Here is a 115,343-nt window from a genome sequence, read left to right as displayed (position 1 = left end):
CTGAAGGACCGTTCGGGACGCAGCTACGGGGTGCTCGCGGGGAAGCTGCACGTCAGTACGTCCACCCTTCACCGGTACTGCAACGGGGACGCCGTGCCGAACGAGTTCGCCCCCGTGGAGCGGTTCGCGCGGGTGTGCGGGGCGTCGCCGGACGAGCTGGTGGAGGTGCACCGGCGGTGGATCATCGCGGACGCGGCCCGGCGGCGGCCTCCCGCGGGGGCGATGGGTGCGGGGACCGGGGCCGTTCCGCCTGCCCCCGTACCGGCTTCCGCCCCGGAGCCTCCTGCTCCCGCTCCCGCGCCGGTCCCTGCCGCCGTTGCTCCTGCGGCTGTTGAGGACGGCGCGACTGCTGAGGGCGTCGAGCGCGACCAGCGTGAGGTGCGCGATGTGCGTGACGAGAGCGGTGACCGGGGCGACGGCGGGGGCTCGGTGCCGGACATCACGTCCGAGCGCGTCGGCGTCGGTGGGGGCGGCAGGCCGGAGGAGGGCGTGCGCTCCCGGTGGTCCCGGCTCTCCCGGCGTACGCGGGTGCTCATCGCCGCCGCCGGGGTCGCCGCGCTCCTCGTGCCGACCGGTGTCGTCGCCGCCGATCTCGTCGGCTCGGGGAAGGAAGGCGGAGGGAGCGCGGCGGACCGGGTGGAGGACGGGAGCGGGGGGCTCGCCGGGGCTTCGGAGGGCACCGCGTCGGCCACGCCGCGCGCCTCCGCGAGCCCGGGTCCGGCCGGCCCGTCGGCCCGTGCCTCCGCGTCCGCCTCGGGGCGGCCGTCCGGGAAGCCCTCGGCGGGCTCCGGGGGCGGGCAGGCGGAGAGCGGCGGGGGAAGCGGGAAGGGGGGTGACCGCACCACGGGCCTCGGGGCTCCGCCGACCGTCAGCATCTCCTCGTACAACTGGGACGAACCCTGCGGCCAGCACTTCCTGGTGAACCGGGGGCCCGAGAAGCTGGACCCGCCGCCCGCGCCGCAGGACCGGCGCGGCTGGGCGGAGACGTACGGCGGGGTGGACGCCGGGAACATGCTGCTCCAGCTCACCGTCCAGGGGACCTCGCGCGAGGCCGTCGTCCTCAAGGGCATGAACGTGCGGGTGATCTCGCGGAAGGCTCCGCTGCCCTGGTCGGCGTACCTGATGGGCAACGGCTGCGGCAGCGGCATCATGCCCCAGACGTTCGCGTCCCACCTCGACGCCGGGCACCCCACCATTCGGCCGGTGGCGGGGTCCCGGGGGGACATCGAGGTGCCGGCGGTGGACTTCCCGTACAAGGTGACCTCCGAGGACGTGGAGGTCTTCAACCTCGACGTGAAGGCCGTGAGCTACGACGTCACCTGGTACCTGGAGCTGGAGTGGAGCAGCGGCGGCAAGGAGGGCGTGCTGCGGATCGACGACCACGGGAAGCCGTTCCGGCTCAGCGGGATGAAGGGGCGGCCGGAGTACGTGTACGGCGGCCCCGGCTACGGATGGGAACCCGCCGGGTGACCCGGCTTTCCGGGGGCATGCTGGTGGGTGGAGCCCGGGGGTCCGAAGCCCCCGGGCCCGTCCGCCGCTGTCCGACCGCCGTCGTACACGCGCACGGAATCTCGGGAGTACAGTCTGCGAGGCCCCGGCAGCAGTACCCCGCCGAGCGACGACGGTGTACGGCAGCCCCATCCCCGTACCCCATCAGGTGAAACATGTCCGCCACAGCTGCCGATGTTCCCGAAGCTCCCGAACGGCCGGCCCTGGACGATCGCACCTGCGAGGAGCGGAGCCTCCGGCTCAGACGCAGGCTGGAACGGCTGATCGGCATAGCCGCCACCGAGGGGAACGCCCTCGTCCCGCTCCGTAACGGCGACCAGATCTTCGGCGCGATGCTGGAGGCGATCCGGGGCGCGCAGCACACCGTGGACCTCATGACGTTCGTCTACTGGCGCGGTGACATCGCCCTCACGTTCGCCGAAGCGCTGGCCGACCGCGCCCGCGCCGGGGTCCGGGTGCGGCTGATGCTCGACGGGTTCGGGTCGCGGCTCATCGAGAAGGACCAGCTGGAGCTGATGGACCGGGCCGGGGTCACCGTCACCTGGTTCCGCAAGCCCCTCCACCTCTCGCCGCTCAAGCAGAACCACCGTTGCCACCGCAAGGTCCTCGTCGTCGACGAGCGCACCGCGTTCACCGGCGGTGTCGGGATAGCCGAGGAGTGGTGCGGCGACGCCCGCAACGAGAACGAGTGGCGCGACACCCACGTGCAGGTCACCGGGCCCGCCGTCGACGGGCTGGCCGCCGCGTTCGCGCAGAACTGGGCCGAGTGTCACGACGAGCTGTTCGACGAACGCGACCGGTTCATCACCGAGGAGCACCACGGGGACTCCGTCGTCCAGGTCGTGCGGGGTTCCGCCTCCTTCGGCTGGCAGGACATGCAGACCCTGATCCGGATCGTCCTGGAGTCCGCCGAGGAACGCGTCCGCCTCACCACCGCCTACTTCGCGCCCGACGCCTACTTCACCGGGCTGCTCTGCGACACCGCCCGGCGCGGGGTGGAGGTCGAGATCCTGCTGCCGGGACCGCACACCGACAAGCGGGTCTGCCAGCTCGCCGGACAGCGGTACTACGAGGAGCTGACCGCCTGCGGCGTGAAGATCTACCAGTACCAGCCGACGATGCTGCACACGAAGTCCCTCACCATCGACCGGGTCGCCGCCCTCATCGGCTCCACCAACTTCAACCGGCGCTCCCTCGACCACGACGAGGAAGTCATGCTCGCCGTCCTCGACCGGGACTTCACCGCCACCCTCGACGGCCACTTCGACGAGGACCGGGAGAAGAGCGTGCTGATCGAGCGCGGCCGGTGGAAGCGGCGCGACCTCCTCCAGCGGGCCCGCGAAGCGGCCGTCGTGCCCATCCGCCGCTTCCTCTGACACCTGCGGGAGAGCGGGGGCGGGGCGGGGGCGTGGTCCGGCGCTCGCAGGGAAGGCGGGGGAGACGACCCTCGTCCGCCATGTGAAGGGAAGGGCCCATGAGCGCTACCGCCGAGACCTCTCCGGCACCGTCCGCCGCGGTGATCACCGAACCCCTGCCCGACCTTCAGCTCCAGCTGCTCATCCAGCTCCTCGACGAGGACCCCCGCTCCAGCCTGCCGCTCACCCTCACCCAACCCGGCGGTCTGCTCCACGGGGACGTCATCGGGCACGAGCAGTGGAAGGCCGAGTGGGCCAGGAGCCTGCGCCAGGTCGAGGGCGAGGGGGCCAACCTGCTCGCCGAGTTCCCCGAGACGGTCGACCAGGGCGTACGGGAGCTGCGCGCAGAGGAGGAGACGGGGGCGAGCCGGCTGCCCCGCTGGATCCACCTCCGGGACGTCACGCTGATCACCGGGGGCATGACGCCCGTCTCCCTGCCCCTGTGGCGCGGACGCCTCTCCGACGTGTCGGGGTGGGCGCTGGGCCGCCCGCAGTAGGCGGCCGGCCCGCTGCCCCCGGCCACCGCGGGCCCAGCCACCCCAGCTCCTATGCATCGAGCGTATACATGGCATGTATAGTTCCGGGTCATGGCTTTCCCGACCGCATTTCGCCGCGCCACCCCCAGCATCGTGCTCACTGCGGCCGCCGTCTTCGGACTGCTGCTCGGATGGGCGACGTACGCCCTGCACGGAACAACACCCCTGGTGGACCGGGCGACCAACTCGACGTCCACCTGGATCATCTGGACCGCCGCAGCCGGTGCACTGATCCGCGACCGGAGGATCGCCGTCTGGAGCGGGGCGTTGATGATGCTCACCACCTGCTGCGGCTACTACACGGCGTCCGCTCTGGGAGACACCTTCGGGACCGGAGGGCTCGGGACCGCCGCCGTGTGGGCGGTGGCCGGACTGGCCGGAGGCCCCCTGCTGGGATGGGCGGGGTGGACCGTACGGCGCGCGCGGGGCGACCTGCGCGCGGTTGCCGGGGCCGTTATCGCCATGGTGGTGCTGGGTGAGGGGCTCTGGATGGGGCTGGGGCTTCGCTACTGGGGAGAGGCGGCCGTCTTCCTCACCGTCGGCGCGCTGCTCGCCGCCCTCCTGACCGTCTACCTGGCACGCACAGGGGCGCGCCGCTACTGGCTGTGCGCCATGCTCGCTCCCGTGGGCGGTCTCGTCTTCTACCTCGCCGAGAAGAGCATCCTCAACAGCCTGATCGGCACGGCATGACGTCGTCCGGCTTCGACCACCGCGGTTCCGGAACCGCCCCTTGCACATCCGTGGATCTCCCCATGCCGCGAAGCGAGAACATCTCACCTTGAAGATCCGCTTTCGCTGCACGTCCTGGAGTTGCGGCATGACCACAGGGAGCGGCTCAGCCGCCGCCACACCGGAAACGCCCGCCGTCTTGGAGAGCAGCTCGGCTGCCGCCGGGCCGGAATCGTCCGTCACCTTCATCAACGTCTTCGAGATAGCCGCCGACGGACTCGACGCGTTCATCGAGAAGTGGGAACAGCGGGCCCGCCTCATGCGGGACAAGCCCGGCTTCATCGACTCCCGGATGCACCGGGCCCGCTCCACGGACTCCCGCTTCCAGCTCGTCAACGTCTCCCACTGGGAGAGCCAGGAGGCATGGGAGGCGGCCACCGCCGACCCCGACTTCGGTTCCCGGACCCGGGCGGCCCGCGAGGAGACCCGGCAGCCGGTCACCCCGAACCCGGGCGTGTACGACGTCGTCGTGGAACTCACCGCACCCTGAGGTCCGGGGGGGGCGACGGACCCCGCCGTACGCGGTCGGCCCCGGCGCCTTTCCAGGTGCCGGGGCCGACGTGCGTACGTACGACAGGGTGCGCGGTCAGAGCCGCTCGGGCGTCCGGATGCCCAGCAGCGCCATCCCCCGGTGCAGGGTCCGGGCGGTCAGCTCGACCAGGAAGAGCCGGTTCTCGACGACCTCCGGGGCGTTGTCCGGGCTGAGCACCTGGCACTGGTCGTAGAACGTGGTCAGGTGCGAGGCCAGCTGGTACAGGTACGCGGCCAGCTTGTGCGGCTCGTACCCCGCCGCCACCTCGCCCAGCACCTCGCCGAACTGGTCCAGGTGCAGACCGAGCGCCCGCTCCGCCGGGGCCAGCTCCAGCTCCGGGTGGGCGGCCGGGACCGCGTCCCCGGCCCTGCGCAGGATCGACCGGATACGCGCGTACGCGTACTGGAGGTACACCGACGTGTCGCCGTTCAGCGCCACCATCTGGTCCAGGTCGAACTTGTAGTCCCGGACGGCGGAGGTCGACAGGTCCGCGTACTTCACGGCCCCGATGCCGACGTACCGGCCGTTCTCGACGATCTCCTCCTCGGACAGGCCCACCTTCTCGGCCTTCTCCCGGACGACCCCGGTGGCCCGCTCGACCGCCTCGTCGAGGAGGTCCTCCAGCCGCACCGTCTCGCCCTCACGGGTCTTGAACGGCTTGCCGTCCTTGCCGAGGACGGTGCCGAAGGCCAGCTGCACGGCCTTGACGTCCTCGTTCAGCCAGCCGGCCCGCCGGGCCGTCTCGAAGACCATCTTGAAGTGCAGCGACTGCCGGGCGTCCACCACGTACAGCAGGGTGTCGGCCTTGAGGTCCTGCACCCGGTTCCGGATCGCGGAGAGGTCGGTGGCCGCGTAGCCGTAGCCGCCGTTCGTCTTCTTCACGATGAGCGGGACCCGGTTGCCGTCGGGGCCCTTCACGTCGTCGAAGAACACGCACAGCGCACCCTCGGAGCGGACGGCGACGCCCGTCTCCTCCAGGATGCGGCAGGTCTCCTCCAGCATGTCGTTGTAGCCGGACTCACCGACGATGTCCGCGTCGTCGATCTCCATGTCGAGCTTGTCGAACACCGAGTGGAAGTAGATCTTCGACTCGTCGACGAAGCCCTGCCACAGCTCCAGCGTCTCGGGGTCCCCGGCCTGGAGCGCCACCACCCGGTCGCGGGACCGGGCCTTGAACTCCTCGTCCGCGTCGAACAGGGCCCGCGACTCCTTGTAGACCCGGTTCAGCGTCGACATCGCCGCTTCGCCCTCGCTCGCGCCGTCCGCCGCGCCGTCCTCGTGTTTCAGGGCGCCCGGGTGCTCGATCAGATACTGGATGAGCATGCCGAACTGGGTGCCCCAGTCGCCGATGTGGTGCCGCCGGACCACGTTCTCGCCGGTGAACTCCAGGATCTTGACCATCGCGTCACCGATGACCGCCGACCGCAGGTGGCCGACGTGCATCTCCTTGGCCACGTTCGGCTGGGCGTAGTCGATGACCGTGGTCCCGGCGTCGGCGTTCACCGGCACGCCGAGCCGGCCCCCGGCGTCGGCGGCCCGCGCGGCGAGCGTCTCGACGATCGCGTTGTCGGAGAGCGTGATGTTGAGGAAGCCGGGGCCGGAGACCTCGATGTCCTTGATCAGCTCACCCGCCGGGAGCGCCGCGGTCACCCGGGCGGCCAGCTCCCGCGGGTTGCCCTTGAGCTTCTTGGCGAGCGCCAGGATGCCGTTGGCCTGGAAGTCGGCCCGGTCGCTTCGGCGCAGCAGCGGGTCGGCGGCGCCGGCATCGGGCAGTGCTGCCGTCAGGGCGTCCGCCAGCTGCTGCTGGAGCGAGGAAGCGAGGGAGGGAACCGAGCCGTGCTCAGGCATGGGACGGGCTGCCGTTTCCGTAGGGGTACAAGGGATCTCCCCAGTATCCCACGGGGCGTAAAGCCGTTTTACGGTCGGCGCTCGCCCCCGGTTCGAGGCGGTGCCGGCCCCCGGTCCGAGACGGTGCTCGCGCCCGGTCCCGGGCGGGGCCCGCGCGGGCCCCGCCCGCCGTAAAGCCGTTTTCGCGCTGCGGGTGGTAACTGGGAGAATGGCCCGTACCCCATCGGGAAACGACAGACGAGAGAAGGACGTGCCGACCGTGGCCGAGAGTCAGACCAGCACCGAGACCGACTGGGTCTCCCGCTTCGCGGACGATGTCATCGCCGAATCGGAGCGTCGTGCGCCTGGCAAACCGGTCGTCGTCGCCTCCGGTCTGTCCCCGTCGGGGCCGATCCACCTCGGCAACCTCCGCGAGGTCATGACCCCGCACCTGGTCGCCGACGAGATCCGCCGCCGCGGGCACACGGTGCGCCACCTGATCTCCTGGGACGACTACGACCGCTTCCGCAAGGTCCCCAACGGCGTCCCCGGCGTCGACCCGTCGTGGGCCGAGCACATCGGCAAGCCGCTGACCTCGGTGCCCGCCCCGGCCGGCTCCGCGTACCCGAACTGGGCCGAGCACTTCAAGGCCGCCATGACGGCGGCCCTGGACGAGCTGGGCGTCGAGTACGACGGCATCAGCCAGACGGAGCAGTACACCGCCGGGGCCTACCGCGAGCAGATCCTGCACGCGATGAAGCACCGCGCCGACATCGACGCCGTCCTCGACCGCTACCGCACCAAGAAGGACCCGGCGGCGGGCCAGGGCACGGGCGGCAAGAAGCCCCAGCAGCAGAAGAAGGTCGACGAGGCCGAGCTGGAGGCCGCCGAGGGCTCCGGCGCGGCCGACGAGGACGACGGCAGCGGCAACAGCGCCGGCTACTTCCCGTACAAGCCCTACTGCGGCAACTGCGAGAAGGACCTCACCGTCGTCACCTCCTACGACGACGACACCACCGAGCTGAACTACACCTGCTCGGCCTGCGGCTTCGCCGAAACGGTCCGGCTGAGCGAGTTCAACCGCGGCAAGCTGGTCTGGAAGGTCGACTGGCCCATGCGCTGGGCCTACGAAGGCGTGATCTTCGAGCCCAGCGGCGTCGACCACTCCTCACCCGGCTCCTCCTTCGTCGTCGGCGGCCAGATCGTCCGCGAGGTCTTCGACGGCGTGCAGCCCATCGGGCCCATGTACGCCTTCGTCGGCATCTCCGGCATGGCCAAGATGTCCTCCAGCAAGGGCGGGGTCCCCACCCCGGCCGACGCGCTGAAGATCATGGAGGCGCCGCTGCTGCGCTGGCTCTACGCCCGCCGCAAGCCCAACCAGTCGTTCAAGATCGCCTTCGACCAGGAGATCCAGCGGCTGTACGACGAGTGGGACTCGCTGGGCCGCAAGGTCGCGGACGGCACGGTCCTGCCCGCCGACGCCGCCGCCCACTCCCGCGCCGTCCGCACGGCGGCCGGAGAGCTGCCCAGCACCCCGCGCCCGCTCCCGTACCGGACGCTCGCCTCGGTCGCCGACATCACCGCCGGCGCCGAGGACCAGACGCTGCGCATCCTCAGCGAACTGGACCCGGACAACCCGCTGACCTCGCTGGACGAGGCCCGCCCGCGCCTCGACCGCGCCGAGAGCTGGATCACCACCCAGGTCCCGGCCGAGGCCCGCACCATCGTCCGGGACGAGCCCGACACCGAGCTGCTCGGCTCCCTCGACGACCAGGGCCGTGAATCCCTGCGCCTCCTCCTGGAGGGCCTGGACACGCACTGGTCCCTGGACGGCCTCACCACGCTCGTCTACGGCGTGCCGAAGGTGCTGGCCGGACTGGAACCGGACGCCAGGCCGACGCCCGAGCTGAAGACCGCGCAGCGGTCCTTCTTCGCCCTGCTCTACCGCCTCCTCGTCAGCCGCGACACCGGCCCGCGCCTGCCCACGCTGCTGCTCGCGGTGGGGGCGGACCGGGTGCGCAGGCTGCTGGGCGCGTAACGCCGCGCAGACGCGGGCGCTCGGTCTCCCGCGCGCCGGAGGGCCCCCACCCGGAGTACGCGCGGGTGGTGGCCCTCCGCCGTGCCGTGGGGCCGTACCTCCACCCTCGTGGGCCTCGGCCGCTCCCGGCTCGTGATGCGCGGCGGCCTGACCGGAACCGCCACGGCCGTGGTGCTCTCCCCGGCCCTCGTGAACGGCGTCGGCCCGCTCGACGGGCTCGGCCTGCCCGGTGCGGGATCGCCCTGTCGGCGGCCGCCGTGATCAGCGCCGCTGTGGCGCACGCGGGACTGCGCCGCTGCGCCGTCCTGACCGGCGGGCCGTGGCGTACCTCAGGCGGTCGGACCGTGAAGGGGTACGTCAGGCGGTCGCACCGCCATGGGGTACGTCAGGCGGTCGGCCCGTCAAGGGGCACGTCAGGCGGTCTGGTCGACCCTCGACTGCGCCGGGACGTACGCCTGCTTGAACTCCGGCCACAGGCGCTGGAGCAGTTCACGGGCGTGGGGGTGGCGGACGTTGCGGCTGTCGGCGAGGTGGATCTCCAGGGCCTCGGCGCTCGGGTGGTGGCCCTGCTCGTCCGTGTACGCGCTGAAGACCTCGAAGGCCATGTCCGCGAACTCGGTGTCCTCCTGGGGCCACTCCTCCACCTGCGGCACGTCCTCGGGGGCCTGCGCGGCGGGCTCCTCGACCTGCTCCGGGGCGTCCTCGCGGTGCTCGGCGGTTCCGTCCTGCGGCCCGGCGGTTCCGTCCAGGGGCTCCGGGGCGTCCTCGCGGCGGGGGTGCGGGACCGCGCCGATGGTGCCCACGTCTCCCAGCGGCCGGGTCCGGCCGGGGCCCGAGGGGATCTGGACCGGGGCGTGCTCCAGGCCCTCGCCCTGCCGCGGGTCGTACGCACTGTGGTGCGCGGTGCCGTCGGGCAGCTTCTGCGCGGCGAACCAGGGGCTGTCGTGCGTGGGCGGGACGGTGGGTTCCTGCTGCTGGGGCAACGAGGGCTGCTGGTGCTGGGGGTGCGGCTGGTGCTGCTGGTTCTGCGGGTGGGCGTGCTCCTGAGGGTGCGGGTACTGCTGCTGGAGCTGCCGGCCGTCGTGTCCGGGGCCGCCGTCGTGTCCGGGGCCGCCCTCGTACCCCTGCGCCCGGCCGTGCTCGTGTCCGCCCGCCTGCTCCTGCCGCGGCTCGTACGGCAGTTCCGCCTTCGGGCGGGAGCCCTCGACGGGCGGGAGCAGCGCGGGTTCGATACCGGCGGCGGCGAGGCCGGCCGGGGCGGTCTCGGCCAGCGGGACGCCGTACTTGGCGAGGCGGAGCGGCATCATCGACTCGACGGGGGCCTTGCGCCGCCAGTTGCGGCCGAACCGGGCCTGGAGCCGGGCCTGGTAGATCAGCCGGTCCTGTTCGAGCTTGATGACCTGCTCGTAACTGCGCAGCTCCCACAGCTTCATCCGCCGCCACAGCTTGAAGGTGGGGACGGGGGAGAGCAGCCAGCGGGTGAGGCGGACACCCTCCATGTGCTTGTCGGCGGTGATGTCCGCGATCCGGCCCACCGCGTGCCGCGCGGCCTCGACGGAGACCACGAACAGCACCGGGATCACCGCGTGCATCGCGGTGCCCAGGGGGTCGGGCCAGGAGGCGGCCCCGTTGAACGCGATCGTCGCGGCGGTCAGCAGCCACGCGGTCTGGCGCAGCAGCGGGAACGGGATGCGCATCCAGGTGAGCAGGAGGTCCAGCGCGAGCAGGACGCAGATGCCCGCGTCGATGCCGATCGGGAAGACCAGGGAGAACGTCCCGAAGCCCTTGGCCTCCGCGAGTTCGCGCACGGCCGCGTAGGAGCCCGCGAAACCGATCGCGGCGATGACCACCGCACCGGCGATGACGACCCCGATGAGAATGCGGTGCGTGCGTGTCAGCTGCATCGCGGCCACGCGCGATCCCCTCCCCGACCTCTGCTGCCCGAACCCGGCTTCCGTGCCCGGCGTTGGTTTTCAGCCGAACCTCAGACGCCCGGCGAGGGCACAGCCTGGCACATGTGTACGAGTTCCGTTGCGCGGGGAGGGGAGAAAGCCCGGCCCCCGAAGGGGCCGGGCTCTCCAACACACGTGCTGGACCTGCGGTTTGACGATCCGCGGGGCCATCAGGTCACGACTTGGGCGTGGCCTTGGCCTTGCCCTTGGGGGAGTCCTCGTCCCCGGAGCCGGCCGTCTCCTTCTTGCCGTCCGCGGAGCCGGTCTTGGCGCCGTCCTCGGTGCCCTTGTCCGCGTCCTTGCCGCCCTTGGCCGGGGGAGTGGCCTCGGCGGTCTTCTCGACCGCGGCGATCGCTTCCTTGGCCGCCTGCTGCGCGCCCTCGACGATGTCCGCGGAGGTGGGCGTCTTCGCACCCGCGTAGCCCGCGCCGTTGTACGTCAGGGTGACGACGACGTTGCCCGTGCGCGCCACGACGGTGGCGTACTCGAACTCCTCGTCCGTCTTGCTGAGGCCGTAGGTGACGACGGTGGCCTCCTCGCCGATGCCCGCCGTGGCCTCGGCGGCGACCTTCTGGGCGCCCTCGGACGCCTTCGCCTTGGTGATCTGCTTCGTGTAGTCGGCGGTGGCGCGCTCCGCCCCGCTGCCGAGCGCCTGGTCCGATTCGAACCGGGTGAAGCCGACGTCCAGCCAGCGGTACTGCGATCCCTTGAGGCCCTTGTCGTCCAGGCCGTTCCAGGAGCAGCTGCTCCGGACCGAGAGGTCGCTGGACTTCCCGGCCGTGCCGCCCTTCTTCTTGGCGTCGGGCACCAGGTCCTCGATCGTCTTCTTTCCGATCGCGGCGCACGGGTCACCGGGCAGATCGGAGAACTTCGCCGGTTCGACGGTGGGCTCGGTGGGCTTGGCGCTGGCGCTGCCGGACGAGGAGGAGCCCGCGTTCTTCTTGCTGTCGGAGCCGGAGTCCGACGAGCAGCCGACGGCTACGAGCATCACCGGAACGGCGGCGCAGGCGAGGATGCGGGACAGGCGCGGGGCAGATCGGTGCATGGTTCCTTCACTCGGATGGCACGGAGCTCTCGGTGCTGGAGGTCTCGGTTCGTGCGGTGTACGGGCGGGCGGGCTCGGTAGCGGGTCGGTACGTCTTCCGGACAGCCACCGTACGACGGGCGGCGCCCGGCCCGCGCCGCCGCCGGGGGCTCCGGAGACCGGAACGCGACCCGGCGGGAGCCTTGGGGACAGGGCGCTAGTCGCTGAGCTGCCCGGCCAGTTTCCGGGCCAGTGCCTGGGCCTTCTCCTGGAGTTCCCTGCCGTCGGGCCGCTGGGTGATGAGGGCCGGCTGCTCGGCATACCGGACGGTCACGACCACGTTGGATGTGCGGAACACCACGCTCACCGTGTGGTTCTGCGCGGTGGAACCTTCCTCTTTGGGCAGATCCTGGAGAAATGCGGCATCTCCGAGGTTGTCGAGGATGCGCGAGGCAAGCACGTCCTGCGGGTCGGCGCTGCCGGTGCCGCCGCTTCCGGGGGGTCCGTCAGGGGATCCGCCGGGGGAGCTTCCACCGGTGTTCCCGTCGGCGCTCGCGGAGGGCGAGGCGTGCGCGGTGTCCGCCGCCTTCCCGTCGCCCTTGCCCCCGCCCTTGCCCTTGCCCTGCTCGGCCGGGGCCCCGGTGGTCGTGGCCGCGTCCGCCTCGGGGGCCGTCGATGACGACAGACCGGCGGCCTTCCGCTTCTTCTCGTACACCGCGTCGGCGCGGTCGTCGTCGCTGACCGCCGGGTCGTACGAGACGACGCGCTCGAAGTCGATGGCCAGGCTGCGGGTGGCGTTCGGCGCGTCCGCCTTCCAACTGCAGCCGACCTTGCGATCGGTGTCGTACGTGACGGCCGCCGAACCCCGGAACACCTTCTCCTGCTGGTCCCCCGGCAGCCCCGCCGCGCCCGGCAGCAGGTCCTTCAGCGTGGGGATCGGCACGGCCCGGCAGGGTGCGGGCAGGGTCAGGTACCTGCCCGGAGGCGCGGGGGAGACCGTCGGGCCTCCCGGCTTGCTGTCGGCGCCGTTCGCGCCGCCGCCGTCATCCGCGCTGCAGCCGACGACGACGAGCGCGGCGAGAAGTGCGGCGCCGGGTACGTACGCCTTGTGTCGCACCGTCCCAGGCTCCCTTCGGTACGGAAAACGTGTTGCCGCTCGACAGCGGCCGATGGACACAATGTGTATCGCACGCGCAGCCGTGCATGCCGGTCGGCCGACAGGTTTGCCGACCTTGGCACCGGTATTGCGCTTTCAGTCTTTTCGGGGGAATCGAGGAGTTATGTCGTACGTAGAGGTGCCGGGAGCGAAGGTTCCCATCCGGATGTGGGCGGACCCCGCGACGGTCGAGGACGGCGCGATGCAGCAGCTGCGCAACGTCTCCACGCTGCCGTGGATCAAGGGCCTCGCCGTCATGCCGGACGTCCACTACGGGAAGGGGGCGACGGTCGGCTCGGTCATCGCCATGCACGGAGCGGTGTGCCCGGCCGCGGTGGGCGTGGACATCGGCTGCGGGATGTCGGCGGTCAAGACGTCCCTCACCGCGAACGACCTCCCCGGCGACCTGTCCCGGCTGCGCTCCAAGATCGAACAGGCCATTCCGGTCGGCCGCGGGATGCACGACGACGCGGTGGATCCGGGGCGGCTGCACGGGTTCTCGACGGCGGGCTGGGACGACTTCTGGGGGCGGTTCGGAGGAATCGCCGAGGCGGTCAAATTCCGTCAGGAACGCGCCACGAAGCAGATGGGAACGCTCGGATCGGGTAATCATTTTATCGAGTTCTGTCTCGATGAGACCGGATCTGTCTGGTTGATGCTGCATTCCGGTTCGCGGAACATCGGCAAGGAACTGGCCGACTTCCACATCGGCCAGGCGCAGAAGCTTCCGCACAACCAGGGGCTCGTCGACCGCGATCTGGCGGTGTTCGTCGCGGACACTCCACAGATGGCCGCGTACCGCAACGACCTCTTCTGGGCGCAGGAGTACGCGAAGTTCAACCGGGCGATCATGATGGGGCTCTTCCAGGACGTGGTCCGCAAGGAGTTCAAGAAGGCGCGGGTGACCTTCGACCCGGTCATCTCCTGCCACCACAACTACGCTGGCGGAGGAGCGGTACGACGGCATGGACCTGCTGGTCACCCGCAAGGGCGCGATCCGGGCGGGGTCCGGCGACCACGGGATCATTCCGGGGTCCATGGGCACCGGTTCGTACATCGTGAAGGGCCTCGGGAACGAGAAGTCGTTCAACTCGGCGTCGCACGGCGCGGGCCGCCGGATGAGCCGGAGCGCGGCGAAGCGGCGCTTCTCGACCAAGGACCTGGAGGAGCAGACCCAGGGCGTGGAGTGCCGTAAGGACTCGGGCGTCGTGGACGAGATTCCGGGGGCGTACAAGCCGATCGAGCAGGTCATCGACCAGCAGAAGGATCTGGTCCAGGTCGTCGCGAAGCTCAAGCAGGTGGTGTGCGTGAAGGGCTGAGCCCCTTGCGCACCGAAGGGGCTCGGCCGTCCGGCCACGCCCCGCTCCTCCGGGAACCCCGGTCGGTGCGGGGCCTTCTTCCCGGCAGGGGGAGCCGCCGGCCGCCGGGCTCAGAGCTCCCGGTTGCACCTTCGTGTTGGACGCCTGGGCGCGGGGGCGGACCACCAGCAGGTCGATGTTGACGTGGCTGGGACGGGTGACCGCCCAGCCGATCGTGTCCGCCACGTCCTCGGCGGTCAGCGGGGCGTCGACGCCCGCGTAGACCTTGGCGGCCTTCTCCGTGTCGCCCCGGAAGCGGGTGGTGGCGAACTCCTCGGTCCTGACCATGCCGGGGGCCACTTCGATGACCCGGACCGGGGTGCCGACGATCTCCAGCCGGAGCGTCTCGGCCAGGACGTGTTCGCCGTGCTTGGCCGCCACGTAACCGCCGCCGCCCTCGTAGGAGGAGAGGGCCGCGGTGGAGGAGAGGATCACGATCGTGCCGTCGCCGCTCGCGGTGAGGGCGGGCAGCAGGGCCTGGGTGACGTTGAGGGTGCCGATGACGTTGGTCTCGTACATCTGACGCCAGTCGGCCGGATCGCCGGTCGCCACCGGGTCGGCCCCGAGCGCCCCGCCCGCGTTGTTGACGAGGACGGCGAGGGTACGGAACGCGGTGGCGAACTCGTCGACCGCGGCACGGTCGGTGACATCCAGCGGGTACGCCGTCGCCTGGTGGCCGGCCTCGTTCAGCTCGGCCGCGAGCGCCTCGATGCGGTCCTTGCGGCGGGCGGTCAGCACGACCCGGAACCCGGCGGCGGCCAGCGTACGGGCGGTCGCGGCGCCGATGCCGCTGCTCGCGCCGGTGACGACGGCGATGGGGGTGGCGGCCATGGCGATCTCCTCGGGCTGCTGATCGGGTACGGGGAAAGGATAGGCAGGCGCCGCGACCCGGTCCGCGCGCGGGCGTGCGCCGGGTGCCGCCGGTATGCCCCCGGTGCCGTGCCGGTCCGTCCCCCGGTCCGCGCCCGGGCGTGCGCCGCGTGCCGTTACGCCGGAGCGCCCCCGAACTCGCGGACCGCCTCGGACACGATCGTCTCCAGGTGGCCGTGGTGTGCGCCGCGCCAGTAGACCCGGTCGCACTCCGTGCACTGGGCGAACACGTCGTACGCCTCCTGGGTGCCCTGCTCCAGCAGGCCGCTCACGGCGTCCTTCGTGGCCACGGCCAGGGTGCCGTTGCAGGCGGTGCAGCGGGTCCACGGGGCGAGGGCGGGGGCGAAGCGGCCGAGGACGTCGCGCAGTTGTTCCTGCGGGCGGTCGCTGTAGACGTACGCCCCCGCCCAGATCTCGCGGCGGCGCAGCAGCCCGCGGTCGCGGGAGAGGAGGACGCGCCGCTCCCGCGCCGAGAGGGCGGCGAGGGCGGGGTCGCCGATGTCCTCGCTCTCGTACGCGGCGTCGACGCCGAGGAGCCTCAACCGACGGGCCAGCGTGCCGAGATGGACGTCGAGGAGGAAGCGCAGGGGTGCGCCGGGGACCTGTTGGGGGCGCTCGACGGCGCGTACGCCGATGTGTTCGCCGGGGCCCGGCACATGGGAACGGGCGACCTCCTCGCCGTTCACCAGCAGCTTTCCGGCCTCGGTGAGCGGGACGCCGAGGGACTCGATGACGTGGCCGAGGGTGGATGCACCGTCCGTGACGAGGGGCGTGGGTCCGCCGCGACGCTCATGTGGAACGAAAAGCCGCAGCTCAGGGGCTACTTCGATGGTGATCTCGGGTCCGTTCACCCGGTCAGGATGCCACCGGCGGGGTACGGGCTGCCAGGGATTTCGCGGGGGCGTGCGGGGGCGTGCGACCGGCTCGCCCGGCGTGGTGCCCGCGCCTGTCCACGCCCGTCCCCGTACGGGACGGCCGCCTTCCCGTGGGGGCGGGGCCGTGCCCGTCCTCGTGCGGCGGGACCCGTCAGCGGGGGGCGAACGCCGTCGGGGGGACGCCCACCGTGGCGGTGAAGTCCCGCACCAGGTGGGCCTGATCGCTGTAGCCGAGGTCCGCCGCGAGCCGCGCCCGGTCGACGTCCGGGCCGGACCCGGCGCGTTCCAGCGCCTCGTGGATGCGGTAGCGGAGGATGACCCACTTCGGGCCGACGCCGACGTAGGCGGAGAACAGCCGTTGCAGGGAGCGGGCGGAGAGCCCCAGGTCCCGTGCGAGGAGGCCGGCCCGGCGCACGGTGCGGTCCGTGCGGACCCGGTCGACGGCGGCCATCGCCAGCGTCGCCCGCGGGTCGGGGCGGGGCTCCAGGGCCGGCAGGCAGGCGTCCAGGGCCGCGACCCGCGCGTCCTCGTCGTCCGGGTCCAGGACGGCGTCCACGGGCGGTGGCGTACGGAACACGTCGGCGGCGTCCACCCGCCGCCCGGTCAGGTCGCCGACGGCGTGGCCGGGGGCGAACGGGCGGAAGCCGCCCGGCCGGAACTGGACCCCGCAGACCCGGCCGCGTCCGGTCAGCTTCCGGGTGAAGAGGCGGGGTTCGACGCCCGCCACCTCGGCGTACCCGCACCGGCCTCGCGGACCGTCCTCCGCCTCGTACCGCTGGAGGACCAGGTTCACCGACGGGTGCGGGACGACGTGGGCGGTGTACGGCTCGGTGAGGTCCCAGTCGATCAGCCAGTAGTGCTCCAGGTACGGGCGGAGCGCCGCGGCGGGCTCGCGGCGGCGGAAGCGTACGCGGGCGAAGAGGTCCGGAGCGTCCACGATCCCTCGGGTGTCGCGGCGGGGTCCGGCGGCCATGGCGGCGATCCCAGGCCGCGCGGTCGCCACCGGCCAGGCCCCCTGCCGGGCTCCTTCCACCCGCACCCGGCCGGGCTTCCTCGCCCCGGCTCCTGTCGTGCTTCTTCACCCCGGCCCCTGTCGTGTTTCTTCAAGACGTCCGGGGGCGCGTTGCGCAGGGTGGAGGCATGACACAGAAGATCGGTGAACTGCTGGAGACCGCCTCGGCCGGGGCGCTGCCCGTCGTGCGCGGCATCGACGACGCGCGGCTGGGCGACCCCACGCCGTGCGCCGAGTACGACGTACGGGCGCTGGTGAACCACCTGTTCCTGGTGGTCGTGAACTTCCAGGCGCTCGCCGCCCGCGAGGAGGTGGATTTCAGCCAGGAGCCGGATTTCGTGACGGGCGACTGGCGGGGCAGGTTCGGTGAGGAGACGGCGCGGCTGGTGGAGGCGTGGAGCGCGCCGGGGGCCGAGGAGGGCACCACCGGGAAGATGGGGCTGCCGGCCCGGACCGTGGGGCTCATGGTGCTCGGCGATCTGACCGTGCACGTCTGGGACCTGGCGCGGGCGTGCGGCGGGGACTTCGTGCCGGAGCCGAGCGTTCTCGACGCGGTGGGTCCGGGGCTGGCGGCGATGGCTCCGCAGGCGCGGGAGTGAAGGTGTTCGGCGAGCCGTTCCCGGTGAGGGAGGGCGCTACGGATCTCCAGCGGCTGCTGGCCGTGACGGGCCGCGATCCGGGCTGGGCTCCGGAACGGACGGGCGGGGGAAAACAGGGGCTGACGGCGACAGGCGCGGGAAACCGGGACTGACGGCGACGGGCGGGACCTGACGGCGACGGGCGGTCCGGCCGGGGGCGGTCAGTCGCCCCGTTCACGGCCACACCGGGCGTTGTGCCGCTCCGTTCACGGCCGGGCAGACCGGGCGCCACGCCGGGTCTGGCGCTACGCCGTCCCGTTCACGGCCACACCAGGCAGTACGCCTGGTGTCCCGCGTCGTGCAGGCGGTGGGAGAAGTCCTGCCACTCGTGGAGCAGCTGGTAGACGTTGAACGCGTCGCGCGGGCCGCCGCGGTCGGGGACCGTGGACCAGATGAAGGCCGCCGCGCCCACCGACTCCTCGCCGACGCCGCGCAGCGGATCGACCACGGTCATCGGGAGTTTCACCACCGCGTAGTCGGGGTGGAGGACGACCAGTTCCAGCGGGGGGACCTTGTGCAGGGGTATGCCCTGGATGCCGGTCAGGACCATGGCGGCCACGGTCTCCGGCTTGATCTTGGTGAACATGCCGCCCATGCCCAGCTCGTCACCGCCGAGCTCCTCCGGGCGCATCGAGATGGGCACCCGTGCGGCGGTGGCGCCGTCAGGAGCGCCGAAGTACTTGTAGGTCACCCCCATCCCGCCCCCGCTCCTGGTTCCGGGGGGCGGCGTGCTCTCCGCGCCCCTGCTCTGTGCGCGCCCGGTCCTGCGCCGGTGCCGCCCTCGCCGGGCAGGCTCGGGCCCCAGGTCGTCGGTCCCTTCGCCCACTCCGCCACCGCGATGCATATCTCATCCACCCGACTACTTCTTAGGAGGCACAGCCCCCGCCGCGCAACCCGATCATCGTGTCAGTGACCTCCCCCACGGGCGTGCGGCGAAACACCTGTCCGCAAGACCGTCCGTGCCTCTGACACCATGGCATGTGTGAGCTTTCCCTATGACGCCCCAGTTTCGCAGACGCGAGGGGGCTGACGCTCTTTCGTGATACGAGGGGAGCGCGCTCCCTGCTCACCGGTGGCCGAGATTGGTAGGGATTTCCCGGCCCGGCCTCCCGATACCCGAATCGCAGATCAGGACCAAAGTGGCGTATTCATACGAAGCCCCAGTTTCGCAGTCGCTGTTCGACCGGGCGTCCGTCGTGACGCCCGGCGGCGTCAACTCTCCCGTGCGTGCCTTCCGGGCCGTGGGCGGTACGCCCCGGTTCATGGTGTCCGGCACCGGTCCGTACCTCACCGACGCCGATGGCCGCGAGTACGTCGACCTCGTGTGCTCGTGGGGGCCGATGATTCTCGGCCACTCCCACCCCGAGGTCGTCGCCGCGGTCCAGGAGGCGGTGACCCGAGGCACCTCCTTCGGTACGCCGGGTGAGGGCGAGGTCGCGCTCGCCGAGGAGATCGTGGCGCGGATCGAGCCCGTCGAGCAGGTGCGGCTGGTCTCCTCCGGTACCGAGGCGACCATGTCGGCGATCCGGCTGGCGCGCGGTTTCACGGGCCGGGCCAAGGTCGTGAAGTTCGCCGGCTGCTACCACGGCCACGTGGACGCGCTGCTCGCCGCCGCCGGGTCGGGGCTCGCCACCTTCGGCCTGCCCGACACTCCGGGCGTCACCGGCGCCACGGCCGGGGACACCGTCGTGCTGCCGTACAACGACCTGGACGCGGTGCGCGCGGCCTTCGCCGCGCATCCGGGCGAGATCGCCTGCGTGATCACCGAGGCGTCCCCCGGCAACATGGGCGTCGTCCCGCCGGCGGACGGTTTCAACGCCGGGCTCAAGGAGCTGTGCGCGGCCCACGGCGCGCTGTACATCTCCGACGAGGTCATGACGGGCTTCCGTACGTCGAAGGCCGGCTGGTACGGCGTCGACGGCGTCCGGCCCGACCTGATGACCTTCGGCAAGGTGATGGGCGGCGGCTTCCCGGCCGCGGCCTTCGGCGGTCGCGGTGACGTGATGGCGCACCTCGCCCCGGCGGGCCCGGTCTACCAGGCGGGCACCCTCTCGGGGAACCCGGTCGCCACGGCGGCGGGCCTCGCCCAGCTGCGGCTGCTGGACGACGCGGCGTACGCGAAGATCGACGCGGTCTCCGCCGAGCTGCGCACGCTGGTGGGCGACGCGCTCACCAAGGAGGGCGTGGCGCACACGGTCTCGGCCGCGAGCAACATGTTCTCCGTCTTCTTCACCGACCGGCCGGTGCGGAACTACGACGACGCCAAGCAGCAGGACGTCTTCCGCTTCACCGCGTTCTTCCACGCGATGCTGGCCCGCGGCGTCTACCTGCCGCCCTCCGCGTTCGAGTCCTGGTTCGTCTCCACGGCCCACGACGAGCGGGCGGTCGAGCGCATCGCCGCCGCCCTGCCCGCCGCCGCCCGCGCCGCGGCGGAGGCCACCGCATGAGCGGGAACGGCGAGAAGAGCACGGGCGGGAGCGTGGACCGGGACGAGCAGTTGACCGTGGTGCACGTGGTCCGGCACGGCGAGGTGCACAACCCGGACGGCGTCCTCTACGGGCGACGCTCCGGCTACCACCTCTCCGACCTGGGCCGGAAGATGGCCGACCGGGTGGCCGAGCACCTGGAGAAGCGCGACATCACCCATGTCGTCGCCTCCCCGCTGGAGCGCGCCCAGGAGACCGCCGACCCGATCGCCCGGGCGCACGGTCTGGACCTGGCCACCGACGCCCGGCTGATCGAGGCCGCCAACGTCTTCGAGGGCAAGACCTTCGGTGTCGGGGACGGCGCGCTGCGCAGGCCGGACAACTGGAAGCACCTCACCAATCCGTTCAAGCCGTCCTGGGGTGAGCCGTACATCGAGCAGGTCGTGCGGATGATGGGTGCGATCGACGCCGCGCGGGACGCGGCGCGCGGCCACGAGGCGGTCTGCGTCAGCCATCAGCTGCCGATCTGGATCCTCCGCTCCTTCGTGGAGCGCCGCCGGCTGTGGCACGACCCGCGCAAGCGGCAGTGCACGCTGGCCTCGCTGACCAGCTTCACCTACCGGGGCGACCGGATCGTGTCGGTCGGCTACTCGGAGCCGGCCCGTGACCTGGTGCCCGTCCACCTGCTGGCCGGGGCGAAGCCGGTGAAGGGGAAGCCGGGGCAGTCGAAGGCGTTCGGCGCGTAGCCGACGCCCTCTGCAACACCCCCTGCCGGGGGAGCCGGGACCTCACGGGACCGGTCACCGAACCGACGGTGGCCGGTCCCGTCCTCATGTGCGGCCTGCGGACGGTCTCCGCCGCCTTCGCCGCCTTCGCCGTCTCTCCGTCGCCCGGCGGCAGAACTGGGGAGGGCCTCCCCGCGTCCCTCTCCCCAAGGCCGTCCGCACGTGTGTACGGGTCCCGCACGGAGGTCGCGCCCTGACCGGTCGGACCGTAGGACTGTCGGACGAGCGCCAAGGTAAAGCGTGATGAAAGTCCTCACGTGGCCGGAACCGACGTGTTAAGCGCCTCATCTAGCCATTCAGCAGTTTGTATGGGCTTGAGATAAAACGACCGCAGATGGGGACGGTATGCGCGACATCAATCGAAGGGGCCTGCTCGGCGCGGGGCTCGGGGCCGCAGCCGCGATCGGGCTCGCCGGGTGCGGAACCTCCGGGTCCTCCGGTGACCGAGGGGCCGGCCAGGGTGACGCCGGGGCCGGAGGGAACGGCAGCGGCAACGGAAACGGCGCGCCGAAGAAGGATGTCCGGCTGATCGGCGACGGCTCGACCGCCGACACCGGCAAGCAGCCCCGTCAGCCGCAGGCGCCCGTCCCCCTCGAACCGGGTCAGAAGCCACCGCAGTTCGTGATCTTTTCCTGGGACGGGGCCGGTGAGGTCGGCAACGGACTCTTCCCGCGCTTTCTCGAACTCGCCAAGGAACACGACGCGGCGATGACCTTCTTCCTCTCCGGTCTCTATCTGCTGCCCGAGTCGAAGAAATCCCTCTACCGTCCGCCGAACAATCCGCGCGGCGCCTCCGACATCGGCTATCTCACCGACGCGCACATCAAGGACACGCTGACGTACGTGCGCCAGGCGTGGCTGGACGGCCACGAGATCGGTACCCACTTCAACGGGCATTTCTGCGGCGGTTCCGGATCGGTCGAGCGCTGGACGCCCGCGCAATGGCACAGCGAGATCAATCAGGCTGTGTCGTTCGTCACGGAATGGCGGACCCATACCGGCTGGGAGGACGAGGACCCGCTTCCGTTCGACTACCGCAAGGAACTGATCGGCGGACGCACCCCCTGCCTGCTCGGCCAGGACAACCTGCTGCCGACCGCGAGCAGGCTGGGCTGGCGCTACGACGCCAGCTCGCCCGGCGGCCGCCAGATGTGGCCCGTGAAGCGCGGCGGCGTCTGGGACCTGCCGCTCCAGGCGATGCCGTTCCCCGGACACTCCTTCGAGGTGCTCTCGATGGACTACAACATCCTCGCCAACCAGTCGCAGAATTCGACCAAGGGCATGCCGGCGCGCTATCCCGGCTGGCGCAAGCAGGCGACCGACGCCTATCTCGCCGGATTCCGGCGCGCGTACGAGACGAATCGCGCGCCCTTCCACATCGGCAACCACTTCGAGGAGTGGAACGGCGGTATCTACATGGACGCCGTGGAAGAAGTGATCAAGAAAGTGGCGGACAAGGACGATGTGCGTCTCGTCTCGTTCCGGCAGTACGTCGACTGGCTCGACGCCCAGGACCCCGCCGTACTCGCGAAGCTCCGCACGCTGGAGGTCGGACAGGCGCCCGCCGGTGGCTGGAACTCCTTCTTTAAACAGGCTTGACAAGGGGCTTTACGGGCACCGAGGGGGGCGCGCAGATCGTCGGAAACCGCCATGCGAAACTTTTCACATGAGCTCTGGCCGCGCGTCCCGACGCCGCTTCACCCTGCTCGCCGCCACCGCCGTGGCCGGTGCCCTGACGCTGTCCGCGTGCAGTGAGGGGAACAAGGCGGGGGGCGGCGGCAACACCAACTTCATCACCGGCAGCGGCGGCGTCTCCACCGTTGCGAAGGCGGACCGGGTGGCCGCGCCGAAGCTCGACGGCGAGGGCCTGGACGGCAAGCCGATCGACATCGCCGACCACCGGGGCAAGGTCGTCGTGCTCAACGTCTGGGGCTCCTGGTGCGGCCCCTGCCGCCTGGAGGCGAAGTACTTCGCGCAGGTCGCCGAGGAGACCGCCGGCCAGGGCGTCCAGTTCGTCGGGATCAACACGCGGGACCCCGAGCGGGACAAGGCGATCAACTTCGAGAAGGACTACGGGATCGAGTACCCGAGCATCTACGACCCGATCGGCAAGCTCATCCTGCGCTTCCCCAAGGGCACCCTGAACCCGCAGGCCATCCCGTCCACCGTGGTCCTCGACCGGGACGGGAAGATCGCGGCGCGCACGCTCCAGGCGCTCGACGCGGACGAGCTGCGCAAGATGATCGACCCGATCATCGCGGAGAAGTGACCCGGTGATCCCGCTCGCCGCCCACCACGAGACCGTCACGCTGGCCGCGTACAACGAGACCGTGATGAGCGGGACCCTCCTGGTGTCCCTGCCCATCGCCCTGCTGGCCGGTCTCATCTCCTTCTTCTCCCCGTGCGTGCTGCCCCTCGTGCCCGGCTACCTCAGCTACGTCACCGGGGTCAGCGGCACCGACCTCGCCGACGCGCGCCGGGGCCGCGTCGTGACGGGCGCCGCCCTCTTCGTCCTCGGCTTCACCGTCGTCTTCGTCTCCGGCGGGGCCCTCTTCGGCTACTTCGGCCAGGAGCTCCAGGTCCACGCCGAGCTGTTCAACAAGGTCCTCGGCGTCCTGATGATCCTCATGGGGGTCTTCTTCATGGGGCTCCTGCCGGGGGTGACGCAGCGCGAGTTCCGCTTCCACCGCCGGCCGGTCGCCGGACTGGCCGGCGCACCGCTGCTCGGCGCGCTGTTCGGGATCGGCTGGACCCCCTGCATCGGTCCGACGTTCGCGGCCGTGAGCACCCTCGCGTTCACCGAGGGCACCGCCGGACGCGGAGCGCTGCTGACCGTCGCGTACTGTCTCGGACTCGGCGTCCCGTTCGTCCTGGCCGCGATCGCCTTCCGCAAGGCACTCGGCGCGTTCGGCTGGGTCAAGCGCCACTACGCGTGGGTGATGCGGATCGGCGGCGGAATGATGATCGTGACCGGAATCCTGCTGCTGACCGGTGTGTGGGCCACGATCATGCAGCAGATGCAGAGCTGGTCCAGCGGTTTCGTCGTAGGGATCTGAGTTCATGAGCAAGGCGAACAGCACGGGGACGCGGCAGCGCGCGGACGAGGACGGGGAGGCGCGCGCCGCTGCCCCCGGCCCGGACGGCTCCGCCCACGGCGCGGCCGGTGAGCGGCTCTCCACCGCCCCCCGCGAGGAGCGCGAGACCGGGGCGGGCGTGCCCGCGATGGGTGTGATCGGCTGGGTCCGCTGGTTCTGGCGTCAGCTCACCTCGATGCGGGTGGCGCTGATCCTGCTCTTCCTGCTCTCCCTCGGCGCGATTCCGGGGTCGCTGATCCCGCAGAACAGCGTCGACGACGTGAAGGTGCAGGCCTTCAAGGACCAGCACACCACCCTCACCCCGATCTACGAGAAGCTCCAGCTCTTCGACGTCTACAGCTCGGTGTGGTTCTCCGCGATCTACATCCTGCTGTTCGTCTCGCTCATCGGGTGCATCGTGCCGCGCACCGGCCAGTTCGTCGGCCAGCTCCGCAGCCGCCCGCCCGGTGCGCCGAAGCGGCTCACGCGGCTGCCCGCGTACACCATCTGGCGCACCGAGGCCGGGCCCGACGAGGTGCGCGCGGCGGCCCTCGCGGTCCTGCGCAAGCGGCGCTTCCGGGCGCACGAGGCGGGCGACGCGATCGCCGCCGAGAAGGGCTACCTCCGCGAGGCGGGGAACCTGATCTTCCACATCGCCCTGATCGTGATGCTGGTGGCCTTCGCCTGCGGGCAGCTCTTCAAGTCCGAGGGCGGCAAGCTGGTCGTCGAGGGCGACGGCTTCTCCAACACGCTCACCCAGTACGACAACATCAAGTACGGCTCGCTCTACGACTCCGAGTCGCTGGCCCCGTTCAGCTTCGTGCTGGACGACTTCGTCGGCACGTACGAGAAGAGCGGCCCGCAGCGCGGCACCCCGCGCACCTTCGAGGCACGGGTGACGTACGCGGAGGGGGCCGACGGCGCGGAGCGCAAGGGCGTCATCAAGGTCAACGAACCGCTCGTCGTGGACGGCACCAAGGTCTATCTGATCGCCCACGGCTACGCCCCCGTCGTCACCGTCCGGGACGGCAAGGGGAAGGTCGTCTCGCGGTCAGCCGTGCCGCTGCTGCCGATCGACAACAACATCACCTCGTCCGGCGCCATCAAGGTGATGGACGGCTACAAGGACGAGAACGGTGAGAAGACCCAGCTGGGCTTCAAGGCGTTCTTCGTGCCGACCTTCGCCGGTCACGGCAAGGGCCAGATGTTCTCGCAGTTCCCCGCCCTGGACTTCCCCGTGCTGGCGCTCAGCGCCTACCACGGCTCCCTCGGCGTGGACTCCGGGCTCGCGCAGAACGTCTACCAGCTCGACACGTCCAAGATGAAGGAGTTCACCGACGAGAAGGGCGAGCTCCTCAAGAAGATGCTGATGCCCGGCGAGAAGCTGGACCTGCCGGACGGCGGTTCCATCACCTACGAGGGCACCGAGGAGTGGGCGAGCTTCCAGATCTCGCAGCAGCCGGGCAACGGCTGGGCGCTCGGCGGAGCGGTCGCCGCCATCACCGGGCTCGCCGGTTCGCTGTTCATCCAGCGCCGCCGCGTGTGGGTGCGGGCGGTCCGGGGCGCGGACGGCGTCACGGTCGTGGAGATGGCGGGCCTCGGCCGCAGCGAGTCCGCGCGGCTCCCCGAGGAGCTGGGCGAGCTGTCGGCCGCCCTCGTCACCACGGCCCCCGTCGCCCCCGCCGCGCCGGAGAAGCCGGACCTCGACGGGAAGCCCGACACCCCGGACACGCCGGCCGCGCCCGGCGCCACCAACGAGGCCGGGAGCCGGCCCGTACACCCTGCCGAAGCACCTGCCGAAGGGGCTGAGAAGTGAATCTCGCCGCCGCAACGAACGAGAACCTGGCGAACGCCAGCAACGTGCTGATCTATTCGTCGATGGCCGTCTACACCCTGGCCTTCTTCGCGCACATCGCCGAGTGGGTCTTCGGCAGCCGCAGCAAGGTCGGCCGCACGGCCGCCGCGCTGTCCGCCCCCGCGGCGAACGCCGGGGCCGGTACGGGAGCCGCCGTCACCGGGAAGGCGCAGGCCGGCGGCACCGCCGTGCTGGAGCGGCCCGAGGTCGTCACCCGCTCCGCGACCGGGACGCGTGACGTGCCCGACGGGCCGGGGGCGGCCGGCGGGACGTTCAAGGGCGACCTGTGGGGCCGGATCGCGGTCTCGCTGACCGTGGTCGCCTTCCTCGTCGAGGCGGGCGGCGTCGCCACCCGCGCGCTGTCCGTGGAGCGGGCCCCCTGGGCCAACATGTACGAGTTCTCCATCACCTTCTCCACGGTGGCGGTCGGCTCCTACCTGGTGCTGCTCGCGCTGAAGAAGAACGTCCGCTGGATCGGCCTCCCGCTGGTCACCACGGTCCTGCTGGACCTCGGCATCGCGGTCACCACGCTCTACACCGACAGCGACCAGCTGGTGCCCGCCCTGCACTCGTACTGGCTGTGGATCCACGTCTCCACCGCGATCCTGTGCGGCGCGGTCTTCTACCTCGGCGCGGTCGGCACGATCCTCTACCTGTTCCGCGACAGCTACGAGAACAAGCTCGCCTCCGGCGGCACGCCCGGGAAGTTCGCGTCCTCGGTGATGGAGCGGCTGCCCTCGGCCGCCTCGCTGGACACGTTCTCGTACCGGATCAACGCGGCCGTCTTCCCGCTGTGGACGTTCACGATCATCGCGGGCGCGATCTGGGCGGGCGACGCCTGGGGCCGCTACTGGGGCTGGGACCCCAAGGAGGTCTGGTCCTTCATCACCTGGGTCGCCTACGCCGCCTACCTGCACGCCCGCGCCACCGCCGGCTGGAAGGGCCGCAAGGCCGCCTACCTCGCCCTCGTCGCCTTCGCCTGCTGGCTGTTCAACTACTACGGCGTGAACATCTTCGTCTCCGGCCTGCACTCCTACGCGGGGGTCTGAGACAGCGCGTCGCACACACCACGGCGCCCCGGACGGAAGCTCGTCCGGGGCGCCGTGGTGTGCGCGCGACGCGTGCGCGGGCCGTCAGGAAGCGGGCGGGGTCCTGTCGTCGGGGTTCGTACCGTCGCGGGGGCCCTGCTCCTCCTCGGCTTCCGCCTCAGGCTTCCTGTCGTCCTTGAGGGACTTCAGGAAGTCCGGGTTGTCGTCCGGGGCCACCCACTGCTGCCGCCTGCTCCGCTGCCAGGAACCGGGCCCGGCCGTGGTGCGGCGGGCCTTGCCGGCCATCAGCCAGACGATCGGGCCGACGATCCAGAACAGCAGGATGATGAAGACCCAGGCGATCTTCGGCAGATGCTTGGTGTCCTCCTCGGAGGTGTTCAGGCAGTCGATGAACGCGTAGATCGTCAGAGCCAGCGGCACGAGAAACATCAGGGCTCTCATGGTGCGTCCCCCAGGAGGTGGCGGCGGGCGGGACGACTGCCCCGTATCGCCGCCAGCGTACCGGCTCGGCGGGAAGGCTCCGGGGCCCGCGGACCTGTCGCGGGACGTTCCTGCGCCCCGTCGGGCGCGTACGCCCCGGACTCCTCCCCGGGCGTACGCGGGCCCCGCCGGGCGGCCGCCCGGACCTCTCGACGCGGCCGGGTCGGGGGAGCCCCGGCCCGGCCGCGGGGGGCGGGGATGACAAACTGGACCGCATGGCTTACGACGATCTTCGCTCCCTGCTCCGGGCTCTTGAGCGCGATGGTGATCTCAAGCGCGTCAAGGTCGAGGTCGACCCCCACCTGGAGGTCGGCGAGATCGTCGACCGGGTCAACAAGGCCGGCGGTCCGGCCCTGCTGTTCGAGAACGTCAAGGGGTCCTCGATGCCCCTGGCCATGAACGTCTTCGGCACCGACCGGCGTCTCCTCAAGGCGCTGGGGCTGAAGGCGTACAGCGACATCAGCGACAAGATCGGCGGGCTCCTCAAGCCGGAGCTGCCGCAGGGCTTCGTCGGCGTACGGGAAGCCTTCGGGAAGCTCGGCTCGATGGTGCACGTGCCGCCGAAGAAGGTGAAGTCCGCCGACGCGCCCGTCCAGGAAGTCGTCCTGACCGGCGACGACGTCGACCTGGACCAGCTGCCCGCGCTGTTCACCTGGCCCGAGGACGGCGGCTCGTTCTTCAACCTCGGCCTCACCCACACCAAGCACCCCGAGAGCGGCGTCCGGAACCTGGGCCTCTACCGGCTCCAGCGCCACGACAAGCGCACCATCGGGATGCACTGGCAGATCCACAAGGACAGCGCCAACCACTACCAGGTCGCCGCCCGGCGCGGTGAGCGGCTGCCCGTCGCCATCGCCTTCGGCTGCCCGCCCGCCGTGACGTACGCCTCCACCGCGCCGCTGCCCGGAGACATCGACGAGTACCTCTTCGCCGGGTTCGTCCAGGGCAAGCGGATCGAGATGGTCGACTGCAGGACCGTGCCGCTCCAGGTCCCCGCGCAGGCGGAGGTCGTCATCGAGGGCTGGCTGGAGCCGGGCGAGATGCTGCCGGAGGGCCCGTTCGGGGACCACACCGGCTTCTACACCCCGCAGGAACCGTTCCCCGCCCTGACCATCGACTGCGTCACCATGCGCAAGCGGCCGCTGCTCCAGTCCATCGTGGTGGGCCGGCCGCCGACCGAGGACGGGCCGCTGGGCCGGGCCACGGAGCGGTTCTTCCTGCCGCTGTTGAAGATCATCGTGCCGGACATCGTGGACTACCACCTCCCCGAGGCGGGCGGCTTCCACAACTGCGCGATCGTCTCGATCGACAAGAAGTACCCGAAGCACGCCCAGAAGGTGATGAGCGCCATCTGGGGCGCGCACATGATGTCGCTGACCAAGCTGATCGTGGTGGTCGACTCCGACTGCGACGTCCACGATCTGCACGAGGTCGCCTGGCGGGCGCTGGGCAACACCGACTACGCCCGCGACCTGACCGTCACCGAGGGGCCGGTCGACCACCTGGACCACGCCTCGTACCAGCAGTTCTGGGGCGGCAAGGCGGGCATCGACGCCACGAAGAAGCTGCCCACCGAGGGGTACACCCGTGACGGCGGCTGGCCGGAGATGGTCGTCTCCGACCCGGAGACGGCGGCGAAGGTCGACCGCCGCTGGAAGGAATACGGGCTGTGAGCAGTGCGGCAGAGGCGGCGTCCGTCCCCGGGCCCGCGCCATCGGACAGCAAGATCAAGGCGTTCCTGCGGCTCGTGATGATCGAGCACTCGGTCTTCGCGCTGCCCTTCGCGTACATCGCCGCGCTGACCGCGATGTTCCGGATGGACGGCACGATCCACTGGGGTGTCCTGCTGATCGTCACCCTGGCGATGGTGGGCATGCGGACGTTCGCGATGGCCGCCAACCGGATCATCGACCGGGAGATCGACGCCCACAACCCGCGCACCGCGAGCCGTGAGCTGGTGACCGGCGCGGTGTCGGTGAAGTCCGCGTGGACCGGGGCGATCGTCGCGCTGGCCGTCTTCCTGGGCGCGGCGGCGCTGCTGAACCCGCTCTGCCTGGCGCTCGCGCCGGTCGCCGTCGTGCCGATGGTGGTCTACCCGTACGGCAAGCGGTTCACGAACTTCCCGCACGCCATCCTGGGGCTCGCGCAGGCCATCGGTCCCATCGGGGCCTGGCTGGCGGTGACCGGGAGCTGGTCGTGGGACGCGGTGATCCTCGGGCTGGCCGTGGGGATCTGGATCGGCGGCTTCGACCTGATCTTCGCCTGCCAGGACGTGGCCGCGGACCGGGCGCACGGGGTGCACTCGTTCCCGGCGCGGTTCGGGATTCCGGCGGCGCTGTGGGGCGCGCGGGTGTGCCACGTGATCACGACCGGGCTGCTGGTGTGGTTCGGGCTGGCCACGGACGCCGAGGTCTTCTACTGGATCGGCATGGCGATCGTCGCGGCGGCGTTCGTGTACGAGCACCGGGTGGTGCGGCCGCACGATCTGTCGCGGCTGAACCGGGCGTTCTTCTCGGTGAACGGGTTCATCGGGATCGCGCTGTTCGCCTGCGCGCTGCTGGACCTGCTGGTGCGGGGCCTGACTCCGTAGAGCCTCTCGTGCGGCAGGCCGTCAGACCGTGACCAGGTGGTCCGGGGCGCGGCGCGGGCGGCGGAAGAAGAAGGCCGCCGCGATCCCGCCGAGGAGGCCGAAGAGGTGGCCCTGCCAGCTGACGCCGGAGTCGGTCGGCAGGACGCCCCACAGCAGCGAGCCGTAGACCACGGCGACGCCGATGCCTATGAGGACGTCCCACGGACGGCGGTCCACGAAGCCGCGGACCAGGAGATAGCCCAGCAGTCCGAAGACCACGCCGGACGCGCCGAGGGTGATCGTGTGCGCCGGGGCGGTCAGCCAGACGCCCAGGCCGCCGGCGAGCACGACCGTCAGGACGACGGCGGCGAAGCGGCGCGGCCCGGCGAGGGCGGCGATGAAGCCGAGGACCAGCAGCGGGACGGTGTTGGAGGCCAGGTGCTCCCAGCCGCTGTGCAGGAACGCGGCGGGCACCACGTCCCGCAGCTCGGCCGTCTCGCGCGGGCTGATGCCGTAGGTGTCCAGGGCGTTCCCCGTGGCCTGGTCGATCCCTTCGAGGACCCAGAGCAGGGCCACCCAGCCGGCCATCAGGAGCCCGGCGGTCAGCGCCCGCGCGGAGCCGGTGGCGCCGTGGCCCGTGGTGTGGCCGGTGGTCCGGTGATCGCCCATGGTGTGTCCCCTCGCCCCGGGGTTGCCCGTCTCCCGGTCGAACGTCCGCGGCGGCCGTCCGGTTCCGGGTGCCGGGCGCGGGGGCGTGCCGGATAGGCTCGCGGGTGTGGAATCCAGGACTTCAGTGACTCATCAGCAGCGGCGGCCTTGGATTGTCGGGGTGTCCGGCGCTTCGGGTACCCCGTTCGCGGCCGCCGTCCTGCGGGGGCTTCTGGCGGCCGGGGAGAGCGTGGACCTGGTGGTGAGCCGGGCCTCGCGGCTCACCCTGCTGGACGAGAACGGCATCGCGTTCCGGGACGGGCACTGGCGCGATGACCTGCGGGTCTGGCTGGAACGCGGCGCCGACGGGAAGCCGGACGCGTTCGCGGTGGGGGAGGCGGAACTGGAACGCGTACGCCACTGGCCGGCCGGTGATCTGGCCGCCGGGCCGTCCTCCGGGTCGTACCCGGCGCGGGGGATGCTCATCGTGCCGGCCTCGACGGCCTGTGTGGCCGGAGTGGCGCTCGGTCTGTCGAAGGACCTGCTCCAGCGGGCCGCGAGCGTGACGCTCAAGGAGCGCCGTCCGCTCGTCGTCGCGGTGCGCGAGACCCCGCTGAGCGGCCAGACGCTGAAGCAGATGGTGGCCCTGGACGAGGCGGGCGCGATCGTGCTGCCCGCCTCTCCGGCGTTCTACGCGGGGGCGACGCACATCCAGGACCTGGTGGATTTCGTCGCGGGGCGGGTGCTGGACGCGGCGGGCGTGCCGCACCGCCTGTACCGCCGCTGGGAAGGAGAGCTCGGTGGCGGCTCCCGCCCGGAGGACCGCTAGGGCCGAGGCCCGCGGTCCGGTGGTGTCGGGGTCAGCGCTTCTTGTGCGCGCGCGGGGAGCGGGTCTTGTCGACGCGGTGCGCGGCGGCGGGCTGGTGGGCACGCGAGCGGTTGGCCAGGTCCTGCAGCTCGCGCATCCGGGCGTAGGCCATCTCGATCGTGTACACGGTGAAGTTCACTCCTGAAGATTCGAAAGCTTTTCTTGGATGTTCTAGAAGATCTGTAGGGCTTGGGCCCTGCATGCCTTAGATTCTACACGTAAACTCGCGGTACTGCTGAACAATGGAAGGTTTCAGTCATATGGACGCGGTGGACAGGCAGCTCATCCAGGCCCTCAGGGAGAACGGCAGGGCCTCGTACGCCGAGCTGGGGCGGCTGGTGGGGCTCTCCGGGCCCAGCGTCACCGACCGCATCAACCGGCTGGAAACCGCTGGAGTCATCACCGGCTACCGCGCCACCGTGGACTCCGCCTCGCTGGGGCTCGGGGTGACCGCGCTGATCGGGATCTCGCTCTCCGACGCGGCCGACCACGAGGACGTGGCCCACCGGCTGAAGGACCTCGCGGAGATCGAGGACTGCTGGTTCATCGCGGGCGACGACTCCTACATGCTCAAGGTCCGGGTGGGCGACGTGGACGGCCTGGAGCGGACGATCCGGCGGCTGAGCGGCACGAAGGGCGTCTCGCGGACCCGGACCACGATCGTGCTCTCCACCAAGTGGGAGAACCGGGTCGGGGAGCTTCCCGAGGAGTCGTAGGCCCGCGCTCCCGCCGCACGGGGGGTCGCCCCCGCCGGAGGGCGGGGGAGTACCGTGGGGCGGAGTCTGGAACACGGAGAAATGGGAGGCGCCCTAGTGGACGCGGGACTCAAGCGCGAGCTGGAGGAGAAGGTCCGGGCCGGCGAGCGGCTGACCCGCGAGGACGGGATCGCCCTCTACGCCTCCGACGACCTGGCGTGGCTCGGCGGGCTGGCCCACGAGGTGCGGACGCGCAAGAACGGCGACGTCGTGCACTTCAACGTCAACCGGCACCTCAACATGACCAACGTGTGCACCGCCTCGTGCGCGTACTGCTCGTTCCAGCGCAAGCCAGGCGAGAAGGACGCGTACACGATGCGCATCGAGGAGGCCGTCCGCCTCGCCAAGGCGATGGAGGGCGAGAACCTCACCGAGCTGCACATCGTCAACGGGCTCCACCCGACCCTCCCGTGGCGCTACTACCCGCGCTCGCTCAGCGCGCTGAAGGAAGCCCTGCCGAACGTGGCGCTGAAGGCGTTCACGGCGACGGAGATCCACCACTTCGAGACGATCTCCGGGCTGTCGGCCTCCGAGATCCTCGACGAGCTGATCGAGGCCGGTCTCGAATCGCTGACCGGCGGCGGCGCGGAGATCTTCGACTGGGAGGTCCGCCAGCACATCGTCGACCACCGCACCCACTGGGAGGACTGGTCGCGCATCCACCGCCTCGCGCACGAGAAGGGGCTCAAGACCCCCGCGACGATGCTCTACGGGCACATCGAGGAGCACCGCCACCGCGTCGACCACGTGCTGCGGCTGCGGGAGATGCAGGACGAGACCGGCGGCTTCCAGGTCTTCATCCCGCTGCGGTACCAGCACGACTTCGTGGACATGAAGGACGGCAAGGTCCGCAACAAGCTCCAGGCGCGCACCACGATGGCGACCGGCGCGGAGGCGCTGAAGACCTTCGCGGTCTCCCGGCTGCTCTTCGACAACGTGCCGCACGTCAAGGTGTTCTGGGTGATGCACGGCGTGCAGACCGCCCAGCTCGCGCTCCAGCACGGTGCGGACGACATGGACGGCTCGGTCGTCGAGTACAAGATCACGCACGACGCCGACGACTTCGGCACGCCGAACAAGCTCGGCCGCGACGACCTGCTGGACCTGATCCGCGACGCCGGTTTCCGGCCGGTCGAGCGGAACACCCGGTACGAGATCCTGCGCGAGTATCCGGGCCCCGACCCGGACCGGCGCGAGTCGCCGCAGCCGATGCGCGTCTGACGCGCACCGCACCCCGTTCCGTCCGAGAGCCCCGGCCGCCGTCCCGGCCGGGGCTCTCGGGGGTCCGGGAACCCCCTGAACCGAGAGAATTCGGGCCATGCTTCACTGGACGGGCAGAAGCGTGTCCAGAGTTCATGGGAAGAGAGGGCCCACCGTGTCCGCTGCCAAGCCGAGCGCGTTGATCCGTTACACGGCGTTGCGCCTGCTGATCTTCGTCGGCTGCTTCTTCGTCGCCGGTGTCGCCGTCCACTTCGGGCTGATCCCCTCGGGGCTCGGCGGCTCCAACGTGGTCTGGGTGATCCTCCTCGGCCTCGTCCTCTCCGCCCCGCTCAGCTATGTGCTGCTGCGCAAGCAGCGCGACGAGATGTCCGAGCAGATCGTCACCACGGTCGACCGCACCAAGGCACGCCTCGACGCCAACCGCACCCGCGAGGACGCGGTCCAGTAAGTTTCCTCACACGCGCGCGCCGCGCGTACCGCCTTCCCGCAGGGCCCCGTACCGGAGCAGACCGCTCCGGTACGGGGCCCTCGGCGTTCCGCGGCCACCGTGCGGCGGGGTCGGCGCCACCCACGGGGCAAAGCAATGCTTTGAGTTCCTCAAAGTTCAAGTGTTAACGTATTCGACATGAAGACAGCAGTGCGCCTCCGCCATGCCGCGGGCATCCCGCTCGTGGCGCGCCTGCACGTCGATCTCTGCCGCTGTATGTCCGCGGTCTGTTGCCGCAACGTCTGATACGGCATCATGCAGCGGCGCCGCCCCTGACGCGGGCGCCGCGACCCTGTCCCCGTTCCACCGCACGACCGCGCGGATGACCCCGTGCGTCCCGATGCGATCCCCGTTGGAGTGTGTCCGTGTCCGCGTCCCCCGCGTCCACCGCCCCGGAGGCCGAGCAGCCCGCCGGCTCCGGTCCCGGTTCCCGCCCCCGTATACCCAGGGTCCCGTTCTGGGTCCAGATCATCGTCGGCCTCATCCTCGGTGTGCTGCTCGGCTGGCTGGCCCGCAGCCAGGACCTCGGCTGGCTCGTCACCACCCTCGACGAGATCGGCTCGCTCTTCGTCCAGCTGCTGAAGCTGGCCGTCGCCCCGCTGGTCTTCTTCGCCATCCTGGTGTCGATCACCAACCTGCGGCAGGTGAACAACGCCGCCCGGCTGGCGACCCGCACGCTGCTCTGGTTCATGATCACCTCCCTGATCGCGGTCGCCATCGGCCTCGGGATCGGTCTGGTCACCAACCCGGGCTCCGGCACGGGTCTCACGCCGAAGGACGGCGCGCTCTCCGAGACCAAGGGGAGCTGGATCGACTTCCTGACCGGCATCGTCCCGGACAACGTGATCACGCCGTTCACCGAGCTGAACGTGCTCCAGATCGTGTTCATGGCCGCCGTCGCCGGTATCGCCGCGCTCCAGCTCGGTGAGAAGGCCAAGCCGATCCTCACCTTCAGCCAGGCGGTCCTGGAGCTGCTCCAGAAGGCCCTGTGGTGGGTCATCCGCCTCGCCCCGATCGGCACCGTCGGCCTCATCGGCTACGCCATCGCGGACTACGGCTGGGACCTCATCGGCAAGTACGCGACGTTCACCGCCGACGTCTACATCGGCTGCGCCCTGGTGATGTTCGGCGTCTACCCGCTGCTCCTGGCCACCGTCGCCAAGGTCAGCCCGCTCCAGTTCTTCAAGGGCGCCTGGCCCGCGATCCAGCTCGCCTTCGTCTCCCGCTCCTCGGTCGGCACCATGCCGGTCACCCAGCGCGTCACCGAGCGGCTCGGCGTCCCGAAGGAGTACGCCTCCTTCGCCGTGCCGTTCGGCGCGACCACCAAGATGGACGGCTGCGCCGCGATCTACCCGGCGCTGGCGGCGATCTTCATCGCGCAGATCTTCGACGTGCAGCTGGGCATCGGCGACTACCTCCTGATCGCCTTCGTCTCGGTGATCGGCTCGGCGGCCACCGCCGGTCTCACGGGTGCGACGGTCATGCTGACCCTCACCCTGTCCACGCTGGGCCTCCCGCTGGAGGGCGTCGGCCTGCTCATGGCGATCGACCCGATCCTGGACATGATGCGCACCGCCACCAACGTGGCCGGCCAGGCGCTGGTCCCGGTGATCGTCGCGGCCCGCGAGAAGATCCTCGACCACGACGCGTACGACTCCGCCTCGGCCTCCCCGATCGACTCCTTCGGCGACGACGCCGGCCGGAGCGACCAGGACCGGGACGCCGACCGCGACGACGCCCGCGACGCGGTGCCCGCCACCGCGTAGCACCGCCGCACACCCGACGGCGCCCCCGAGCCACCCCGTACCCCGTACGGGACGGCCTCGGGGGCGCTGTCGCGTCCGCCCCGGCTCCGTACGGTCAGGGGCGCCGCAGGACCGCCTCGGGGCGGTCCGGGTCCGGGCCGTCCAGCAGCGGGGCCCCCGCCGCCGTAGGGTGGACGGGGAGCAGGGCAGCGGGGGCGGGGGAGGAACCGGACATGGGTGCTGTGAAGGGCAAGCGGATGCCGCGCGCCGTGCGCGAACGGCAGATGATGGACGCCGCGGTGCGGACCTTCGGCCGACGGGGCTACCGGGCCGCCTCCATGGACGAGATCGCTGAACTGGCGGGGGTCTCCAAGCCGCTGGTCTACCTGTACCTGAACTCCAAGGAGGACCTGTTCTCCGCCTGCATCAAGCGCGAGGCGAACGCCCTGCTGGAGGCGGTGCGGGCCGGGGTGGATCCGGGGCTGCCCGCCGACGCCCGGCTCTGGGCGGGGCTGCGGGCCTTCTTCGTCCACACCGCGGAGAACCCGGACGCCTGGTCGGTGCTGCACCGTCAGGCGCGGTCGCACGGTGAACCGTTCGTCAGCGAGGTCGGCCGTATGCGGGACGAGATCGTCGCGTTCGTGACGGGCCTGATCGGGGCCGCCGCCCGCGAGGCGCACAGCGACCCCGCGCTCGCCGACCGGGACGTGGCGGGCCTCGCGCAGGCCCTGGTGGGCGCGGCGGAGTCGCTGGCGGGCTGGGCCAACGACACCCCGGACGTCTCGGCGCGGGAGGCCGCGGCGACCCTGATGAACTTCGCCTGGGCGGGCCTGGGGAACCTGATGCACGCCCGCCCGTGGACCCCGCCGGCCGGCTGAGCCGGTCGCGTCCGCGTCCGGCGGCCCGAGGGGACGTGGTCGCCCGCCCGCGTCCCTCAGGCCGCCGAGGAGGCGCCGGGGGCGGGGTGTTCTCCGCCCCGGGCGGGGTCGAGCCGGGCCCGCAGCCCCGCGAGCCCCAGGGCGAGGGCGCGGCGTTCGTCCGGGGACATGTTCGCTATGGCCCGGTGGAGCGCGGTGTCGCGCTGGGCGCGGATGCGGTGCAGGTGCTCCCTGCCCGCGGCGGTGAGCCGGAGGGCGACCTCACGGCCGTTGCCCGGGCACGGCAGGCGTTCGAGGAAGCCGATGGCCTGCAGACGGTCGCACATGCGGGTCACGGTCGGCGCCGCGGAGGAGAGGCGCCGGCACACGGTGCGCATGCGTACGCCCTCCTCGCCGTCGACGACGTACATCAGGCGGAGCTGGGACGTGGAGCCGGGCGCGCTCATACCCGTGGTGGCGTTCCTGGCGTGGTCCCACATCACGTCGAGGAGCTCGACGATCGAACTCGCGGCGCGGGCCGGCTCCTGCCGGGCCCCGGCGGCGCCCTCTGGTGCGGTCATGGTTGCCCGTCGATGGGTGCTTCTCCCCGGTGGGGCACCGGGCAGTGGCTCAGGTGATGCTGTCCGGTCCTGCCGGACGGGCCGTCCCGGTGCTCTCCTCGGCGGCCGGGTGCGCCAGGGGCCGGGGCGGTGGTGGGGCCGTGAGGTGGGCCAGCGTACCGGTGATGACCAGGAGCCGTTCCAGCCGCACGGGCCGGTCGTCCAGATGCAGCCGCACCCCCGCCTCGCCGGTGCGACGGGCGATCATCAGCAGGGCGCACAGGCCCATGGAGTCGACCGCGCCGACATCCGCGCACCGCAGATGCAGATCGATCAGGGCCGGCCGGGCGTCCAGACAGGCGGTGGCCTCCCGCACGAGGAGGTCGGCGTTGTCGTAGTCGAGGTCTCCGTGGAGCTCGATCCGGACGCTGTCCTGCTCGTCGACCGTGGTCAGCCGGAGGTGGTGCTCGGGGTACGTGGTCATACGGTGTTCCCGGCGGCGGTGGAGGGGTCGGTGGCGAGGGCCCCGGTTCCGGCCCGGAGGATGCGGACGGCCCTGGGGAAGTCCTTGAGCTCGCGGGCCAGGAGATCCAGGGCCGGCGGCAGACTCGACGCGGGTACGCCCCGCGCCACGAGGATGCGTGCGGTCCAGGCGATGAACCGGGTGAAGACTTCCTCGTCGTCGAGGTAGAGGGCGGTGGCCAGGAACTCGACGATGTGGGCGAGGTCCTCGGCGGTGCGCTCACGCTGCACGTCGTCGTAGGAGCGCATCGCGGGGAAGGCGTCCTCCAGCGCGGTGAAGACCTGGCGGACGAGTGCGCCCCCGCTGCGGGAGACCAGTGTGTACTCCTGGTCGGCCAGGTGCGGCAGGACGTCGTACTGCTGGTGGCCCGGCTCCGGACGGGGCAGCGGCTCCCCGGCGAGGAGGTCGGCGGCGGCGCGGGCGTCGGGGGCCCAGGCGTCGGCGCCCAGCGGCTTCGCGTACCGGCCGTCGGGCCCGAACGCGGCCCCGCCGACGAGGACCGGGACACCGATCGCCTGGCAGGCCGTGATCGCCGCGTGCGCGGTGGGCAGCCGGGTGGGGATCGAGCTGGAGAGCGCCACCGCGTCCGCGCTGGTGCTGTGCAGGTGGACGATCAGGTGCGGGGTGGGTATCTGCGCGCCGAGGTAGTCGACCCGCCAGCCGCGCAGCTTGAGGACCTCGGCCAGCAGCCGGGCGGGCAGTCCGTGCCATTCGCCGTCCACGCAGGCCACGGTGATCCTGCCGCGGGTGGCGGTCGTGCGGGCGGCGGGGTGCATGCTCACCGCGACCACGACCCGCTCGTTGACAGCGGTCGCCGCGTGCTCCTGGGCGACGCTGATCCGGTTGGCCGCCCACTCCTCGCCGACGCGGGCCTGCACGCGGGCGATCACGTCCAGCAGGACGCTCTCCGGGTCGGTCCCCTCGTCGAGGAGGCGGTGGACGAGTTCGCCCGCCGTGTGTTCGTCCCCGGCCGAGACGGCGTCCCACAGCAGTTGCGCCGCCCGCTCGGCGTGTTCGGCGTCGGACAGGCGGGACGGGGTGCTCGTGCTCATGCGGTGAACCTGCCCCGCGTGTGCCCGTTCACCGCGCTCAGGTGGTGGGTGCGGGGCGCGGAGATCACGACGACGGCCATGTCGTCGTGCGGGCGGCCGCCCAGCCACTGGCCGGCGAGCATCTGCACGTGTTCCACGACCCCCTCGGCGGGCATGCCCGCACATCCGGCGAGCGCGCGCCTGAGCCGCTCCTCCCCGAACAGCTCGTCGCCCATCGGGCCGCCCTTGGCCTCGGTGATGCCGTCGGTGTACAGGACGCACGACTCCCCGGGCGCCAGGGAGGCCGTGACGGTGGTGCAGGCGATGGTGGGGATGGCCCCGATCAGCGTGCCCTGGGTGGCGGCCACCTCGACCGTGCCGTCCGTGCGGACGATCAGCGGGCTGGGGTGGCCGCCGCTGGTGAGCTTGAGCTCCACGGAGCTGCCACGGCGTACGGCGGAGGCCAGGACCATGGTCGCGAAGCGGGTGTGGTGGGAGCTGAGCATCGAGGTGTTCAGCAGGCCGAGCATCCGCTGGTGGTCGTCGGCCAGGGGCAGCAGCGCGTGCAGCGTGTTGCGGATCCGGCCCGTCAGCACGGCGGCCTCCAGGCCCTTGCCGCACACGTCCCCGAGCAGGACCAGGGAGGCGTCACCCTCGTCGGCCGCCGGGTGCACGTCGTAGAAGTCGCCCCCGATGCGTTCGTGGTCGGCCGAGGGCCGGTAGCCGCCGGCGAAGTCCACCCCGGAGATCCGGTGCAGGGGCGGGGGCAGGAGCTCCCGCATCAGCAGGTCGCTGATCGAGCTCTGCTCCGCGTACAGCCGCGCGGCCGACATGCCCGCTCCCGCGCGGGCGGCGAACAGCCGGGCGAAGATCTCCTCCTCCTCGCTGAAGACGGAGCCTTCGGCCTTGCGCAGCAGGATGAGGGCCCCGGCGGGGACGCCGTGGCCGGGCAGGGGGGTGATCACGATCGAGCCGACCGGCCCCATGCTCTCGGGCACCATCCACGCGGGGGCCGCGCCGGGGTCGATCCACCGCGAGGGCACCGGCGGAAAACCGCGCAGCGCCTCTCCCAGCCCCGGTACGGAGTCGGGGACGACCGTCACCGTGGTCGTCTCGGGCTCGCCGCCGCGCACGCAGGTCACCACGGGCAGCCGCCGGCCGCGCGCCGGAGCTATCACGAGCGCCGCGTCGGCGAGGCTCTCGGCGGCCATCCGCGCGGCCGCGTCCATGCAGCGCTCAAGGTTGAGGGAGGACAGCAGGACCGTGGACGCCTTCGCGAGGAACGCGCTGCGCTCCCGCTCCCTGCGCAGCGCCGTCCGGACGAGCTGGAGGTCGGTGTCGTCCACCAGCCACCACGCGACCGAGCCGTCGTCCCGCACCGTCGGGTGGGCCTCGAAGTGCCGCCCGTCGATGTCACCGGCCGCCGACCGGCCGGTGGCCGGGGCGGCGTGCGGGCCGAGGGAGCACAGCTCGGCGTGCGCGTCGCGGAGCCAGTCCGGGGCCACGTCCGCGAGGGGCGTTCCGGGGGCGGCGGCGGGCAGCAGAGGTTCCGCCGCGTCGTTGCAGCGCACCACGGCTCCCCGGGCATCGGCGATCAGCACCGGATACGGGGCCCGGCCCCAGGAGAAGTCCGGGTGCTCGTCCACAAAGGTTCGCTCTTGGGTGGAAGCCAAATATCGAGGGCCCGCTGGGCGGACCCCTCACCTCATCAACTAGACGATTGCCTTCAGGCAACCATCCCCCACGCGGTCCCCGCCCGGCAACCCGGCCCCCTCCCGGCGGGGGTCTCCCCGGCCGGAAGGTCGCAGAGCCTTCACCGGGCGGCCACACACGCGCCACCGAACGGGCAGGCCGGCCGCGGGCCCCGTCACGGTCCCGCCGGGCTCAGGGAGCCGGGCGGCCGTGCCAGTCCAGGCACATCACGAGGGAGTCGTCAGCCGCCGGGCCGGACCCCCGGTGGCCGAGCAGCTCCTGGAGCATCACGCGGGGCACCTGCGGGGCGGGCAGCAGCCGCGTGCTGTTGATCGACGCGGCCAGGGCCCGGAGGCTGTACTTCTCGCCGGCCGGGGACAGCGCGTCGTAGACGCCGTCGCTGATGAACAGCAGGCGGTCACCGGGCTCGACCCGGAAGCGCTGCGCGACGTAGTCGGTGTCCTCGAACATCCCGAGCGGCATCTGCGCCTCGAACTCGATCGGCTCCACCACCCCCTCGCGCACCCGCCACACCCGCGGTGACCCCGCGTCGACGACCTCCGCCTCCCCGGTCGGCAGGTGGAAGCGGAAGAGCAGCGTCGACAGGTACTGGTCCCCGCCGTACTGCCCGTACACCGCCTGGTCGGCCAGGTACGCCTGGTCGCTCAGGCTCAGCCCGGCGCGGCGGGCGTTGCGCAGCGCGTTGACGCAGAGGTTCGTCAGCAGGGCGGCGTCGATGCCCTCGCCCATGCCGTTGCTGACGGTCACGTACAGGTCGTCGGCCGAGGCCGACCAGTCGAAGCTGTCGCCGAAGATGGCGTAGGCGGGCTCCAGCTGCGCGCCGAGGCTGTACTCCGCCCGTGCGCAGGAGCGGCCGGGCAGGAGCTGCCACTGCATCTCGGCGGCCAGGGTCAGCCGTTCCGCCCGCCGTGCCTGGAGGAAGAGGTCGGTGTCGCGTTCCGCGACGACCACCTCGTGCGCCAGCGCGTCGGCGCAGTCCTGGAGGTCCGCCAGCACGTCCGCCGCCGGCCCGCCGTCCCCGGACGCCGGGAGGGTGACGCTGAGGATGCCCAGCCGGTCCCCCCGGACGCTGACCGGGAGGTGCACCGTCACCGTGGCCGCCGCACGGTCGTGCACGCAGTACGGCTCCTGCGCTCCGAACGCGCGGCCCGGAGCGCTGTCGTGCACCGGGACCGGTGAGCGGGTGCGGGGAAGGACCCCGACGGGCTGCAGCCTCGTCATCGCGTAGTCGACGAGCAGCAGGTCCACGGTCAGCGCGCCGTGCCGGCGTTCGACCAGGGAGCGGATGACGTCGAAGATCTCGTGGGGCGCGGCTTCGCGCAGAGCGCGCTCGACCGCGCTGGGTCTGTCCACCGGTACCGGACCTGCCTTCTCGCGCATGTGCTCCCCGGCCGGGGTCGGCGACGACCGGCCGGAGCGGGCGGGGGAGCCCTCGGGGGAGTGTCACATGCACGCGGTCCGGCCCCCGGACGGGGCGCGGACCGGACGGTTCCGTGCCGGTCCGGGGGCCGGAGCTCCGGACCTACCGGGTCACCGACCCCAGGAGGTGGACGCGCCCTCCGGGCCCGCGCAGCGCGAAGGCGTGGCCGGTGGCGTCGGCCGCGTACGTCACGGTGGCCGGCAGCAGGACAGGGGCCCTGAACTCGACCCGTACGGTGCGGATGCCGCCGGGGTCGGTGGCCTCGGCCAGGCAGCGGGCGGCCGTCCACATGCCGTGCGCGATGGCACGGGGGAAGCCGAACAGCCGGGCGGTCAGGGGGTGCAGATGGATCGGGTTGCGGTCCCCGGAGACGGCCCCGTACCGCCGCCCGAGGTCGCCGGGGAGCATCCACTCGGCGCGGGCGGGCAGCTCCTCGGGGGCAGTGGGGGACGGGCTCACCGGGTGCGCCGCCGGGTCCGTCGCCGGGGCGGCCGGCGCCGCGTCCGTCGCCGGGCGGCGGGTCGCGTGGCGGGAGAGATAGCCGCTGCGGGACGCCCACACCAGCTCCCCGGCCACTTGCGCCTCGGTCGTCATCGTGACCTCGGTGCCCCTGCGGTGCGGACTCAACGCCTCCGCATAAACGGTGAGTTGGAGTTGTTCCTCCCGGTGCACCGGCCGGTGCGGGGTGATCTCCATCCAGGTGTGGACGAGCCCGAGCACCGGCAGCGGGAAGGTCCGGCCGGTCATCAGCCGCATGGTGTCCGGGAAGGCCAGCACATGCGGATAGGTGAGCGGCAGCTCCCCGGACTCCGCGAACCCGCAGATCCCGCTGTACGCGGCGAGGGGTCCCGGCGCGACGGGCGAGGCGGGGCGGGTGAGGCGGACCGGCGGCAGGGTGGTGTCCGGGCGTCCGGCGTCCTTGAGCGGGGAGAGGAGGGCCCCGCGCAGGAGCGACGCGCTGAGTGAGGTCATCGCGCTCACGCCCCCAGCAGGCTCTGGCCGCAGACGCGCAGCACCTGGCCGTTGACGGCGGCGGAGCCGGGCTGCGCGAACCAGGCGACCGTCTCGGCGACGTCCACCGGAAGTCCGCCCTGGGTGAGGGAGTTCATCCGCCGTCCCGCCTCGCGGATGAGGAGCGGCACGGCGGCGGTCATCTTCGTCTCGATGAACCCGGGGGCCACCGCGTTGACCGTGACGCCGTGCTCGGCGGCGGCGCGCGGGCCGAGCGAGCGGACCAGGCCGATGATCCCGGCCTTGCTGGCCGCGTAGTTCGTCTGGCCGTTGTTGCCCGCGATGCCCGCGATGGAGGCGGTGGCCACGATCCGCCCGCCCCGGTTCAGCGTGCCGGAGGCCAGCAGTTCGTCGGTGGTGCGGAGCACGCTGTCGAGGTTGACCTCGACGACCTGCGCCCACCGCTCGGCCGGCATGTTGGCGAGTCGGCGGTCGCGGGTGATGCCCGCGTTGTGGACGAGGACGTCGAGCCCGTCCGGTGCGGCGGCGGCGATGCGGGCGGCGGCGTCGGGTGCCGTGATGTCCAGCGGCAGCGCGGTCGCCCCGAGCCGGTCGGCGGTGCGCACCAGGTCGTCCTGGGCCCCGGGCACGTCCAGCACGATCAGCCGGGCCCCGTCGCGGGCCAGTACCGAGGCGACGGACGCGCCGATGCCCCGCGCCGCGCCGGTGACCAGGGCGGTCCGGCCGGCGAGCGGGGCGTCGTGGTCGGCCACGGGGTCCGGTGCGGCGTCGGTCAGCTCGATCACCTGGCCGCTGACGTAGGCGGAGCGGGGGGAGAGCAGGAAGCGGAGGGTGGACTCGGCGGCCACCGGCGCGGCACCGGCCGGGAGGCGCACCAGCTGCGCGGTCGCGCCACGCCCGATCTCCTTCCCCAGCGACCGGACGAAGCCCTCCAACGCCTGCTGGGCAGCGGCCTGGTGGTGGTCCTCGGGGGACGGGAGCGTGCCGATGACGACGATCCGGCCACCGGGAGCGAGCGACCGTACGACCGGGTGGAGGGCCGCGTGCACCTGGGCGAGGCCCCGCGCGGAGGTGACCCCGGTGGCGTCCAGCACGATCCCGGCGGGGCGCTCGGCCCGCGCCTCCACGGTGAGGCCGGTGGTCGCCAGCGCCTTCGCCAGCTCGTCCCCGATCGCGGGTTCCCCGGCGGCCAGATGCAGCAACGGCCCGTCCAGGCGCGGTGTTTCACGGCTCCAGCGGCGCAGTGGGACGGGTTGTGGCAGGCCGAGCCGGCGGGTGAGGAAGCGGCCGGGTGCTGTGCCGGTGAGGTGCAGATAGCGATCGGCCATTGTCCTGACTCCCTGCTCGGTCGTAGATTTACTCTTGAGTAAGGTTACTCAAGAGTCAGGAGCTGGTCGAGATGAACGATCCCGGACCTACCGAGACGAGAGGGTCACGATGACGCGCCCGTGGACTCCGCTCCCCGTGCCGCAGCCGCGCCGCGTCGCGGTGATCGGCGGCAGCCGCATCCCGTTCGCCCGCTCCGACGGCCCGTACGCGACCGCCTCCAACCAGGACCTCCTGACGGCCGCGCTCGACGGCCTGGTGGAGCGGTACGGTCTGGCCGGGGAGCGCGTCGGGGCGTTCGTGGCGGGCGCGGTCCTCAAGCACAGCCGCGATTTCAACCTGGCACGCGAGACCGTCCTCGGCTCCGCCCTCGATCCTCGTACCCCGGCCTACGACATTCAACAGGCGTGTGGCACCGGCCTCCAGGCGGTCGTCGCCGCCGCGAACACCATCGCGCTCGGCTCCGTCGACTCGGCCGTCGCGGGCGGCTCCGACACCACCAGCGACGCCCCGCTCGGCGTCAACGACGAACTGCGCCGCATCCTGCTCGCCGCCCGCCGCGCGAAGTCGGCCGGAGCCCGCCTGAAGGCCCTGTCCGCCGTACGCCCCCGCCACCTCGTCCCGGACATCCCGCGCAACGCCGAACCCCGCACGGGCCTGTCGATGGGCGAGCACGCCGCCGTGACCGCCCGCCGCTGGGGGATCACCCGCGAGGACCAGGACCTGCTGGCCGCCACGAGCCACCAGCGGCTGGCCGCCGCGTACGAACGGGGCTTCCTGGACGACCTGGTGGTCCCGTACCGGGGCCTGGACCGCGACCAGAACCTGCGTCCGGGGTCGACGGTCGGGAAACTCGCCGCCCTGAAGCCGGTGTTCGGGACCTCCGGACCCGACCCGACGATGACGGCGGGCAATTCGACGCCGCTGACGGACGGCGCGGCGACGGTCCTGCTGGCGAGCGAGGAGTGGGCGCGTGAGCGCGGCCTCGAACCGCTGGCGTACCTCTCCCTGTACGAGACGGGCGCGGTGGACTACGTGGACGGCGACGACGGCCTCCTCATGGCCCCCGCGTACGCGGTGCCCCGCCTGCTGGAGCGGGCCGGGCTGGGGATCGAGGACTTCGACCTGGTCGAGATCCACGAGGCGTTCGCCTCCCAGGTGCTGGCCACCCTCGCCGCCTGGGAGAAGCAGGGCCTGGCCCCGGTGGACCGCGAGCGCCTGAACGTGGCCGGTTCCTCCCTGGCCACCGGCCATCCCTTCGCCGCGACGGGCGCCCGGATCGTGGCGACGCTGGCGAAACTCCTGGCGGAACGGGAGGGGCCGGGGCGCGGCCTGATCTCGGTCTGCGCGGCGGGCGGGCAGGGGGTGACGGCGATCCTGGAGCGCCCCTGACCCGTTGCCTCCCCCCTGCCCCTGCCGGCCTTCCGCGAGCCCTGTGCCGGCCTCTCGCCGGCCCTGTGCCGGTCCCCTGCCGGACGGACGAACCGGCGCACCGACCCGCCCGACCCCCCGACCGAGGAGCCGCACGTGTCTACGCCATCTTCCGCCCCCGCGACCACCACGCCCCCCGGACCTGTTTTGGTCGAACCGACGAAGAAGCGCGGCCCGGACGGCCGGGTCCAGGAGGTCTCCGTACCGGAGTTCGCCCCGGCCGTGCGGAGCGGCTCGCTCGCCGAGATCCCGTTCGACAACGCACGACAGGCCCCGGCGGACCCGGTCCTCAGCCGCAAGGACGCCGAGGGCGTCTGGCAGGACGTCGGCGCCGCCGACTTCGCCGCCGAGGTGCTGGCGGTGGCGAAGGGCCTGATCGCGGAGGGGCTGCGGGCGGGGGACCGGATCGCGATCATGGCCCGGACGACGTACGAGTGGACGCTGCTGGACTTCGCGGCGTGGGCGGCCGGGCTGGTGACGGTCCCCGTCTACCCCACCTCCTCCGCGTTCCAGGCCCGCTGGATCCTCCAGAACTCCGGCGCGGTGGCCTGCGCGGTGGAGACCAAGGAACAGGGCCGGCTGATCAGCCAGGAGCGCAAGCAACTCGGCGACCTGGCACACCTGTGGCAGTTCGACACGGGGGCGATCGGCCACCTGAAGGCCCTCGGCAAGGACGTGCCGGACGCGGCGGTGTCCGCCCGCCGGGCCGCCCTGTCGCCGGACACCCCGGCCACCCTGATCTACACCTCGGGCACCACGGGCCGCCCTAAGGGGTGCGTCCTGACCCACGGCAACTTCTTCGCCGAGGTCGACAACGCGATCGAACTGCTGCACCCCGTCTTCAAGTCGGTCTCCAAGGATCCGGCCTCCACGCTGCTCTTCCTCCCCCTCTCGCACGTCTTCGGCCGCATGGTGGCGATCGGCTGCATGCGGGCGCGGGTGCGCCTGGGCCACGCCCCCTCCATCCAGACGGAGGACCTGCTGGCCGACCTGGCGGGCTTCCGCCCGACCTTCCTCCTCGCCATCCCGTACGTCCTGGAGAAGGTCTACAACACGGGCCGGGCGACCGCCGAGAAGATGGGCCGGGCCTCCTCGTTCGACCGGGCGGCCCGCATCGCGCAGCGCTACGGCAAGGCGGTCGAGGCCGCCGAACACGGTACGGGTCCGGGGCCCGGCCTCGGGCTGCGCGCCGCCCGCGCCCTCTACGACCCGCTCGTCTACCGCCGCATCCGGGCGGCGCTGGGCGGCAAGGTCCGGTACGTGATCTGCGGCGGCTCCCCGCTGGGCCGCCGGCTCGCCGCGTTCTACGAGGGCGCGGGCATCAGCATCTTCGAGGGGTACGGGCTCACGGAGACCACGGCCGCCCACACGGTGACCCCGCCGCTCAAACCCCGCCTGGGCACCGTGGGCTGGCCGCTGCCCGGCAACGCGGTGCGCATCGCGGAGGACGGCGAGGTGATGCTCAAGGGCGGCCAGGTGTTCCGGGGGTACTGGGACGGCGACCGGGCGGAGGTGACCCCCGCCCTCCTGCCCGACGACTGGTTCCCCACGGGCGACCTGGGCGCGCTGGACGAGGACGGCTACCTGACGATCACGGGCCGCAAGAAGGACATCATCATCACCTCGGGCGGCAAGAACGTCACCCCGGCCCCGCTGGAGGACTGGCTGCGCGCCCACCCCCTGATCAGCCAGTGCATGGTGGTCGGCGACAACCGCTCGTTCATCACCGCGCTGATCACCCTGGAGCCGGACGGCATCCAGCACTGGCGCCAGATGACCAAGAAGCAGGACGTCCCGATGCGGGACCTGATCCACGACGAGGAGCTGCGCACCTCGCTCCAGAAGGCGGTGGACGAGGCCAACCGCCTCGTCTCCCGCGCGGAGTCGATCCGCAAGTTCACGGTCCTGCCGGTGGACTTCACGGAGGAGAAGGGCCACCTGACCCCGTCGCTGAAGCTGAAGCGGGACGCGATAGCACGGGACTTCGCGGCGGAGATCGAGGAGTTGTACCGGAAGTGAGCGGCGCCGTGGCGGTCAGCACCCTCGTCACAGGTCCTCGGGGAGCAACCGGAATGCCTTGTGGCCGGTCAGGGGGCGGACCATGCGGAAGTGGCGGTCCGAGGTGAAGGCGACCTCGGTACGGTACGCGGCGGCCAGGGCGACGTTCATCGCGTCCGCAAGTCCGATGCCCTTGCCGCCGTCCACATCGGCGTACCCCTCCGCGACGGCGATCGCCGCACTCAGATGCGCCCCGACGGAGGGGATCTCGAACCGGCGAGTGGCTGCGTTGCGCTCGATGAAGCGTGCTGCTGCCAGAGCTTTGCCGGCATCTGCCTTGGTGGTGATCAGATAGTCCAGCTCGGCAAGGATGAACGGAGAGACGATCAAGTGGCTGATCGTCGACAGTGCCTTCTTGTGCGCTTCGTGACCGGTGAGTCGTGGATCGAGGAGCCGGTAGAGAGCGTTGGTGTCGGCAATGGCGGTCAGGCTCACGCCCCCATCCCCTTGAGTGTGTGCTCGATGTCCTCGTCCGTGAGGTCGGGCAGGGCGAGGTCGGGGAGGTCTATGGCGCCCATCGGGTCGGTGGGGTAAGGAGGAATGTCGTTGTCGGTGATGGGAACGACGCGCGCCACAGGGGTGCCGTTCTTGGTGACGGTGATGCTCTCGCCGCGTGCCGCCGCAGCGAGGATCTGTGAGGATTTCTGGTTGAACTCGCGGGCCGTGGTCTCCATGTAGTACATGGTACTACATGGAGGATGGTCGCGGGTGGCGTCAGGCCGCCCCAAGGGGGCCTCGGCGGGCGTACAGGTCCCGGTGGCCGGCCGGCCACCCCGATCGCCGCCGGTCAGGGGCGCGGGTCGGGGGCGGTGTGCTCGTCGGGGCCGGTCCGGGACGGCACCGCCCCGGCGCGGCCGGGCTGCGGCTCGCGGGGTGCGGCGACCATCGACAGGCCCTTGGGGGTGGGGGTGAGCTCCAGGCTGACCCGGACCTTCCTGCCGGGCCGGGCCATGCGCAGGGTGCGTGCGTGGACGAGGCTCGCCAGCGCGACGGGCACCAGGATGTCGGCCACCGCCGCGCCGGGGCAGTAGCGCGGCCCCAGCCCGTAGGCGAACACCGCGGCGGGGGAGAGCGGCGGCTGCGCGTCGGGCGACCAGCGCAGCGGGTCGAACTCGTCCGGCCGCGCATAGCGGTCCGGATCACGGCGCAGCGCCCCGAGCGGCAGGGTCACCACCGCACGGGCGGGCACGGTCTGCCCGCCCAGACAGGTGGCGTGACGGGTGCGGCGGACCAGGAACGGAATACCGTGGACGCGCGTGATCTCCGTGATGAAGCCGGCGGCGCGGGGCAGGAGTTCGGCACGGACGGCATCGGCGGAGCCGTCCGCACCGAGCACGGCGTCGGCCTCGGCCCGGAGCGCTTCCTGGTGGCCGGGGTGGCGGCCCAGCTCGTAGCAGGACCAGGCGAGCGTCCCGGTGGTGGTCTCGATGCCCGCGAGCAGCAGCGCGTACAGATCGTGCAGCACCTTCTCCCGATCGCCGCCGGAGGCGCGCTTGAGCAGGGAGACGACGTCACCGCCGTCCGGATCGGGGCGGTGGTTCTCGTACACCTCGCGGGTGGCCCGGTCGAGCAGCGCGGCCGCACGGCGGAAGGCGCGCTGCCGTGGCGCGGGCAGCCACGGCCACGGGGACAGGGTGTACTTCCAGATCATCCCGGCCGACAACGCGGAACGCGACCGGGCCAGCGCGGACAGGGTCTCCGAGGACAACGTGCTGTTCAGCACGGACTCCACGATGAGCCCGGACGCGAGGCGGCCCATCTCGAACCGCATGTCCACGGGGCGGTCGGAGGGGATCTCGGCCAGCAGACGCCGGGTCCGGGCCCGGACCGACGTACCCAGCTCCGTCAGGCGCGGAGCCGCCAGTGCCGGCCGCATCACCGCGCGCCGCTCCCGGTGGACCCGGCCCTCGGCTCCGGGAAGCCCCCGGCCGCCGACCTCCTTGAGACACGGGTCCGTACCCCAGAACTGGAAGACGTCCTCCGTGCTCCCGACCTTCCGGATGAGCGCGGGGTCGTTCATCTGGAAGGCGACCGCCGGGCCGGTCCTCGTCCTGACGACGGGCCCCGCCTGCCGGAGCTTCTCCGCGAGGTTCGCCGGGTCCAGCCAGAAGCGCAGGGAGCGGGAGTACGCGATCCCCGACCCCTCCACCGCGGCCGGGGCCGGAAGCGCGGGCGGGGCGGGGGCCGGGGGCGTCCCGGAATCCTTCGCGTCGGACATGTTCTCCAGCCTCCTCGGGCTCTCACCTGGTGCAGGGCTGCCCCCGGCGGTTCAGGCGCGTTCGGCGGCGACGTCGGCATCGGCACGGGGGCAGGAATTCTCGGGTACGGATCGACATCGGGCCGCGTATGCGAACGAGGGGCGTCCGTAAAGGACACGCCGGTCCTCCGGTCCGGGGAAGGGCCCACCGGGTCGGCGGAGGTCTGTCGCGCGTGCCGAAGCTGCGGCATTCTGGTGACCGCTCAACCCGCGTAGATCCACGGGCACTTCGTCACCAGCACCGCCACCGGAACGGTACGGCTCCGACCCCGAAGGATTCCCATGCGCTCACCCCGCACCTGTCTCCTGGCCCTGCTCGCGCTCCTCGGAGGGCTGCTCACCGTCACCGCCGCCGCCAGTCCCGCGGCGGCCGCGCCGAACTTCAAAGCGCCGTACGCCTGCGGCCAGCAGTGGACCTACAGCCATCACTCCGCCGAGGTCAGACAGGCCCTCGACTTCGTCCGCACCGACGGCGGGGGCACCGCGGGCTCCCCGGTCCTCGCCTCGGCCGCGGGGACGGCGTACCGCTACTCCCAGCCGAGCGGCGCGGGCAACTACATCGCGATCGAACACGGCGGCGGCTGGAAGACGTACTACTTCCACCTCGCCGCGTTCTCCGTCGCCCACGGGGCACAGGTCGCCCAGGGCCAGCAGATCGGGACCGCCGGCTCCACCGGGAACAGCTCCGGCGCGCACATCCATTACGAGCAGCTGTACAACGGAGTCGGCCAGACCATCGTGATCAACGGCCGCTCGCTCGCGCCGTATCCGGGCTCGTACTACAGCAAGTACCTGACCAGCGACAACGGTTGCGGGAGCGGAGCCGGAAAGTTCTGGGTCGACACCTTCGCCGACGCCACCGGCTACGCCGCCGCCGACGCGGTGGACGCACAGGGCATCCTCAAGGCCGGCACGAACTACGTGTACTGCAAGGTGTGGGGCGCGCGGGTCGGCACGGCGACCCAGTTCAACCACTGGTGGCTGCGCACCGACCTGGACGTCGTGTACGCGGGCAAGAACGGGCGCAACGCGTACGTCTCGGCGTACTACCTCTCCCGGTGGGGCAACGACGAGGCCCGCGACAACAACGGGACGGTGATCCCGAACTGCTGACGCGAGCCCGGTGACGGCCTCTCCCGGCCCGGCGCCCACCCCGTCGATCACCGTCCGGGCCACCTGGCACTCTTGCTGTACGGGCCCGGCGGCAGCGGATGCGCGGGCGGGGCGTCACGAAGGAGAGGCCGCATGGCCACGGTCGTCGATCTGATCACCTATCCCGTCAAGGGGTGCGCGGGAACGTCCGTGAGCAGCGCGCGGCTGACCCCGGCCGGTCTCGCGCACGACCGCACATTCATGGTCGTCGGCGTGGACGGGGTCCACCGCACCCAGCGCCGCGACCCGCGCCTCGCGCTCGTCCGGCCCACCATCAGCGCGGACGGCAGCCGGCTCGTGCTCGCCTCCCCCTCCGCCGCTTCCCCCTCCGCCGCGTCCGCGTCCTCGGCCGCTGCCGATGCGGGGAGCGGCGGCGGGGCGGGGCACGGGGAGGTGCACGTGGACGTCACCACCTCCGCGCCCCGGCGCGACGTGGACCTGTTCGGGGTGACGTACCAGGGCATCGACCAGGGCGACGAGGCCGCCGCCTGGCTCTCGGACTTCCTCGGCGTCCCGAGCCGCCTGGTCCGCGTGCCGCCGGAGCACGACCGGAAGACCGACGGCCTGACCCCCGGCACGTCCGGCTACGCCGACAGCAGCGCCGTCCACCTGCTCTCCCGCGCCTCCCTCGCCCACCTGAGCACGCGGTTGGCGGAGCGCGGCGCGGCGCCGCTGTCCCTGGACCGCTTCCGCCCGAACATCGTCGTCGGCGGCGCACCCGAGGGGCACGGGGCGGAGGACGGGGCCGCGGACTGGGCGACGGAACCGCACGCCGAGGACCGCATCCGCCGCGCGGCCATCGGCACGGCCGGGCTCGGGTACACGAAGCTCGCCGTGCGCTGCGCGGTCACCCTGGTCGACCAGGAGGCCGGGGCACGGGGCGGCCCGGAGCCGCTGCGGACGCTGGCGGACTACCGCCGGGCGTCGTGGGGCGGCGTGGTGTTCGGCGCGAAGTTCGCCGTGACGCGGCCGGGCAGGCTGTCGGTGGGCGACGAGGTGGCCGTGGAGGAGTGGGGCGACGCGGAGGCGTGACGGCAGAACCCGGGGTGGGAGCGCGGGGCGGGGACGGACGTCACCACCAGGCCGCCCGCTCGGTGCGATGGACGCCGCCGTCGCCCTCCACCACGTAGCTCAGCGCCTCCGCGAAGCTCGCGCCGAGCCGCCACTGGAAACCCGCTCCCACGGCGATGACCTGCCCGCTCGCCCCCACGTACGCCCGGTACTGGATCGACCACATGCCCAGCGGAGAGAGGTTCTCCCCGAACCAGCGGCTCATCCTCCAGGCCTCCTCAGCCGCGTCGATACAGGCGTCCACGGGGTCCAGCCGCAGCGACGAGGCCGGGACACGAGCCGGAGCGCTCCTGATCGTCAGACCACCGAACTCCGCCCACACAGGGCCCGCCCGGTCGTTGAGCGTGAACCCCGCCGCCACCAACTGCCGTGTCCAGGCGGTGGTGTCGATCCACCGCCCCGGCCGCCACCCGGCGGCCCTGAGCGCGTCCACCACCGAGTGCCCGCGGCCCGCCACCGATTCCTCGTCACCGATGCGCTCTACGCGCCCACCTCGTCCCGTCGGCGGGCCCGCCCTGGCAGGCCCGGCATGTGCGGGTCCGCAGACTACCGGTCAGAACCGGAGCGCGCGGATCAGCCGGCGCGCGGTCCGTGCGCCGATCGAGCCGAGGTCCGGGAGGCCGGGGTTCTCCGGGGCGGGCGGTTGTCAGTGACGCGTGAGAAGGTCCGAGTGGAAGGCCGAGGGGTCGCGGAGACCGTCGAGGCCGGGGCACGGATCGTGGAAGGTGGGGCGCGGATCGTGGACGGGCTGCCGGAGATCGTTCGGGATGACGAGTGGGCGCCGCTCGTCATCCGGACCGACTGCACCGATGACGCCGCGTGGCGGGACGTCGTCGCCGCGCTGGTACGGGCCGCCCGGGGGGAGCGGCTGCCGCGCTCCGTCCGGAGCCGTGCTGTCAGGCCGTTTCCGGGCCCTGGAGGATCTGGAGGTAGTTGCCCACCGGGTCCACGAGCGTCGAGAAGAACCAGCCGCCCCCGACCTCCTCGACCGGGCGCACCCACGTCACCCCGAGGGAGTTCAGGTGCTTCTCGGCCGCCCGGATGTCCCGCACGGTGAGGTTGATCAGCTGCCGGCCCGGCTCGGCCGCCCGGTCCGCGACGTCGTCCCGCTGGTCGAAGCCGATGATCGCTCCGGGACCGACCAGCAGCAGGTGTTCCGCCCAGCGTGCGCCCAGGGGCTCCAGCGCGGCGCGGTACCAGGCGATCAGGGCGTCGGAGTCCGTGCTGCCGAGGATGACCCCGAGGCCGGTGATCCCGTCCCGGGGAGCGGTGGTGTCGTCGGTGGAGGCCGTCATGGCTGTTCCCTCGCTCTGCTGGTCGTACGTACCGGATGGCCGGAGAGGTTCGTTCCTCCTGCCTGCCGTTGATGACCGCCACCGGCCGTCGAACTCATCGGCGCCCGCCGTTTCCGCCGCCTCGCTAGGGCCGCCAGTAACCCAGTGCGTTCACCCGGTCCTTGGGCAGTCCCAGCTCCTTGCGGAGGTACGCCGACAGGGTCCGGGTGGTCGCCGTGTCGCAGGCGACCCAGACGTACGCGTCCGAGCGGTCCTCGCCCAGCAGCCCCGGCAGGGCCGCCTTCACCTCGGTGACGAGGTGCGCTCCCGCGTCGCGGCGCTCCACGGGGTGCAGGGTGTGGTGGGCCTCGTCGAGGCGGAACGGCAGTTTCCGGTCCTCCTCGTGCGCCGTCTCGAACCAGATGGTCGCCGGGGTCCGCGGGATCGCGTCCAGCAGGGAGTTGATCGCGGGCAGCGCCGCCGCGTCCCCGATCACGAAGAGCCGCGCGGGCGCGGGGTCGGGCAGCGTGAAGCCGGTTCCCTGGAGCGTCGCGTCGATCGTGTCGCCGGCCTTCGCCCCCCGAGCCCAGGCGCACGCGGGCCCCTCGTGCAGGGCGAATTCCAGACTGAACGTGCCGGCCTCCGGGTCCGGATCGACCAGGGTGTAGGCGCGCTGGTGCGGTTTGCCGTCCTTCTCGAACCACAACCGCACCCACATCGTCGGGTGCGCCCCGCCGGTCGCGGCGAGCAGCCCGCCATCGGTCATGTGCACCCGCCGGAAGCGGTCGGTGACCTGCTCCGTGCCGGTCACCGTGAACGTGAAGTCACGCCCCCGGAACAGTTTGAGAACGACGCCTTCCCAGCCGTGCCCCACGGTGTGTCTCCTGCCTCGCCCCGGCCTCGCGGCCCACTACCAGAGAGTTTCTTTAGGTGAGGCTAACCTGAATTTCGATGACTGGGGAGTGGCTGGATCCTGCCGCCGACCGGGGGGTGGGTGGACGGTGGGGGCCGCGGGGGCCTTCCCGGCCGTGGCGGACGCGTGTTTCGTCCCCCGGAGGCTCGCGGTCCCGGCCTGCGTTCCCGACGGGCGCGGCGAAGACGGTGTTCCCGACGAGGCCGGCGCGGAAACTCGTATGCCGGAGCAACGCACCCGGCGGAAGGGCCGGGCCGCCCTGGCCCGCGCCGCCCTGGCCCGCGCCGCCCTGCCTCGGACGGACCCTGCCTCGGACGGACCCTGCCTCGGACGGACCCTGCCCCGGACGGACCCTGCCCCGGACGGGCCCGGCCTCGGACGGTCCGTACGCGGACGGGCCCCCAGCCTGGTCCTATCCCGTCGGCCCCGCCCCGTCCGGGTGCAGTGCGCCACCCGGGCGGAACAGCCGCTTCGCCACCGGGTGGCCGTGGTCCGCCGCCATCCGCAACCACGGCTCCGCCTCCGTCAGGCCCTCGCGCTGCTCGACCAGGCGGCCCAGCTCCCACATCGACTCCACGTCCCCCGCCTCCACCGCCTGACGCAGCATCCGCTCGGCCGCCGCGGGACGCCCCTCGGCGCGTGCGGCCAGGGCGAGCGTGCGCAGCCCCCGTACCGCCCGCGCGTCCCCGGCGGCGGCGGCCGCCGCCAGCTCGCGCGGGTCGGCCGGGCGGCGCGAACGGTTTCCCAGGAGCAGCAGAATGCTCAGCACCCACATGATCCAGCTCAGACCGACCGACGTGCTGTTGCCGGTGATCACACCGGTCAGGCTCAGCGCGCCGCCCGCCGGAAGCAGGAAGTACCCCAGCCCCGGTCCCCTGCGTGGTGCCGACCCCATGCCCGCTCCTCCCCGCCCGGCCGCCGCCGCGCGTGCTTGGACCCTTCCCGTTTCTCAGTGCTCCGTACCAGCACCCGCGGCGTGCCCCGCGGTGGCCGCCACGCCGTCCTCCGCGTCGAGGAACACCGGGTTGGTGAGCGCCGCGAACGCGCCCGGCAGCCCCGGCACGGTCGGAGCGTGCCGGACCTCGGCGCGTACGTACGCGCCGTGGGCGGGCGTCGTACGCCACTCCACCACGCCCGCCCCCGATCCGGGCAGCGGGGCGGTCAGCAGCACCCCCTGATCGGTGACCAGGCGCACCGTGCAGTCGGCGGCCGCGCCCGACACCTCCAGCCGTACGGTCACGGGCGCGTCCGCCGCCACCCGCAGCCGCTCCCCGATGCCCGCGTGCCTGCCGCGCCCGTCCGTCACGCCGAAGGAGAGGGAGAGGGCGGCGGACTCCGCGAGGTAGGACCGGCCCGCCCGGATGCCCGCGAGGACGGCCCGCCGCGACAGCGACTCGGCCAGGACGACGGTCTGCGGGTGGCCGACCCGGTCCGGTTCGCGGTGGGCGTCGCTGTTGCCCATCGCGGGGAGCCAGCGCCCCGGACCGTCGCCCGCGTTCCGTACGGAGGCCCCCAGCGCGTTGTCCCACTCCGCGAGGGCGACCTCGTCGTCCGGGGTCCAGGGGCCGTTCCACACCTCGACCGCGTCCGCCTCGGCGAGGCCGAACTTCCACGCGCAGCCGATGCAAGTGGCGTGCGGGTGGGCGGGCACGACGAGCCCGCCGGCCCGGCGCACCTGGCGCGCGTACCGCCCGAAGCGCTGATCGCGGGCCCGGTAGCGCCAGTCGATGAAGACGCCGGGGTCGGTGCCGACGGCCAGCACGTGCCCGGTGCGGGTGGTGATCTCCTCGCCGGTCAGAATCAGCAGGTCGTCGCCCCAGAGCCCGTCCCATGCGGCGTGCGCGGAGGTGGTGTTGTGCTCGCTGCTGTTGATGAAGTCGAGCCCGGCGGCCCGCGCGGCGGCGGCGACCTCGGCCGGGGTGCGCCGCCCGTCGGAGTGCGTGGAGTGGAGGTGGCAGTCGCCCCGGTACCAGGCACGGCCACGCCCCTTGACCCGCTCGGGCGGATGGACCGGCGCGGGGGTGCGGGCGGCCTCCCCGAAGCGCAGCGTGACGGTCACCTCGTAACGAAGGCCCTCGGGCGCCACGGTGTAGGGGGCCAGGGCGATGTGCCAGGTGCCGGGGCGTACGGGACCGGGCAGGTAGCCGGGGGTGGCGGCGTCGGCGCGGACGAAGAACGAGGTGCGCGCCCCGCCGGACCAGCCCCGGAAGCCGCGACCGCCCAGCGCCGTGCCGCGCTCGTCGAAGAGGCCGATGTCGAGCGCGTTGCCCTGCGTGCCGGGCGGCACGGGCGGTCTGCCGTACGTGTAGGAGACGCCGATCTCGGCCACCCCGGACGGCACGTCGACGGGGAGGTAGACGTAGTCCGGCGATCCGGGCGGCAGCGTCCCGCTCAGGGTCCAGGTGCGGTCGGGGTCGCTGCCCCTTCCGTTCCCGTTCCCGGTCCCGGTCCCGTTCTCCGGGCGGTCCTCGGCGTGGGCGAAGCTCATGGCCGCCGCCGTCCATCCGGCGGTGGCGGCCCCGGCGAGGAGGCTGCGCCGGGTGGTCGCGGGCAGAAGAGGGAGCGAGGACGAGGGAGGAGGAGAGGGCGGGGAGAGGGACGGCGGCTGGTCCGGTGTACGCGGTTCGCGGTCGCTGTTCATGCCCCCACGGTCCCGGCTTCCGCCGACGTACGGCTTACGTCGGTGAAGCGCAGGGACGGCGTGGAGACGGACGGCGTGCACGATGGGCGCCGCGGAGACGGCCCCCGTACACGCTGGAGCGCCGTATACACAGGACGACGATGTGCAGGACGGCGCGTACGCGCGGGACGACGATGTACAGAAGGACCCGGACCCCGGAGGTGTTACGAGGTGTTCTCGATGCGGATCTCCACCACGATCTTCCTCACCGACGAGACGGTGACCCCGGTCAGGCTCGCCCGCGAGCTGGAGCAGCGCGGGTTCGGCGGGCTGTATCTGCCCGAGCACACGCACATCCCGGTGAGTCGGAGCACGCCGTACCCGGCGGGCGGTGAGCTGCCCCGCGAGTACGGCCGCACGCTCGACCCCTTCGTCGCCCTGGGGCAGGCGGCGGCCGTCACCGAGCGGCTGGCGCTGGGCACCGGCATCACCCTGGTCGCCCAGCACGACCCGATCGTCCTGGCGAAGCAGGCCGCCACCCTGGACCATCTCTCGGGCGGCCGGTTCACGCTCGGCGTCGGCTACGGCTGGAACGTCGAGGAGGCCGCCGACCACGGGGTGGAGTGGCCGACGCGCCGGGACCGGGTCCGGGACCGGATGGCGCTGATGCGGGCCCTGTGGGCGGACGAACCGACCGGGTACGAGGGCGCGTTCGGCTCGGTGCAGCCGAGCGAGGCGCACCCGAAGCCGTGCCGGCGGCCGCGCGGCCCGGTCAACGGGCCGCGCACGCTGATCGGCGGCGGAGCGGGCCCGAAGCTGTTCGCGCACATCGCGGAGTACGCGGACGGCTGGCTGCCCATCGGGGGCCGGGGGCTCTCCGAGTCCCTGCCGAAGCTGCGGGCGGTCTGGGAGGAGGCCGGGCGCGACCCGAAAGACCTCCACGTGGTGCCGTACGCGGTCCGGCCCACCCCCGGCAAGCTCGCCCACTACGCCGAGCTGGGCATCGGGGAAGTCGTGCTCCAGCTGCCCCCGGCGGACGAGCCGGAGGTCCTGCGGGCGCTGGACGCCTACGCCGCGTACCTGTGAGGAGGGTCATACCCACCCCCGCGTGGGGGCCGCCGGTGCAACCGGGGGCGCGTACAAGGCATCCTTAATCACCGGGATCGCATACGCGGGCCCGGTCGTCGGGCGGAACGTCGCGCGGACCGGGGGCCCGCCCGGGTGGGGAGTGGAATGAACAGGCCGTTGCGGCACATAGCCATCTTCTGCGGGCTGCTGGTGCTGGCCCTGCTGCTGCGGGCGAACTGGCTCCAGCACGTCGACCGCCAGGAGCTGGCCCAGCACGAGAAGAACGCCCGCGTGCGGTTCGAACGGTTCTCGACCCCGCGCGGCGACATCATCGTCGGCGGCAAGGCGATCACCGGGTCGAAGGAGACCGACAGCCGCGACTACGCGTTCCGCCGGACCAACAAGGACGGCCCGATGTACGCGCCGGTCACCGGGTACGCCTCCCAGTCGCGGGGCACCTCGCTGCTGGAGCGTACGTACGACAGCGTGCTCAGCGGCCAGGACGACCGCTTCGCCTTCCGGCACGCCAAGGACGTCCTGACCGGGCAGCCCCGGCGCGGCGGCGACGTGATCACCACGATCGACGCCAAGGCGCAGAAGGCCGCCTACAAGGGGCTGACGGACCTGGGCGCGCGGGGTGCGGTGGTCGCCCTGGACCCGCGCACCGGAAAGGTGCTGTCGCTGGTCTCCACGCCCTCCTACAACCCCGAGGTCTTCGCCGGCATCTCGTTCGAGGAGAGCGACCGCTTCACGGCCCTGGAGAAGAAGAAGAGCAAGCCGCTGGCCAACCGCCCGCTGCGCGAGACCTACCCGCCCGGCTCCACCTTCAAGATCCTCACGGCCGCCGCGGCGCTGGAGCACGGCGTGGTCACCGACGTGGACGCCCGGACGGACGCCGTCTCGCCCTACCCCCTGCCGCTCTCCACGAACAAGATCGGCAGCGAGGCGGGCGACGCGGTCTGCAACAAGGCGTCGATGAAGACCGCCATGCAGTACTCCTGCAACAACGTCTTCCTGGACGCGGCGTCCGAACTCGGCGAGGACCGCATGCGGGAGACCGCGGAGAAGTTCGGCTTCAACGAGGACGTGTACGCGGACGAGTTCGGCGACATGCTCGCCACGAAGAGCCTCTACCCGCCGAAGCTCGACAAGCCGGGCACGGCGCTGACCGGCATGGGCCAGGGAAGCCTGACCAGCACCCCGATGCAGATGGCGATGGTCACCGCGGCCCTCGCCAACGACGGCAAGCTGATGCAGCCCTACATCGTCGACGAACTGCGCGGCCCGGACCTCTCCACGCTGGAGAAGAACGAGCCGATGGAGATGAGCCAGGCCGTCTCGCCGGAGACCGCGAAGAAGGTCCAGGAGATGATGGAGCACACCGCGAAGGAGGGCAGCGCCCAGCGCGCCCTGATCGACGGTGTGACGGTCGGCGGCAAGACGGGCACCGCCCAGCGCGGCGTGAACGTCCGCGACGAGGTCCCGTACGGCTGGTTCGTCAGCTACGGCAAGAAGGACGACGGCCGCTCGGTCGCGGTCGCGGTGTTCATCGACCCGACGGACATGGACATCTCCCGTTCCGACATCTCCGGTGGCCGCCTCGGCGCGCCGATCGCGAAGAGCGTGATGGAGGCCGTTCTGCGGGACTGAGCCGTTCGTCCGACTGCCGACTGCCGACCGCAGCTGACGGATTGCCGTCTACGGGCTGCTGTTCTCCGTCTGCCGGCCGGTGCTCGCCGCCAGTCGTCCGCCGCCTGCCGTCCGCCGCCTGTCCTGCGGCTACGGCAGGCGGCAACCCGGCGAACCGTGCTTCCGCCGCCCCGGAGGCCCGGCCACGACGGCCGGCGCGGTACCCCTGGCCCCGCGCATCTCCTGTCCCTACCGCACCGACCGCAACGCCCCGCGCCGGGCGCCCTCCCGCGAAGTCCCCGCTGCCTCCGCCGCATTCGCCGTCCTCGCGGCCCCCGGAGCGCGCGCCGTATCCGCCCCGGCCCGCCCCACCGGCCCCATCAGCCCCGCCAGTTCCGTCAGTGCGTCGACGCGGAAGTCCGCCGCCTCCACCACGTCCGGGTGGTCCGCCCACCAGTGCCCGTACGGTCCCCGCCGCAGGTGCGCCGTCCGCAGCCCCGCCGCGGCGGCCGGGAACAGGTCGTCGGCCGGGTGGTCGCCCACGTACAGGGTCGCCTCCGAAGGCGCGTCGGCCGCCTCGGCCACGCGGGCGAAGAACGCCGGGTCCGGCTTCCGCACGCCCCACTCGGCCGAGGTGACCACCAGGTCGGCGGGCAGGTCCAGCGCCCGCAGCAGTTCCCCGGCCCGGACCGTGCCGTTGCCCGCCACCACGACCCGGAAGCCCGCCGCCCGCAGTTCGCCGAGCGCGGGACGGACGTCCTGGTACAGGTCCGACTCGTCGAGGTGCTCCCCGCGTCCGGCGGCGGCGCGGGCCCGGCCGGCCTCCTCGACGTCCATGTCGGGCCGCAGGGTGCGCAACGCGTCGGTCGCGTCGCGGCCCTGGGCGACGGCCGCGCCCACCAGGGCGCTGAGGGTGTGCGGGGGAACGCCGAGCCAGCCGGCCCAGGAGGACCACCGCCGGTCGTCGCGTACGAGGGTTTCGCCGATGCCGAGGACGATCGTTTCCATCATCGTCCCGACCTTAGGCGTGCGAACGCCGTGGGCGGCCGACCCTCCGGGTGAGTCGGCCCGCACGGGTGAGCCAGGGGTGAGAGCGGGGGCATCGGCGGTCCGCGCCGGGCCGCGCAGCCGGCTCGCGCCGGGGTCCGTGCGGCCCCCGCGCGGGGCACGGTCGTACCGGAACGAGCAGGTCCGGGCCCGGTCCCGGACCGATGCGCCCGTCCGGCGCGCACGCCTCGCTCGTATGCTCGGTTCATGACCGATCCCGATCCTCAGAGCGGACGCCCGACCACCAACGCCATGCGGCGCGCACTCAAACGGGCCCGTGACGGTGTCGCGCTCGACGTGACCGAGGCCGCCGTCCTGCTCCAGGCGCGCGGCGACGATCTGACGGACCTCGCGGCCTCCGCGGCCCGGGTGCGGGACGCGGGACTGGAGGCCGCGGGCCGACCGGGTGTGATCACCTACTCCCGCAAGGTCTTCATCCCGCTCACCCGCCTCTGCCGCGACCGGTGCCACTACTGCACCTTCGTCACCGTGCCCGGCAAGCTCCGCCGTGCCGGGCACGGCATGTTCCTGTCGCCCGACGAGGTGCTGACGATCGCCCGCGAGGGCGCGGCGATGGGCTGCAAGGAAGCGCTGTTCACGCTCGGGGACCGCCCCGAGGACCGCTGGCCCGAGGCGCGGGAGTGGCTGGAGGCGGAGGGGTACGACGACACGCTCGCGTACGTACGGGCGATGGCGATCCGGGTCCTGGAGGAGACGGGCCTGCTGCCCCACCTCAACCCCGGTGTGATGACGTGGACCGACCTCCAGCGCCTCAAGCCGGTCGCCCCCTCGATGGGGATGATGCTGGAGACGACGGCGACCCGCCTGTGGTCCGAGCCCGGCGGGCCGCACCACGGCTCCCCGGACAAGGAACCGGCCGTACGGCTGCGGGTGCTGGAGGACGCGGGACGTTCCAACGTGCCGTTCACCACCGGCATCCTGATCGGGATCGGGGAGTCGTACGAGGAGCGCGCCGACTCCCTCTTCGAGCTGCGGAAGACGGCCCGCGCCTACCACGGCATCCAGGAAGTCATCGTGCAGAACTTCCGTGCCAAGCCGGACACGGCGATGCGCGGGATGCCCGACGCCGAGTCGGAGGAGCTGGCCGCCGCCATCGCGGTGGCCCGGCACATCCTCGGCCCGTCCGCCCGCATCCAGGCCCCGCCGAACCTCGTGGACGCCGAGTACGCGCTCCTCATCGGCGCGGGGATCGACGACTGGGGCGGGGTCTCGCCGCTCACCCCCGATCACGTCAACCCCGAGCGCCCCTGGCCGCACATCGACGAACTGGCGGAGCGCACCGCGGAGTCGGGCTTCCGGCTCCGCGAACGCCTGACCATCTACCCGGAGTTCATCCAGCGCGGCGAACCGTGGCTCGACCCCCGGCTCCTCCCGCACGTCCGCGCCCTGGCCGATCCGGAGACGGGCCTCGCCCGCGAGGACGCGATTCCGGCCGGACTGCCCTGGCAGGAACCGGACGAGGGCTTCACCGCCTCCGGCCGCACCGACCTGCACGCCACCATCGACACCGAGGGCCGCACCGGCGACCGCAGGGACGACTTCGACGAGGTGTACGGGGACTGGGGGGCGCTCCGCGAGGCGGCGGCCCCCGGCATGGTCCCGTCCCGCATCGACGGCGACGTCCGCCAGGCGCTCGGCCAGGCCGCCGACGACCCGACGAAGCTCACCGACGACCAGGCGCTCGCCCTGCTCCACACGGACGGCCCGGCGCTGGACGAACTGTGCCGGATCGCGGACGCGTTGCGGAAGGACGTGGTCGGCGACGACGTCACGTACATCGTCACGCGGAACATCAACTTCACCAACGTCTGCTACACCGGCTGCCGCTTCTGCGCCTTCGCCCAGCGGCGTACGGACGCCGACGCGTACACCCTCTCCCTGGACCAGGTCGCGGACCGGGCGGCACAGGCGTGGGACGTCGGCGCGGTCGAGGTCTGCATGCAGGGCGGCATCCACCCGGACCTGCCGGGCACCGCGTACTTCGACATCGCGCGGGCGGTGAAGGAACGCGTCCCCGGCATGCACGTGCACGCCTTCTCGCCCATGGAGGTCGTCAACGGCGCGACCCGCACCGGGATGTCGATCCGCGACTGGCTGACCGCCGCCAAGGAGGCGGGACTCGACTCCATCCCCGGTACGGCGGCGGAGATCCTGGACGACGAGGTCCGCTGGGTCCTCACCAAGGGCAAACTGCCCACGGCCACCTGGCTGGAGGTCATCAGGACCGCGCACGAGGTCGGCCTCCGCTCCTCCTCCACGATGATGTACGGGCACGTGGACCAGCCCCGGCACTGGCTCGGCCACCTCCGTACGCTGGCCCGGCTCCAGCAGGAGACGGGCGGGTTGACGGAGTTCGTCACCCTTCCCTTCATCCACACCAACGCCCCGGTCTACCTGGCGGGTATCGCCCGCCCCGGCCCGACCGACCGCGACAACCGCGCGGTGACGGCGATGGCACGGCTCCTTCTCCACCCGCACATCACCAACATCCAGACGAGCTGGGTGAAGCTGGGCGCGGAGGGCGCGGCGGAGATGCTCCGCTCGGGCGCGAACGACCTGGGCGGCACGCTGATGGAGGAAACCATCTCCCGGATGGCCGGGTCGAGTTACGGCTCGTACCGCTCCGTCCAGGACCTGGTGGCCATCGCCGAGCTGGCGGGCCGCCCGTCCCGCCCCCGGACGACGCTGTACGGCGAGGTCCCGGCCGAACGCGTGGCGGCGGCCACCGCTTCGGACGGCCACCTGCCGGAACTGCTGCCGGTGCTGCCGAGCTGAGAGCGGGCGGGGAAACGAGGGAAGGGAAAGGGATGCCGGTGGCCGGGTACGCGGACGAGACTCCGCCCGAGCGCGGGGTCACGTACGGGAAGAGGCGCCCGGACGCGTACCTGGAGGCGATCCGGCGGTCGTACGACACCGTCGCCGCCGACTACGCCCGGACGGTGAAGGACCCCGGCGCACTGGACCCCCTCTCCCGCGCCGTCCTGGGCGCCTTCGCCGAACTCGTCACGTCGGCGCGGCTCGGGCCGGTGGTGGACGTGGGCTGCGGACCGGGCAAGGTGACCGCGTACCTGTCCGGGCTCGGCGTGCCCGCGTTCGGGATCGACCTGTCGCCCGGGATGGTCGAACTGGCCCGCACCGCCCACCCGGAGCTGCGGTTCGATGTCGGGTCGATGTCCGCGCTGACGGCCGACGGCGGTGAACTCGGCGGCGTTCTGGCGTTCTACTCCACGCACCACCTGCCACCGGTGGAACTGCCCGCCGTGTACGCGGAGTTCCACCGGGCACTGGCCCCCGGCGGACATCTGCTCCTCGTCACCCGCGTGGGCGACGAGGAGCACCGGCACCGCACGTACGGCTACGGCGGCGACCCCGCCCCGTTCGACAGCTACCGGCTGCCCGAGGACCGGATCGCGGAGCTGCTGGAGCAGGCGGGCTTCACGATCACGGGACGCACGCTGCAAGCACCCGAGGCGGGCGCGGAGCGGCCGGTGGCCGCCTTCCTGGCCCGGAAGCCGGCCGCGATCGCCGCCTCACAGGGGTGAGCGGACCTCGCGTGCGGCCCCCGCGCGTCCAGGTCTCCGCCACCGCCGCTCCCCCTGCGCTCGGGAGCCGCCCCCTCAGATGCACGGCCACGTCCTGCCGCCCCCTCACCCGCACCCGGTCCCCTCGTCCTCTGTCATGGGTCCTCCGTGCATCCGTACGTCGATTCGTTCGCCGGGCGGGTGACGGTCCGGTGCTGCCGGGCAGGTGGGAGGCGGTCGTCCGTTTCTTTCTGTCATGTCCTGGGCAACCCTTGCGGGAGCCACACCTGCCATGACGTGCTGCTGAGTCAGGAGCGATCCATCATGCGAAACCCGCCGATGCCGGTCTTCCCCCGCACGGCCCGCGACAGGCCGCCCGCCGTCCCGCCCGGCCCCCTTCCCCTGCGCGGCCGACGAGTCGGCCGCACCGCCACCGTCCTCGCCGCCGCCGGCCTCCTCGTACTCGGCGCCGCCTCCGTGGCCCATGCCGATCCGCCGGGCAACCTCCCCCAGAACGCGGGCGGTTACGAACAGACCTTCTCGCCCGCATACGACTACGACGGTGACGGCTGCTACGCCACCCCCGCCATCGGGCCGGACGGCACCCTCGCACCCGGACTGAGGACGACCGGCGCGGTCAACGGCAGTTGCCGGGACCAGGGGGACCTGGACAACTCCCAGACGTACGCCCGCTCCCTGTGCAACAACGGCTGGTGCGGCATCGTCTACGCCAGCTACTTCGAGAAGGACCAGGCCGTCCACGGCAGCGGACTCGGCGGCCACCGCCACGACTTCGAGCACGTGATCTCCTGGGTCGACCAGGGCTCCCACCAGGTCGAACACGTCTCCACGACCCAGCACAGCACCGTGAGGACCTACCCGCGCTCCCAGGTGCGGTTCGACGGCACGCACCCCAAGGCCGTCTACCACAAGGACGGTTTGAGTACGCACTTCTTCCGCCTCGCCAACGGCAACGACGAGCCGCCGGAGAACCACTACGGCACCTGGCGCTACCCCCCGATCGTCGACTGGAACGGCTTCCCCAGCACGCAGTTGCGCGACAAGCTCATGAACGCCGACTTCGGCGCGGCGACCATCAAGGTCACCGACAAGGACAACCGCTTCCGGAACCTGCTCACCAACGCCAAGCCCGCCGGGATTCCCTTCGACCCCTGGGCCTGACGGACGTCTTCACCACCCGCCCCGAGGCGACGACCGGTCGGGGGCGGCGGCTCCCGCACGTGACCGTCCGCTGACAGACTGACCCCATGCCGCCGACCAGTCCCCGCCGCCTCTCCCTCCAGCAGATCGTCGAAGGACAGCGACGTGCCGCGTTCGTCGGGCGCCGATCCGAACTCGACCTCTACCGACGGAACTTCACGCTTCCACCCGAAGACTCCCGGCACCGGTTCGTCTTCCATGTGCGGGGCAACGCCGGGGTCGGCAAGACCTCGCTCGTACGGGAATGGCGGGAAGCGGCAGCGGAGTTCGGAGCGGTCACCGCATCGGTCGACGAGAGCGCCGACTCCGTCCCCGACGTACTGGCCGCCTTCGCCGCGCAGTTCGCCGAACAGGGGTACCCGCTCAAAGCGCTCGACCGGCTGCTCGACATCTACCGGCGGGCTCTCCACGAGGCGGCCGGACAGCTCGCGGCGGACAACGAGACTTCCCCGGCAGGGCCCTCGGCCGGGGCGCTCGCCGCCGCGCAGGCCGGGCTGATCGCGGCAGGGGCGATACCGGTCGTCGGGGCGCTGGCCGGAGGCATCGACCCGGCGGTCCTGGCGCGGGGAGCGGGCGGGCTGCGGGCGGTGTTCGGAGGGCGGGCGCGCCTCCAGGAGGAGGCCCGGCTGCTGGCGGAACCGATACGGGTCCTCAGCCCGGTGTTCGTCGCCGAGATCGACCGGGTCGCGGACACGGTGCCCTGGGTCGCCCTGTTCCTGGACACCTACGAACGCACCGCACCCCAACTGGACCGATGGGTGTCGGACTTGCTCACGCCGGGGCGGTACGGCGACCTGCCCGCCAACCTCGTCCTGACCCTGGCCGGCCAGCGCCGCCTGGACCCCGTGCGCTGGGGCGACCGGAGCCGCCTGGTCGCGGACGTCCCGCTCGGGCCGTTCACCGAGGCCGAGTCGCGCCAACTCCTGCACGGGCGCGGGGTGGTGGAGGAGCCCGTCGTACGGGAGGTGCTGCGGCTCTCCGGCGGGCTGCCCGTCCTCGTGTCCACCCTCGCCACCAACCCCGGCGCGGCCGGTGAGGCGAACGCCACCGCCGTCGAACGCTTCCTGGCCGGCGAGAGCGACCCGGTCCGCCGGGCAGCGGCCCTCGCCTGCGCGCTGCCCCGCCGGTTCGACGAGGACCTGGTGGCCGTCGCCGTGGCCGCACCGCAGGACGGGCCGTACGCCGTGCCGGAGCTCTACAACTGGCTGCACGAGCTGCCGTTCGTCGCCGAGCGGCACTCCGGCCGTTCCCGCTACCACGCCGTCGTCCGGGCCCCGATGCTGCGGCTCCAGCGCACCGGGTCGCCCCAGCGCTGGAAGGCGACGCACGACCGGCTGGCCGAGGCGTTCGAGGCCCGCCGGGACGCCGCGGGAGAGGGCATCGACCCGGAACGGCTGTGGGCCGAGCAGCAGTGGCGCCGGGCGGCCCTCGAAGTGCTCTACCACCGGCTCTGCGCCCGCCCCCGGACCGCGCTCCCCGAGGCCCTGCGCGCCGGGATCTCCCTGTGCGACCAGCGGCCGTACCGCGCCCGGCACTGGGCCCAGATCATCGCGGAGGCGGGCGAGGACGCCGACGACGCCGTCCTGCGGGAGTGGGGCCGCGACCTGCTCGCCGCCGTGACCGACCACGGGCCCCGCCCCACCGCCGCGCTCGGGCTCCTGCTGACCCGTGCCGAGCTGACCGACCGCGACCGGGCGGCCGCCCTCGTGGTGCGGGCCTGGGACCGCTTCCGGGCCGGGGAGCTGGACGCGGCGCTCTCCGACCACGGGCGGGCGATCGCCGTGGACCCGCGCTGCGAACGCGCCCACCAGGGCCGGGCGGTCATCCTGCGGTCGCTCGGTCGCTACGAGGAGGCCCTCGCCGACCTGGACCGGGCCGAGGAGATCGCGCCCGCCTGGGCCTGGGCGGTGCGGGAGCGGGGCGAGACGTACCGGCGGATGGGCCGGCTGGAGGAGGCCCTGACCGTTCTGGACCGGGCGCACGCCCTGAACCCGTCCGACGCGGTGCCGCTGGGCAGCCGGGGCCTGGTCCGCCACGGTCTCGGCCGCCACGAGGACGCGCTCGACGACTTCGACCGGGCGATCGCGCTGTGGCCGGAGTACGCGTGGGCGCTGGTGCGGCGCTCCCGTGTGCGCACCGCCCTGGGCGACCCGGTGGGCGCGCTCGCGGACCTGGACCGGGCCGAGGAACTGACCCCCGGCCGGGCGGGCACGGAGGGGGAGCGGGGCGAGGTGTACCGGGCGACGGGCCGGTACGGGGAGGCCGTCGCCTGCTACGACCGGGCCCTCGCCCTGAACCCCGACTACGCCTGGGCGCACGGCAGCCGGGCCCTCGCGCTGGAGGCCCTGGGCCGCCTCGCCGAGGCCCGCGCGGCCCTGGACCGGGCGCTGGAACTGGACCCGTCGTACGGGTGGGCGCGGGAGCACCGGGAGCGGCTGGAGGCCACCGGGGAGCCTTAGGCCCGGCGGGTGCGCGGCGTGCGGGAGTTCCGGGGAGGGCTGCCCCGGAGGAACCGCCCGGACGCCGGGTCCCCGGTCGGAGACGACGCGCGCAAAAACGACTCGCGGGACGTCCGTCGACATACCCGTACGTACTCCGGTCGCCCCCTCTACCGCCCGTTCCCGTTCGATTACAGTGCTTGCGCGGTCGCCCGCAGCGGGCCCGCGCAGCCGAGTACGGGGTGACGGGGAAGGGGGCGGGGTGAGCACAGCGACCACGGCCGTCTGGGGCCGGACCGAGCAGCAGGACTTCCGCAGCCGGGTCCGTGGGACCCTGCTCGGCGGGGCCGTCGGGGACGCGCTCGGCGCCGGGGTCAGCGGACTCGACCTGGAGGAGATCCGCGCGGCCCACGGTGTCGAAGGAGTCACCGACTACGTGCCCGCCCACGGCAGACGCGGCGCCGTCACCGCCCTCACCCAGCTGACCCTGTTCACCGTCGACGGCCTGATACGCGCCCAGGTCCGCCGCGACATCGGAGCCTGGCACCCGCCCACCGACGTGCACCGGGCCCATCTGCGGTGGGCCGCCACCCAGCACCACTGGGGACCCGACGAACGGCGCGAGGACAACGGCTGGCTGGCCGCCGAGGAATGGCTCTACGCCCGCCGCGCCCCCGTCCGGGAATGCCTCGGCGGCTTCGGCGACACCACCATGGGCACGCTCGACCGGCCGAAGAACCCCACCGCGAGGGACGCGGGCGCGCTCACCCGGTCCGCCCCGTTCGGGCTCCTGGTCGGCTGGGAACCGGGTCTCGTGCTGCAACTGGCCGTCGAATGCGCGGCCCAGTCCCACGGCCATCCCGCCGCCCAGCTCGCCGCCGGAGCCTTCGCGGTCCTGGTGCACGGGCTGGCGCGCGGGGAGAGCCTGGACGCCTCGGTGCAGAACACCCTGGCCCTGCTGGGCGAACGCCCCGGCCACGAACCGGTGACCGAGGGGCTGCGCCGGGCCCTCGGCTCGGTGCGCCAGGGCATCCCCGGCCCCGCGCTGATCGAGGCGCTGGGGGCGACCGACGCCGCCGAGGAGGTCCTGTCCGTCGGTGTGTACTGCGCGCTGGTCGGCGAGGACGTCCGGCACGGGCTGCGGCTCGCGGTGAACCACAGCGGTCCCTCCCGCGCCACCGGCTCCGTCTGCGGGGCGCTGCTGGGCGCGCTGCACGGCGAGACCGCGTTGCCGCCGGCCTGGCTCGCGGAGCTGGAGGGGCGGGCCACGCTCCTCCAGCTGGCCGACGACTTCGCGATGGAGATGACCCAGGGGCCCGCCCTGCACACCCCTGCCGCCGTCGCGCCGGGCTGGCTGGCCCGGTACCCGCGCGCGTAGGGGACCCGGAGAACATCCGGGGCGGTGGCACAACTCCCGCGCCCGGCCTGCGAACGGACGGGGCGTCGGAGTCGCCGTGGTGCTGCGGGGGTCGACGGGTTCCGGGAAGAGCCGAGCCCCCTCGGCCAGGACGGCGAACCGGTCGAGAGGGCTCCATCAGGTGATGCGGTACTGCTGTGGTGCGTGTGCTGCGGTGTATCGCGGTGGGGCGTGATCAGGCGTCGACCGTGCCGGCGGCCACATCGCGTACGAACGCGTTCCACGCGCCGGGGACGAAGGTGAGCGAGGGGCCCTCGGGGGCCTTCGAGTCACGCACGGCGATGTCCTGGACCGGGGACTTGACCTCGACGCACGCGCCGTTGCCCCCGGAGTACGACGACTTCGTCCATGTGTCCGTAGCACCCTGAAGAATTGCCATGTTCACTCCGGTTCAGAGAGTTGGGTGAGTCGCACCAACCTGATTCCGATTGGCGTGATCGACGCTACTCGCCAAGCCCCGTCCATGAGATGGCCGTTCACCCGACCGGATGGACTTACGCTGTTTGACCTTACTGAATGGGTGGGCGGCGGTGTACTATCCGCCGCCCACCCATTCAGGCTTCCCCGCGTTCCCCTGCGGGCGGCGGCACACGTGTCCGGAAACCGCCGACGTTCCGCCGTCAGCTGGTGTACGACTTCGCGATCTTGCTGATGAACTCCCTGGTCTGCTCGACGTTCAGCGACTGGGCCCGCAGGTGCTCGTACATCACGCTGTAGCGCTGTACGTCGTGCGCCTTCTCCAGGTAGAGATCGCTCGTGACGCCCTCGATGTAGACGACGCTGGAGTCGGCCGCGTCCGGGAACTCCAGGATCGCGTACTGGCCGTTGATGCCCGGATGCGCGCCCATCTCGAACGGCAGCACCTGCACGGTGACGTGCGGCAGATGCGACTGCTCGACGAGGTGCTCCAGCTGATCGAGCATCACCTGCTTGTCGCCGACCACCCGGCGCAGCGCCGACTCGTCGATCACCGCCCACAACCGCAGCGGGTTGTCCGGCGCGTTGACCCGGTCCTGCCGCCGCGACCGCACGTTGACGCGCTTCTCGATGTCCGACGGCGGGGCCTCGGGAAGCGCGCCGTTGATCAGCGCCTCCGCGTACGCGCGGGTCTGGAGCAGGCCCGGAATCATCTGCGGCTCGTACACCCGCAGCGACTCCGCGTCGGTCTCCAGACCGATGTAGACGCTGTACGGGATGTCCCCGAAGGCGTGCCACCAGCCCTGCTGGCGGGAGTCCTTCGCCATCTGCATGAGCGAGTCGACGATGCGGTGGTCGTCGACCTCGTACACCCCGCAGAGGTCGCGGACGTCGCGCTGGCTGATGGAGCGGCGGCCGTTCTCCAGCCGGCTGATCTTCGACTGCGACACCAGCAGCCGCTCCGCGACTTCCTCGGCCGTCATGCCTTTGAGTTCGCGCAGGCGGCGCAATTCCTGGCCCAACCTGCGTCGCCTGACAGTGGGATTGACGTTGGACGGCACGGAAACGGCACCTCCGGCTATGTAGCTGTGCGTATCTACTGCTCAGCAGATTGCCACCCCTTGCCCCGGCCGCGCTGGGAAACGGTCACACGCAGGGGTGCGGGGGCGTGCGCACCGGTGCGCAGGAGGGCGCGCATGCGCACGGGGCAGCCGGTGATGGTGACTACCGGCTGCCCCGTGCGTGGTGCGGCTCCCGGACCTGGTCCTGTGGTGCGGAGGACGGCGGTACGGCGGTGTGCTGATTCCGGGCCCGTGCGGTCAGCTCGCGGCGGTGTGCGCCATGCTGCCGCGGCGGGCCTGTGATTGCTGCTGCAACGGAACGCCCGCTGCCTGCTGCGTACGGCGTGGCTGGACCGCCACCCCGTTCTGGACGTCCATCACGGCGTGCGCGACGAGACCGCCCATCGGGTCGTGCCTGATCAGATCCCGGAGGCGGGAGCGCGACGAGCGCCCTTCGTTCCCCGGATACAGGTGCTTGCCGAGTCCGACCGCGTGGGCCAGTGCGGCGAGCGCCGCGGTCCGCGGGTCCGGCGGTACACCGGTGCGGATCGCGTTGTCCAGCCGGTTCCTGATGTCCCGGCTGATCGCCGTGTCCGTCGCTTGGTAGCGAGTCGTCGGCAGCACTCCGCACATCTGGCCCGCCACGGCGTGAACCATGCCGCACCGCTCCAGATGAGCGAGGTAGATCTGGCGCAGCCCCAGACGGGGGCCGCCTATCCAGTGGACCGCCCGGACCGGGCTGCCGCGACGGCGCAGCAGTTCCAGTGCGGAGTCCAGAGTCGGATCTCCTGTCGGCCGTGGCATCACCACGGCGATACGATCCCCGTCAGGGGCTATCCGTCCTGCCAGAGCCAGCTCCACTAGCTGTGCCCCGGCCAGGCCGAGGTCGAGCGACTGCGGCTGCGCTGTGGTACCCGTGGTCGGGTCCAGAGCGAGCAACAGAAGCTCCTCCGGGATTGTTCTACGGCTCCTGCCCATCCATGCCTCCCCGCGTGGATGTCTGACAGGGTGACCCCTCTCACATTCATCTGTCGAGAGCGCCTGACTGCTATGTGCGGGAACCAGTAGGTATGTCGTTCTCGTCTAGCAGCCCGGCCAAGGGTTCACACAGGACACTGGTAGATGGTTCGGACAGCGCGGGTCGGCCCCGCAGCGCAAGAGGAGGCATCGGTGGCGGGCGAGTCCCCCGACAAAACGGAGCAGCGGAAGTCGTCGTCGGGGACGGCTGCGGAGGAACGCGACCCGCGCTTCGCCGTCTTCCGTGCCCCCGACGCGGCCCGGGACGGGGCGGAAACCGACGACGCGGGTTCGGGAGCGGGTACCGGTTCGGGTACGGGCTCGGGAGCCACGTCCGACACGGCGACCGCGGTGTTCCGCCCCCGGCTGCCCGAGGACGAGACCCGGCGCGAGCCGGAGGCTGAGGCTGCTTCCGGGGACGAGCCGGAAGCCGTGACGGATGCCGGGCCGGACGCCGATCCGGACGGGGTGCCGGGGTCGGGGAGCGCGCCTCAGGCCGTTTCTGCGGCCTCCGACGCCGCCGGGGAGCCCGTCGAGGCCCCCGAGGGCCCGGAAGCCGCCCAGGACCGCACGAGCGCGGACACCGGTGTCGAGGAGCCGGATGCGGGCGCGGAGAGGCCGGACGGGGAGAAGCCGGACGGGGGCGTGAAGCAGCCCGACGTGGAAGCCTCCGAGGGTGACGTGGAAGTCACCGAGGGCGAGGCGTCCGCGAAGGAGCCGGCGGAGGAGCCTGAGCCCGAAAGTGCGGACGGTGACGGCGAAGGGGACGGGCGACTGCGTGCCGCGGTCGCCGCCTGGGTCGGCGCCGAGGCCGAAGACAAGCCGGATGCCGTCGCCGGGGATGGGCCGGATTCGGAAGCCGGAGACGACGCGGACGCCGGGGCGAAGCCCATGGCCGACGATCCCGTGGCCGACGACGAGGGCGTCGCCGAGGGCGACGAGGCCGCGCCCTCCGCGACGGCGGAGCGCCGGGCCGAGCCCGAGGCGGCTTCCGTGGCGGACGCGAAGTCGCCGTCGGACCCGCAGCGGAAGCCGGACCGGAAGAGCGAGCGGTCCGAGCCGGAGGACGAGCAGGCCGGGAAGACCGAGCAGTCCGAGGAGGAGCCCGGCGCGAAGGCGGACGGCAAGCCGGACGCCGGGGCCGCCCCGGACGCCGACGACAAGCCGAAGGCGGGCAGCGCCCCGGACGCCGATGACAAGCCGGAGGCCGGCACCGCCCCGGACCGTGCGTCCGACGCCGAGGCGGACTCCGGCGACGCCTCCGACCTGCGAGGAATCGATCAGCCCACCGCCGTCTTCAAGGCGCTCAAGCCGGGTGGGACGACCGGCGGGGTCGATCAGGCGACGACCGCGCTGAAGCTCCCGCGCGACACCGAGCTGGGCACCGAGCCCGGAGCCCGGCCCGGAGGCCGGAGCGCCGAGCCGGGGTCCGCCACCGAGCCGGGGTCCGCTCCCGAGAGCGACGCCGAGCGCACGAGCACGTTCGTGCCGCTCCGCTCCGATGACGTACGCGCCGCCCCCGCGCCCCGTAAGCCGGAGCCCGAAGCCGGGGGCGGGGACACGGCCGACGCCGGGCCCGGAGCTTCCGCACGTACTCCGGAGGCCGCCGCCCCGCCGCCCGCCGCCCCGTCCTGGGCCGCGGCCGAGCGGACCCGGCAGCAGCCGCTGCCGCCGAAGCCGCCGCTCGACCTGCTCGCCGAGCTGACGAACACCCCGCCGCCGCCGGAGACCCCGGTCAGGACCGCCGTACGGCGGGTCAAGATCTGGACCCCGCTGGTCCTCCTCCTGCTGATCGTCTTTGCGATCGTGCAGGTGATGCGCCCGCTTCCGGAGCCCTCCCTGGAGCTGACGGCGAAGCCGACGTACACCTTCGAGGGCGGTGCGACGAAGCTGGCCTGGCCGGGCCAGGGACAGTCGGCCGTGATGGTGGACGGTGTCGGCTCCCTGGGCACCGAGGGCGCGCAGAAGCCCGCCCCGATCGCCAGCGTTGCGAAGGCCATGACCGCCTACGTGATCCTCGAAGGGCACCCCCTCAAGGGTGACGAGGAGGGCGAGAAGATCACCGTCGACCAGAAGGCGGAGGACGAGTCCAAGCGCCCCGACGAGTCGACGGCCCCGCTGACCAAGGGCCAGCAGCTGACCCAGCGGCAGATGCTCCAGCTGCTGATGATCCCCTCGGGGAACAACGCGGCCCGTCTGCTCGCCCGCTGGGACGCGGGCTCCGAGGACGCGTTCATCGACAAGATGAACGACGCGGCCAAGGACCTCGGGATGACCAACTCCACGTACACCGACCCGAGCGGGCTGGAGAAGACCACCGTCTCGACCGCCACCGACCAGCTGAAGCTGGCGCAGGCGGTCATGCGCAACGAGGTCTTCCGGAAGATCGTGGACACGCCCGAGGTCGAGATCGAGGGCATAGACGGCAAGATCTACAACAACAACAACCTTCTCCTGCAGCCCGGCGTGAGCGGTATCAAGACCGGCTCCTCGACCCCCGCCGGCGGCAACCTGCTCTGGTCCGCGAACACCAAGGTCGACGGCAAGCTGCTGTGGATCTACGGGGCGGTCATGGGCCAGCAGGCCGGCACCGGCCGGGTCTACGACAGCCTGGAGCTGTCCCTCCAGAACAGCCTGAAGCTGATCAAGGACGCGCAGGAGGCCGCCACCTCGGCGACGGTGGTGAAGAAGGGCGATGTCGTCGGGTACGTGGACAACGGGTTCGGCGGGCAGACCCCGGTGGTCGCCACCAAGAACCTCAAGGCGGTCGGCTGGTCCGGTCTGGAGGTCGAGCTCAAGGTCACGGACAACGGCAAGGGCATCGGCCACGAGGCGAAGGCCGGGAGCGAGGTCGGCATGGTGACCGTGGGCACGGGCACCGGAAAGATGACGGCGCCGGTGGTGCTCCAGGGCGATCTGGTCCAGCCGGCCTTCGGCGACAAGCTGGCCAGGATCGGCTGACCGGCAGCGGTCGACCAGGATCGGCCCACCGGTTCGGCTGTCCGGATCGGTGGGCCGGTGCGGCTGACCTGCTCGGCCGACCGGGACCGGTCGAGCCGCGTACGGGCCGGACCGGTCGAGCCGCGTACGGGCCACCGGGACCGGTCGGTGCGCGGCTCGGCTCGACCGGCAGGCCGACGACCGGGCGGGAAGTGGGGGAGGGGGAAGCGGTCCGCTTCCCCCTCCCCCTTCCTCCCCCCGGTCTATGACAGGGATACGTGCCGGAGGTACGTGTTAGCGTCCCCGAAAGGTACGGGGCCGGCGCAGGACGGGGAGAGCCGTAGTGACCACCGCGGAGCCGAAGCCCGGCCGCGAGGCGGACGAGACCACGGGCGCCGGGGGAGAGGCCCTGCACGTCCGCGTGCCGTCCCCCCGGACCCCCGAGTCCTTTGCCTCCCCCCGGCCCGCCGGGACTCCTGCCGCGCGGGCGGTGTCCCCGGCCACGCCCGAGACCTCGCGCGAACGGGCGCACCGGCTGCTCCGCCACCCCGTCACCATCGCCACGGCCGCCGCCGCCGTACTGCACGTGCTCTGGTTCTTCTTCTTCGCCAACACCGGCGGGGACATCGCCGCGCAGGACGCCTGGGCCGAGTTCGTGGGCCGGCACCCCGGTTCCGCGTACAACCTGGCCTGGTACGGGGGCATGCACCCCGTCTCGTACAGCGTGGTCTCGCCCTACCTGATGTCCGTGCTCGGCGTCCGGACGACGATGATGATCGCCGGCACGGTCTCCTCCGGGCTGACCGCGCTGATCCTCGTGCGCGTCCCGGCCGTCCGCAACCCGCTGGCCTGCGCGCTCGCCGGGGTCTTCGCGTTCCTGTGCAACGCGCTGTCGGGCCGGGTGACGTTCGGGCTCGGCATGATGTTCGCGGTCGGCGCGGTGGCGGCGGTGTTCTGCTGGCCGTACCGGTGGCGGTACAAGCGGTGGGCCAAGGCCGCCGTCGCCGCCCCGCTCGCCGCGCTCGCCACCGCTTCCAGCCCGGTCGCCGGCCTCTTCCTCGGGGTCGTCGCGGCAGCGCTGTTCCTCCACAAGCGGCGGCCCGGCGCGTACGCGATCGGGCTCGCCCCGGTCGCCGTGGTCGGCCTGTCCGCCTGGCTGTTCCCGTTCTCGGGCACGCAGCCGATGTCGCTCGGGACGCTGTCGCTGCCGTTCCTCTTCGCGGTGCTCGTCTTCGTCCTCGTCCCGCGTGACTGGAGCACGGTCCGCACCGCCGCCGCCGTCTACGGGATCGGCACGCTGCTCACGTACGTCGTCGACTCGCAGATCGGGTCGAACATCACGCGGATGGCGATGCTGTTCGCCGGAGTGGCGCTGCTCGCCGCCCTGCCGTACACGGTCCCGCGCAGCCGCCGCTGGTATGCCCTCGTCCTGGCCTTCGCGGGGCTCAACTTCTGGATCGGCTTCAAGAGCGTCGACGACATCGTCCGCACCGCCCCCGCCGCTTCCTGGAACCGCGAGCTGGCCCCGCTGGTCAACCAGCTCCAGCAGGTGGGGGCCGAACGCGGCCGGGTCGAGGTCGTCCCCGCGAGCAGCCACCGCGAGTCGTCGGCGCTCGCCCCGTACGTCCAGCTGGCGCGCGGCTGGAACCGCCAGGCCGACATGGAGCGCAACCCGCTCTTCTACGACGACACGCTGGACCCGGTGAACTACCGGGAGTGGCTGGACCGCTGGGCCGTGCACTACGTGGTGCTGCCCAAGGACCGGCCGGACAACGGGGCGGTCCAGGAGGCGGAGCTGATCGAGCAGGGGCAGCCGTACCTGCGCGAGATCTGGGGCGACGAGAACTGGAAGCTGTACCGGGTGCTGGACCCGGTGCCGCTCGCCGACCCGCCGGCGACGGTGGAGCGGGCGGGCGCGGGCGGGGTGACGATCACCGTGAAGTCGGCGGGCCGGGTGCTGATCCGGATCCCGTACACGCGGTGGCTCGCCCTGGTCGACGAGGACGGCAGGGCGGTGCAGCGCCCGCAGGAGACCGAGGAGTCGAAGCAGCGGTCGCAGGAGGACGAGACCGCGCCCAAGACCTATCTCAACACGCACGGCTGCCTGAACAAGGTGGAGGAGGGCCCGTACGGCGACGAGTGGACCGAACTGCTCGCGCCGCGACCGGGCGTGTACCGGCTGACGGCCCCGTACCAGTTCCAGCCGGGCACGCCCTGCCCGGAGGAGCTGAGCTGAGCTTCGGGGCCGGCTGATCCCGGCCGGTTGATCCGGGCGAGGCGGGCCCGCCGGTCCGCAGCCGCCGATTCCGGTCCGGGCCCGCCGGTCCGGGGTGCTGCGCTCAGCGCAGGAATCCGCGATCGTACGGTGACAGCTCCGCGAGGGGCCCGGCGGCGCGGAGGACGGTGTCGAGGGCCCTCGCCGGTTCGGCTTCGTAACACCCGCTGGCCCAGGCGGCGTTGGCTTCGACCACGGCCCAACGTCCCGCGTCGTCCCGCCCGACATCGACGACGACGGCCGAAGGCAGGCTGTCCCCGGCGGCCGCGAGCACGTCCCGCCCGAAGGCGAGGGCGTCGTCGGATGCGGGCCCGAGCCGGAGCCGGCCGCCCTCGGCGTACTGCCCGGCCGTGTGGACGGCCCCGTCGAGCAGGTGGAGCCGGTACTCGGCGGCGAACGTCATCACGTCGCTCACGAGCACGACGGCCGCCGGATCCACGGCGTCCGGTCCGGGCAGCCGGGACCCGTCCGCGTACACGAGCGCCGGAATGCTCTTGTCGTTGGGTGACTTGACGAAGGCGGGGCGGCGCAGCCGGTACGCCTCCCCGATGGGCACCGCCCGGACGTCCCGCCGGGTGAGGGCCCGGGGGAGCCGCGCGAGCCAGTCGGCGGGAGCCTCCAGCAGGGCGATGCCGAGCGCGGGAGCCACGACATCGGCGAAGGAGGGCCCGGCGTGCAGATGCACGGGAGCCCGGTCGCCCCCGTCGCCCGCCACGCAGCCCGGCAGGGCCGCCCGCTCCGGTACGGCGGAGGCGGTCGCCTCCACGACGCGCAACCCGCGCCGTAGCGCGGCGGCGCGCACCGTACGGGCGGACGCGGTGAGCCGGGGCGGGAGGACGAGGGTGCGCGGCGGACGGGTCATGGCCGCAGATCCTCCCGTACGCGGTCCGCGAGGCACAGCGGATTTTCCGGGGGCGCGGGGGTGCGGCGTCGTCCGGGCGCGCCGCCGGTGGGGCAACGGGGGCTTCCGGGCGTGTGGCTGGCGGGGCCACGCGCCTTTCCGCGCGTGCGACCTGCGGGGACACGGGATCTTCCGGGCACGCGACCTGCGGGGGCGCGGCGGGTTCGCGGTCGGCCGGCTCGTCGTGCGCACCGGGGCGGAACTGGTTCGATCGTCGCATGATCATTGAACCGTCGTTCGTACGTGGCCTGGTCGCCGCCCAGTTCCCGCAGTGGTCGGACCTGCCCGTGGAGGCGGTCGATGCCTGCGGGACCGCGAACGCGATCTACCGCCTGGGCGCGGACATGACCGTACGGCTGCCGCGTACCGAGGGCAGCGCCGCGGACGTGGCGACCGAACACCGCTGGCTGCCGCGGCTGGCGCCGCGGTTGCCGTTCCCGGTGCCGATGCCGCTGGCACAGGGCGTACCTGCCGAGGGCTTTCCCCGGCCCTGGTCGGTCTGCACCTGGCTGGACGGCGTGAATCCGGCGCCCGGCGACGCCACGTCGTCCTCCGACCTGTTCGCCGCGGACCTGGCGGAATTCGTGCTGGCGCTGCGCAGGATCGACCCGGCGGACGCCCCGCCCGCCTACCGCGCCGCACCGCTGGCCACCCGCGACACGGTGACCCGCGAGGCGCTGGCGAGCCTGGGCGGGGTCGTGGACGCGGAGGCCGCCACCACCGCCTGGAAGGGGGCGCTGGCCGCCCCGCCCGGCACGGGCCGGCCGGTCTGGGTGCACGGGGACCTCCAGCCGGGCAACGTCCTGGTCGCGGACGGCCGCCTCACCGCGGTCATCGACTTCGGCTGCACCGGCCTGGCCGACCCGGCGGTCGACCTGATCGCGGCCTGGTACCTGCTGACGGCCGACGCCAGGGAGACCTTCCGTACGGCGCTCGCGGCCGACGCCGCCGCCTGGGCGCGGGGCCGTGGCTGGGCACTCTCCATCGCCCTGCTGGAACTCGCGCACTACCGGGAGTCGAACCCGGCGATGGCCCGTAGCGCAGCCCACGTGATCGACGAGGTCCTGGGAGATCCGCTCACGGGCGGGGCGGGGTGAGCCGCCGCCGGGCGTTCCTTCCGGCGACGTACCCCCCGATGCCCAAGCCGGTCCCGACCGGTGTCAGCAGTACCCCGAGGGCTCCGAGCCCTCCCGACACCGCCGGAGCGGCGAAGCCCTCGCGCACGCGCCCGATCACACCAAAGGCTGCGGCGCTGCCCGACTGCTCGTCGAGGAAGAACCGCGAGTCGTACGAGTTCCCCCGGTGCCCCCCACCGCCAGGAGCAGCCCGAGGGGTATCAGTACCCGCGCCGCGATTCTCAGCCCGCTGCCGGCTCCCCGCTGCCGCATGAACACCCTCCCCTTGAAGCGCCCGGGTCCGGGCGGACCAGCAGAGGTCAAGCGGTCACGCGGACCGTGATCACTCCGGGGGCGACGCCCTTGAGCCGGGTCCGGCGGGTGGTCACCTGTTTCCGGCGGGAGGGGGACGGGTCGGCTTCCGGCCGCTCGCCCGGCCGGCGGCCGACGCGGAGAGACACCGGCGCGACCTGCACAGTGACATATTTCCACCGCTCAGCGCTCTTGTACCGGGGGGCCGAAAGCGGCCATCCCGTCATGAGGAGGCTTGTTCACTTGCGCATCCACAAACGCGCCGCCGCCGTGCTGGCAGTGGCACTGATCGGCTCGCTGTCTCTGGCAGGGGCGGGGGCCGGAACGGCCGCGGCCGAGGAGACGAGCGTGGCGCTGCCCAGCGCCTCGTTCCGGGACATCGTCGTCGACGGAGTGCACGACCGGGTGTTCGTCAGCGATCCGGAGGGTGGCAGCGTCGTCGTCACCGACTACTCGGGTGCGGTCGTCCAGCAGATCACCGGCGAGGAGGGGGCTGCGGGCCTTGTGCTCTCGGCGGATTCCACCAAGCTGTACGTCGCCCTGTCCACGGCCGACGCGATCGCCGAGATCGACACCGCCACCCTCACCGAGACCGGCCGCTATCCGACCGGGACGGACACCTCGCCCCAGACCCTGGCGATGGCCGGCGGCAAGCTGTGGTTCGGCTACACGGTCGCCAGTGCCGGCGGCATCGGCTCGCTGGACGTGGCCTCCGCGGCCCCGGAAGCGACGCTCGTGCCCAGCGGGCGCTTCTGGCACTACGCCCCCGCCCTGGCGGCGTCCCCCGCCGACCCGAACGTCCTGGTGGCGGGCGAGGAGGGGGTCAGCCCGGCCTCGCTGGCGGTCTACGACACGGCGGCGGGAGATCTGCGGAAGCGCGTCGAGCGCTCCTTCATTTCGGCCCCGTCGATCTCGTACCTCAACGATTTCGCGGTGACGGCGGACGGCCAGAACATCGTCGTCGCGGCGAACAACCCGTCCGAACACCAGGTCATCCGGCTGTCGGACCTGTCGTCGAACGGCTTCCACTCGAGCTGGCAGTTCCCGAACGCGGTGGCCGTGGCGACCGACGGAACGGTCGCGACGGGCGCCGAGGGCGACTTCGTCAAGACCTACCGCCCGGGTACCACCTGGCCGGCGTTCCGCGAGTACGTCGTGAACAACCTCCAGCGGGACGGTCTCGCCTGGGCACCGGACGAGAACCGTCTCTTCGCCATCACCGGCTTCTCCTACGGCAGTGCCCCCACGCTCCACGTCCTCCCGGACGCCGGCAAGCTGGACACCACCCTCAGCCTCCAGGCACCCGCGACGTCCCCCAGGGGCAAGGATCTGACCGTCACCGGACAGCTGTCGGCGGCGGAGCCCTTCCCGGCCGGTACGACGGTGGACGTGACGCGCACCGACGCGGCACACCCGGCCGGAACTCCGGTCGGCGCCTTCCCCGTCTCCGCGTCGACGGGCGAGTTCATGATCACGGAACGCCTGCGCGAGACGGGCGACGTGACCTACACCGCCACCTACAAGGGCGACGGCCTGCACCGCTCCGCAACGGCTCAGGCGACGGTCACGATCACCAAGTAGCCGCTTTCAGCACCCGCACCGCCCCCGGACCGGCCAGGAATACCGTGGCCGGTCCGGGGTCCGGCGTCACGTCGGCCTCCGAGACTCCGTGGTCCGGAAGGCCGACGTCGTCCTTCCGGGGAGGGCGTGTGCGGCAGGGCAACTGCCCGACGCACCACGTGCGGACGAGGCCCGCCCCCGGTGACATTTCCACGCCGTCGGGCGCAGGGACGAAGGGGCGTGTCTCACCAGGCTTTTGTACGGACGGTGAAGGGCATGATGAGGGACCATGGACCGCTGGACGCCTGGGCGCAGCCTTCAAGCGGGCACGCGCCACTCATCAACCACCGCTGACGCAGGACGACGTGCAGCGCGCCCTCGCCGCCTCGGTGGCCACTGTGCGGAACATCGAGCGAGGCAAAGAGTTCAGCCGTATCACGCCGACGCCCGCCTGGTCGGCTGGGCAGATGACAGCGTGGACCAGGTGCTGGCCGGCGGTGAGCCGGTCATCGCCGTCGGGGGGGCACGCGGTCCCCGAGCAGCGTGCACCCGTGCCGGACGGGCTCCCCCTCCGGATCGCCGAGGAACTGGCCGCTGGCCAACTTCTTCAAGGGGCCGTAGGAGGAATTTAGGAGGTGTGCCCTCGTAGGGATGCTGTACCCAGGGTGTACCGAGGTGGCGGTCAGCGTGCAGCAGCAGGCAACGAAAAGGGCCCCGCACCCGGCCTGACCTGGCCGGACGCGGGGTCCGATGCTGGTGAAGAGTGTGCCCCCGGCAGGATTCGAACCTGCGACACCCGCTTTAGGAGAGCGGTGCTCTATCCCCTGAGCTACGAAGGCCGGTACTCATGGCGGCCCCAGCCGTGCGGGCCGGGGTACCGCCGCCAGTGTAGCGGGTGGGGCGGCGGCCGTTCTGCGGGTTGGTGGTCACATGTGCGGGGCTGTGTCAGGGCGTCGGTGCGGAGCGGGGTGTCCAGGGGGCCGGTGGGGGGGCGAACGATCCAGGCGGTCGGAGGGGGCTTGCCTTCGGCCTTGTTTCGTCGGGTACTGTGTATCGCATGGAAGCAGGCGATGCGAGCAAGCAGGCGCGGGCAGCCGCCCAGCTGCGCAAGGGAGTGCTGGAGTATTGCGTGCTCGCACTGATGCGGGACCGTCCTCGTTACGGTGTCGAGCTACTGCGCGAGCTGGAGGGGTCCGGGGCCCTGGCCACCAGTCAGGGCACGGTCTACCCGCTGCTGTCCCGGCTCCGCCGTGACGACCTGGTCACCACCTCCTGGCAGGAGTCCACCTCCGGCCCGCCCCGCCGCTACTACGCGCTCACCGAGAGCGGCAGGGCCGCACTCGACGAATTCACCCGCGTCTGGCCGGACTTCCGCAACGCCGTCGACGCCTTCCTGACCGCCCCCCACACCTCTGCCGGAGACCTCGCATGAAGACGACCGCCGACCCCGTACGCGACTACCTCGCCGCTGTTGAGCGGGAGGCTTCCGCACTTCCCGCCGGCCGCCGGCAGGAGCTGCTCGCGGACCTCGCCGAGCACATCGAGGTGACGCGTGCGGAACAGCCCGCGGTCGCGGTGGGCGACATCCTCGCGGGCCTCGGGGACCCGCGGACGATCGCGGCCACGGCGCTGGCGGAGGCGGGCATACAGGGTGCCGCCGCACCGGCCCGGAGCGGCAAGGTGCACCCGATGGTCCCGCTCCTGATGCTCACCGTCCCCTACTTCCTCGCGATGCTCCTCCCCGACGTGCCCGCCGCGCAGTTCTGCAGCGGTCTGTTCCGCATCGTCGGCGCGGTCCTGCTGTGCACCTCGGTGCACTGGGCCCCGGTCCGGAAGGTCGTCGGCGTCCTGCTCACCGCCGTTCTGCCGAGCATCGCCATCATCATCTGGGACCAGACCACCATCGCTCCGGCAGGCGACACCCCGGCCCTGGTCGCCAACCTGATCGCCCTCACCGTGATCGCCGGTACGTCGGCCTGGCTCTGGCGGTCCCGCAGGGCCTGATCCCGAACGCGTACCACCACGTCGCCCTGCCCGGCCCGCAACTCCCGGTCGCGCAGGGCGACGTGGTGTGCGGGCCCACTGCCGGGCGGGCCGGGTGGCCGGGTGGCCGGGCCGCGCTGTCCGGCGGGGTCGGGCGAGTGCCCGCCCCGGGGCGGTCTTGGCGGCGGGGCCCCGCCCGCATAGCGTCACGTGCGTCAGTCAGCGCCAGTGCGAGAAGGGCCGTCCGTGCCGCACATTCAGCCGCCCCCGCCCCCGCCCCCGCCGTCCCCGGCATCCGAGGACGGCGCGGAGCGCGCCCGGCGCGCCGCGCGTATCGAGGCGTCCCTCACCGCGCCCGGCGCGCCCTTCGCGGTGGTCGTAGGGGAGCGGGGGGTGCCGGAGTACGCCGACGGGCCCCGTACGCTCCGGGAGTTCGTGGAGACCACCTGGGCCTACAGGGACGCACCGTTCCTGATCACGGGTGAACGGACCTGTTCCTACGGAGAGTTCTTCGCCGCGGCCTCCGCCCTCGCCGTACGCCTGCGGGAGCGGTACGGCCTGCGTTCCGGGGACCGGGCCGTGATCGCGCTGCTCAACCTCCCGGCATGGCAGATCGCTTTCTGGGCAGCCCAGTTGGCCGGACTCGTCGCCGTGCCCCTCGATGTCCGGTGGACCGAGGGCGCGTTCGTCCAGGTCCTCGACGACTGCGAGCCCGCCGTGCTCCTCGTCGACGGGGAGCGGCTGGAGCGGGCCGCCGGGTGGGCCCGGCGGGCCGGGGCCCGCGTCGTCCTCCTCCCCGGTTCAGAGGGGGCGGGGAGCGAGGCTCCGGGGCTGCGCATCGAGCGGTACGAGGAGTTCCCCGCCCCCGACCCGCTGGCCGCGCCGCCCGACGTGGAGCCCCGGCCCGAGGACGACGCCACGATTCTCTACACCTCCCGCACGGCGGGCCGAACCAGGGGAGCGGTGGCCACCCACCTCGCGCAGGCCGGGGCCGCGATCAACCCCCGCTACCACGCAGCGGCCTCCGCCCTGGCGCGCGGTGACATTCCGGGGCTGGGTTCCGCTCCGGTCGTCCGGTTGACGTGCCCGTTCCCCGATCCCGCCGCGTTCACCGTGCTCTACGGGGCGATGGCGGTCGGAGGGGCCATCGACCTGACCGACGAACCGGCGGCAGCCGGCCCGCCGGTGGAACGGACCGGCGAGCCGGGCGGGGGCGCCTCGCAGGGCACCGGTGCGCTTCCCCTGGGCGGCTACGGCCTCGCCGAGACCGGCGGCACGGTGCTCGCGTCCTTCGGCGACGGCGACGGCGACGGCCTCGGTACCGGCGCCGGCGCCGGTGGCGCGGGCCGTCCCACCCCCGTGACCGAGGTGTGGATCGCCGGGCCGTCCGGCGAGGGGCTGCCCGACGGGGAGGAGGGGGAGCTGTGGTTGCGCGGCCAGTCGCTGTTCCGCGGCTACTGGCGTGACGCTGCCGCGACCGAGGCGGCCTTCGGCGACGGCGGCTGGTTCCGTACGGGGGACCGCGCCGTGCTCCGTGAGGGGTGGGTCTCGATCGTCGGCCGGACCGGGGGCGTGTGACCCCTCAAGCCAAGCCCCCGCCCGCCTCACGGGCCGGGCCTCACACAGGCGTGGCCCTCGCCGGGGACCCCCTCACGGGCGGGCCCTTCACAGGCGTGACCCCCGCCGGGGCCCTGACCGGCATGCCCCTACGGCCGCGTGACCCGTACTCGGTAGTTGCCGTCGTCGTCCTCGTCCAGCACGGATATCCGTACGCCGTTGGCCCGGTCGGTGAAGGTCTGGCCGGGGCGGAACGGGGCATCGGAGAGTTCCGCGTGCACGTTGGGGCGGCGGGTGCAGCCGCCGCTGTCCTCGGTGGCGTCGGCGACGGAGACCGGGCCCTGGCCGGTGTCCACGTCGGAGCTGACCTTGTAGATCAGCACTCCGGGCCGGCAGACCGCCTCGTCGTTGCCCGCCGCTGTACGGACCTCCACGGCGTAGCCGGACTCCGCGCTCAGCGGGACGAACGCGAGCTTGGGTCCGCCCTCGGTGGCCAGCGGGCCGAGCGTGTGATCGCTGACGCCGGGCCGGGAAGCGCAGCTGATCTGTTCGTTGTCGAGCCAGCCGAGCTTCCACTTGTGCCAGGCCAGGAAGTCGTTGTTGGCTCCCCAGTCCTCCGACATGATGTCCCAGTGCCCCACCGAGCCGCCGCCCTCCATCGTGTAGAGGTCGGGCAGCCCGAAGACGTGGCCGTTCTCGTGCGGCAGGACGCGGTATCCGGTTCGGGCGTACGACCCCGAACCGTCGTCCTGGCGGCTGTAGACGAAGGATGTGTTCGAGAGCGGTACGCCGTCCGCCTCCGGGGCCTCGTCGTTGCCGGAGAAGGTCACCGAGAGAACGGTGTCCAGGGCGGAGGGGCCGGCGTTCGGGGTGACGAGGACGTTGATCAGGTCGTACGCCGAGAAGTCGACCCGCGGGTCGGCGGCCGCGACGATGTCCTTCACGAGCTGGCGGTAGCCCGGCTCGAACGGTGAGCCGCGCTCCATCCCGTACTCCGCGAACGGCGCGGGCATCCGCAGCCAGTCCTGGACGGGGGCCTCGGACCGGTAGTCGAGCCGCCCGTACGAGCTGGTCCTGAACCAATCGGAGGTCTGCGGGAAGAATTCCGCGTACCGCTCCGCCGCCGGTTCCGTGCCCTCCGCGTCCGGGAAGTCGATCATCAGGTTGAGTGCCCTGATCTTTCCGGTCGACCGGGCGTAGCCGGGCGGCGTCGGCAGGCCCTCGGACATCTGTACGCCCATGGCGGCGGAGATCCGGCACGGCGCGAGCGCGGCGTCCGGCGTGGTGGCCGCCGGGCCCGCCGAGGCGCGGCCGCCGGTGGGGAGGGTGGTGCTGGCTGATGCCATGGCCGCTATGACCAGTGCGGTCGCTCCGATCAGGGCGATCGGGCGGCGGTGTCTGCGTATCCGGTGGCGGGGCTGCTGCATAGAGGCGCCTTCGGGGTCCGCGGCAGCCGGCCGTCCCCTGACTGCGCTCTGGCGATCAGCCTGGGCCGGAGGGCCCGCGGGCGCTCGCTGGGTGCGCCGATCGGAGGGTTTTCACCCGGAAGAGGTGTGACATGGATCACTCCAGGTGGCGAAATAAGCGGGGATCCTCTCCCCGTTTGCACAGATGTCCCCGCTGAAGCGGGGGAGTGGTCCCCGGTTACGAGCCGGGGGTCGGTCGGCCGTTCAGGGAGACCCGCCGCACGGGGAACCCGCTGCACAGGGAAGGGGGAAGGTCGTCATGGAGTCCGGGAGCGTCGTGAAGGACGGAATCGTCACGGAGGTCGCCGCTGGGGCCGCCGCCAGGAGTGCCGTAAGCACCAAGGGCATCAGGGGCACCAGGGATGCCAAGGCCACCGTCAGCGCCAAGAGCGCCGTCAGCGCCAAGGCCACGGGCGGCACCAAGAGCGACAAGGGTGCCGCCTCCACCGCACCGTGCCGCACACCCCGCCCGCGGGCCGACGCGCTGCGCAACCGTGAGCGGATCATCGCCGCCGCGCGCGAGCTGTTCGTCGAGTTCGGCCCCGACGTGGCGCTGGACGACGTCGCCCGCCGCGCGGGCGTGGGCAACGCCACGCTCTACCGCAACTTCCCCGACCGAGCCGCCCTCATCCACGAGGTCGTCCTCGCCGTCACCTCCCGCACCACCCTCCGGGCCGAAGAGGCCGTGGCCGCGGAGTCCGACCCGTTCGCCGCGCTCAGCCGCTTCGTCCACGCGGCCGCCGACGAACGGGTCGGCGCCCTGTGCCCGATGATCTCCGGCGTCTTCGACAAGGACCATCCCGACCTGCTCACCGAGCGCCGACGCCTCGAAGAGGCCGTCGAAGGGCTCGTCGCGCGCGCCATGTCCGCGGGGCGGCTGCGTACCGACATCGCCGTCGGTGACGTACTCGTCGCCCTCTCCCAGCTCACCCGACCGCTCCCCGGCATCGCCTGCCAGGGCATCGACCGGTTCACCCACCGTCATCTGCAGCTGTTCCTGGACGGGCTGGAGGCCCCGGCCCGCTCCGAACTGCCCGGCTCGGCGGCGACCTTGGAGGACCTGCGGCGCTCCTGACGTCCGCGCCGACCTGAAACCTTCCGGCCCGCCGCCGCTCCTCGGCTTCTTCCCACTCCCGAGCACCGGCCCTCCTCTCCTTCCTCTCACTCGAACACCTCGACACCGCCCCGTACGCCCCTGTCACGTACGGGCGGCCCACGCAACCGTCGCGGGTACGCCCCAGCGCGTACCGCCGACGCCGACCTCCGCGGTGCCCTCGGCGCCCTCGCACGCCCCTAGGTGGCTACTCCCATGTCAAAAACTGCCGGTACGTCGCGCATCGCCGATGCCGCTCTTCCCGATCCGAGCCGCTGGAAAGCCCTGGCCTTCATCGCGCTCGCCCAGCTGATGGTCGTCCTCGACGCGACCATCGTGAACATCGCGCTGCCCTCCGCCCAGACCGACCTCGGCATATCCGACGGCAACAAGCAGTGGGTCATCACCGCCTATGCGCTCGCCTTCGGCGGTCTCCTCCTCTTCGGCGGCCGGATCGCCGACCTGTGGGGCCGCAAGCGCACCTTCGTCGTCGGCCTGATCGGCTTCGCGCTGGCCTCCGCGCTCGGCGGGGCGGCCCAGAACGAGGCGATGATGTTCGGCTCGCGCGCCCTCCAGGGTGTCTTCGGCGCCCTGCTCGCCCCGGCCGCCCTCTCCCTGCTCGCCGTCATGTTCACCGACGCCAAGGAGCGGGCCAAGGCCTTCGGCATCTACGGGGCCATCGCCGGTGGCGGTGGCGCGGTCGGGCTGATCCTCGGGGGCTTCCTCACCGAGTACCTGAACTGGCGCTGGACGTTCTTCGTCAACATCCCGTTCGCCGTCGTCGCCGCCGCGGGAGCGTACTTCGTCATCCGCGAGCCCTCCGGCGCCCGCAACCGCGCACCGCTGGACATTCCCGGCGTCGTCCTCTCCACGCTCGGCCTGGTCGCCCTGGTGTACGGCTTCACCCGCGCCGAGTCGTCCGGCTGGTCGGACGGGCTGACGATCGCCATGTTCGTCGCCGCCGTCGTGCTGCTGCTGGCCTTCGTGGTGACCGAGGCGCGCGTGAAGTCGCCGCTGCTGCCGCTGCGCGTCCTCACCGAGCGCAACCGCGGCGGGGTCTACCTCTCGCTGGGTCTCGCCATCATCGCGATGTTCGGACTGTTCCTCTTCCTGACCTACTACCTCCAGGTCGTCAAGGGCTACTCCCCGGTCAAGACCGGCTTCGCGTTCCTCCCGATGATCGCGGGCATGATCACCGGCTCCACCCAGATCGGGACCCGGCTGATGACCCGTGTCCCGCCGCGCCTGCTGATGGGGCCGGGCTTCCTGGTCGCCGCGATCGGCATGCTGCTCCTGACCCAGCTCGACCTGAACACCAGCTACGCGGCCGTCATCCTGCCCGGCATGCTGCTGCTCGGCCTCGGTATGGGTACGGCGTTCATGCCGGCGATGTCCCTGGCCACGCACGGCATCGAGCCGCGTGACGCGGGGGTGGCCTCCGCGATGGTCAACACCTCACAGCAGGTCGGCGGCGCGATCGGCACGGCCCTCCTGAACACCATCGCCGCGAGCGCCACCACCGCGTACGTCGCCGACCACGCGGCCCGCGCCACGGACCCGAAGCTCCTGGAGCTCCAGGCCATGGTCAGCGGTTTCGCCGCGGCGATCTGGTGGGCGGTCGGCATCCTCGTCGCCGCCGCCGCCATCGCCTTCGCCCTGATCAACACCGGCCGTCCCGGTGCGGGGCCGGGCGCGGCGGACGGTGCGTCCGACGCGGGGGCCGAGGAGGAGTTCAGGATTCCGGTCGTCGCCCACTGACGACCGCCCTGCCCTGCCCCGGTCTGCCCTGGTTCCGCTCAGCGAGCCCCGCTCAACGGAGCCAGGGCAGATCCGCGTCCGCGCCCTCCGGCTCCAGGCCGGACGCGAGCACCCGCATGATCTCGCCGAGGCTGCTCACCTGCTCGGGCGTGAGCCGGTCGAACATCGCCTGCCGTACGGCCTCGACGTGGCCCGGCGCCGAGCGGCGGAGCATCGCGTAGCCGTCGTCGGTGAGCACCGCGTTCTGGCCGCGCTTGTCGGAAGGGCAGTCCTCGCGGCGTACCCAGCCGTTCTTCTCCAGCCGGGCGATGGCATGGGAGAGCCGGGACCGGGTGATCTTCGCGTTACGGGCCAGCTCCGTCATCCGCATCCTGCGGCGCGGGGCCTGCGAGAGCTGGACGAGCAGCCCGTAGTAGGTGTGCGGCATCCCGGCGTCACGTTGCAACTGGCGGTCGAGATGGTCCTCCAGCAGCGTGGTGGCATGCAGGTAGGCGCGCCAGGTGTGCTGCTCCTCGTCGGTGAGCCAGCGTGGCGCGCCGGTGGATGCCGTGGTCATGTACTCCACTGTACGACCTTTTCTTGAAAGTTTAACTAGATAGGGCTAAGGTCTCCGGAGAGGAACTTGAAGTTTCAAGAAGCCTGCCCCGGGAGAGCCCCGTAGAGGATCCGAAGGAACTCCCGCAAGGTTTCCGCAGGACCCCTGAACAACGATCCCCCGGATGACCTCGGGGAACTCCTGCTCTGACGAACTCGTGACCGGATCCGGATCTCCCGGCGCCCCCGTGGGGCCGCGCGGCCGGCCCCGTGTCCCGTGGATGGGAGTGTCATGACAGCCACCGCGGAGCGCATGCCCGCCCTCTACCTCTCGCACGGCGCGCCGCCGCTGGCCGACGACCCGGTCTGGCCCGGCCAGCTCGCCGCCTGGTCCGCGGAGCTGCCGCGCCCGCGCGCGATCCTGATGGTCTCCGCCCACTGGGAGGAGGCCCCGCTCGCCCTCGGCGCCACCGAGACCGTGCCGCTCGTGTACGACTTCTGGGGCTTCCCCGAGCACTACTACCGGGTGCGGTACGGAGCCCCCGGCGCTCCGCGGCTCGCCGACAGCGTGCGCAAACTGCTGCGCGGGGCCGGAACCCCGGTCCAGGACATCCCGGACCGGGGGCTCGACCACGGGGCGTACGTCCCGCTGGTCGAGATGTTCCCGGACGCCGGCATCCCCGTACTCCAGATCTCCCTGCCGACCCTCGACCCGCAGAAGCTGATGGACATCGGGCGCAAGCTCGCCCCGCTGCGCGACGAGGGCGTGCTCATCGTCGGCAGCGGCTTCTTCACCCACAACCTGGCCGCCCTGCGGCACCAGGGCGGTGGCGTTCCCGCCTGGTCGGCGGAGTTCGACGACTGGGGCGACCGTGCGCTGAGGGCCCGGGACGTCGACGCACTGATCGACTTCGAGCACACGTCCCCGGCCGGCAGGCTCGCCCATCCGCGCACCGAGCACTTCGCACCGCTGTTCGTGACGCTGGGCGCGGCGGAGGGCGAGCTGGACCGGGGGCGGAGCGTCATCGACGGCTTCTGGATGGGGCTGGCCAAGCGCTCGGTGCAGTTCGGCTGATCACCGCTGCGTGGCCCCCGCGACGACCGGCGGCGGGGGCGGCGCGGATCGGGTTGCGGTCCCGGCGTCTCCCGGTCCGGAGTCCCGGGCCGGGGCGTCGCGGGCGCCGGGAGCGTACGTCGCGGGCACCGGGGCCGCACGTCGCGGACGCCGTGAGCAACCCGAACGCCGCCCCGGCCGTCTTTCGAGACGGAAAGGGGGGTTCGGCTCGTCGGGCACAGCCCGTCGGGGCCCCGGCCTCACCGGACACCGCCCACCGGATTTCGGCCTCACCGGAGACCGGCCCTACCGGACGCCGGGCGGCCGGGCGCGGCAGCCGGTCCGCGGCTCGGCGGGGGCCGTCCGGGGGAGGGCGAGCGGGTGCGGGGCGGGCACGTAGGTGAGCTCGGTCTCATGGACGCGTCGATCGCGGGTATCCGGCCGAGGAGCCGGAAAGGGGTCGGATCGGCCTCGATGCCGGCTCTGACCTGCGCTTCCGGGGGTACCTGGAGGCGGCGTCCAACGGTCGGCGCCGGACAGGGTACTGCATGATCGCGAAAATGAATGTGCGGCATGGGAATTCTGTCCGGATTCCAGTCGTTGTTTCCATCGGATGCAGGGCACCCGGAAGGGTGTCGCGACCTACTCAGCAAGGGAGCACGCATGGCAGCCCGTGCCGTCGCCCGTCGTACGTCCACCGCCTCCGGTGGGACCGACCGGGCAAGCAGTGTTCGCGCCGTGGGCGGGGAGATCGCCGATCGCGACCTGGTCGGCATGTACCTGGACGAGATCGCCCGCACCCCGTTGCTCGACGCCGCGAAGGAAGTCGACCTCTCCCAGACCATCGAGGCCGGTGTCTACGCCCAGCAGATCCTCGACGGCGAGGTGGAGAGCGCCGCCGGGGGTGCGAAGCGTGAGGAGCTGGAGGCGCTGGTCGCCGAGGGCGAGCGCGCCAAGGACATATTCATCCGTTCCAACCTCCGGCTCGTCGTCGCCGTGGCCCGCCGCTACCCGCGCGCGGGGCTCCCTCTGCTCGACCTGATCCAGGAGGGCAACGCCGGCCTGGTGCGCGCGGTCGAGAAGTTCGACTACGCCAAGGGCTTCAAGTTCTCCACGTACGCGACCTGGTGGATCCGGCAGGCCATCACCCGGTCCATCGCCGACCAGTCCCGCACGATCCGGCTCCCCGTCCACCTGGTGGAGGAGCTCGGCCGGATCCGCCGGGTCCAGCGCGAGTTCAACCGTGAGCACGGGCGCGACCCGGAGCACGCGGAGATCGCCGCCGAGCTCGACTCCAACGCCGAGCGCGTCGGGAACGTGCTGGACTGGGCCCGCGACCCGGTCAGCCTCAACATGTCCGTGGACGACGACGGCGACACCCAGTTCGGCGACCTGCTGGAGGACACCTCCGCCGTCTCGCCCGAGCAGTCGGTGATGACCCTGCTCCGCAGCGAGGAGCTGGAGGACCTGATCGGCAAGCTCGACAACAGGACCGCCTCCATCATCAAGATGCGGTACGGCATCGAGGACGGGCGCGAGCGGACCCTGACCGAAGTGGGCAAGCAGCACGGCCTCACGCGGGAGCGGATCCGCCAGATCGAGAAGCACGCGCTGCTCGAATTGAAGCGAATGGCGCACGACACGGGCTTTGACGCTGTGGCCTGAGCCCATAACCCCGTAATCTCCCCATCAAGCCGGTTCGCACCGGCCGACCGACCGGGTCCTTCCGGTCGACCGACCGGTTTTCCGGTCCCCGAGCTGAGCCCCGGCGCCCACCCCCCCCGGCGTCGGGGCTCACCCCTGTTCCGGGCCCGCCCCCCGGCGCGGGTGCCGCACCTGCTCCAGGCATGTTTCCCGGGCCGGGGTGCGCGGGGTCATCGGGGTCGGGACGCGCGGGTCAGCCGGGAGCCCAGGTTCTCGAGGTACTCCACCAGGTGCGGAGGCCCCTGCGCGGAGAACTCGCAGTCCACCAGTGCCAGCCGCAGCGCCACCCACTCCAGCGAATCGGTGCACGAGGATCGCAGCCGGCAGCCGCCTTCCCCGTCCGGTTCCGGCGTGCCGAGGTGCGCGGGCAGCCGCGCCGCCACGAACTCCGCCGGTGCGCCGAACCACACGTCGAGCCGCAGCTCCGGCTGCATCCGCCGCATCGAGCGGGTCAGGAACGTCGCCGCGTCATCGCCCCCGCCCCCCGCCCCGTCCGGCCGCGCGCCGTCTGACCGCGTCCCGTCCCCACCGCTTCCCGCAGGTCCCGGCGCGTCGTCGACGGGCAGCGGCCTCGGTGTGAACCGCGCCCCCGTCGCGTACGGCTCGCCGACCCGGTCCACCCGGAACGTACGCCAGTCCTCCCGCCCGAGGTCGTACGCCACCAGGTACCAGCGCTGCCCGGCGCTCACCAGCCGGTACGGCTCGACCTGGCGCTTCGTCCGGGTGCCGTCGCCGCTGCGGTACGCGAACCTCAGCCGCTCCCGCCCGGTCGCCGCCGAAGCCAGCGTCGTCAGGGTCCGCGGGTCGATGGTGGATCCGTCGCCCCTGGTCAGCGCCACCGTGGCGTTCTGGAGGGCGGAGACCCGGTGCCGTAGCCGGGAGGGGAGCACCTGTTCCAGCTTCGCCAGCGCCCGCACGGACGCCTCGTCGACGCCTTCGATCGCGTGCCCCGCCCCCGCGCGCAGCCCGACCGCGATGGCCACCGCCTCCTCGTCGTCCAGCAGGAGGGGCGGCATGGCGGCGCCCGCCACCAGGCGGTAGCCGCCCACCGAGCCGCGCGAGGCTTCGACCGGGTAGCCCAGGTCGCGCAGCCGGTCGATGTCGCGGCGGATCGTGCGCGGGCTGACGTCGAGCCGCTCGGCCAGTTCGCCGCCCGGCCACTCGCGGGGGGTCTGGAGGAGCGACAGCAGTTTCAGCAGTCGTGCCGGAGTGTCAGTCATGGCACCCAGGGTGCCGAACCAACAGGTCATGATCTGACCTATTGGCTGTTTAGGTTTCTGCCATGCCTTCTTCCGCACCCTCGCCGCTCGCGGCACCACAGCTCGATCCGTCCGCCTCGGCCCCGCCGACCGGACCGGTCACCACGACCAGGCCGGCCGCCCCGGTCACCGGGGTCGCCCCGGCCGCCGGGACCGACCGGCGGCGCTGGTTCGCGCTCGCCATCGTGATGACCGCGGCCTTCATGGACCTGGTCGACGTCACGATCGTCAACATCGCGATCCCCAGCATCCAGCAGGAGACCAAGGCGTCGGTCTCCGCGATCCAGTGGATCACCGCCGGTTACGCCCTCGCGTTCGCGGCCGGGCTGATCACGGGCGGCCGGCTCGGCGACATCTACGGGCGCAAGCGCCTTTTCCTCATCGGCATCGGCGGTTTCACGCTGGCCTCGGCGCTCTGCGGATTCGCGACCGGCCCCGAGATGCTGGTCGCGGCCCGCATCCTCCAGGGGGCGACGGCCGCGCTGATGGTGCCGCAGGTCCTGTCGATCGTGCACGCCACCTTCCCCGCGCACGAACGCGGCAAGGTCTTCGGACTCTTCGGCGCGATCGTCGGGCTCGGCGCGGTCTCCGGTCCGCTGCTCGGCGCGCTGCTCACGCAGGGGGACTTCTTCGGGCTCGGCTGGCGGCCGATCTTCCTGATCAACCTGCCCGTCGGCATCGCGGGACTGATCCTCGGCGCGAAGTTCATCGGCGAGTCGAAGGCGCCCGCGGCGGTCCGGCTCGACCTGCCGGGCGTCGCCCTGATCACCCTGGCCATGCTGATGCTCATCTACCCGCTCACGCGGGGGCACGAGCTGGGCTGGCCGCTCTGGGGCCACCTCTCCATGGTGGGGAGCCTGCTCGTCTTCGGCGCGCTGGTCCGGTACCAGCGGCACAAGGCGATGACCGACGGCTCGCCGCTGATCGAACTCTCCTTGTTCCGGATCAAGAGCTTCGCCGCCGGCATCGCCGTGCAGCTGACCTTCGGCGTCGGCCTCGGCATCTTCTTCCTGGTCTGGACCCTGTACATGCAGACGGGGCTCGGCTGGAGCGTGCTGCGCGCCGGTACGACGGGCGTCCCGTTCTCCGTGGCCGTCTCGGTGGCCGCCGGGATCTCCGTACAGAAGCTGGTACCCCGTTTCGGCCGCAAGGTCCTCCAGGCCGGCGCGCTCCTCATGATCGCCGGTCTGCTGATCTACCTGTGGGAGAGCGAGCGGTACGGCATGGGCATCACATCCCTTCAGATGGCTGTTCCGCTGGTGGTCATGGGCGTGGGGATGGGGCTGATCGTGGCCCCGCTGACCGACGCGGTGCTTTCCGACGTGCCCAAGGAGCACGCCGGTTCGGCATCCGGCCTGATCAACACCGTGCAGCAGATGGGCACGGCGCTCGGCCTCGGCCTGGTGTCCGTCGTCTTCTTCGGGGCGATCGGGGACCGGCTGGCGCCCGCCGAGGTCGGTCCCGCGTTCGTGGACGCGTTCCAGCAGACGCTGTGGTGGGTGGCCGGAGTGCTCGCGGTGATCTTCCTGGTGATGTTCGCGCTCCCGGCCCGGTCGCGCGCCCACGCGGACGGCGAGGCCGCGGCGGACGCGGCGTGACACCCGGCGAGCGGCGGAACCCGTCCTGCAGCGGTCAGGCGGGGCGGGTTCCGCAGGGTCAGCAGATCCGTGCGCGGCTCTCCATCGCCGCGCGGGCGGTCTGCTCGTCCTCGTACACCTCGCACATGTGACGGCCGTCGGGCGTCGCCGTGTGCTCGACCTCCCAGAGGCTCGTCTCACTGCCGTCCAGCAGCAGGAACGCGTGCTCGTAGAGCGTGAATCCGGCCGACCGGCCATCGACATCGCACTGGCGCCCGAAGATCTGGGTGATGTGGTGGGCGAAGGCGGCCCGGAGCAGCCGCGCCTTCTGTTCGCCCGGCCGGTCGGCGTTCTCCGCGCGGCGCAGCACCCGGCGGGCGTGGTCCGCCGAGTTGTCCGGTGAGTACGTGCGGGGGAGCGCGGTCGGAGGTGCGGACATCAGCACCGTCAGCATCTCCAGGTCTCCCGGCGCCTCCTGCCCGCCCTCGTCACCGAAGAACGGGGAGTCGGAAAAGCCTCCGGCCAGCCGGGACGCTGCGATACGGGCGTCGCCCTCCTCGTCGAACACCTCGTGCCGAGGAGGGTTCCGCACGTCGCGGCCCTCGCTGTACACCAGCTCCCACAGCGTCAGGGCGGAGCCGTCGGCGAGGAGATATGTGTGCCGGTAGGTCTCGCGGTGCAGCTCCGCGCTGTGGTGCGACGAGTGCAGCGAACTGCTGTGGGCGAGCGCGGTACCGAGGCGGTCGACCGTGTTGTCGGGCAGGTCGAAGGAGTTGAGGGCGCGTCGCAGGAGTCGGTCGAGGTGGTGCTCGGTTGTCTCGTACGGATCGCTCAAGGTGGTGTCTCCAGGCCGTCGCCGCGTGTTACTTGGTGCGTGCTCAACGTAGTCCCTGGGTCCGACATCGTGACCGGGGTTCATAAAAACGTAAGGCCCACGCAGAAAGTTCCCCGCTTGTTCCCGGCGCATTTCGGGCGGTTGGGGGTGAACTCCCGTGCAGGAGTGGGGAGTCGGCCGTTCTTCGCGCGCCCCTCCTGCACCCCGAACGCGCCCCCACCTGGCCTCCCGCTCCTGCCTTTCGCTCTCCCCGTGCGCCCCTCAAGCTCCCTTCCACTCGATCCCGCCGTGCGCCCCTGCCGCTCCCGCTTCTCCTCCTCCCCGTGCGCCTCTCCCGCTCCCGTCCCCTCGATCTCCCCGTGCGTCCCTCCCCCCTCGCTTCGTCTTCCCGTGCGCCTAGCCGTACAGCTCCGTGTACGAGAGGGTCCTGCCGCCCGGACTCCGCGTGCTCCGGGCCGCGCGCACGGCCTTCACGATGGCGCGCGCCAGGACATCGGCGCCCGCCGCCAGGATCTCGTTGACCGCACCCGGATCCCCCGTCGGCACCGGCTTCTGCCCGGTGGCCAGCGTGAACACGGTGTCCCCGTCGGTCAGCAGATGGACCGGGCGCACCGCGCGCGCCAGTCCGTCGTGCGCGGTGCCCGCCAGTTTCTGGGCCTGCGCGCGGGTCAGGTCGGCGTCCGTGGCGACGACCGCGATCGTCGTGTTGAACGGCGGCACCCCACCCCCGGCCGCCTCCGTCTCCTCCCGCTCCCGCGCGAGACGTCGTACCGCCGCCGCGTGGACCCCGGCCGGGGGATGCGCCGGAGGCTCTTCCGCCCCGTACTCCCCGAACAGCACCCCGGTCCGGGGGTCCACCACGGCGCCCGCCGCGTTCACCGCGACGAGGGCGGCCACCGTGACCCCGGAGGCGAGGCGGACGCTCGCCGTGCCGATGCCGCCCTTGAGCTGGCCGGCCACCGCGCCGGTACCCGCGCCCACACCGCCCTCGGCCACGGGCGCACCGGGACCCGTGGCGGCCGCCGCCTCCACCGCGGCGCGGCCGGTCGAGGCGTCGGGACGGGCCCGCCAGTCACCGCCCCGGCCGAGGTCGAAGAGGGCGGCGGCGGGAACGACCGGCACCACCTGGGCCGGGTCGGCCCCCACCCGGACTCCCCGGCCCTGCTCCTCCAGCCAGGCCACCACGCCGGAAGCTGCGTCGAGTCCGTACGCGCTGCCACCCGTGAGCACGACGGCGTCGATCCGCTGCACCAGGTTGCGGGGGTCCAGCGCGTCCGTCTCCCGCGTGCCCGGCCCACCGCCCCGTACGTCCACAGCGGCCACGGCCCCGCCCTCGGGTGCCAGGACGACAGTCGTGCCGCTCAACGCACCCGCCCCGGAGACCTCGGCGTGCCCGACCCGGAGGCCGGCCACATCGGTCAACGCGTCCACCATCGGCGCACCCTCCGCCGCGGCCCCCGGCGCCCCCGTCCCGGAGCCGGCGGTGGCAGCGGAGTCGGGGGCCTCGGCGTCCCCGGCGCCTTCGGCTCCCTCGGTCCCAACTTCACCGGCGGCCCCGGCTCCGGCGCCGGAACCCCCGAGGCGTGCGGTCTCGTCGGTGTTCTTCGGCTCCACGGGTCCCCCAGGGTCCACGGATGTCATCGTGCGGCTCCTCCGGTCGGGTAGGGGCCCGCGAGAACGCGGACCGATGCGCTGCGAACGTACCGGCGGCACGAACCCGGCGCGCAAGCCCCCGCTCGGATCGGCCGCCGCCTTCAGTCACCCGCTCGGACCGGCCGCCGCTGTGAAGCATCCGCCCGGATCGGTCCCTGCGCGCCCCCGCGCAAGCCCGTCCCCCACCCTCCGGCCCCCCGCCCACCCCTCCTCTAGGTCAGCGCATCCCCGCCCCTACGGTTGACGGTCCTGACCGACGCGTGGACGCCGGGTAGCACCGGTACGGCCGAAGGGGGCCGACCGCGTCCGCCTTCCTTCTCGTCCCTCGTCGTGCCCGGCTCGTGGGTCCTCGATCCGAAGTCCGCCGGCCTCCGCCTCCCCGGACCTACGGCGGCCCACCCCTCGCGGTGGGCCGCCGTACCCTGGAGATATGAGTGCCGCCCCCGCCCCCCGACCGCGCGATGCGAAGCAACAGGAGCAGCAGCCGCAGGATCGGCAGCCCCGCGAACCGAAGCCCAAACCGGTTCTGATCTTCGACGATCCGCTGGACCGGCAGTCGGCGGACGATACGGACCAGGGATGGGGCGAGCGGCCTCCGGCCGGCGGCAGCGCCGCAGATCTGGCGCGTTTCCTGGACGAGAAGCCGCCCCACCACATCTGACGGGCGGCCCGGCGAGTCACCCGCCCTCGCGCGGGCTCGGAGCGACGGCCCTGTCGGCACCGCCCGGACCGCCGCGCGGGAACGGGCAGGGCCGGTCGGCGGGGCCGCCGCCCAAGGCCGGTCCGGGTCGGCTGGACGTCCTCCAGCCCACCTGCGAGCCCCTTTCCGTCGGTGAACGGCGGACACGCCACAGTGGGCCCCTTCCCATCAGTGCCCATCCGACACCGCCACGGCGAGCCGCCCCGAAACCCCCGCGCCCAGCAGCGCCGTGGCCGTCGACCGCTCCACGGACAACACCACCAGCGTCCCGGCACGCGCCCCGGCCCCCGGCCCCGATACGACGCCATCGTCCACCGTGTCCTCACCGGCCCCCGCCCCCGCTCCCGCTCCGGACGCCGGCACCTTCGCCACCCGCGCCCCACGGGCCACCACCCGTGCTTCGCCGCCCGCGTCACCGACCGCGATCACATCGACCCGGTCGCCCGGTCGCAGCAGCCGCACCGTCTCCGGGTCCGCGACCCGCACCGGGGCGGACACCAGCCGCACGGACGCCCGGCCGGCCCCCGGCGGAGCCGTCGCCGACAGCCGGGCCTCCCCGTCGGCGCCGCTGAGGCCCGTGGTGGCCAGTGCCGCTCCCGCCAGCGCGAGACCCGTCGCGGCCGCGCGCCGCTGGCGGCGCAGCATCCGGCGGAGCCGGTCCGGGCCACCGCCCCGCACCCGCAGCGGAGCGAACGGCCCCACCCCGCACGGTGCGGGCACCGGCGACGGCGGCCGGGGCGGCGGTTCACCGCGTCCCCCGAAGGCGGAAGCGGGAGGGGAGCCGGTAGGAGATGCCGAGACGGCGGGGGAGCGCTGCCCCGCGTGCGCGCACCAGGAGGGGGTGGAGGGGAGGGGCGAAGCGGACGCGGGCGTGGGCGGAGACGAGGACCGGGACATGGCACCACCTGGGATCGGGCCGACGTGCGCAAGGAGAAGCGCAGAAAAGCAGGAACGTGCGCAAAGGAGAAGCGCCGGGAAGCAGGAAAAGGGGAGTCCGTTCCGGTTGATCCGGCCGAACTCCCCTTACTTTCCACGGTCCGAGCAGATCCCGCTGAGGCCTGTGGACAGCCTCTGGGATGGGGAAAAAACCGTCACCCGATCCGGTGAGGGCCCCCGGTCCGGCCCGGTCCCGCCCCGTCCGGAGGGGAGGCGGCAACCCGCTACGGCGTCCGGCGCGGCAGCCTGCGACAGCACCTGGTGCGGCAGACAGGCAGACAGGCAGACAGGCGGACCGCCCCGCACCGGGGCCCCGCACTGAAGCCCCGCGCCGACACATCACGACCCCCGCCCGTGCCGACACATCACGACGCCCGCCTGTGCCGACGCGTCACGCCGACGCGTCACGCAGACCCGCTGCGGTCCCCGCTACGGCAGCGCGATCCCCGTATCGATCCCGTCCAGCGCACGGGCGCAGGCGCAGTCGCGGCTTTCCGTCTTCGGCAGTCCCGCCACCGCGTCGAACAGGACCGAGCGGAGCCGGTCCACGTTGGCCGCGAACACCTGGAGCACTTCCTCGTGCGAGACGCCCTCGCCCGCCTCGGCCCCCGCGTCCAGATCGGTCACCAGGGTCATCGTGGTGTAGCAGAGTCCCAGCTCACGGGCGAGGACCGCCTCCGGGTGCCCTGTCATGCCCACGACCGACCAGCCCATCGCCGCGTGCCAGCGCGACTCCGCGCGCGTCGAGAACCGGGGGCCCTCGACCACCACCAGAGTGCCGCCGTCCACCGGCTCCCACTCCCGTCCGCGAGCCGCCGCGAGCGCCGCCTTGCGGCCCTCGGGGCAGTACGGGTCGGCGAAGCCCAGATGCACGACGTTGGGCACGGTTCCGTCGAGCCGGGGCTCACCGTCGTAGAAGGTCTGCACGCGGGTCCTGGTGCGGTCCACCAGCTGATCGGGGACGAGCAGGGTGCCCGGTCCGAACTCCGGGCGCAGCCCGCCCACCGCGCACGGCCCGAGCACCTGCCGGACTCCTACGGAGCGCAGCGCCCACAGGTTGGCCCGGTAGTTGATGCGGTGCGGCGGCAGGTGGTGGCCGCGTCCGTGGCGGGGCAGGAAGGCGACCTTCCGGCCGCCGAGCTCGCCCAGGAAGACCGAGTCGCTCGGCTTGCCGTAAGGGGTGTCCACGGAGACCTCGGTGACGTCCTCCAGGAAGGAGTAGAAGCCCGAGCCGCCGATGACACCGATCTCCGCCGCGCCCTCGGCACCCGCCGTACCCGTGCCCGCCGCGCCGGTACGTGTCGCCGCCGCGCCCGTGCTCGCCGTACCCGTACCGGAGCCCGTGTCCGTATGTGCGTTCGCCATGCGGTCACCGTATCCGCACGGAGGGCCCCGCCCGACGGCCGCCCGCGTGAAGCCCCGTACAGGTGTCGCTTCTCGGACGCCCGCCCGACGCCGGGACCCCGCCGAGAGAACTCGGCGGGGTCCAGGGAAAAGCGGGTGGGGCGTACGCGGGCTCAGGCGGCCGACGTACTGCTCGACGAGGCCGGCGCGGAGGCCGACGACGAGGAGGAGGCGGACGACGACGCGCTCGCCTTCGTGTCCGAACCCGACGACGAGGACGACGTGGAGTCGGACGACTTCGAGGACGTCGACGCCGGCGTGCTGCTCGACGAGGAGCCACGGCTGTCGTTCCGGTAGAAACCGGATCCCTTGAAGACGATGCCGACCGCGGAGAACACCTTCTTCAGGCGTCCGTCGCAGCTCGGGCACACGGTCAGGGCGTCATCGGTGAACTTCTGCACCGCCTCGAGGCCCTCGCCGCACTCGGTGCACTGGTACTGATAGGTCGGCACTTGCTCCTCCTGGCACTCTCACTCAATGAGTGCTAACGACACTCCATACTGACGTATTCCGCCGGATCAGTCCACCGTGACCGGCTCGCGGTGACCGATCCCACGCGCTACGGTGCGCCCCGAGGCCGGGGGAGTCAGCCGCGAACGCAGGGCCAGCAGGGTCACCAGGGCCAGTGCGGTTCCGGCCAGCGGCACCAGGAAACCGGTGCTCGCGCCATGGGCGTCGGCGAGCTGTCCCGCCGCGGTCACGGCCGCCGCCTGGCCGAGCGCCACCGCGCCCGTCAGCCAGGTGAACGCCTCGGTACGGGCGGTGGCGGGCACCAGCGCCTCGACCAGGGTGTAGCCGCTGATCAGCGCCGGGGCGATGCAGAGGCCGACCAGCAGGCCGAGCCCGGCCAGCAGCGGCACCGAGTGCACGGCCCACAGCCCGGACGCGGTCAGGGTCAGCGCCACGTATCCGACGATCAGCCGGCGGCGCGGGCTGCTCTTCCAGGCGATGGCGCCGCAGGCGATGCCGGCCAGCATGTTGCCCGCCGCGAAGATCCCGTAGAGCACTCCGTTCACTCCGGGATGGCCGATCTCCTCGGAGAACGCGGTCAGCGAGACCTGCATCCCGCCGAAGACCGCACCGATACCCAGGAAGGCGACGATCAGAACCCGGACGCCGGGCACGGAGAGCGCCGAGGCGTGCGGTTCGGCCGCGGTGGCCGCGGGGCGGGGAGCCGGCTGGGTGGCGCGCTGCGCGGCGAAGAGCAGGCCGCCGATCAAGGTCAGGGCGGCCTCGGTGGCCAGTCCGGCCGCCGGATGCACTCCGGTGCACAGCGCGGTGGCGATCACCGGGCCGAGGACGAAGGTGAACTCGTCCGTCACCGACTCGAACGCGGCCGCGGTGGACATCAGCGGGGAAGCGGGCCGGTCGGGGGTGGCCCCCAGCATCGCCGCCCACCGGGCCCGCACCATGGGGCCGATCTGCGGGATCGACGCACCGGTCGGCACGGCGGCGGCGAACAGCGCCCACAGGGGTGCGTCCGCCAGCGCCAGAACGGTCAGGACGCTCACGGAGACGGTGTGGAGCAGGACCCCCGGCAGCAGGACGGCACGCTGGCCGAAGCGGTCGGCGAGCTTGCCGCTCTGCGGGGCGAACAGCGCCATGGAGACGCCGGAGACGGCCGCGACGGCGCCCGCGCTGCCGTACGAGCCGGTCGTGTGCTGCACGAGGAGGACGATGCCGATGGTGAGCATCGCGAAGGGCTGCCGTGCGGCGAAGCCCGGAAGGAGGAAGGTCCACGCACCGGGGGTGCGCAGCAGTTGCCCGTATCCGGGGCGGTCGGAGACCGTGGTCGCCACGGTCCTTGCCTTTCTGCCGCCTGGTAGCCCTGCTTCCCGGCGCCCTCGTGGGGCGGGCCGGACGGAAGCGGCCGAGAGCTGTCCTCTTCGCGCGGAACTGCGGTAGATGCCGGGGGCCCCGCTGCCATCGGCGAGAGAGACGCCGGGCGAAGGGACACCACGACCGCCATACGGTCGCGCCAGCTCTGCTTCAGACAGAGTTGGTCGATCAGGTTTGCCTTCATGGTACAGGCGAGAAGCCCTGTGTGCCTGCGATTGCGCACAGAGCTTCTCTGTCGTCCTGTGATCTATGACGCGTTCGCCGCGTATCGCCTGTGGTGTCGCCTTGTGGGGACTCAGGAGCGCGTCTTGGTACCGCTCCCGCTCCCGCTTCCGTTGGCGCCCGTGCGCGCCCGTGAGTCGGCCCCGGCTCCGCCGAGCTTCTTCGCCAGCTTCATCGCCTGCGGGATGGCGGAGCCGCCCTGGGACCCCGCCGCGCCGGGCGGGCCGGACGAGGGGGACCCGCCGGTGCCCAGCCAGCCGGCCAGCTTGCCGCCCTCGGCGACCGCCCGCAGCCGTTCCTCCGTCCGGTCGCGTACCGGATCGGTGGCCACCACCAGCAGCTCGTCCCCGCGCCGCAGGACCGTCGCCGGGGACGGCACGAAGCTCTGGTTCTCCCGGACCACCAGCGTGACCGCCGCGCCGGCCGGGAGGCGGAGTTCCCCGACCTCGACGCCGTGCATCTTCGACTTCGCGGGGACTTCGACCGACAGGAGGTGCCCGCGCAGCCGCTCCAGCGGGGCCGACTCGATGCCGAGGTCGTCCGCTTCGGCCGGGTCCTCCGCGATGTTCAGCTTGCTCGCGACCCAGGGGAGCGTCGGGCCCTGGACCAGGGTGTAGACGATGACCAGGACGAAGACGATGTTGAAGATCCTCGTACTGCCCTCCACCCCGGACACCATCGGAATGGTCGCCAGGACGATGGGGACCGCCCCGCGCAGTCCGGCCCAGGACATGAGGGCCTTCTCGCGGGCCGGCATCCGGAACGGCGCGAGGCTCAGGAAGACCGACAGCGGCCGCGCCACCATGGTCAGCACCAGGCCCACGACGACGGCCGGCCAGAAGTCGTCGACCAGGTCGTGCGGGGTGACCAGCAGGCCGAGCAGCACGAACATGCCGATCTGGGCCAGCCAGCCGAGCCCGTCGGCGAAACCGCGGGTGGCGGGCCAGTGGGGCAGCTTGGAGTTGCCGAGGATCATCGCCGCCAGGTAGACGGCGAGGAACCCGCTGCCGTGGGCCATGGCGCCCGCCGCGTACGCCGAGACGGCGATGGCCATCACGGCGATCGGATAGAGGCCGGAGGCGGGCAGGGCCACGTGCCGCAGTCCGAGGGACCCGAGCCAGCCGACCGCGATGCCGACGGCGGCGCCGATGGCCAGCTCCAGGGCGATCTCCGCGACCAGGACGTACCAGTGCTCGACCGGGCCGACGGCGGAGAACGCGACGACCAGGATGACGACGGGAGCGTCGTTGAAGCCGGACTCGGCCTCCAGGACCCCGGTGATCCGGGGTGGCAGAGGCACCCGGCGCAGCACGGAGAAGACGGCCGCGGCGTCGGTCGAGGAGACGACCGCACCGATGATGAGGGCCTGGCGCCAGTCCAGGCCGACGAGGTAGTGCGCCGCGGCGGCGGTGATGCCCACGCTGATGCCGACGCCGACGGTCGAGACGACGGCGGCCGCCGGCAGGACCGGTCTGACCTCTTTCCACTTCGCTCCGAGCCCGCCCTCGGCCAGGATGACGACCAGGGCGGCGTAGCCGATCACCTGCGTCAGCTCGGCGTTGTCGAACTTGACGTCGAAGATGCCGTCCTGCCCCAGGGCGATCCCGATGCCGAGGTACAGGAGCAGGCTGGGGAGCCCGCTGCGCGAGGAGATCCGTACCGCCGCCACGGCGACGAGCAGGACGAGCGAGCAGACGAGCAGGAGTTCGTTGAGCGCGTGGACAGTCAGGGGCCGTTCCTTCCCTGCGTGCGCCTGCCGGATCGTCCTCCGGCAGCCAGTTACTTCGTTACCTTACCTAATCGTTAACGATTCCTTGACGGGTTCGAGTGTTCGTGCGAGGAAGACGCAAATGGATGCATCTCCATACCGCGTCCGAGTGGCTTCGCCGCTGCGCCTATGGTTGCTCCTGCACTCCCAGGACCACCCTGCCCCTCGAAGGACAGCGATGCCCGCCAACACAACCGCCTCTTCCGGCCCTTCCGACGCGAAGAAGCCCGGCAGGAAGAAGGGGCGACGCGCCCGCCTGCTCGTGTTCGTCCTGGTGCTGGCGCTCGTCGCGGGTGTCGGGTACGGGGCCTACTGGTCCGTGTCCACCGCGCGGGCCTCGTACCCGCAGACCACCGGATCGGTGACGCTCGACGGCCTTTCCGGCGAGGTCGAGGTCAAACGCGACGCGTACGGGATTCCGCAGATCTACGCGGACACCGACGCCGACCTCTTCCGCGCCCAGGGCTTCGTCCAGGCACAGGACCGCTTCTGGGAGATGGATGTCCGGCGGCACATGACGTCCGGCCGGCTCTCCGAGATGTTCGGCTCCGGCCAGGTCGAGACCGACGCGTTCCTGCGCACGCTCGGCTGGCGGCAGGTGGCGCAGAAGGAGTACGACGAGGTCCTGGACGAGGGCACCAAGAAGAACCTCCAGTCGTACGCGGAGGGCGTCAACGCCTACCTGAAGGGCAAGGAAGGCCGGGACATCTCGGTCGAGTACGCGGCGCTGGGGCTGACCAACGACTACAAGCCCGGCAAGTGGACCCCGGTCGACTCGGTGGCCTGGCTCAAGGCGATGGCCTGGGACCTGCGCGGCAACATGCAGGACGAGATCGACCGTTCGCTGCTGACCAGCCGCCTCGACAAGGGCCAGATCGAGGACCTGTATCCGGGATACCCGTACAAGCAGCACAAGCCGATCGTCGAGAACGGCGCGGTCTCCCCGGCCACCGAGAAGTTCGACCCCGAGGCGGAGCCGTCGGACACCGTCGGCTCCGCGACGCCCGAGGGGGCCGCCGGGGGACTGACCACCCAGCTCTCCGCCCTCTCGGACACCCTCGACGAGATCCCGGCGCTGCTCGGGCCGAACGGCAACGGCATCGGCTCGAACTCCTGGGTCGTCCACGGCAAGCACACGACGTCCGGCAAGGCGCTGCTCGCCAACGACCCGCACCTCGCGCCGATGCTGCCCTCCCTCTGGTACCAGATGGGCCTGCACTGCCGTGAGGTGTCCGAGAGCTGCCAGTACGACACGGCCGGCTACACGTTCTCCGGGATGCCCGGTGTGATCATCGGTCACAACCAGGACATCTCCTGGGGTCTGACCAATCTGGGCGCCGACGTCACCGACCTCTTCCTCGAAAAGGTCTCCGACGACGGCTACCTGTACGACGGGAAGACCAAGTCCTTCGAGACCCGCGAGGAGACCATCAAGGTCGCCGGCGGCAAGGACCGGACGATCACGGTCCGCAGGACGAACAACGGGCCCCTGGTCTCCGACCGCAGCAAGGAACTGGACAAGGTCGGCCAGAAGGCGCCCGTCAGCAACGCCGCCCCCGACCGGGCCGACGGCTACGCGGTGGCGCTGAAGTGGACCGCGCTGGAGCCCGGCAGGTCGATGGACGCCGTCTTCGAGCTCAACCGGGCCAAGGACTTCACCACCTTCCGGGCGGCCGCCGAGAAGTTCGAGGTTCCCTCGCAGAACCTCATCTACGCCGACACCGAGGGCAACATCGGCTACCAGGCCCCCGGCAAGATCCCGGTCCGCTCCGAGGGGTACGACGGAACGGCGCCGGCGCCGGGCTGGGACCCGAGGTACGCGTGGAAGGGCTACATCCCCTTCGACGAGCTGCCCTACGAGTACAACCCGGACCGCGGCTTCATCGTCACCGCCAACCAGGCCGTCATCGACGAGAAGAAGTACCCCTACCTCCTGACCAAGGACTGGGGTTACGGCGCCCGCAGCCAGCGGATCAACGACCTGCTGACCCAGAAGATCAAGGGCGGCGAGATGGTCTCGACCGATGACATGCAGAAGATGCAGATGGACGACTTCAGCGAGATCGCCGCGCTGCTGGTGCCCGAGCTGAAGAAGATCAACATCTCGGACCCGAGCGTCCGCGAGGCGCAGAAGCTGCTGGAGGGCTGGGACTACGCCCAGGCGTCCGACTCGGCCGCCGCCGCCTACTTCAACGGCGTCTGGCGCAACATCCTCAAGCTCGCCTTCGGCAACAAGTTGCCCAAGGAGATGCGCGTCAAGGGCGACTGCATCAGCGTTCCGCCAGCCAAGAACAGCGGCCCGGCCGACCAGCAGAAGAAGCTCGTCCGCGAGTGCGGCCAGCGCGACGGCGACACCGCGCAGCCGGACGGCGGCGACCGCTGGTTCCAGGTGGTCCGCGAGATCAAGGACGACCCGGACAACGCGTGGTGGAAGGCGCCCGCCCGAGGCCGGGAGGACGCCCTGGAGAACCGGGACGACCTGTTCGCCCGCGCCATGGAGGACGCCCGCTGGGAGCTGACCTCCAAGCTCGGCAAGAACATCGACACCTGGAGCTGGGGCCGGCTGCACCGGCTGACGCTGACGAACCAGACCCTCGGCACCGAGGGGCCCGGCCTGCTCCAGCGAGCGCTCAACCGCGGCCCCTGGAACCTCGGCGGCGGCGAGGCGGCGGTCAACGCCACCGGCTGGAACGCGGCGAGCGGCTACGAGGTCGTCTGGGTGCCGTCGATGCGGATGGTCGTCAACGTGGGCGACTGGGACAAGTCCCGCTGGATCAACCTCAGCGGAGCCTCCGGGCACGCGTTCCACACCCACTACACCGACCAGACCGACAAGTGGGTGAACGGCGAACTGCTCGACTGGTCCTTCGGGAAGCAAGCGGTGGACGCCGCCACGGTCGACACGCTGACGCTGAAACCTTAGGGGCCGGGGGCCGCCGCCGGGCGAGGCCCACGACGGTCGGGAAGCTGACGACGGTCGGGAAGCTCACGAGGCGAAGCGGCGCGCTCCGGACGGGGTGACCACGGCGTCCACGGGGTGGTCGTGCGGTTCCGAGGGGACCCGCGCGACCACCTCGTTCCCGTACAGCAGCACCACGAGCGGCGGGTGCGCCCCGGCGGCCGTCAGCCGGGACAGCACCCGGTCGTAGCTGCCGCCGCCGCGTCCCAGCCGCATCCCGGTCCCGTCCACCGCCAGGCCCGGCAGCAGCACGGCGTCGGCCTCCAGGACGGCGGCGGGGCCGAGGCGCGGCCCGTCCGGTTCGAGGAGCCCGCGCCCGGCGCGCACCAGGTGCTCCCGGCCCTCGTACACGGCCCAGTCCAGGTCGTTGTCGGCGAGCAGGACCGGCAGCAGTACGCGCACCCCACGGCCGCGCAGGGCTTCCAGGAGGTGGCGGGTGCCCGGTTCGCGGCCCACGGAGACGTACGCGGCGACCGTGCGGGCCTCGGCCAGTTCGGGCAGGCGCAGCGCCGACCCGGCGAGAACCGCGGCGGTCCGGTCGACGTCCTCCTCCGTCAGGAGGGCCCGCACGGCGAGCAGTTCGCGCCGGAGTGAGCTCTTCGCGGAGGTCTCGGGGGCGGAACCGGACTTGTCGGTGTTCATGTGTGACTCACGCGACTCTCTTATGGGCATATGTGAGGATAAAGTTAACCGGAATATCAGCCTTCGGTCGTGTGCAGCCGCTAAGGTCTGTCCATGACTCAGTCGCACCCCAGGATCAGCAAGGCCGTCATTCCGGCAGCGGGTCTCGGCACCCGGTTCCTGCCCGCCACGAAGGCCACTCCCAAGGAGATGCTGCCTGTCGTCGACAAGCCGGCCATCCAGTATGTCGTCGAGGAGGCCGTGGCAGCGGGCCTGTCCGACGTGCTGATGATCACCGGCCGCAACAAGCGCCCGCTCGAGGACCACTTCGACCGCAACTACGAGCTGGAGTCCGCGCTCACCCGCAAGGGCGACGCCGAACGCCTCGCCAAGGTCCAGGAGTCCAGCGACCTGGCCACCATGCACTACGTCCGCCAGGGCGACCCCCGCGGCCTCGGGCACGCCGTGCTGTGCGCCGCCCCGCACGTGGGAGACCAGCCCTTCGCGGTGCTCCTCGGCGACGACCTGATCGACCCGCGCGACCCGCTGCTGGCCCGGATGGTCGAGATCCAGGAGCGTGAAGGCGGCAGCGTCATCGCGCTGATGGAGGTCGAGCCCTCCCAGATCCACCTGTACGGCTGCGCGGCGGCGGACGCCACCGTCGACGGCGACGTCGTCCGCGTGACCGATCTGGTCGAGAAGCCGGACCCGGCCGACGCCCCCAGCAACCTCGCCATCATCGGCCGGTACGTCCTGGACCCCGCGGTCTTCGACATACTGCGACACACCGAGCCGGGCCGCGGCGGCGAGATCCAGCTCACCGACGCGCTCCAGCTGCTCGCCGCGGACGAGACGATCGGCGGTCCGGTGCACGGCGTCGTCTTCAAGGGCCGCCGCTACGACACCGGCGACCGGGGCGACTATCTGCGTGCCATTGTCAGACTGGCGTGCGAACGTGAAGACCTGGGGCCGGACTTCCGGACCTGGCTGCGCAAGTACGTCGCTGAGGAGTTGTGACCCTGTGAGCAGCACGATCTGGTCGGTGGACGAGCATCTGGACGACATTCTCGCCGCCGTGCGTCCGCTGGAGCCCATCGAGCTGCAGCTGCCCGACGCCCAGGGCTGTGTGCTCGTCAAGGACGTCGTCGTCGAGGTGGCCCTGCCGCCCTTCGACAACAGCTCCATGGACGGGTACGCGGTCCGGGTCGCCGATGTCGAGGGCGCGAGCGAGAAGTTCCCCGCCGTCCTCACCGTCATCGGTGACGTCGCAGCGGGCAGCGCGGGGCTCGCCGACGACCAGGTCGTGGGGCCGGGGCAGGCCGCCCGCATCATGACGGGCGCCCCGCTGCCCGCCGGCGCCGAGGCCGTGGTCCCGGTCGAGTGGACCGACGGCGGTACGGGCGAGGGCGCGGCCGACACCATGCGCGCCCACAGCGATGCGCCCGAGGGCGCCACGGGAGAGGTCCGGGTGCACCGGCCCGTCACGGCGGGCGCCCATGTGCGCGAGGCCGGCGGCGACGTCAAGCCCGGTGAACTGGCCCTGGCCGCCGGGTCGGTCGTCGGCCCGGCCCAGATCGGACTGCTCGCGGCGATCGGCTGCTCCACCGTGGTCGTCCGGCCCCGCCCCCGCGTGGTCGTCCTCTCCACCGGCAGCGAACTGGTCCAGCCCGGCGAGAAGCTGACCGCCGGCCAGATCTACGACTCCAACAGCTTCGCCCTGACCGCCGCCGCGCGGGCCGCCGGGGCCATCGCCTACCGGGTCGGCGCGGTGACCGACGACGCCGAGACGCTGCGCGCCACCATCGAGGACCAGTTGATCCGCGCGGACCTCGTCGTCACCACGGGCGGCGTCAGCGTCGGCGCGTACGACGTCGTCAAGGAGGCGCTGTCGTCCGTGGGCGACGAGGACGAGCCGGGCAGCGGCGTCGAGTTCCGCAAGCTCGCCATGCAGCCGGGCAAGCCGCAGGGCTTCGGTTCGATCGGCCCGGACCACACCCCGCTGCTGGCCCTGCCGGGCAACCCGGTCTCGGCGTACGTCTCCTTCGAACTGTTCGTCCGCCCCGCCATCCGCGCCCTGATGGGCCTGGACGACGTGCACCGCCCCACGGTCCGCGCCCGGCTGGACACGGGCCAGGCGCTCACCTCGCCGGAGGGCCGCCGCCAGTTCCTGCGCGGCCGGTACGACGCGGAGGAGGGCACGGTGACGCCGGTCGGCGGCGCCGGCTCGCATCTCATCGCCGCGCTCGCGCAGGCGGACGCGCTGATCGTGGTGGACGAGGACGTCACCTCGGTCGAGCCCGGCACGGAGACGGACGTGATCCTGCTCCGCTGACCGCCGGCCCGTGACGGTACGGTATCTGCCGCCGTGCCTTCCGGAGGACCCCCTCCGGTCCCGAGGCCCACCGGCGCCCCTACCGCTAGGCGGAGTGAGTTGAGTACGCAGAACAGGCTGACGCACATCGACGAGGCGGGCGCGGCCCGCATGGTCGACGTATCGGCGAAGGACGTCACCACCCGCGTCGCCCGCGCGTCGGGCCGGGTGCTCGTCGCGCCGCGCGTGATCGAGCTGCTGCGCGGCGAGGGGGTCCCCAAGGGCGACGCCCTCGCCACCGCCCGGATCGCCGGGATCATGGGGGCCAAGCGCACCCCGGACCTGATCCCGCTCTGCCACCCGCTGGCCGTCTCCGGCGTGAAGGTCGACCTGGCCGTGGCCGACGACGCGGTGGAGATCACGGCCACCGTGAAGACGACGGACCGCACGGGCGTCGAGATGGAGGCGCTGACCGCGGTGTCGGTGGCGGCCCTCACGGTCGTCGACATGGTCAAGGCGGTCGACAAGGGCGCGGTCATCACCGACGTACGGGTCGAGGCGAAGTCGGGCGGCACGTCCGGCGACTACCGGCGCACCGCGCCGGAGGGAACCGACGCGTGACCCCGCCCGAGCACGAGACCCCCGGCCCCGGGCGGCACGCGCCGGAGGCGTACCGCGCGCTCGTCGTCACCGCCTCCAACCGCGCCGCCGCCGGGGTGTACGCGGACCAGGGCGGCCCGCTCATCGCCGAAGCCCTCACCGGCCTCGGTTTCACGGTCGACGGACCCCGGGTCGTCCCGGACGGCGACCCGGTAGAGGCGGCCCTGCGCGCGGGCGTCACGGCCGGGTACGACGTGATCGTCACCACCGGCGGTACGGGCATCTCGCCCACCGACGCCACACCCGAGGCCACCCGGCGCGTCCTCGACCACGAGGTCCCCGGCATCCCGGAGGCGATCCGGGCCGAGGGCCGGGCCAAGGTGCCGACCGCCGCCCTCTCGCGGGGCCTGGCAGGGGTCGCCTCCCGCACCCTCATCGTCAACCTGCCCGGTTCCACGGGCGGGGTGAAGGACGGGCTCGCGGTCCTGGGCCGGCTCCTGGTGCACGCCGTCGACCAGCTCCGCGGCGGCGACCACCCCCGACCGGGGAGCCCGAACTGAACATCGTGACCTGGCCCGTGACGCTGACGGACGGCGAGATCGTCCTGCGCCCGATAAGGATGCGCGACCAGCGGGAGTGGCGCGAGGTCAACCGGCGCAACCGGGACTGGCTGCGCCCCTGGGAGGCCACCATCCCGCCGCCCGCCCCCGGCGGCCCGGTCGCGCAGCGTCCCACGTACCGGCAGATGGTCCGCCATCTGCGCGCCGAGGCGCACGCGGGGCGGATGCTGCCGTTCGCCATCGAGTACGAGGGCCGGCTGGTCGGCCAGCTCACGGTGGCGGGCATCACCTGGGGCTCGATGTGCTCCGGCCACGTCGGCTACTGGATCGACCGGGGTGTCGCCGGACGCGGGGTCATGCCGACGGCCGTGGCCCTCGCTGTGGACCACTGCTTCCGCACCGTGGGTCTGCACCGCATCGAGGTCTGCATCCGGCCGGAGAACGCGCCGAGCCGCCGGGTGGTGGAGAAGCTCGGATTCCGTTCGGAGGGTGTGCGCCCGCGCTACCTCCACATCGACGGGGCCTGGCGGGACCACCTGATCTTCGCTCTCACCGCCGAGGAGGTGCCCGAGGGGATGCTCCGGCGCTGGCGCCGATCACGCCCGGAGCCACCACGCGACCCCGGACCGACCGAGGAAATAAGATAAGTGTTCGAATTTGATCGATGGCCGGCCGTAAAGGGTCGGGCAATCGGCAGTTGTTGAATCGCACCATCGCAAAAAAAGTCCGTGATATCAGCCGGTTCGTGCGACACACCGGGCCAATTGGCGGATCCTTGCGTGCAAACCCCTCTACGGTGTGAGCGTGAGCAGCAGCGGCCTCATCTACGCAGTCATCGTCGGGGCCTGGGCCGCCTACTTGGTGCCGATGTGGCTCCGCAGGCAGGACGAGCTGAACGAAGCCCGTCCGACAGAGCGCTTCAGCACCGCCATCCGGCTGCTGTCCGGACGGGCGGCGATGGAGCGCCGGTACGCCAAGGAGCTGCGGGAGCGCACCGCCGAGGAGGCGGCGCCCGACATCGACCCGGACCGGGAAACGGACCGTATGGAATCCGTGGACGTCCGGGCCTTCGCCGCGCCTCCGGCGCATACGGAAGCCAGACTGGGCGATCCGGCGAGCGCGCCCGAGCGCGCCCAGGGGGACCAGGCGTCCGACCGCTCGGCGCACGACCGCAGGGCGGGGCAGCCGTCGCCGGACCGCCCGGCGCACGAGCGCCGGTCCGGCGACGGCTGCCCCGCCGATCAGGTGCCCCCCGCCCGGCGACGCCCGCACTCCGAGGCGGCCGCCGCCGAACGGGCCCGGCGCGCCCAGCGCACCCAGGTCCTGGCCCGGCGGCGGCGCACCACCGTCGTCCTCTTCCTGGCCTTCACCCTCGGCGCGATCGTCGCGGCGGTCGGCGGCCTCGGCTTCCTGTGGGCGCCCGCCGTGCCGGCCGTGCTGCTGAGCACGTACATCGTGCACCTGCGCGCCCAGGAACGGCGGCGGTTCGCCTTCACCATGGACCGCCGCCGGGCCGAGGACGCGGCGCAGCGGCTGCGCGAGAACCGCCCGCGCAGGCACCAGCCCGCCGCCCCCGACGCGGCCGAGCCCGACGACGACTCCGAAACCCACCACGCGGAGCCGGAGCCCACGCCCACGGTCTCCCCCCAGGAAGCCGGCCGCCGTGCCCTCGTCGAGCAGACGGACCACGCGGAGTGGGTGGATCAGCAGCGCGAGCGCGGCCGCGTCCAGGGAGACAGCTGGGAGCCCGTTCCCGTACCGCTGCCGACCTATGTCACCGCGCCCGTCGCCCCGCGCGCCACGGGGGGCGTGGAGGTCGGGGACCCGGAGACCTGGAGCGCGGCACGCTCCAGCACCGCCGAGCCGCAGACGGGCACTTCGCATCCGACGGCCCCCGCGGTCGACCCGGCGCCGCGCCAGCGCACCAACCAGTCCCGCCGCAACCGCGACCGGGGCCGCACGCCGCTCTTCGACCAGTACGACGACGAGGACCGGCCGCGCGCGGCCAACGAGTGACCCGTGTGGGGCCGGGAAACCCGACACCGCTGACCAGCGGAGGAACGGATTTCCAAGCACCCCCTGGAGGGTGCTAGAGTTTCACACGTCGCAAGGGCCTGTGGCGCAGTCTGGTAGCGCACCTCGTTCGCATCGAGGGGGTCTGGGGTTCAAATCCCCACAGGTCCACAACGGGCCGTTCACGAGTTAGCTCGTGAAGGGTTCACGAGATCCCGTCCAGTTACTTCAACTGGGCGGGATTTCGTGGTTCTCAGGCTTGGTACGACGCGGATGCCGCTCGGGGAAGCCCGGTCCGGCGCCGTGGGCACGGTGAGCGGAGCTGGCTGTGGTGGTGCGGGCATGGCGAAGCGGCCGCAGGACTCGGGTGGTCCTGCGGCGCGCTGACAGCTGTGTGGTTGCGCCTGCTCCGACGAAGCCGCTTCTACGATTCGGGCGGCGGGACGGAGTTGTCTCCTCCCGCTTCCTCGACAGGGTCCTCGTACGGGTCCGGGGTCTCGGGAATGTGGCCGAGGGTGTAGTTCTCTTCTTTCCACAGGCGCTGGTCGCGCAGGAAGGACTCGATGGTCCTCAGGTTCTCGACCATGAGCTGAATGGCGCTGAGCAGCGTCTGGGCGACGCGGCCCCGGCTCTGCCGCTTTTCGCGGGAGTCCAGAAAGGTGTCGACGTTCTTGGCGCGGCCGTTGAGTCCTTCGATGTGGCTGCGGTAGGCACGCTGCCAGGCCTCTCGACCCCAGGGCAGGTCCTGGCGGAGCTTGGGCATGATGTCGACCGGCATGGTGATCGTGGACTGCTGGCAGATGGCCGGACGCTGGTGGGCGGGGCGTTCCGGTGGGCGCACGGTCGGTTTCGCATCCGGATGGGCCTGTCTGGCGCGGCGGTTGGTCAGATCGATCGTGTGGGGCCGGCCTCGGACGGGGCGGCGTGCTGTGTGGCCTCGGCGCCGGTGGGCGCCGGAGGCGTCGCGTTCCTGGGCCCAGGGGCAGGTGACGCGGGGGCTGGTGCCGGCGGCGGGGCACTGGCGGCGTTCCAGACCGCGGTGGTCGGCGGCCTGTTTCAGCGGGAGGACGTAGGAGTCTGCCTCCAGCATCTCGGGCAGGAGTTCCTCGCGGGTCTTGCTCTGCTTGGCGGCGGCCATGCGGTGATAGGTTTCGATGATCCGTTGGGGGGTGTGGGGACAGAGGAGGTCGCCCGCGATGGCGAGGGTGCCTTCGACGGCGTTCTTGTCCTTGCGGACCATGGTGGTCTTGTAGTCGAGAACGGGTTTGTAGCCGACCGCACGTACGGGGTCGTGAAAGTTTTCGACCTTGGCGCCGGAGTAGGCGAGGTCCCCGGCCAGGTACCCCTGGATGGGCCACAGACGCTTGACGATCTGGAGCAGGCGTACGGCCTGGGGGCCGATCTGCTTGCCGGGTGTGTGCACGGACATGCCCATGCACAGCTGGGGATAGCGGCCGGCGCGGGACGCATCGGCATGTCCGGCGACCAGCAGCGTGGCGCTGTAGCCGAAGGTCTTGTGGCCGCCGCCGGAAACGTGCACGCCCGCACTCACTTCGAGCGAGGCGCGGCGCTTCGTGCTGTGGCGGGCCCAGGTGGGAAGGGCGGTGGCGTCCACCGACAGGTCGCCGGCCCAGTCGTCCATCAGCCCGCGGGCAACCGCGGTGCGTACGGGTGTGAGCACCAACTTGTTGGCGATCCGCGACAGGGCCGGCGTCGAGTCGTGGTGTGTTCGGTGCAGCCAGGCGCGCCGATAGGTGACGGCCTGATTGCGTGGCATGCGGGTCCGGCGGTCGTAGCGGGCCGGGTCAAGCACCGTCGTGATGCGCGACCAGGCATCGTAGAAGCGCTTGGCCGACGCACGCGTCGCCTCGACGTCCGTACGGTCGACTTCCGTCAGCCCGAAGTACTTGAGCCAGGGCTTGCGCAGGCGGAACTGCACGCACTCCCAGGCGTCGTCCACGTTGGTGCTACGCAACTCCCGTGCCGCCAGCACCATACCGACCAGTACGGTCTCCGACCGGAGGCCGCGAGGGCCGGGGCGGCGGGCCTCCAGCACCGTGAGTTCGTCCAGGACTCCGCTGGCCCGGACGAGATCGACGACCTGCCGCACGAGGCGGTCGTTCAGCTGGGAAGGGTGCGGTGAGGGGGCGGGCCGGTGCTGCCCGCTGCGGGCCCTCATGCCCAGCTGCGCAGCATACGTACGGCGGCGTCGTGCGAGATCGCCGGTACCCAGGCCATGTAGGGGGCGAGCGCGGCGGTCGTCTTCATTCCTGCCGCGCGGGCCACCAGGTCGGCCGGGACACGGTCTCGCAACAGCGGCACGATCCACGTGGCGCGCAGGCGCCGGGTGTCCAGGGCTGGGACCT

At 72.2% G+C, this 115,343-nt stretch carries 96 protein-coding genes, 2 tRNA genes and 3 pseudogenes (2 of these 101 only partly in view); 56 read left to right on the top strand and 45 right to left on the bottom strand.

Annotated features, from left to right (window positions below; all coding sequences use genetic code 11):
- From QFZ71_RS12170 to QFZ71_RS12150, 5 genes are all read left to right on the top strand, one after another.
- Nucleotides 1–1,470, top strand: the 3' portion of a protein-coding gene (locus tag QFZ71_RS12170; RefSeq protein WP_307668259.1) for a helix-turn-helix transcriptional regulator. 45 nt of this gene lie to the left of the window's left edge; only the last 1,470 of its 1,515 coding nucleotides appear in the window; its start codon lies off the left edge, out of view; it ends in the stop codon at nt 1,468–1,470.
- A gap of 194 nt (nt 1,471–1,664) precedes the next feature.
- Complete coding sequence (locus QFZ71_RS12165; protein WP_307668258.1) at nt 1,665–2,885, top strand: phosphatidylserine/phosphatidylglycerophosphate/cardiolipin synthase family protein; 1,221 nt, start codon at nt 1,665–1,667, stop codon at nt 2,883–2,885.
- Nucleotides 2,886–2,983: 98 nt separating this feature from the next.
- A complete protein-coding gene (locus QFZ71_RS12160) occupies nt 2,984–3,421 on the top strand; it encodes a hypothetical protein (RefSeq protein WP_307668257.1) in 438 nt (145 codons plus the stop codon).
- 90 nt (nt 3,422–3,511) lie between these two features.
- Complete coding sequence (locus QFZ71_RS12155) at nt 3,512–4,150, top strand: DUF6518 family protein (RefSeq protein WP_307668256.1); 639 nt, start codon at nt 3,512–3,514, stop codon at nt 4,148–4,150.
- A gap of 127 nt (nt 4,151–4,277) precedes the next feature.
- Nucleotides 4,278–4,679 (top strand): antibiotic biosynthesis monooxygenase, encoded by a 402-nt coding sequence (locus QFZ71_RS12150; RefSeq protein ID WP_307668255.1) that lies wholly within the window; start codon nt 4,278–4,280, stop codon nt 4,677–4,679.
- A gap of 96 nt (nt 4,680–4,775) precedes the next feature.
- Here QFZ71_RS12150 and argS read toward each other — a convergent pair whose 3' ends face one another.
- Nucleotides 4,776–6,569 (bottom strand): arginine--tRNA ligase, encoded by a 1,794-nt coding sequence (argS, locus tag QFZ71_RS12145; protein WP_307668254.1) that lies wholly within the window; start codon nt 6,567–6,569, stop codon nt 4,776–4,778.
- Between the two features lie 250 nt (nt 6,570–6,819).
- Here argS and lysS point away from each other — a divergent pair, with 250 nt between their 5' ends.
- Nucleotides 6,820–8,586 (top strand): lysine--tRNA ligase, encoded by a 1,767-nt coding sequence (gene lysS, locus QFZ71_RS12140; protein ID WP_307668253.1) that lies wholly within the window; start codon nt 6,820–6,822, stop codon nt 8,584–8,586.
- Nucleotides 8,587–8,667: 81 nt separating this feature from the next.
- Nucleotides 8,668–8,847 carry a hypothetical protein gene (locus QFZ71_RS12135; RefSeq protein WP_307668252.1) on the top strand — a complete coding sequence of 60 codons (180 nt, stop codon included), beginning with the start codon at nt 8,668–8,670 and terminating at the stop codon, nt 8,845–8,847.
- A 152-nt stretch (nt 8,848–8,999) separates the two neighbouring features.
- Here the strand turns inward: QFZ71_RS12135 and QFZ71_RS12130 are convergent, their stop codons facing one another.
- The 3 genes from QFZ71_RS12130 to QFZ71_RS12120 all read right to left on the bottom strand — a co-directional run bounded on the left by QFZ71_RS12130 (nt 9,000) and on the right by QFZ71_RS12120 (nt 12,679).
- Nucleotides 9,000–10,499 (bottom strand): DUF2637 domain-containing protein, encoded by a 1,500-nt coding sequence (locus tag QFZ71_RS12130; RefSeq protein WP_307668251.1) that lies wholly within the window; start codon nt 10,497–10,499, stop codon nt 9,000–9,002.
- Between the two features lie 214 nt (nt 10,500–10,713).
- On the bottom strand, nt 10,714–11,583 hold the full coding sequence (locus QFZ71_RS12125) for a DUF3558 domain-containing protein (RefSeq protein WP_307668250.1): 870 nt from the start codon (nt 11,581–11,583) through the stop codon (nt 10,714–10,716).
- Nucleotides 11,584–11,779: 196 nt separating this feature from the next.
- Complete coding sequence (locus tag QFZ71_RS12120; protein ID WP_307668249.1) at nt 11,780–12,679, bottom strand: DUF3558 domain-containing protein; 900 nt, start codon at nt 12,677–12,679, stop codon at nt 11,780–11,782.
- 163 nt (nt 12,680–12,842) lie between these two features.
- On the opposite strand from QFZ71_RS12120, the pseudogene QFZ71_RS12115 reads away from it, so the two are divergent.
- A pseudogene (locus QFZ71_RS12115) lies at nt 12,843–14,037 on the top strand (RtcB family protein).
- Between the two features lie 126 nt (nt 14,038–14,163).
- Here QFZ71_RS12115 and QFZ71_RS12110 read toward each other — a convergent pair.
- The 3 genes and pseudogenes from QFZ71_RS12110 to QFZ71_RS12100 all read right to left on the bottom strand — a co-directional run.
- Nucleotides 14,164–14,907: pseudogene (locus tag QFZ71_RS12110) on the bottom strand (SDR family NAD(P)-dependent oxidoreductase); the annotation flags it as partial.
- A gap of 155 nt (nt 14,908–15,062) precedes the next feature.
- Entirely contained in the window at nt 15,063–15,797 is a 735-nt protein-coding gene (locus QFZ71_RS12105; protein WP_307668248.1) for a Mut7-C RNAse domain-containing protein, read from the bottom strand.
- Nucleotides 15,798–15,972: 175 nt separating this feature from the next.
- The gene (locus tag QFZ71_RS12100) at nt 15,973–16,794 is read right to left on the bottom strand and encodes a helix-turn-helix domain-containing protein (protein WP_307668247.1); all 822 of its coding nucleotides are present in this window, start codon (nt 16,792–16,794) and stop codon (nt 15,973–15,975) included.
- A 167-nt stretch (nt 16,795–16,961) separates the two neighbouring features.
- On the opposite strand from QFZ71_RS12100, the pseudogene QFZ71_RS12095 reads away from it, so the two are divergent.
- Nucleotides 16,962–17,584 (top strand): annotated as a pseudogene (locus QFZ71_RS12095) (TIGR03086 family metal-binding protein).
- 146 nt (nt 17,585–17,730) lie between these two features.
- Here the strand turns inward: QFZ71_RS12095 and QFZ71_RS12090 are convergent.
- Nucleotides 17,731–18,315, bottom strand: coding sequence for a hypothetical protein (locus QFZ71_RS12090; RefSeq protein WP_307668246.1), 585 nt, complete (start codon nt 18,313–18,315; stop codon nt 17,731–17,733).
- Nucleotides 18,316–18,610: 295 nt separating this feature from the next.
- Between QFZ71_RS12090 and hemL the strand changes: the two genes are divergently transcribed.
- The 7 genes from hemL to ccsB all read left to right on the top strand — a co-directional run bounded on the left by hemL (nt 18,611) and on the right by ccsB (nt 26,660).
- Nucleotides 18,611–19,918: a glutamate-1-semialdehyde 2,1-aminomutase gene (gene hemL / locus QFZ71_RS12085; protein ID WP_373465110.1), complete on the top strand. Its 1,308-nt coding sequence runs from the start codon at nt 18,611–18,613 to the stop codon at nt 19,916–19,918.
- Nucleotides 19,915–20,643 carry a histidine phosphatase family protein gene (locus tag QFZ71_RS12080; RefSeq protein WP_307668245.1) on the top strand — a complete coding sequence of 243 codons (729 nt, stop codon included), beginning with the start codon at nt 19,915–19,917 and terminating at the stop codon, nt 20,641–20,643. Before hemL ends, QFZ71_RS12080 begins: the two co-directional genes overlap by 4 nt.
- A gap of 384 nt (nt 20,644–21,027) precedes the next feature.
- Nucleotides 21,028–22,281 carry a hypothetical protein gene (locus QFZ71_RS12075; protein WP_307668244.1) on the top strand — a complete coding sequence of 418 codons (1,254 nt, stop codon included), beginning with the start codon at nt 21,028–21,030 and terminating at the stop codon, nt 22,279–22,281.
- Between the two features lie 67 nt (nt 22,282–22,348).
- On the top strand, nt 22,349–22,951 hold the full coding sequence (locus QFZ71_RS12070; RefSeq protein WP_307668243.1) for a TlpA disulfide reductase family protein: 603 nt from the start codon (nt 22,349–22,351) through the stop codon (nt 22,949–22,951).
- A gap of 64 nt (nt 22,952–23,015) precedes the next feature.
- A complete protein-coding gene (locus QFZ71_RS12065; protein ID WP_307671429.1) occupies nt 23,016–23,738 on the top strand; it encodes a cytochrome c biogenesis CcdA family protein in 723 nt (240 codons plus the stop codon).
- Between the two features lie 4 nt (nt 23,739–23,742).
- Nucleotides 23,743–25,572, top strand: coding sequence for a cytochrome c biogenesis protein ResB (locus tag QFZ71_RS12060; protein ID WP_307668242.1), 1,830 nt, complete (start codon nt 23,743–23,745; stop codon nt 25,570–25,572).
- Nucleotides 25,569–26,660, top strand: a complete 1,092-nt coding sequence (gene ccsB, locus QFZ71_RS12055) for a c-type cytochrome biogenesis protein CcsB (RefSeq protein ID WP_307668241.1) — start codon at nt 25,569–25,571, stop codon at nt 26,658–26,660. Before QFZ71_RS12060 ends, ccsB begins: the two co-directional genes overlap by 4 nt.
- A gap of 84 nt (nt 26,661–26,744) precedes the next feature.
- Here the strand turns inward: ccsB and QFZ71_RS12050 are convergent, their stop codons facing one another.
- On the bottom strand, nt 26,745–27,089 hold the full coding sequence (locus QFZ71_RS12050; protein WP_307671428.1) for a PLD nuclease N-terminal domain-containing protein: 345 nt from the start codon (nt 27,087–27,089) through the stop codon (nt 26,745–26,747).
- Nucleotides 27,090–27,355: 266 nt separating this feature from the next.
- Here QFZ71_RS12050 and QFZ71_RS12045 point away from each other — a divergent pair, with 266 nt between their 5' ends.
- Nucleotides 27,356–28,813, top strand: coding sequence for a menaquinone biosynthesis decarboxylase (locus QFZ71_RS12045; protein WP_307668240.1), 1,458 nt, complete (start codon nt 27,356–27,358; stop codon nt 28,811–28,813).
- On the top strand, nt 28,810–29,730 hold the full coding sequence (gene mqnP, locus QFZ71_RS12040; RefSeq protein WP_307668239.1) for a menaquinone biosynthesis prenyltransferase MqnP: 921 nt from the start codon (nt 28,810–28,812) through the stop codon (nt 29,728–29,730). The genes QFZ71_RS12045 and mqnP overlap by 4 nt, the downstream gene beginning before the upstream one ends.
- 21 nt (nt 29,731–29,751) lie before the next feature.
- Here the strand turns inward: mqnP and QFZ71_RS12035 are convergent, their stop codons facing one another.
- Nucleotides 29,752–30,378 (bottom strand): rhomboid family intramembrane serine protease, encoded by a 627-nt coding sequence (locus tag QFZ71_RS12035; protein ID WP_307668238.1) that lies wholly within the window; start codon nt 30,376–30,378, stop codon nt 29,752–29,754.
- 124 nt (nt 30,379–30,502) lie between these two features.
- Here QFZ71_RS12035 and QFZ71_RS12030 point away from each other — a divergent pair, with 124 nt between their 5' ends.
- Nucleotides 30,503–31,186: a UbiX family flavin prenyltransferase gene (locus QFZ71_RS12030; protein WP_307668237.1), complete on the top strand. Its 684-nt coding sequence runs from the start codon at nt 30,503–30,505 to the stop codon at nt 31,184–31,186.
- 31 nt (nt 31,187–31,217) lie between these two features.
- Here QFZ71_RS12030 and QFZ71_RS12025 read toward each other — a convergent pair whose 3' ends face one another.
- Nucleotides 31,218–31,364 (bottom strand): hypothetical protein, encoded by a 147-nt coding sequence (locus tag QFZ71_RS12025; protein ID WP_164216548.1) that lies wholly within the window; start codon nt 31,362–31,364, stop codon nt 31,218–31,220.
- Nucleotides 31,365–31,485: 121 nt separating this feature from the next.
- On the opposite strand from QFZ71_RS12025, the gene QFZ71_RS12020 reads away from it, so the two are divergent.
- From QFZ71_RS12020 to QFZ71_RS12000, 5 genes are all read left to right on the top strand, one after another.
- A complete protein-coding gene (locus QFZ71_RS12020; protein WP_031053457.1) occupies nt 31,486–31,941 on the top strand; it encodes an Lrp/AsnC family transcriptional regulator in 456 nt (151 codons plus the stop codon).
- 96 nt (nt 31,942–32,037) lie between these two features.
- Nucleotides 32,038–33,201, top strand: a complete 1,164-nt coding sequence (gene mqnE, locus QFZ71_RS12015; RefSeq protein WP_307671427.1) for an aminofutalosine synthase MqnE — start codon at nt 32,038–32,040, stop codon at nt 33,199–33,201.
- A 154-nt stretch (nt 33,202–33,355) separates the two neighbouring features.
- On the top strand, nt 33,356–33,649 hold the full coding sequence (locus QFZ71_RS12010) for a DUF4229 domain-containing protein (RefSeq protein WP_307668236.1): 294 nt from the start codon (nt 33,356–33,358) through the stop codon (nt 33,647–33,649).
- Nucleotides 33,650–34,053: 404 nt separating this feature from the next.
- Nucleotides 34,054–35,454, top strand: a complete 1,401-nt coding sequence (locus QFZ71_RS12005; RefSeq protein WP_307668235.1) for a dicarboxylate/amino acid:cation symporter — start codon at nt 34,054–34,056, stop codon at nt 35,452–35,454.
- Between the two features lie 212 nt (nt 35,455–35,666).
- Nucleotides 35,667–36,311, top strand: coding sequence for a TetR/AcrR family transcriptional regulator (locus QFZ71_RS12000; RefSeq protein ID WP_307668234.1), 645 nt, complete (start codon nt 35,667–35,669; stop codon nt 36,309–36,311).
- Between the two features lie 56 nt (nt 36,312–36,367).
- On the opposite strand, the gene QFZ71_RS11995 is transcribed toward QFZ71_RS12000, so the two are convergent.
- The 7 genes from QFZ71_RS11995 to QFZ71_RS11965 all read right to left on the bottom strand — a co-directional run bounded on the left by QFZ71_RS11995 (nt 36,368) and on the right by QFZ71_RS11965 (nt 43,837).
- Nucleotides 36,368–36,871 (bottom strand): MarR family winged helix-turn-helix transcriptional regulator, encoded by a 504-nt coding sequence (locus tag QFZ71_RS11995; protein ID WP_307668233.1) that lies wholly within the window; start codon nt 36,869–36,871, stop codon nt 36,368–36,370.
- A gap of 49 nt (nt 36,872–36,920) precedes the next feature.
- Entirely contained in the window at nt 36,921–37,334 is a 414-nt protein-coding gene (locus QFZ71_RS11990; protein WP_307668232.1) for an STAS domain-containing protein, read from the bottom strand.
- Nucleotides 37,331–38,425 carry a B12-binding domain-containing protein gene (locus QFZ71_RS11985; RefSeq protein ID WP_307668231.1) on the bottom strand — a complete coding sequence of 365 codons (1,095 nt, stop codon included), beginning with the start codon at nt 38,423–38,425 and terminating at the stop codon, nt 37,331–37,333. The genes QFZ71_RS11990 and QFZ71_RS11985 overlap by 4 nt, the downstream gene beginning before the upstream one ends.
- Complete coding sequence (locus QFZ71_RS11980) at nt 38,422–40,005, bottom strand: PP2C family protein-serine/threonine phosphatase (RefSeq protein ID WP_307671426.1); 1,584 nt, start codon at nt 40,003–40,005, stop codon at nt 38,422–38,424. Before QFZ71_RS11980 ends, QFZ71_RS11985 begins: the two co-directional genes overlap by 4 nt.
- A 283-nt stretch (nt 40,006–40,288) precedes the next feature.
- The gene (locus QFZ71_RS11975) at nt 40,289–41,470 is read right to left on the bottom strand and encodes a PP2C family protein-serine/threonine phosphatase (RefSeq protein ID WP_307668230.1); all 1,182 of its coding nucleotides are present in this window, start codon (nt 41,468–41,470) and stop codon (nt 40,289–40,291) included.
- A 169-nt stretch (nt 41,471–41,639) separates the two neighbouring features.
- Nucleotides 41,640–42,509 (bottom strand): MaoC/PaaZ C-terminal domain-containing protein, encoded by an 870-nt coding sequence (locus QFZ71_RS11970; RefSeq protein ID WP_307668229.1) that lies wholly within the window; start codon nt 42,507–42,509, stop codon nt 41,640–41,642.
- Between the two features lie 5 nt (nt 42,510–42,514).
- Nucleotides 42,515–43,837 (bottom strand): 3-oxoacyl-ACP reductase, encoded by a 1,323-nt coding sequence (locus QFZ71_RS11965; RefSeq protein ID WP_307668228.1) that lies wholly within the window; start codon nt 43,835–43,837, stop codon nt 42,515–42,517.
- 109 nt (nt 43,838–43,946) lie between these two features.
- Between QFZ71_RS11965 and QFZ71_RS11960 the strand changes: the two genes are divergently transcribed.
- Nucleotides 43,947–45,227 (top strand): acetyl-CoA C-acetyltransferase, encoded by a 1,281-nt coding sequence (locus QFZ71_RS11960; protein ID WP_307668227.1) that lies wholly within the window; start codon nt 43,947–43,949, stop codon nt 45,225–45,227.
- A gap of 135 nt (nt 45,228–45,362) precedes the next feature.
- Nucleotides 45,363–47,285, top strand: a complete 1,923-nt coding sequence (locus QFZ71_RS11955) for a long-chain fatty acid--CoA ligase (protein WP_307668226.1) — start codon at nt 45,363–45,365, stop codon at nt 47,283–47,285.
- Between the two features lie 27 nt (nt 47,286–47,312).
- Here QFZ71_RS11955 and QFZ71_RS11950 read toward each other — a convergent pair whose 3' ends face one another.
- From QFZ71_RS11950 to QFZ71_RS11940, 3 genes are all read right to left on the bottom strand, one after another.
- Nucleotides 47,313–47,759, bottom strand: coding sequence for a PIN domain-containing protein (locus QFZ71_RS11950; RefSeq protein ID WP_307668225.1), 447 nt, complete (start codon nt 47,757–47,759; stop codon nt 47,313–47,315).
- Nucleotides 47,756–47,998: a type II toxin-antitoxin system Phd/YefM family antitoxin gene (locus QFZ71_RS11945; RefSeq protein ID WP_307668224.1), complete on the bottom strand. Its 243-nt coding sequence runs from the start codon at nt 47,996–47,998 to the stop codon at nt 47,756–47,758. Before QFZ71_RS11945 ends, QFZ71_RS11950 begins: the two co-directional genes overlap by 4 nt.
- Nucleotides 47,999–48,111: 113 nt before the next feature.
- Nucleotides 48,112–49,542 (bottom strand): cytochrome P450, encoded by a 1,431-nt coding sequence (locus QFZ71_RS11940; protein WP_307668223.1) that lies wholly within the window; start codon nt 49,540–49,542, stop codon nt 48,112–48,114.
- Between the two features lie 321 nt (nt 49,543–49,863).
- Between QFZ71_RS11940 and QFZ71_RS11935 the strand changes: the two genes are divergently transcribed.
- Both QFZ71_RS11935 and QFZ71_RS11930 read left to right on the top strand, forming a co-directional pair.
- On the top strand, nt 49,864–50,694 hold the full coding sequence (locus QFZ71_RS11935; RefSeq protein ID WP_307668222.1) for a M23 family metallopeptidase: 831 nt from the start codon (nt 49,864–49,866) through the stop codon (nt 50,692–50,694).
- A 132-nt stretch (nt 50,695–50,826) separates the two neighbouring features.
- The gene (locus tag QFZ71_RS11930; RefSeq protein ID WP_307668221.1) at nt 50,827–51,765 is read left to right on the top strand and encodes an MOSC domain-containing protein; all 939 of its coding nucleotides are present in this window, start codon (nt 50,827–50,829) and stop codon (nt 51,763–51,765) included.
- Nucleotides 51,766–51,805: 40 nt separating this feature from the next.
- Here QFZ71_RS11930 and QFZ71_RS11925 read toward each other — a convergent pair whose 3' ends face one another.
- The 5 genes from QFZ71_RS11925 to QFZ71_RS11905 form a co-directional block, all read right to left on the bottom strand.
- On the bottom strand, nt 51,806–52,261 hold the full coding sequence (locus tag QFZ71_RS11925; RefSeq protein ID WP_307668220.1) for an SUKH-3 domain-containing protein: 456 nt from the start codon (nt 52,259–52,261) through the stop codon (nt 51,806–51,808).
- A gap of 439 nt (nt 52,262–52,700) precedes the next feature.
- Nucleotides 52,701–53,099, bottom strand: a complete 399-nt coding sequence (locus QFZ71_RS11920; RefSeq protein ID WP_307668219.1) for a VOC family protein — start codon at nt 53,097–53,099, stop codon at nt 52,701–52,703.
- A gap of 124 nt (nt 53,100–53,223) precedes the next feature.
- Nucleotides 53,224–53,952, bottom strand: a complete 729-nt coding sequence (locus QFZ71_RS11915) for a siderophore-interacting protein (RefSeq protein ID WP_307668218.1) — start codon at nt 53,950–53,952, stop codon at nt 53,224–53,226.
- 451 nt (nt 53,953–54,403) lie between these two features.
- Complete coding sequence (locus QFZ71_RS11910) at nt 54,404–54,886, bottom strand: sel1 repeat family protein (protein WP_307668217.1); 483 nt, start codon at nt 54,884–54,886, stop codon at nt 54,404–54,406.
- 54 nt (nt 54,887–54,940) lie between these two features.
- Nucleotides 54,941–56,479, bottom strand: coding sequence for a CehA/McbA family metallohydrolase (locus QFZ71_RS11905; protein ID WP_307671425.1), 1,539 nt, complete (start codon nt 56,477–56,479; stop codon nt 54,941–54,943).
- A gap of 372 nt (nt 56,480–56,851) precedes the next feature.
- Between QFZ71_RS11905 and QFZ71_RS11900 the strand changes: the two genes are divergently transcribed.
- Nucleotides 56,852–57,697, top strand: a complete 846-nt coding sequence (locus QFZ71_RS11900; protein WP_307668216.1) for an LLM class F420-dependent oxidoreductase — start codon at nt 56,852–56,854, stop codon at nt 57,695–57,697.
- Between the two features lie 147 nt (nt 57,698–57,844).
- Entirely contained in the window at nt 57,845–59,329 is a 1,485-nt protein-coding gene (locus QFZ71_RS11895; protein WP_307668215.1) for a penicillin-binding protein 2, read from the top strand.
- Between the two features lie 228 nt (nt 59,330–59,557).
- Here the strand turns inward: QFZ71_RS11895 and QFZ71_RS11890 are convergent, their stop codons facing one another.
- Nucleotides 59,558–60,316, bottom strand: a complete 759-nt coding sequence (locus tag QFZ71_RS11890) for an HAD family hydrolase (RefSeq protein ID WP_307671424.1) — start codon at nt 60,314–60,316, stop codon at nt 59,558–59,560.
- 246 nt (nt 60,317–60,562) lie between these two features.
- Here QFZ71_RS11890 and QFZ71_RS11885 point away from each other — a divergent pair, with 246 nt between their 5' ends.
- From QFZ71_RS11885 to QFZ71_RS11865, 5 genes are all read left to right on the top strand, one after another.
- Nucleotides 60,563–63,151, top strand: a complete 2,589-nt coding sequence (locus QFZ71_RS11885; RefSeq protein WP_307668214.1) for a bifunctional FO biosynthesis protein CofGH — start codon at nt 60,563–60,565, stop codon at nt 63,149–63,151.
- 32 nt (nt 63,152–63,183) lie between these two features.
- Nucleotides 63,184–63,918 carry a class I SAM-dependent methyltransferase gene (locus QFZ71_RS11880; RefSeq protein WP_307668213.1) on the top strand — a complete coding sequence of 245 codons (735 nt, stop codon included), beginning with the start codon at nt 63,184–63,186 and terminating at the stop codon, nt 63,916–63,918.
- A 303-nt stretch (nt 63,919–64,221) separates the two neighbouring features.
- Nucleotides 64,222–65,079 (top strand): NPP1 family protein, encoded by an 858-nt coding sequence (locus QFZ71_RS11875; protein ID WP_307668212.1) that lies wholly within the window; start codon nt 64,222–64,224, stop codon nt 65,077–65,079.
- 86 nt (nt 65,080–65,165) lie between these two features.
- The gene (locus QFZ71_RS11870; protein ID WP_307668211.1) at nt 65,166–67,577 is read left to right on the top strand and encodes a tetratricopeptide repeat protein; all 2,412 of its coding nucleotides are present in this window, start codon (nt 65,166–65,168) and stop codon (nt 67,575–67,577) included.
- Nucleotides 67,578–67,818: 241 nt separating this feature from the next.
- Nucleotides 67,819–68,934, top strand: a complete 1,116-nt coding sequence (locus tag QFZ71_RS11865; RefSeq protein WP_307668210.1) for an ADP-ribosylglycohydrolase family protein — start codon at nt 67,819–67,821, stop codon at nt 68,932–68,934.
- Between the two features lie 214 nt (nt 68,935–69,148).
- Here the strand turns inward: QFZ71_RS11865 and QFZ71_RS11860 are convergent, their stop codons facing one another.
- The 3 genes from QFZ71_RS11860 to QFZ71_RS11850 all read right to left on the bottom strand — a co-directional run bounded on the left by QFZ71_RS11860 (nt 69,149) and on the right by QFZ71_RS11850 (nt 71,429).
- On the bottom strand, nt 69,149–69,352 hold the full coding sequence (locus tag QFZ71_RS11860; protein WP_145799811.1) for a DUF397 domain-containing protein: 204 nt from the start codon (nt 69,350–69,352) through the stop codon (nt 69,149–69,151).
- 241 nt (nt 69,353–69,593) lie between these two features.
- Nucleotides 69,594–70,451 carry a helix-turn-helix transcriptional regulator gene (locus tag QFZ71_RS11855; protein WP_307668209.1) on the bottom strand — a complete coding sequence of 286 codons (858 nt, stop codon included), beginning with the start codon at nt 70,449–70,451 and terminating at the stop codon, nt 69,594–69,596.
- 258 nt (nt 70,452–70,709) lie between these two features.
- Nucleotides 70,710–71,429 carry a GPP34 family phosphoprotein gene (locus QFZ71_RS11850; protein ID WP_307668208.1) on the bottom strand — a complete coding sequence of 240 codons (720 nt, stop codon included), beginning with the start codon at nt 71,427–71,429 and terminating at the stop codon, nt 70,710–70,712.
- A 192-nt stretch (nt 71,430–71,621) separates the two neighbouring features.
- Here QFZ71_RS11850 and QFZ71_RS11845 point away from each other — a divergent pair, with 192 nt between their 5' ends.
- Together QFZ71_RS11845 and QFZ71_RS11840 are read left to right on the top strand one after the other, a co-directional pair.
- A complete protein-coding gene (locus QFZ71_RS11845) occupies nt 71,622–74,429 on the top strand; it encodes a serine hydrolase (protein WP_307668207.1) in 2,808 nt (935 codons plus the stop codon).
- 322 nt (nt 74,430–74,751) lie between these two features.
- Nucleotides 74,752–76,644, top strand: coding sequence for an MFS transporter (locus QFZ71_RS11840; RefSeq protein WP_307668206.1), 1,893 nt, complete (start codon nt 74,752–74,754; stop codon nt 76,642–76,644).
- Nucleotides 76,645–76,747: 103 nt separating this feature from the next.
- Here the strand turns inward: QFZ71_RS11840 and QFZ71_RS11835 are convergent, their stop codons facing one another.
- Nucleotides 76,748–77,545: an ATP-grasp domain-containing protein gene (locus QFZ71_RS11835; protein ID WP_307668205.1), complete on the bottom strand. Its 798-nt coding sequence runs from the start codon at nt 77,543–77,545 to the stop codon at nt 76,748–76,750.
- Between the two features lie 257 nt (nt 77,546–77,802).
- Between QFZ71_RS11835 and QFZ71_RS11830 the strand changes: the two genes are divergently transcribed.
- Together QFZ71_RS11830 and QFZ71_RS11825 are read left to right on the top strand one after the other, a co-directional pair.
- Nucleotides 77,803–78,681 (top strand): aminoglycoside phosphotransferase family protein, encoded by an 879-nt coding sequence (locus QFZ71_RS11830; RefSeq protein ID WP_307668204.1) that lies wholly within the window; start codon nt 77,803–77,805, stop codon nt 78,679–78,681.
- Between the two features lie 573 nt (nt 78,682–79,254).
- The gene (locus QFZ71_RS11825; protein WP_307668203.1) at nt 79,255–80,592 is read left to right on the top strand and encodes a YncE family protein; all 1,338 of its coding nucleotides are present in this window, start codon (nt 79,255–79,257) and stop codon (nt 80,590–80,592) included.
- A 745-nt stretch (nt 80,593–81,337) separates the two neighbouring features.
- On the opposite strand, the gene QFZ71_RS11820 is transcribed toward QFZ71_RS11825, so the two are convergent.
- Nucleotides 81,338–81,410, bottom strand: a tRNA-Arg gene (locus QFZ71_RS11820).
- Between the two features lie 218 nt (nt 81,411–81,628).
- Between QFZ71_RS11820 and QFZ71_RS11815 the strand changes: the two genes are divergently transcribed.
- The 3 genes from QFZ71_RS11815 (at nt 81,629) to QFZ71_RS11805 (ending at nt 84,132) form a co-directional block, all read left to right on the top strand.
- Nucleotides 81,629–82,003: a PadR family transcriptional regulator gene (locus QFZ71_RS11815; protein ID WP_307668202.1), complete on the top strand. Its 375-nt coding sequence runs from the start codon at nt 81,629–81,631 to the stop codon at nt 82,001–82,003.
- A complete protein-coding gene (locus QFZ71_RS11810) occupies nt 82,000–82,575 on the top strand; it encodes a hypothetical protein (protein WP_307668201.1) in 576 nt (191 codons plus the stop codon). Before QFZ71_RS11815 ends, QFZ71_RS11810 begins: the two co-directional genes overlap by 4 nt.
- A gap of 225 nt (nt 82,576–82,800) precedes the next feature.
- Nucleotides 82,801–84,132, top strand: coding sequence for a class I adenylate-forming enzyme family protein (locus QFZ71_RS11805; protein ID WP_307668200.1), 1,332 nt, complete (start codon nt 82,801–82,803; stop codon nt 84,130–84,132).
- Nucleotides 84,133–84,260: 128 nt separating this feature from the next.
- Here QFZ71_RS11805 and QFZ71_RS11800 read toward each other — a convergent pair whose 3' ends face one another.
- Nucleotides 84,261–85,538: a M6 family metalloprotease domain-containing protein gene (locus QFZ71_RS11800; RefSeq protein ID WP_307668199.1), complete on the bottom strand. Its 1,278-nt coding sequence runs from the start codon at nt 85,536–85,538 to the stop codon at nt 84,261–84,263.
- 523 nt (nt 85,539–86,061) lie between these two features.
- Between QFZ71_RS11800 and QFZ71_RS11795 the strand changes: the two genes are divergently transcribed.
- On the top strand, nt 86,062–86,652 hold the full coding sequence (locus QFZ71_RS11795) for a TetR/AcrR family transcriptional regulator (RefSeq protein WP_307671423.1): 591 nt from the start codon (nt 86,062–86,064) through the stop codon (nt 86,650–86,652).
- Between the two features lie 234 nt (nt 86,653–86,886).
- On the top strand, nt 86,887–88,428 hold the full coding sequence (locus QFZ71_RS11790) for an MFS transporter (protein ID WP_307668198.1): 1,542 nt from the start codon (nt 86,887–86,889) through the stop codon (nt 88,426–88,428).
- A gap of 52 nt (nt 88,429–88,480) precedes the next feature.
- Here the strand turns inward: QFZ71_RS11790 and QFZ71_RS11785 are convergent, their stop codons facing one another.
- Nucleotides 88,481–88,993 carry a MarR family winged helix-turn-helix transcriptional regulator gene (locus tag QFZ71_RS11785; RefSeq protein WP_307668197.1) on the bottom strand — a complete coding sequence of 171 codons (513 nt, stop codon included), beginning with the start codon at nt 88,991–88,993 and terminating at the stop codon, nt 88,481–88,483.
- Between the two features lie 261 nt (nt 88,994–89,254).
- Between QFZ71_RS11785 and QFZ71_RS11780 the strand changes: the two genes are divergently transcribed.
- Nucleotides 89,255–90,037, top strand: a complete 783-nt coding sequence (locus QFZ71_RS11780) for a dioxygenase (RefSeq protein WP_307668196.1) — start codon at nt 89,255–89,257, stop codon at nt 90,035–90,037.
- Nucleotides 90,038–90,679: 642 nt separating this feature from the next.
- On the top strand, nt 90,680–91,681 hold the full coding sequence (locus QFZ71_RS11775) for an RNA polymerase sigma factor RpoD/SigA (RefSeq protein WP_307668195.1): 1,002 nt from the start codon (nt 90,680–90,682) through the stop codon (nt 91,679–91,681).
- A 209-nt stretch (nt 91,682–91,890) separates the two neighbouring features.
- Here QFZ71_RS11775 and QFZ71_RS11770 read toward each other — a convergent pair whose 3' ends face one another.
- The gene (locus QFZ71_RS11770; protein WP_307668194.1) at nt 91,891–92,940 is read right to left on the bottom strand and encodes a YafY family protein; all 1,050 of its coding nucleotides are present in this window, start codon (nt 92,938–92,940) and stop codon (nt 91,891–91,893) included.
- 62 nt (nt 92,941–93,002) lie between these two features.
- On the opposite strand from QFZ71_RS11770, the gene QFZ71_RS11765 reads away from it, so the two are divergent.
- Nucleotides 93,003–94,577 carry an MFS transporter gene (locus QFZ71_RS11765; protein WP_373465109.1) on the top strand — a complete coding sequence of 525 codons (1,575 nt, stop codon included), beginning with the start codon at nt 93,003–93,005 and terminating at the stop codon, nt 94,575–94,577.
- Between the two features lie 58 nt (nt 94,578–94,635).
- Here QFZ71_RS11765 and QFZ71_RS11760 read toward each other — a convergent pair whose 3' ends face one another.
- Entirely contained in the window at nt 94,636–95,391 is a 756-nt protein-coding gene (locus tag QFZ71_RS11760; RefSeq protein WP_307668193.1) for a DUF6227 family protein, read from the bottom strand.
- 396 nt (nt 95,392–95,787) lie between these two features.
- Complete coding sequence (locus tag QFZ71_RS11755) at nt 95,788–96,825, bottom strand: P1 family peptidase (protein WP_307671421.1); 1,038 nt, start codon at nt 96,823–96,825, stop codon at nt 95,788–95,790.
- 649 nt (nt 96,826–97,474) lie between these two features.
- On the opposite strand from QFZ71_RS11755, the gene QFZ71_RS11750 reads away from it, so the two are divergent.
- Nucleotides 97,475–97,705: a hypothetical protein gene (locus QFZ71_RS11750; RefSeq protein WP_307668192.1), complete on the top strand. Its 231-nt coding sequence runs from the start codon at nt 97,475–97,477 to the stop codon at nt 97,703–97,705.
- Nucleotides 97,706–97,912: 207 nt separating this feature from the next.
- On the opposite strand, the gene QFZ71_RS11745 is transcribed toward QFZ71_RS11750, so the two are convergent.
- From QFZ71_RS11745 to QFZ71_RS11725, 5 genes are all read right to left on the bottom strand, one after another.
- Nucleotides 97,913–98,422 (bottom strand): hypothetical protein, encoded by a 510-nt coding sequence (locus tag QFZ71_RS11745; RefSeq protein ID WP_307671420.1) that lies wholly within the window; start codon nt 98,420–98,422, stop codon nt 97,913–97,915.
- 687 nt (nt 98,423–99,109) lie between these two features.
- The gene (locus QFZ71_RS11740) at nt 99,110–100,045 is read right to left on the bottom strand and encodes an S-methyl-5'-thioadenosine phosphorylase (RefSeq protein ID WP_307668191.1); all 936 of its coding nucleotides are present in this window, start codon (nt 100,043–100,045) and stop codon (nt 99,110–99,112) included.
- 152 nt (nt 100,046–100,197) lie between these two features.
- Nucleotides 100,198–100,536 carry an FmdB family zinc ribbon protein gene (locus tag QFZ71_RS11735; protein ID WP_307668190.1) on the bottom strand — a complete coding sequence of 113 codons (339 nt, stop codon included), beginning with the start codon at nt 100,534–100,536 and terminating at the stop codon, nt 100,198–100,200.
- A gap of 66 nt (nt 100,537–100,602) precedes the next feature.
- Entirely contained in the window at nt 100,603–101,883 is a 1,281-nt protein-coding gene (locus QFZ71_RS11730) for an MFS transporter (protein ID WP_307668189.1), read from the bottom strand.
- A 335-nt stretch (nt 101,884–102,218) separates the two neighbouring features.
- Nucleotides 102,219–103,874, bottom strand: coding sequence for a potassium/proton antiporter (locus QFZ71_RS11725; RefSeq protein ID WP_307671419.1), 1,656 nt, complete (start codon nt 103,872–103,874; stop codon nt 102,219–102,221).
- A 217-nt stretch (nt 103,875–104,091) separates the two neighbouring features.
- Between QFZ71_RS11725 and QFZ71_RS11720 the strand changes: the two genes are divergently transcribed.
- A complete protein-coding gene (locus QFZ71_RS11720; protein WP_307668188.1) occupies nt 104,092–106,836 on the top strand; it encodes a penicillin acylase family protein in 2,745 nt (914 codons plus the stop codon).
- A 63-nt stretch (nt 106,837–106,899) separates the two neighbouring features.
- On the opposite strand, the gene QFZ71_RS11715 is transcribed toward QFZ71_RS11720, so the two are convergent.
- A complete protein-coding gene (locus QFZ71_RS11715) occupies nt 106,900–107,514 on the bottom strand; it encodes a 5-formyltetrahydrofolate cyclo-ligase (protein ID WP_307668187.1) in 615 nt (204 codons plus the stop codon).
- Between the two features lie 93 nt (nt 107,515–107,607).
- On the opposite strand from QFZ71_RS11715, the gene galU reads away from it, so the two are divergent.
- From galU to QFZ71_RS11680, 7 genes are all read left to right on the top strand, one after another.
- Nucleotides 107,608–108,510, top strand: a complete 903-nt coding sequence (gene galU / locus QFZ71_RS11710) for a UTP--glucose-1-phosphate uridylyltransferase GalU (RefSeq protein ID WP_307668186.1) — start codon at nt 107,608–107,610, stop codon at nt 108,508–108,510.
- A gap of 4 nt (nt 108,511–108,514) precedes the next feature.
- The gene (gene glp, locus QFZ71_RS11705) at nt 108,515–109,825 is read left to right on the top strand and encodes a gephyrin-like molybdotransferase Glp (protein WP_307668185.1); all 1,311 of its coding nucleotides are present in this window, start codon (nt 108,515–108,517) and stop codon (nt 109,823–109,825) included.
- Between the two features lie 99 nt (nt 109,826–109,924).
- Nucleotides 109,925–110,425 carry a cyclic pyranopterin monophosphate synthase MoaC gene (moaC, locus tag QFZ71_RS11700; protein ID WP_307668184.1) on the top strand — a complete coding sequence of 167 codons (501 nt, stop codon included), beginning with the start codon at nt 109,925–109,927 and terminating at the stop codon, nt 110,423–110,425.
- The gene (locus QFZ71_RS11695; RefSeq protein WP_307668183.1) at nt 110,422–110,964 is read left to right on the top strand and encodes a molybdenum cofactor biosynthesis protein B; all 543 of its coding nucleotides are present in this window, start codon (nt 110,422–110,424) and stop codon (nt 110,962–110,964) included. Before moaC ends, QFZ71_RS11695 begins: the two co-directional genes overlap by 4 nt.
- A gap of 17 nt (nt 110,965–110,981) precedes the next feature.
- Nucleotides 110,982–111,611: a GNAT family N-acetyltransferase gene (locus QFZ71_RS11690; protein ID WP_307671418.1), complete on the top strand. Its 630-nt coding sequence runs from the start codon at nt 110,982–110,984 to the stop codon at nt 111,609–111,611.
- 157 nt (nt 111,612–111,768) lie between these two features.
- Nucleotides 111,769–112,980: a gephyrin-like molybdotransferase receptor GlpR gene (glpR, locus tag QFZ71_RS11685; RefSeq protein ID WP_307668182.1), complete on the top strand. Its 1,212-nt coding sequence runs from the start codon at nt 111,769–111,771 to the stop codon at nt 112,978–112,980.
- Nucleotides 112,981–113,074: 94 nt separating this feature from the next.
- Nucleotides 113,075–113,148, top strand: a tRNA-Ala gene (locus QFZ71_RS11680).
- 253 nt (nt 113,149–113,401) lie between these two features.
- Here the strand turns inward: QFZ71_RS11680 and QFZ71_RS11675 are convergent.
- Together QFZ71_RS11675 and QFZ71_RS11670 are read right to left on the bottom strand one after the other, a co-directional pair.
- The gene (locus QFZ71_RS11675) at nt 113,402–115,156 is read right to left on the bottom strand and encodes a hypothetical protein (RefSeq protein ID WP_307668181.1); all 1,755 of its coding nucleotides are present in this window, start codon (nt 115,154–115,156) and stop codon (nt 113,402–113,404) included.
- Nucleotides 115,153–115,343, bottom strand: the end of a protein-coding gene (locus tag QFZ71_RS11670) for a hypothetical protein (RefSeq protein ID WP_307668180.1). The gene runs 721 nt beyond the window's last position; only the last 191 of its 912 coding nucleotides appear in the window; the start codon falls outside the window, past its right edge — the gene reads right to left on this strand; it ends in the stop codon at nt 115,153–115,155. Before QFZ71_RS11670 ends, QFZ71_RS11675 begins: the two co-directional genes overlap by 4 nt.

Source organism: Streptomyces sp. V2I9, assembly GCF_030817475.1.
Taxonomy (GTDB): Bacteria; Actinomycetota; Actinomycetes; order Streptomycetales; family Streptomycetaceae; genus Streptomyces.
The sequence above is the reverse complement of the archived record's forward strand: the minus strand, read 5'-3'. Positions and strand labels throughout refer to the sequence as shown.

Bases quoted from the DNA above. Each gene is read 5' to 3' on its own strand.
- QFZ71_RS12165 (WP_307668258.1), top strand. From the start codon at position 1,665: ATGTCCGCCACAGCTGCCGATGTTCCCGAAGCTCCCGAACGGCCGGCC.
- QFZ71_RS12160 (WP_307668257.1), top strand. From the start codon at position 2,984: ATGAGCGCTACCGCCGAGACCTCTCCGGCACCGTCCGCCGCGGTGATC.
- QFZ71_RS12155 (WP_307668256.1), top strand. From the start codon at position 3,512: ATGGCTTTCCCGACCGCATTTCGCCGCGCCACCCCCAGCATCGTGCTC.
- QFZ71_RS12150 (WP_307668255.1), top strand. From the start codon at position 4,278: ATGACCACAGGGAGCGGCTCAGCCGCCGCCACACCGGAAACGCCCGCC.
- argS (WP_307668254.1), bottom strand. From the start codon at position 6,569: ATGCCTGAGCACGGCTCGGTTCCCTCCCTCGCTTCCTCGCTCCAGCAG.
- QFZ71_RS12125 (WP_307668250.1), bottom strand. From the start codon at position 11,583: ATGCACCGATCTGCCCCGCGCCTGTCCCGCATCCTCGCCTGCGCCGCC.
- QFZ71_RS12100 (WP_307668247.1), bottom strand. From the start codon at position 16,794: ATGGCCGCCGGACCCCGCCGCGACACCCGAGGGATCGTGGACGCTCCG.
- QFZ71_RS12090 (WP_307668246.1), bottom strand. From the start codon at position 18,315: ATGCATCGCGGTGGCGGAGTGGGCGAAGGGACCGACGACCTGGGGCCC.
- QFZ71_RS12080 (WP_307668245.1), top strand. From the start codon at position 19,915: ATGAGCGGGAACGGCGAGAAGAGCACGGGCGGGAGCGTGGACCGGGAC.
- QFZ71_RS12075 (WP_307668244.1), top strand. From the start codon at position 21,028: ATGCGCGACATCAATCGAAGGGGCCTGCTCGGCGCGGGGCTCGGGGCC.
- QFZ71_RS12070 (WP_307668243.1), top strand. From the start codon at position 22,349: ATGAGCTCTGGCCGCGCGTCCCGACGCCGCTTCACCCTGCTCGCCGCC.
- QFZ71_RS12065 (WP_307671429.1), top strand. From the start codon at position 23,016: ATGAGCGGGACCCTCCTGGTGTCCCTGCCCATCGCCCTGCTGGCCGGT.
- QFZ71_RS12060 (WP_307668242.1), top strand. From the start codon at position 23,743: ATGAGCAAGGCGAACAGCACGGGGACGCGGCAGCGCGCGGACGAGGAC.
- QFZ71_RS12050 (WP_307671428.1), bottom strand. From the start codon at position 27,089: ATGTTTCTCGTGCCGCTGGCTCTGACGATCTACGCGTTCATCGACTGC.
- QFZ71_RS12045 (WP_307668240.1), top strand. From the start codon at position 27,356: ATGGCTTACGACGATCTTCGCTCCCTGCTCCGGGCTCTTGAGCGCGAT.
- QFZ71_RS12035 (WP_307668238.1), bottom strand. From the start codon at position 30,378: ATGGGCGATCACCGGACCACCGGCCACACCACGGGCCACGGCGCCACC.
- QFZ71_RS12020 (WP_031053457.1), top strand. From the start codon at position 31,486: ATGGACGCGGTGGACAGGCAGCTCATCCAGGCCCTCAGGGAGAACGGC.
- QFZ71_RS12000 (WP_307668234.1), top strand. From the start codon at position 35,667: ATGGGTGCTGTGAAGGGCAAGCGGATGCCGCGCGCCGTGCGCGAACGG.
- QFZ71_RS11995 (WP_307668233.1), bottom strand. From the start codon at position 36,871: ATGACCGCACCAGAGGGCGCCGCCGGGGCCCGGCAGGAGCCGGCCCGC.
- QFZ71_RS11990 (WP_307668232.1), bottom strand. From the start codon at position 37,334: ATGACCACGTACCCCGAGCACCACCTCCGGCTGACCACGGTCGACGAG.
- QFZ71_RS11985 (WP_307668231.1), bottom strand. From the start codon at position 38,425: ATGAGCACGAGCACCCCGTCCCGCCTGTCCGACGCCGAACACGCCGAG.
- QFZ71_RS11970 (WP_307668229.1), bottom strand. From the start codon at position 42,509: ATGACCTCACTCAGCGCGTCGCTCCTGCGCGGGGCCCTCCTCTCCCCG.
- QFZ71_RS11965 (WP_307668228.1), bottom strand. From the start codon at position 43,837: ATGGCCGATCGCTATCTGCACCTCACCGGCACAGCACCCGGCCGCTTC.
- QFZ71_RS11960 (WP_307668227.1), top strand. From the start codon at position 43,947: ATGACGCGCCCGTGGACTCCGCTCCCCGTGCCGCAGCCGCGCCGCGTC.
- QFZ71_RS11945 (WP_307668224.1), bottom strand. From the start codon at position 47,998: ATGGAGACCACGGCCCGCGAGTTCAACCAGAAATCCTCACAGATCCTC.
- QFZ71_RS11940 (WP_307668223.1), bottom strand. From the start codon at position 49,542: ATGTCCGACGCGAAGGATTCCGGGACGCCCCCGGCCCCCGCCCCGCCC.
- QFZ71_RS11935 (WP_307668222.1), top strand. From the start codon at position 49,864: ATGCGCTCACCCCGCACCTGTCTCCTGGCCCTGCTCGCGCTCCTCGGA.
- QFZ71_RS11930 (WP_307668221.1), top strand. From the start codon at position 50,827: ATGGCCACGGTCGTCGATCTGATCACCTATCCCGTCAAGGGGTGCGCG.
- QFZ71_RS11920 (WP_307668219.1), bottom strand. From the start codon at position 53,099: ATGACGGCCTCCACCGACGACACCACCGCTCCCCGGGACGGGATCACC.
- QFZ71_RS11910 (WP_307668217.1), bottom strand. From the start codon at position 54,886: ATGGGGTCGGCACCACGCAGGGGACCGGGGCTGGGGTACTTCCTGCTT.
- QFZ71_RS11905 (WP_307671425.1), bottom strand. From the start codon at position 56,479: ATGAGCTTCGCCCACGCCGAGGACCGCCCGGAGAACGGGACCGGGACC.
- QFZ71_RS11900 (WP_307668216.1), top strand. From the start codon at position 56,852: ATGCGGATCTCCACCACGATCTTCCTCACCGACGAGACGGTGACCCCG.
- QFZ71_RS11895 (WP_307668215.1), top strand. From the start codon at position 57,845: ATGAACAGGCCGTTGCGGCACATAGCCATCTTCTGCGGGCTGCTGGTG.
- QFZ71_RS11890 (WP_307671424.1), bottom strand. From the start codon at position 60,316: ATGGAAACGATCGTCCTCGGCATCGGCGAAACCCTCGTACGCGACGAC.
- QFZ71_RS11885 (WP_307668214.1), top strand. From the start codon at position 60,563: ATGACCGATCCCGATCCTCAGAGCGGACGCCCGACCACCAACGCCATG.
- QFZ71_RS11880 (WP_307668213.1), top strand. From the start codon at position 63,184: ATGCCGGTGGCCGGGTACGCGGACGAGACTCCGCCCGAGCGCGGGGTC.
- QFZ71_RS11875 (WP_307668212.1), top strand. From the start codon at position 64,222: ATGCGAAACCCGCCGATGCCGGTCTTCCCCCGCACGGCCCGCGACAGG.
- QFZ71_RS11870 (WP_307668211.1), top strand. From the start codon at position 65,166: ATGCCGCCGACCAGTCCCCGCCGCCTCTCCCTCCAGCAGATCGTCGAA.
- QFZ71_RS11860 (WP_145799811.1), bottom strand. From the start codon at position 69,352: ATGGCAATTCTTCAGGGTGCTACGGACACATGGACGAAGTCGTCGTAC.
- QFZ71_RS11850 (WP_307668208.1), bottom strand. From the start codon at position 71,429: ATGGGCAGGAGCCGTAGAACAATCCCGGAGGAGCTTCTGTTGCTCGCT.
- QFZ71_RS11835 (WP_307668205.1), bottom strand. From the start codon at position 77,545: ATGACCCGTCCGCCGCGCACCCTCGTCCTCCCGCCCCGGCTCACCGCG.
- QFZ71_RS11830 (WP_307668204.1), top strand. From the start codon at position 77,803: ATGATCATTGAACCGTCGTTCGTACGTGGCCTGGTCGCCGCCCAGTTC.
- QFZ71_RS11815 (WP_307668202.1), top strand. From the start codon at position 81,629: ATGGAAGCAGGCGATGCGAGCAAGCAGGCGCGGGCAGCCGCCCAGCTG.
- QFZ71_RS11810 (WP_307668201.1), top strand. From the start codon at position 82,000: ATGAAGACGACCGCCGACCCCGTACGCGACTACCTCGCCGCTGTTGAG.
- QFZ71_RS11800 (WP_307668199.1), bottom strand. From the start codon at position 85,538: ATGCAGCAGCCCCGCCACCGGATACGCAGACACCGCCGCCCGATCGCC.
- QFZ71_RS11790 (WP_307668198.1), top strand. From the start codon at position 86,887: ATGTCAAAAACTGCCGGTACGTCGCGCATCGCCGATGCCGCTCTTCCC.
- QFZ71_RS11780 (WP_307668196.1), top strand. From the start codon at position 89,255: ATGACAGCCACCGCGGAGCGCATGCCCGCCCTCTACCTCTCGCACGGC.
- QFZ71_RS11775 (WP_307668195.1), top strand. From the start codon at position 90,680: ATGGCAGCCCGTGCCGTCGCCCGTCGTACGTCCACCGCCTCCGGTGGG.
- QFZ71_RS11770 (WP_307668194.1), bottom strand. From the start codon at position 92,940: ATGACTGACACTCCGGCACGACTGCTGAAACTGCTGTCGCTCCTCCAG.
- QFZ71_RS11765 (WP_373465109.1), top strand. From the start codon at position 93,003: ATGCCTTCTTCCGCACCCTCGCCGCTCGCGGCACCACAGCTCGATCCG.
- QFZ71_RS11755 (WP_307671421.1), bottom strand. From the start codon at position 96,825: ATGGTGGACGCGTTGACCGATGTGGCCGGCCTCCGGGTCGGGCACGCC.
- QFZ71_RS11750 (WP_307668192.1), top strand. From the start codon at position 97,475: ATGAGTGCCGCCCCCGCCCCCCGACCGCGCGATGCGAAGCAACAGGAG.
- QFZ71_RS11740 (WP_307668191.1), bottom strand. From the start codon at position 100,045: ATGGCGAACGCACATACGGACACGGGCTCCGGTACGGGTACGGCGAGC.
- QFZ71_RS11720 (WP_307668188.1), top strand. From the start codon at position 104,092: ATGCCCGCCAACACAACCGCCTCTTCCGGCCCTTCCGACGCGAAGAAG.
- QFZ71_RS11715 (WP_307668187.1), bottom strand. From the start codon at position 107,514: ATGAACACCGACAAGTCCGGTTCCGCCCCCGAGACCTCCGCGAAGAGC.
- galU (WP_307668186.1), top strand. From the start codon at position 107,608: ATGACTCAGTCGCACCCCAGGATCAGCAAGGCCGTCATTCCGGCAGCG.
- QFZ71_RS11675 (WP_307668181.1), bottom strand. From the start codon at position 115,156: ATGAGGGCCCGCAGCGGGCAGCACCGGCCCGCCCCCTCACCGCACCCT.